Raw genomic sequence first — 106,936 nt, forward strand, 5'->3', positions numbered from 1 at the left:
GTCGTCTTCTGATCGCCAAGCGAGACTACCGACCGAATATCGCTTTGAGACCGCGCTGGTCTAGTCGGCGTCCACGATATTTCCTAGACTGTAAGTATTCGGCGGATCAGGGCGCGAGCAATTCAAATGGCTATCGAGCAAAGCGGTGCGAAAGGCGAGGGATTTGCAACCATTTCTACTGATGGCCGCGTCCTGGATGCGTGGTTTCTTCAGTTGCGCTTGAGTGCGGCGGCTGCTGGGGCAGCGACGACTCGATTGACGGAACAAGAGATCAAAGGATCATTGGGTGAGCCGGCAGCCGGATATGCGCGGCGCGACGATATTCGCAACGTCGACATCGTTCCGATCCGTACCGAGATTGGGTCGCTAGCGTCCGCGCCCGTTGACGTGCACGACGCGTACCTTCGCCTCCACCTGCTTAGCCATCGGCTTGTCGAACCCAATCGCCTAAACCTTGAAGGGATCTTCAGCCTGTTACCCAACGTTGCCTGGACCACCCTCGGTCCGTGCGAATGCTCTCGTGTACCAGAGGCGCGAATGGAGGCACGAAAGCGTGGCTTGGCTTTCGAGGTGACCGGCGTGGACAAGTTTCCGCGCATGACAGACTATGTGACGCTCGCGGACGTGAGAATTGCAGATGCGGACCGTGTGAGGCTGGGGCCCACCTTGCGCCAGGCACGACCGTCATGCATGAAGGCTTTTGCAATTTTAACGCAGGCACCCTTGGTCATTGCATGGTCGAAGGTCGGATAAGCGCCGGCGTGGTGGTGGGGAGCGGCAGCGACATTGGTGGCGGAGCGTCGATCATGGGGACGCTCTCGGGAGGAGGGAAAGAGAAGATCAGAGTTGGCGAACGCTGCCTGATCGGAGCCAACGCCGGCATTGGCATTTCACTCGGTGATGATTGTGTGGTTGAAGCAGGATGTTACGTCACAGCAGGCGCCCGCATCCTTTTGGAAGATGGTCGAGTCGTGAAGGCTAGCAAGCTCTCGGGTCAAAACGGGATCTTATTTAGACGCAACTCCCAGAGCGGCGCTCTTGAAGCAAACAGTCGCACAGCAAATTGGGACGGGCTCAACCCGCAACTTCACGGCTAGAGTGCTACGCCGGAATCAGAGCTCGTAAACGCTCGCGCAGGCACTTGCTCAGTAGCGGGCTTGCGAGCACGCCGGCCGCGGCCAGCCAGATCGCGCATTCGACGACGAAGTGCACGAGCCCGCTTCCCGGCAGCAGCCGAATTATCGCAAGCCCGATCAGCCAGCCCGACGTCACGATGCCTGCGGCCATGAGCATCACGAAGGCGATGTGCCTGGAGGGATGGTGCAGGGTCTGCCGCATGACCATCAGCGCGAGCAGGCCGAACTGAACGAGGATGTCGCTTGCGACCACGGCGAGCGCGGCGCCCAGCGGTCCAAGTTGCGGGATCAGGGCGAAGGACAGCACCAGGAAGACGACGAGCTGAAGTCCCTTGGTGCGGATCAGGAGATCGCCGCGATTGCTGTGATTGGCAAAGCCCAGCGCCAGCAGCGACGGCGCGACGGCCGCCGAGCCGAGCAGCAGCGTCACCGTCATCGGCGCGTCGTAGGGGATGCTGCCATGAGTCCACAACGCGAAGAAGTCAGGCCAGAACGGCAGCAGGCCCGCGACGATCAGACTGGCGAGCCCGGTCACGAACACCGAGCCGTGGGCGTAGAGCCGGCGCAGCCGCTCCTTGTCGCCGACGGCATGGTCGTGGCCGAGTTCGGCGGCAAGCGGCAACGTGACCTGAAGACACAGGCCGCGCACCAGGCTCGCGATCACGCGCGTCAGGCCCCATTGCGCCACCGCGACGCGGTTGGTGACCAGCGCGGAGACGAGCAGCACCGGGACGTTGACCAGCGCCAGCTCGGTGATGTTGGCGACCGCGAAGGGCAGCGCGCGGCCGAACTGACCGACGCTCCAGCGCAGGGATGGCGATGCGAATGACAACCTGCCGGCACGGCGCAGGAACGGAAACAATCGCGGCGCGTCGAACACGGTCAGGAAGATCGTGAAAAGCAGCTGCATCGACACGAAGGCGATCGCCACCGCGAGCAGGCTGCCGAACGTCGCCAGCGCGACAAGCTGCGCGATCTGGCCGAGCAGCAGCGCGCCGTTTTGCAGCCAGACCGTCCGGCCATATCGGCCGCGCACACGATAGAGGCCGGAGACGAGATTGGCCGGCAAGGTCAGGAGCATGCCGAGCGTCATCACCAGCATCGCAGCATCGAAGGTCGGCGCCTGGCGGAAGCCGAGGACGGCTGACGGCGGCGCGAGGTAGATGGCCGCGCACAGCAGAACACCAGGCACCGCGACGATTGCGAGATAGATTCGCAGCAGGGCCGAATAGAAATTCGCCGTGCGCCCATCGCAATCGACGCAGGATTTGAAGGCGAGAAAACGGTTGATCGCACGAAGCTGAAGCCCTGCGTCCGCCACGACGACGAGACTGCCGGCCGCATAGATCGCGAGCCAGGCCGCGAGCAGGTCGCCGCTCCAGACATGCAGGAACGCCGGGATCAGCAGCAACTGCTGGGTCAACCCCAGCACCATCTGGACAAGGTTCGCGGACCAGCCCTGCAACAGCCGGCGGGCGCGGCCGGCGCCGCCGGATCCGCTCGCACCGCCGGCCTTGCCGGGTGCGTCAGTTTGCGTGTCGGTCAAGCCGCGCCCTTCCCGATCAGCCCCGGCGCGCGGCAGCGCTCAGAGCCCATCCGACTCGCCGTTCTTCGGCGTCGAACGCGGCACGAAAGGCGCGAACGAGGAATCGGTCGGGCCCGGCATCGTCGGCTTGCCGGCGGCATCCGTGGTCGGGCCCGCCGGAGCGGGAGCGTCCTGCGGCTTGAGCGCCAGCACCTCGCTGCGCTCGCCCTGCTTGAACGTCACCTCGCGCGGCTGCACCGAGGTCAGCGACCAGCCGTCGAGCGATTCGCCCTGCCTCAGGCGCACGACCTTCTGATCCATGCGATTGACGAGAATCGCGATGGCGTCCCCCTCGCCCACCACGGCGCCGACCAGCAATAGCGGCGGCGGTGCCTGGACCGGCTTGGGCGGCGGCGCGGGACTCTCTTCCACCGGCGATGCCGCAACCGCGCGCGGCGGCGGCCGGCGCATGGCAGAGAAGATCGGACGCTCCTGTGTCGCGGTCAGGGCCGAGAGCGGCACCGACCACAGCGGATTGCCGCGGGGGATGGGCTTGCTCGGAGCCTGCTGCACGGGGCGCGAGATCGGCCGCGTCGCGCCGACATCGACATTGTCGGCGGGGCTGCGCGCAGCGTCGTCGGGCAGGACATCCATGCGCGACGAGGTGGCGGCCATGGTCCCGGCGGTGCCCAGAACCACGCACAGCACAGCCAATCCTGTCGGCCTCAACCACCCGGCCATCGACATTCCCCTGCGACCACCAGCCGCGCCACGACGGCGGCTAGGCGTCCGAGCCAAACTAGTTCCGATCCGTAGCGCCATCAACCCAAAGCGCCAGGCCGCCCCCACGGGCACGCCTATTCCCCCCATATGTTGCAATGCGTGAATATGTTGCCCGAGGGCCACGATCGTCCAAAATGCAAGGCGGAACAGCGCGGAACCCGACCCACATGGACATCCGTTCATTGCCGCACGCTGCGACGCCATGAGATCATCGCGCGGCGCAGGGTCCGCCCGCTCCCCATTTGCGCATTTGCGATGATTTCTTTGCTGATTTGAGAATACCGGATGGCTGGACCGACAATGGCAGGTGGGCGGATCGGATACGGGCTGCGATCCGGGCTGCAATCCGTCCTGCGCCGCTCCCTGGCGGCCCTGCTGGCGACCACGGCGCTCGGCGCCGTCGCGGCGCACGCCGCGGACGGCGACTGGAACGGCGCGACCAGCGACTGGACGGACGGCACGAACTGGTCGTCCAATCCGAGCGTGCCGGACGGCACCGCGACCTTCACAAGCACTGGAAGCACGGCCGTCGACAACAACAACGGCGTCGTCGTGATCGGCACAATCCGGTTCACGACCATCGCGCAGGCCTACTCGATCACGGTCGGCAACCCGTTCATCGTCAACGGGACAGGCATCATCAACGATTCCGCCACGACGCAGAATTTCCAGGTCACCTCCGGCAACACTCTGGTGTTCCAGAACAGCAGTACCGCGCGCGGCGGCATCGGCGCCGGAGCCGTGATCATCACGAACGATACCGGCGGCACCGTCAGCTTCCTCCAGAACAGCACGGCGGGAACGGCAAGCCTCGTCAACAGCGGCTTCGTCACGTTCGAGGATTCCAGCTCTGCGGGGAGCGCCCAGATCACCAACAACGCCAACGGCCAGATCGATTTCTTCACCAGCGCTTCGGCGGGCAGCGCCACGATCAACAACCTGGCGTCGGCCACGCTGAACTTCCACAACAGCACCACAGCCGCCACTTCGACCGTCGTCAACGACGGAACGGTGAATTTCGACGGCTCCGCCACGGCCGGCAGCGCCACGATCACCACCAACAACGGCGCGACGACGAACTTCTCCGGCACGGCGACCGGCGACAGCGCGCAATTCATCACCAATGCCGGCGGAACGGTCGACATGTCCGGCCTGACCAGCGGCGGCATGACGTCAGGCTCGATCGAAGGCGCGGGCAATTATGTCCTGGGCGCCAACACGCTCACCACCGGCAGCCTCAACACCTCGACCCAGGTCGACGGCGTGATCTCCGGCACCGGCGGAGGACTGACCAAGGTCGGCACCGGCACGCTGACGCTGACCGGCACCAACACCTATACGGGCGCGACGACGATCTCGGCCGGAACGCTGGCGATTTCCGGCTTCGGCAGCATCTCCTCGTCCAGCGTCGTGACGGTGGATGCCACGCTCGACATTTCCGCCTCGTCCGTGCCGTTCAACGCCATCACGACGCTCGCGGGCAGTTCCAGCGGTATCGTCAACATGGGCGGCAACGGGCTCGTGATCACCAACGGCTCGACCGAGTTCGCGGGCGTGATCCTGGGCACCGGCGGCCTGGAGGTGTTTGCCGGAACGCAAACGCTATCCGGCGTGAACACCTACAGCAACGTCACCCAGATCGACGCGGGCGCGACGCTGGCGTTGAAGGGCAGCGGCTCGATCGCGAACTCGCTCTATGTCGCGTTCTCGGGCCCCGGTGCAACGCTCGATATCTCCCAGACCACGTCCGGGGCTTCGGTTACACAGCTGTTCTCGTTCGGCGCCAACGGCGTCGTCGCGCTGGGATCGAAGACGCTGACGATCACGGCTGGCAACTCCTTCGGGGGCGTGATCCAGGACGGCGGCATCGGCGGCGGCACCGGCGGCAACCTCGTGATCGCAGGCGGCGCAACGCAGCAGCTCTACGGCACCAACACCTATACCGGCACGACAACCATCGCGACCGGCGGCGAGCTGGATCTCATCAACGCCGCCGGCAGCGACGGCAGCATCGCGACCTCGAGCAACGTCATCGCCAACGGCGTGTTCGACATCTCCGCCCTGAGCGCCGGCACCTCGATCAAGTCGCTGGCGGGTTCGGGTAACCTCAATCTCGGCGCCAACACGCTGACGATCAGCAATGGCAACGGCAATTTCGCGGGCGTGATCGACGATGCCGGCGCGGGCGGCGGTCTGACCATCGCTGGCGGCACGCAGACTCTCTCCGGCGCCAACACCTATAGCAGCGCGACCACCGTGAACGGCGGCACACTGGTGGTCGATGGTTCGATCGCGAGCGCGACCACCGTCAACACCGGCGGCACGCTCGCCGGCAGCGGCACGGTCGCCGGCGTCGCGGTCAACGGCGGCACGCTCGCCCCGGGCAGCGCGGCGAGCCCGTTCGGACCGCTGACGATCAACGGATCCCTGACCTTCACCGCGGCCTCGACCTATCTGGTGCAGGTCTCCTCGACGAATGCCAGCCTCGCCCAAGTGACGGGCGCGGCCGGGCTCGGCGGTGCGACGGTGAGCGTGAACTTCACCTCGGGGACGGTCAAGAAGCAGTACACGATCCTGACTGCGGCCGGCACCCTCGTCGGCACCACCTTCAATCCGACCGTCCTCTCCAACATGCCGACGCTCAACGCGACGCTGAGCTACGACACCAGCAACGTTTTCCTCAACGTCAACGTCAATTTTGCGCAGGCGGGCGGCCTCAACGTCAACCAGCAGAACGTCGCCAACACGCTGAGCAATTTCTTCAACGCGACCGGCGGAATCCCTGCGGCCTTCGCCGCGCTCTCGCCCGCGGGACTGACGACCGCCTCGGGCGAGCTCGGCACAGGCATCATCCAGTCGGCGATCAACGCCGACGGCCAGTTTCTCAATTTGATGCTCGACCCCACCGTCATCGGCCGCTCTGGCGGCTTCGCCAAGGCGGGCAGCGTCGCGCAATTCGCCGAGAGCGACGATGCTTCCGCCTACGCGTCCATGCGCCCGGCCAATGCGCGCGAGCGCGAGGCCTATGCCATGGCGACCAAGGCGCCGCTGCTCTCCTCGCTGCCGAGCAGCCGCTGGAGCGTCTGGACCGCCGGCTATGGCGGCTCGGCGCAAGTCGGCGGCAATGCGCCGGTTGGCTCGCAGGACCTTTCCGCGAGCGTCTGGGGCGGCGCTGCCGGCGCCGACTACAGGATCTCGGTGGACACGCTGGTCGGCTTTGCGCTCGGCGGCGGCGGGCTGAGCTACTCGCTCGCAAACGCCATGGGCTCGGGCTCGGCGGACCTGTTCCAGGCCGGCGTATACGGACGGCACAATTTCGGACCGGCCTACATCTCGGCCGCGCTCGCCTATGGCTGGCACGACGTCACCACCAACCGCACCGTGGCGCTCGCCGGCGCAGACCAGCTCCAGGGTCGCTTCAAGGCCGACACCTTCTCGGCCCGCTTCGAGGGCGGCTACCGCTTCGCAACGCCACTGGTCGGCATCACTCCTTATGCGGCGGCGCAGGTCACGAACTTCAACCTGCCGAACTATTCGGAACTCAGCCTCAATGGCGGCGGGCTGTTCGCGCTGAACTACGCCGCGCAATCGGTGACCGACACCCGTTCCGAGTTCGGCCTGCGCGCCGACAAGGCCTACGCGATGCAGAACGGCGTGCTGACGCTGCGCGGCCGCGCCGCCTGGGCGCACGACTACAATCCGAGCCGCGCCGTCACCGCGCTGTTCCAGACCCTGCCGGGCACCAGCTTCGTCGTGAACGGCGCCCGCGTCGACGCCGACTCCGCGCTCGTGAGCGCCAGCGCCGAGATGAAATGGCTGGGCGGCTTTTCGGTCGCCGGCACCTTCGACGGCGAGTTCTCCGGCAACGTCACCAGCTATTCCGGCAAGGGCGTACTCAGGTACGCCTGGTAAGCTGCCCCGATAGGCTGACGGGACGGCCTTACTTCGCCGCCTGCCACTGGCCGGAAACGCCGAGAATGACCCTGACGCGGCCGGTGCCGACGTCGCTCAGCGCCGTGGTCTGCGGCACCTGGACGTCGAGCTGATCGACGTACAGGAATGGCATGCCGGCTTCGAGATCGTAGAGCAGCTTCTGGAGCGCCGGCTGCTCCAGCTCGCAGCTCACGACGAGGCCGACGAAACCGTCCTTGGTCTGCGCGCCGGAGACGTCGACCTGCGAGGACTGGACCGAGCCGCCGACATCGCCGACCGCGGCCGCAACCCGCTGCAACAGGTTGGCGCCCGCGACCGTCACGGTCGGCCCCTCCAGGAACGGCGTGCCGGGATGCTCGGCGGACAGGGCCGCGGCACCCTTGGCGCCGCCCTTGCGGCCGCGCAGCTGGTCGAGCAGGTCGGAGGTCTGCGCCAGCGCCTCGCGGTGGGCGATGACGTCGGCGATCGACAGCGCTGCCATCAGCAGCAGCCCGCTTGTGACCGCGAGATAGAGCGTGACCGCGATCAGGGGCGAGCCGGCGAGCGTCCGCCCAACCGCATTTCCGCTTACGACCTTGGCGCTGCTCATGGCGCGTTCCTCGGTTCGATCTGCGCCTCGATGTGGAAGCGCTCGCCGGGATCGGAGGGGCTGCGCGTCGTCGGGGCGGAGAAGGTCGCGCGGGTGAAATGCTGGGACTGCTCGATCAAAGGGATCAGCGACGGCGCATCGCGCGTGATGCCGGCGATCTGGACCTTGTTGCCGGCCAGATGCAGCTCTGTGACATAGGTGTGGTCCGGCAACAGCCGGCTCAGCGATTCCAGCACGATCACGCTCGACGGCGTCTCGTATTTGCGGCGCTCGAGCAGCGCGAGCGGCGAGCGCTCGCCGCCGTCGCTGCCGCGAAGTGCGGCGCGGCGCTGGGCGATCTGCCGTTCGAGCTCCCCCTCCTGCGCGCTCAGACTGTCGGCCAAATAGCCTGCCGCGACCGATCCGACCACCGCTGTGACCGCGGCGAGAGCGAGCACCGCCTGCAACGTCCGGCTCAACCGCACGGGGTCGATCGCGCCGCGCGATTTCTGCTCGAACACCTTGATGCGCCCACCCTCGGGCGCCTCCGTCGCGACCGCGATCGCAGTCGGATGGAAGCCGGACACCGCCTCGACATAGCCCGTCGCCAGCCGGCGCGGTGCAGCCGCGATCACTGTGGTGATGCTCTCGCTGCCATGCGCCACCGGGGCGCTGCAACCGAATACGGCTTCGCTCGCGCTCCAGGGCGTCAGCCGGTCGATCTGCGCCCGCACGATGCCGTCGAGGAAATCGGCCGCGCGCGCCGGCAACTCCAGCGAACGGAACAGGAAACGCGCGGGCCGCAGCACGATCTCGACGCGGCTGCCGCGGACGATCTGCGCGAGATCGGCGATGAACTTGCCGTCCTCGAATGCGATTTCCTTCGGGACGTTCTCCACCTTCGCAGCGTCCAGTGCGAACGTGCCAGTCTCCGTCTCGACCAGCCGCATCACCCGCGGCGATACCATCCGCTCCAGGCCGGCCACGACCGAACCGGCCACGGTGCCGGTCCATGCATCGAGAATGCCGCGAATGGAATTAAGCGAGCTCATCTCACAGAGGCTTTCCGGCCGAGCCGTCAAAGGCGTTGTGCCACGACAATACACGATATGGCTCATCGCCGCTCTCGAGAAGCAGGATGACGATCTCGGCCGAGTTCCGCCGATGCGACGGCGCTTCGACCGCGACCGTCAGCCGGTACGCCTTCGAACCCTCGGCCGTCGCGTTGGTGCTGCCGGCGAGCCCGACCAGGGATCGCGGATCGATATTGGGATCTGCGCGGTCGCGCAGCACCTGTTGCAGCATCCCGGGCGTCATGCCGGGCAGTGCCGCCACCACCTGCGGTGCGGCGTCGAGCACGTTCACGGTCCGCATGTTGCTGAACACGGTGACGAAGGGCAGCGCGCGCTCCACGACCGGGGCCGGAATGCCGCGCACCAGCCAGAGCTCGTCGCTGTGCGGAAACGGCGCGTGGCGCGGCAGATAGGGCGCGCCGAGCGTGCGATAGTAGGAATCCTCCGGATTGTCCTGGCCGGGCTCCGTCGACGAGCGCCAGGCGAGGATCCGGTCGGCATAAACGGACGCGTCCGTCGCCGGGACACCGAGCGCCATCATCAGCCCCGCGAGCATCGGCTTCGGTGCCATGTTGAGATCGACGCGCGCGGCCTCCGAGCGGAAGGTGACTCTGACGCGTCCGGCGCCCACGCGGGCATTGAAGGTGCCGCTGGTCGGACGCGTGGCCTCGTTCTGCGCTGTCAGCCGGTAAGCCGCGAGTTCGAGCCCGGCGTTCACCAGTGCATCCGCCTGCAATCGGTCGGCGGTGACGGCGACCGTGACCGCGGTGTTGGTGACGTAAGTCAGGTAGATCAGCGCGAGCGCGGCCAGCGCCGCAAGCATCCAGAGCACCACGACGACGATGAAGCCGCGGCCGTCGCGAACTCCCGCACGCGCGTGCCTCGCTCCGCTCACAGCTGCTGCTCCTCTTTCTCCGCCTGCTGCGGCCGGGTCCGCGCCGTCACGCAGGTCGTCGGATTCTTGGCCCGCGCGCATTCGGCCGGAGCCGTGATGTGCGGGGTCACCGCACCCGAGACCGAGAGTATCTGGCCGGTGGCGCTGTTGCGCACCGTGATGCGGACCCGATCCGGCAACTGCGCCTGGCCCCGCCAGGTCGGCAGCCACTGCCCGTCCGGCCCGGCATAGGCGAAGCTCACGCGGAACGGCGCGCGGATCAACACGACCTGGTCGACGAAGCGGATCTGCCCGTCGGCCGGCATCGGCTGGAACGGCGCGCGCTCGCGCACCAGCGCGAGCCCCTGTGCGTCGGCCTTCTCGACCAGGCGGATGAATTCGAGCCCCGGACGCGCGCTCGGGCCGAGCGCCGTGCGCAGGAAGGTCACCGACAATTCGGCGCCGTCGAACAGCGGCGCCCTGGCGTCGGCGTTGACCGTCATCTGCTCGGCGACCGACAGGTCGGCGATGATGCGATCGAGGCCGGTTGCGAGACGCTCGGCCCGCTGCACGCGCGCGATGCCGCGATTCCAGTTCGGCAGCCATTGCGCCGTCACGGTCGCCAGCGCCGCCAGGATGACGGTCATCAGCAGTGTCGCGAGCAGCACTTCGAGCAGGGTGAAGCCTGCTTCGTCTGCCAGTGCGCGGCGCAGGCGCTTCATTGCCGGGCCCTTCATTGAGAAGTCCTCGGCACCAGCTTCACGGTCGTGATCTGGATCGCGCTGCCGTCGGCGCGCTGGAGGCGCAGATTGACGGCCAACGGCACGAAACGGTCGGTGGCGGGATTGCCGCCCGCCACGTTCATCGGCGCAACGTCGACGCGCCAGCGGCTGCCGGCCAGTTCGCCGCTCTGACGGCCGGGCTTCAGCAAGGAGCGCGCCGGCAGGTCCGCAAGCAGGGTCTCGGCGGTCCCGGCGAGGGCCAGATGCTGGTCGATCGCACGCGTGCCCTTCGCCGTCGTGGCGATGACCGAGCCGATCGAGCCAAGCATGACCGCGATGATCGCGAGCGCGACCAGCGCCTCGATCAGGGTGAAGCCGGCGGCGTCAGAAAACCTTCTGCGGGACAATCTCGACGCCTCCGGTCAACCAGTTGACGCGCACCTCATAGCCCATGCCCGGACGCGCCAGCGCGATCGTCCCGCCGCACGACATGCCCGAGGGAAAGAAATCAATCGATCGCCCGGTCGCGCGATCGGCACAGCGCGCGGCCAGCATCGCCTGCACGACCACGTCGGCCGGCAGGCGGATGGTCCGCCCGGTGACACCGGAACGGATCGCGCGCGCCTCCGCATCCACCAGGGTCGCGACCCGCACCTGCCGGCGCAGCGCCGCGTTGCGGTCGGCTTTCAGCAGTGCCGCGGTCTCGACCGCATAGCTCTCCAGCCTGGCGCGCGTCGTCGTGCGGGGGACCGCCGGGAGGATGATCGCCGCGAGCAGGCCGATGATCGCGAGCACGCACAGGATCTCGATCAGCGCGAAGCCGCGCGTATCGCAGATGCCATCAGCGCGTGCCGCTGACAATGTCGGCCGCCGTTCCACTGCCGCCTTCCTGACCGTCCGACCCGAGCGAGATGATCTCGTAGGGCGCGCTCGGGCCCGGCGAGCGATAGACATAGATGTGCCCCCAGGGATCACTCGGCACCACGCCGCCGCGCAGATAAGGCCCATTCCAGCCGGCCTGATTGGTATTGCGGGTCAGCGCGGCTAGGCCTTCGTTGGATGTCGGATAGCGCCCGAGATCGAGAAAATAGAGATCGAGCGCACTGGAAAAACTCTCGATCTGGATCTTCGCCGCCTTCGCCTTGGATTCGCTGAGATAGTTCAGCACGCGTGGCCCGACCAACGCCATGATCATCCCGATGATGGTGATGACGACCAGCATCTCGACCAGGGTGAAGCCCGCCTCCCCGCAGGCCCCGCGCCGCCGGCCGCGCCTCGACGATGGATGTTTGGTCACTTCAAGCCTCTCCCATTCCCATGGCCTAACCGACTATCTGACTCACCGACATCAACGCGGTCATCACCGACGTGATCAGGCCTCCGACCACCAGCGAGATCGCGATGATCGCCGCCGGTCCCGCGATGCCGACGGCACGGTCCAGCGTGCGCTGCAACTTGACCTCGTAGAATTCGGCGACGCGTCCGGACAGCATCGGCAATTGTCCTGTCTCGTCGCCGAGCCGGAGCATGCGCACCGCCATCGCCGGCAGCGCCTCCGTCTCGGCGAGCGCGTCGGACAGCTTCGAGCCGTGGCGGACCCGGTCGGCCGCATCGCTCCAGACCGTAGACGGGCCGGTGGTTGCCATCATGTCGATCAGGATGCGCATCGTGGTGGTGAGATTGACCCCGCTGCCGAGCAGCAGGCCGAGATTGCGGCAGAACAGCGCCGTGCGGTACGCCCTCATCACGTTGCGGATCGCGGGCAACCGCACGATCGCATTGGTGATGCCGCGGCGGACGCGCTCCCGCCGGAGCAAGAGCCACGCCGCCGCGATGGTGGTCGCAAGCCCGGCCAGGACCGCATCGGAATTGCCGCGCAGGAAGGTCGAGATGTTGAGGAAGACACCGACGATCGGATCGACCTTGGCGCCGAAATCCTGCAACACGCTGGCGAACTGCGGCAGCACGAAGGTGAGAAAGAACAGCAGCACGCAGCCGGCCGCGCCGAGCACGAAGAGCGGATAGCGGATCGCATCCGACAGCCGGCGCCGCAACGCCTCGCTGCGCGCGCGTTCGCCGGCCAGCACCTCCAGAACCTGATCCAGCGAGCCCGAGGCCTCGCCGACACGCACCAGCGCGATATACATCGGCGGAAACAGCCCCTCATGCCGCGCCAGTGCCTCGGCAAAGCTCTCGCCCGCAACAACGCGCGACCGGATGTCGGCGACGACGGGGCGCAGCCGGCCGAGATCGGGATCGGCCACCAGCAGTTCCAATCCGTCATTGATGCGGGCGCCGGCGCGCAGCAGCAGCGCCAGATCGCGGGTGAGGATGGTGATGTCTTCGGGCTTCGGCCTGTTGAACAGGCTGAGCACACTGCCGGTCGCGCCGCCCTCTTCCGGCGTGACGTTGTCGACCAGCACGAGGCCGAGCCGCTCGATCCGCTGCGCGACGTCGCCGGGCGCGGGCGCGGCGATGGCGCCGGAGACCAGTTCGCCGTTGGCATTGAGTGCGCGGTAGCGATAGTTCGGCATGCGCTAGCGCACCGTCGTGACGCGGAAGACCTCGGGCACGGTGGTGAGCCCGGCCCGGCACTTGGCGACCGCGTCCTCCAGCATCGTCGTCATGCCACTCCGCATCGCGGCAGCGTCGATCGAATGGGAGTCGGTCTGCGGGCCGATCAGCGTGCGCACCTCGTCGGACATTTCCAGGATCTCGAACACGCCGTTGCGGCCGCGATAGCCGGTGCCGCCGCAGCGTTCGCAGCCGCCGGCCTCGTGCACGACCTCGCCGCACTTGAAACCGATCACCGCAATCCGCGGATCCCTGGCGAGATCGGCCTCGGTCAGCGCGTGCGCCACCTTGCAGCGGTCGCAGAGCATGCGCACCAGTCGCTGCGCCACCACGGCACGCAACGTGGACTTCAGCAGGAACCCCTCGATGCCGAGATCGATCAGGCGCGGCACGGCCGCCGCCGCGGTCTCGGTGTGCAGCGTCGTCAGCACGAGATGGCCGGTCAGCGCCGCATGGATCGCGATATGCGCGGTCTCGGCGTCGCGAACCTCGCCGACCATGATCACGTCGGGGTCCTGGCGCACGAAGGCGCGCATGGCCGAGGCAAAGGTCAGCCCGATCGACGGCTTGACCTGGGACTGGTTGATGCCGGGAATTTCGTATTCGACGGGATCCTCGATGGTGAGGATCTTGCGCGTCGGCTCGTTCAGGATCGACAGCATGGTCGCAAGCGTCGTGGTCTTGCCGCTGCCGGTCGGTCCGGTGACGACGACCATGCCGTGCGGCATCGCCAAGAGGCGCGTCATCGCGCTCTCGTCGCGCGCACCGAGCCCGAGCTTGCTCATCTCCAGCAGGCCGCGATCGCGCGGCAACAGACGGATGACGGCACTCTCCCCATGCTGCGTCGGCATGGTCGCGACGCGGACGTCGATCTCGCTGCGTCCGACCCGCACGCGGGCGGCGCCGTCCTGCGGCAGGCGCCGTTCTGCGATGTTGAGGCTGGCGAGAATCTTGATGCGCGAGATCAGTGCCTGCGGCGGGATGCCGTGCGGCGACGGCAGCGCGCGCAACAGACCGTCCACGCGCATGCGCACCGTGAGCCCGGCACGGAACGGTTCGACGTGAATGTCGCTTGCGCGCAAGTCCATGGCGCGCTCCAGCAGATCGTTAAGCGCACGCACCACCGGCGCGCCACTGGCGAGATCGCGCAGGCTCTCGATGTCGTCGTCGGACTGCTGCGCAACGCCCCTGCCGCTTCGATCGGCATTTGCGTCGTCGGCCTCGGCCCGTTGATCGAGGACCGTGGTAATGTCCTCATATGACGCCACGACGACATCGACCGGCGTTCCGAACACGATTTCGGCGGCGCGAATGGCTGCCGTGTCGGAGGGGTCGGCGACAGCCAGCCGAAAAACGTCATCCGACGCACTGAATGGGAAGATTGTGGATTCGCGCAGGAAACGGCGCGAAAAACCGTCGAGGCGAGGCGTCGCCGCGAGCAGTTGCGGAAGGCTCAGCCGCGTCAGGCCGAAATGATCGGACACTTCGTCGGCGAACTCCGCGGCGGAAAGATCGGTCGCCTCCCACAATTCGCGCAAGGGACGCGTGATCGCGGGATTGGCGGATTTGTCGGCATGGGCATGCGCCCGCTGCGGCAATGCGTATTTTTCCAGGAGGTGCTGCCGGAAGCTATCAGCGGAGCGGTCGCGCATCGCACTCACAGCGTTGACCTTGTTACCTGAATGCAACAACTTCGGCGGGTTACGGAAGGCCCTTTGCCCTTGACTTATTTCTTAGCAAAAACATAATCGTGGCGCAAATTATTGCGCGTCCGAACCAAGGGGGATCGGATGCCATCTCCAGTCACATCCAGCGTTGGCAGGCGTATTTTGTTTGAGGTGGTCCAGCCGCTCTTGCGTCTTCGCTCAGCGTTGACTGGAACGCTCGTTCTGTTGTCGTCCGCCTTCCTGCTCACGGCCTGCATCGTCACAGCGGACCAGTCGATCGAGGCGGATCCAAAGGATCCGCGCGCGCAGGACATCGCCGACAAGGTCCGCTCCCTCGACCTTCAGCCGCGACAACCTTCGGATGCGGGGGCAAGCGGCATTGCGCAGGCGAAATCGTCAAGGCCTGCGATCTATCTCAGCGATGGTGCAACGCCGCAAGGCGGCGCGATCGCAGAGCGCGACGACAGCGGCGGCAGCGGTTACGACCTCAATTTCGAGAACGCGCCGGTCGCCACCGTCGCAAAGGTCATCCTTGGTGACGTACTCAACGTCGGCTACACGATCGACCCGCGCGTACAGGGGACCGTCACGCTCGCCTCGGTGCGCCCCGTCCCCAAGGCCGACGCAGTCTATGTGCTGGAGAATGCGCTGCGCATGTCCGGCGTGGCGCTGGTGCGCGACCGCACCGGCTACCGCCTGCTGCCGGCGCCGGAAGCCGGTCCCGGCGGCATCGATCGCTCCGCCAACGCCGCCGCCGGCCAGGGCATCACGGTGGTGCCGCTGCGCTATGTCTCGGCCCAGAACATCTTCAAGCTGCTCGACGCCTTCGGCGTGAAGGCCTCGACCATGCGTCCCGACAGTGCCCGCAACACGCTGCTCGTCAGCGGCAGCGGCACCGACCGGGCGACCGCGGTCGACACCATCCTCTCCTTCGACGCCGACTGGATGCGCGGGCAATCGGTCGGCATCTTCCCGGTGCGCAACTCCACGCCGGAGCCGCTCATCACAGAGATGGAAAAGATCATGGATTCGGGCGAAGGCGGCCTGAGCCAGAGCGTGGTCAAGTTCCAGTCGATCAGCCGCCTCAACTCGATCCTGGTCGTCAGCCAGAAGCCGGAATATCTCAAGCGCGCGCAGGTGTGGATCGCGCGGCTCGACCGCTCCGACACCGACGGCGTGAACCTGAAATCCTATCCGCTGCGCTACGGCAATTCCAAAGCGGTGGTGGCGCTGCTGAACGAGATCCTGTTCAGCCAGAGCGCGACCAGCACGTCGTCGCTCGACAATTCCGCGAGCCAGATTTCGCCGGGCGCGGGCATCGCGACGTCCTCGTCCGGGACCAATCCGGTAGCCTCGCTCAGCGCACTTCCGACCGCAGCTGCGGGTGCGGCAACCCCGGTCACCGGTGCGCCCGGCTCGCCGCTGGCCGCGCGTTCCACCCCTGCCGTGGCCGGCGCACCCGGCCAGGACAACGGCTCCGGCTCGCTGCTCGGCACGGCTGCGAAACCGGCCGGTGCGGTGCTCCAGAACGTGCGGATCACCGCCGACGTCACCAACAACGCCGTGCTGGTCTATGCCAACGCGGAATCGCAACGCGTCGTCGAGCAGACGATCCGGCAGATCGACCGGCCGCAGCGCCAGATTGCGATCGAGGCGACCATCGCCGAGGTCACGCTGAACGACCAGTTGAACTATGGCGTGCAGTTCTTCCTGGCGAGCCAGAAAGGCTCGATTTCCAACACGGTCTCCGGCATCAGCAACAGCGCCACGGTCGGCAGCAACACCGAGCCGGCGAGCAACGCCGTCAATGCCGCGGCCGGCGCCCTGCTCGGGCGCGCATTGCCCGGCTTCAACTTCCTGATCGGTGCGGAAAACTCGCCGCGCGTCGTGCTCGACGCGCTGCACGGCATCACCAACGTCAAGGTGCTTTCGAACCCGTCGCTGGTGGTGCTGGACAATCAGGCGGCGACGCTGCAGGTCGGCGACCAGGTTCCGTTCTCGACCGGCACCGCGACCGTGCTGACCGCCAACAACACCGTGGTCAACACCATCGACTACAAGAACACCGGCATCATCCTGCGCGTGCTGCCGCGCGCCAACGCCAACGGCAACGTCGTGCTCGACATCGAGCAGGAGATCTCGAGCGTCGCCGCCGGCAGCGCCAACTCGCTGACGCCGACGATCTCGCAGCGCCGGGTCAAGAGCTCGATCGCGGTGACCAGCGGTCAGACCGTGCTGCTCGCCGGCCTGATCAGCGAGACCGAGAACAGGCAGCGCCAGGGCCTGCCGATCCTGGATTCCATTCCGGGCGTGGGCGACGCCTTCTCGCATCAGACCAACACACGCGCCCGCACCGAGCTGATCCTGTTCATCCGCCCGACCGTCATCAAGGACGGCGTCGATGCGCATGTGATCGCCGAGGAAATGCGCAGCAAGATGAACAGCCGCCTGGTCGGCACCAGCAATCCGGTCGTCACGGTGAACCCGCCCACGGCGGCGCGCTAGTGGCGTGACGGACCCGGTCGCGAACGACGGGACGGGCTCTCCGCTCGCGCTCAGCCTCGCGCTGCTGCTGGGTGTGCTTGCAAGCCTCGTCGCAGCGCCGGGCGCCGAAGGCCTCTACGGCGCGTTCCTCGCCGCGCTGATGTTCGCGATTGCGGCGCACGATGCCCGCCATTATCTCATTCCGAACGAGCTGACCGGCGCGGCCTTCGCGCTCGCTTTGCTCCGCGCGGGCGGATTCGCGCTGGAGACGGGCGCCGACGCGATGCTCTGGGCAGTCGTCCGCGCCGTTTCGGTCGCGCTCCCGCTCCTGCTCCTGATGCTGCTCTACCGGCGCTGGCGCGGCCGCGACGGGCTCGGGCTCGGCGACGTCAAGCTCGCCGCGGTCTGCGGCGCCTGGCTCGAGCTCACGACGGTGGCCGCAGTGATCGAGCTTGCGGCGCTGGTCGCGATCGGCGCCTATGTCGCCAATGCCGCGCTGCGAAGAAAGCGGCTCCGCGCCACGGCCTTCCTGCCGTTCGGGCTCTTCCTGGCGCCGGCGATCTGGATCGGCTGGCTGGGCGAGGTCTGGTACACCAACTGGCTCGGCGGCTGGCCGGGTTAGGGTGATCCGGCAAATCGTCATTCAGGGCGGCAGACAAAAAACCCCGAAAACAACCCCATGCACAGTAGCGGGGTGCAGCCTTGTCAATGACTTGACGACCGGCGCGGACACTTTGCGGATTTTACGAATCCCCTTTGACACGTCGGGCAAAACACCGGCATGATGTCATCATGGCGATAGCGCCACCCGCCCCCGTGCCGAGCGCGGCCGATGGCGTGGCGCTTGTCAGGGCCGGCGGATCAGTGCTCTCGGCTCGGCGCCCATTCCAGCGCCCGCAGACGAGCCTGGGCGATCTCTCCCCGGGTCATCTTGGTCGTGACGGCATCGCGGATCCGGGCCCGCGCCTCCCGCGCCGGCGGCGGCGCGGCGGCCGTCGACAGATTGAGCCATTTCGAGGCCTCGACGATGTCCTGCGGCACGCCCTGGCCGCGGTCGTAGAGCAGCCCGAGGGAATATTGCGCGCGGCTGTCGCCCTGCTCGGCCGCCCGCCGGTACCACATCGCAGCTTCCGTGTAGTTCCGCGGCACGCCGCGGCCGGTCTCGAACTGGAAGCCGAGATAGGTCTGCGCCGCCGCATTGCCCCGCTCGGCGAGCGGAATGAAGATGCGCGAGGCCCTCACATAGTCCTGGCGCTGGAAGGCGGAGACGCCCTGGCGCAACGACTGGGCGTGGGCACCGGCCGGCGCCGCGAGCACGGGTGCCGCGATCACGAGGACAAGAACGGCAAGCCGCAGCGAGCGGACCAGACGACGACAATTCATATCTGGGCGTGTCCTACTCATTACCGGCTTCTCATCGATGGCAGCTGCCACAGGTTATTCCGGCCGGATGACGGAATCCAGATCACGATTGCCCGTCTCCAGCAGCCGCTCTTGCCGGCGGCCCGCCGCGCCACTCGCGCGACGGCCGGCCGAGAGCGGCTTTTATCCAGTCCGACACGCGATGATAGTGTCGCTCAAAAAGCAGCGCGAAAACATAAGCAAGGGCGTTCGCCACGATGACCGCGAATAGCGATCTCCAGATGGAGACGTTCGGCCAGACACTGAAGATCAACCGCAACGTCGTGAGATGGATTAGAAAGAGCGAGTAGGAATAGTCGGCAGCAAGGTTGATCAGCGTGGCCAGCCGATGCGGCATGATGCGGACGTGCTGCGACACCAGGATCAAGCTGAGGAACGACAAAACCAGTATGGGATATTGCCCCAGGTTTGCATCATCGCCGGGCGTGCGCTGGATCAGCCAGGTCGCCAGGGTGACGACGAATGCCAGACACCAGAACAGGACATTCGGCCGGTACCCGATCACGCCTTTTACGACGTAATAAGAGGCAAAGGCCATAAGCCACAGCACGAACAGCGCGCGATCGGTGCCCGGGATGTTGGAGAAATAGGCGAGCGGCATGAAAGAAAACGGCGCAGCAACGAGGCTGCACAATAGAACGTTCTTGCCGCAGAGCAGAAAGTATATCGCACCCACGAAGAAGTAGATGTGAAACTCAAGTGCAACCGAAGTCAATTGCCCGGCCGTCCCGAATGTGCCTACACTCAGACAGCAAGGCACGTTCTGCTGCATGAACAAGTTGCCTATGTAGGTTTTCAAATCGACCGGATCCGCGACAATTTCGATGTCGGACCATCGGAGACCAAGCGTCGCGAGTCCAATAGCCAATATGGCCGGCAGGTAAGCCGTATAGATCCTCGCGAACCGCTCAATGCCGAAGTCAACCAAACCGTAGGAAGGCGACTCTGACTTGCTATCGAGGGTGTAGGCAATCAGGAAGCCGGACAGAACAAAGAACAACAAGACACCATCAGCGGGGACATAGGTCTTCCCAAGCCCTCCAACACCCCAAGCATGTCCGATACAAACCACTTGCGCCGCGATTGCTCTCAAGAGATTCAAGGTGACGGAGGTATCGTTTTTCGCCGGGTCCAGGCTAATCATGGAATCGAGCGTTCCTGACCGTGTCGATGTTGCTTCGGTGTCTAGTCTCGCTCTGTGAATTCCATCCCGGGCTCGAGGCGAAAAGCCAGTACCTATCGACGAGTATTGGAATTCCCAATCCCTGCCGGAGCAGCAATCCGGGCACGTGGCGAGAGTTAGACGAACGGCCAGACTTAATGGAAGACGCGGCGCCGTGCTATACGCGCTTGCGGCAAGGGCGGACCAACCGTGCACGTTTTGCGCGCATAAGACAAAAGCCCCGGGCGAAGATCGCCCGGGGCTTTGTGCATACGGTAATGGGGGAGATGGACTACTTGTAGCCGCCCGCCGACCCTGGTGTGGTGTCCGGACCGTTGCCGTTAATCTGATTGTCGCCATAGGACAGCACGGTGCCCGCCGTCGCAATTCCCGCATTGTTCACGATCATGGACCGACCGATGCGGATATTCGCGACACCACCCTGAGCAACGCCGGTACTGAGGCTCTCGGAGATGTTGCTGTTGTTGACCTGCAGATTGACCGATCCCTGGGCATTCACGCCGACGAAGTTCTTGTTGATGGAGGAATTGTTGATGAGAACCTTGGCACTCCCGCCATTTGGATTGATCAGAACGCCGGTGCCGTCGATGCCAGAGCCGTTGTGCGAGATGATACTATCCCGGATCATCAACAATGCTCCGGCGTTGCTCGGGGTGAACGAGACGCCAATGCTACCCGCGGAGTTGAAATCCCTGATGAAGCAATGCTCGATGACCACCGAAGCCGCCTGCAGGACCGTGACGCCCTTCAGTCCGGTGCCGAAGCCCTCGATGTCCAGGCCGCGCAGCACGATGTGGTCGGTCGCGGCAGCGTTGATGATGACGCCGTTGGTGCCGGCCGCCAGGATGCCGCCGATGGTGCCTTCGCAATAGATCGAGATCGCCTTGGTGATGGTCACGACGCCGAAGCCACCCGGGTCGAGACAATTGATCTCGCCGCCAGCCGCCGTTTTCGAGATCGCGCCGGGAAAGGTCTTGCAGGGCGCGGTGCGGCTGCACGGATTGGCGTCGTCGCCCACGCCGGACACCCAGGTTCTTGAGGCTTGCGCGTGAGCCGGCTGCGATGCGATCACTGGTATGAACAATCCCGCCACCAGCGCCCAGAGTGCAATTCGACGCATTTCGTCCTCCCGAGATGAAGCTGAGATATCAGCTTGTTGCCATGCACAAATCTTCGCTGCCGCAGCCCGCGCTTTGGCGCGTGCACGGCATCATTTTCACATTTCGCTGAAACTTCCCCCGCCCTTTTCGGCGTCCGCAATAGGCTTTCGTGGTCTAAATGGCTCGATACGCAACGCTATTTGGAAAAGCGGAAACGGACTTTGTCGGCATTTCGTCACGCAACCGTTGCGTGATGCACCGCAGGCTTTCTAGTGGTCGCACTGGATCAGACAAGGTTCAATTTTGACGCGCTTTTTTTTACTCTTAAACTTGCCCTCGCCGTCGTCAGCATAGTGCAGGCGCGGCATTGAAGACAATGAGGATCAGCGGATCACGAAAATTATCCTCCATGTCCCACTGATCGCGACGTTACACCCAAGTTGTGACGGAAATGGCCGCGCCAGGTCTGCGCCGATTCGACGCGAGGAGGGTCGCGCCGTCAGCCGAGCATGAAACGGTCATGACGGCCGGGGCGGGATTGCACTCCGTTGGCTGCCGGGAAAGCAGTCACGCTATCAGATGCCAATCCAGACCAGCCGAGGGAGCCCCCATTGAAGAATCGCCGTTGAGATCCTGATGGAAACTCGCCTCGAGAGCTTCGAGGGCGGCGCTCGCGCCCGATACGACCCCGCCCACGGCATTGGCATTGACGTTGCCGTTCGTATCCGTGTTCCAGACCGTGTACTGGTCGGTACCGGGCAGATGGAGCGCGACTTCGAAGCCGCTGGCGGTCTGTTCTGCGCCAATGAAAGTCCAACTGCCGAACTGACCGACCGTCACCGCCGGGCCGCCGTATTTCAGTACGGGACCAGTCCCACCCGAAGCGGGGTTCAGATAGTAGTTGTTGTTCGCCACCACCAAGCTGGTCGCGCCGAAGACTTCGATTACGTTGGGAGGGACTCCAATCGTGCCGTCGCCGTTGAGATCCTGATGGAAGCTCGTCTCGAGGGATTCCAGTGCGGAACTCGCGCCCGACACGACCCCTCCCACGGCATTGGCATTGACGTTGCCATTCGTATCCGTGTTCCAGACCGTGTACTGGTCGGCACCGGGCAGATGAAGGGCGACTTCGAAACCGCCGGCGGTCTGCTCTGCACCAATGAAGCTCCAACTGCCGAACTGACCGACCGTCACCGCGGGGCCGCCGTATTTCAATACCGGACCAGTCCCACCCGAAACGGGATTCAGATAGTAATTGTTGTTCGTCACCACCAAGCTGGTCGCGCCGAAGGATTCGATCACGGTGCCTGGGACGCCAATCGTGCCGTCGCCATTGAGATCCTGATGGAAGCTCGTCTCGAGGGATTCGAAGGCAAAGCTCGAGCCCGAGACAATCCCTCCCACGGCATTCGCGTTGACGTTGCCGTTCGTATCCGTGTTCCAGACGGTGTACTGGTCGGCACCGGACAGATGAAGCGCGACTTCGAAGCCGCTGGCGGTCTGTTCTGCGCCGATGAATGTCCAACTGCCGAACTGACCGACCGTGACCGCCGGACCGCCGTATTTCAGTACGGGACCATCCCCACCCGAAACGGGATTGAGATGGTAGTTGTTGTTCTCCACCACCAGGCTGGTCGCACCGAAGGATTCGACCACGACGGGGCTGAGCAGGCTCGTCAGAGCCGCGCTCGACATCGTCTGGTCTGCAAATTGGAAGGACTCGATGCCGGTGACGGTATCGGTGCCATCAGGCGAGCCGGAACGCTGGTCGGTGACCGTAAAGGTCTGCGAGCCGGAATTGTAGGCGAAGCTGTAGTTCGCGTAATTGCCCGAATACACCGCCTTGTCCGAGCCCGATCCGCCGGTCAGCGTGTCGTTGCCACCGCCGCCGGTCAGCGTATCGTTGCCGTTGCCGCCGTTCAGCGCGTTGGAGATGGCGTTGCCGACGATGGTGTCGTTGCCGGAACCGCCGATGGCGTTGTCGATGTAGGAACGCGCGTCGCTGTTGTAGAGATAGGCATTGTAGACGTTGCCCGAGGCGTAATGGCCATTGCCGAGATTGGCCAGTTGAACCGACGAGAACACGGACGACGCACCCGGATTGAGGTTGATGCTCAGGTTCGTCGTGTAGTTCGACAGGTCGTAGGTATCGACGCCGCCGCCGTCCCAGATCGTCTCGTAGATGCGATTGGCCGAGCCACCGGCACCGCCATTGTCGGCCGGCTGGCCAACGCCGTTGATGAACTCCTGCCCCGTGGTCGCGCTCCAGGTATAAACGGTGGTCCCGCCCTGGGTCGTGTAGTTCGCGCCGTACATCGTCTGCAGCGCGAGGATATCGTTGGCCATGTAGGTCTGCGGATATCCATAGGCTTCGTTGGTGTAGCCGCTGGTCGTCGAAGCACCGACATAGCTGCGATAGCTCATGACGGTGTATTCGCTGTCGTCGTGCGCGCTCGGCACGGCGACGTTGGCGACGCCGCCCGTTTCCTGGCTGTGCTTGAGGCCGAGGGCGTGTCCAAGCTCGTGCAGCGCGGTCGTGAAATAGTAATTGCCGAGCGCGGCAAGCGAATAGTTGTACTGGGTTCCGAACCAGATGTCGCCGCCGGAGGCGTAGTTGCCGGGGTAATAGGCGTAGGAGGTCGGGTTGGCCGCCGGCGACTGCGCGATCATGATGTCGGCGCCGTTCGTCCCGGCGTACTGGATGCTGGCGTTGGTGTAGCCGAGGATCAATCCGATCGCGTAATTGATCGCCGCCTGCATCTGGGTGGGCGCCGAGGCAAAGCCCGATGTCGTCGGCTCGCTGCTGCCTCCGGTATACGGATTGGCGTAATCGCTGGAAGCGTCGGGAAAGCTGTAGGTGATCGTGCCCGACCATTTGATGCCCGACAGCAGGCCGTCGATGTCAGCATTGTTGGTCCTGGTGGTCGTGACCGCGGTTGCCAAAGGGAACTCCGAAGCAGCAAGCCCCGTCCGATTCAGGGCGTTAAACAGATGATTCTAGCTAGAGAGTTGAACGTTTGGTTTAAATTGGGCGAGGCCGTCCGGAGTTCTTCCGAAACGTCCTGTTAGCCATCAAATCCCGTAGTCATACGGGACAAGAAACAAGGATGCCGGTGGCGGCAAACCTGCGAGGTCTGCAAAAGAATCATGAAACGATGTCGGCTCGCCGCCGGTCTGCTGGGCGCCCTGATGGCGCTCGCCGGGCCGGATCATTCATCCTCTGGAGGACTGCCTGCCATGGTGGGGAAAGCCAATGCGGACGAGCGCGGCAAGCAGGGGCCCGCAGCCTCCATGCCGAGGGCCCGCGATCCTTCCGCAGCCGTCGCCGAGGAGTACGAAGCCGCCCGCCGGCAGGGAACGCGGGAGGCGTTCGAACTCTTCATCGCACGTCACGGCGACTCCCCCCTGGCCGAGCAGGCACGGGCCGAACTGAAGCGAATGTCGCGCTGATCCGCCACGCATCGCGGCAGCCCGGTCAGGCCTTGCATTCGACAGGCAGCATCCGCGTCGGCCCAGACCTGCCGCAGGATGCCTTGCCGCGTGGTCTTTCGGCACTATGGTAGGCCCGCAATCTGTCCCGGAGCCTTTCAAGATGCCCTTCCCGCATGCCTCGGATGCCCTGTCCCGCTTCACCGTGCTCGATTTGACCCGCGTCCGCTCCGGGCCCACCTGCGTGCGGCAGCTCGCGGACTGGGGCGCCAGCGTGATCAAGATCGATGCGCTGACCGAGGATGCCGGCGGCGAGCAGCCGGGCGGGCCGCGGCGCGGTTCCGACTTCCAGAATCTGCACCGCAACAAGCGGGCGATGACGCTGAACCTGAAGGACGAGCGCGGGCTTGCCGTGTTCAAGCGCCTCGCCGCCAAGGCCGACGTCGTGGTCGAGAATTTCCGGCCCGACGTGAAGAAGAAGCTCGGCATCGACTATGAGAGCCTGCGCGAGATCAACCCCGGCATCGTCTATGGCAGCATCTCCGGCTTCGGCCAGGACGGCCCCTATCACAAGCGGCCGGGCTTTGATCAGATCGCGCAGGGCATGGGCGGGCTGATGTCGATCACCGGCGCGCCGGGCGAAGGTCCGATGCGGGTCGGCATTCCCGTCGCCGACCTCACCGCCGGCCTGTTTTGCGCCATGGGCATCCTCACCGCGCTGCTGGAGCGCGAGGTCTCGGGCAAGGGCCAGTGGGTGCAGACTTCGCTGCTCCAGGCCCAGATCTTCATGCTCGACTTCCAGGCCGCGCGCTGGCTGATGGAGAAGGAGGTCGCCAAGCAGGCCGGCAACAACCACCCGACCAGCATCCCGACCGGCGTGTTCAGGACCTCGGACGGCTACATCAATATCGCCACCACGGGCGGGCGGATCTGGGAACGTTGCGCGCAGGCGATCGGCGCGCCCGAGCTTTACAGCCATCCCGACTACGCGACGGCCCCTGCCCGTTCCAAGAATCGCGACGCGCTCAACGCCGAGATCGAAAAGCGCACCGTGACGAAATCGACCGACACCTGGGTCCGCGAGCTCAACGAGGCCGGCGTGCCCTGCGGACCGATCTATGCCATCGACCAGATGTTCGAGGACGCGCAGGTCAAGCATCTCGGCATCGCGCAGGACGTGCCAAACGACGAGGGTCGCCACATTCGCCTGGTCGGCCAGCCCGTGACCCTGTCGCGCACGCCGAGCAGGATGGTGGCGCGGCCGCCGGAATTCGGCGAGCAGACCGACGAGGTGCTGAAGGAGTTCGGCTTTGGCACCGAGGAGATTGCCAGGCTCCGGGACGCCAAAGTGGTGTGAGCGCTCGCTCGAGGCCGCCAACGAAAGAGCCCGGCGCTTGCGCCGGGCTTTTTGATGTGCGGAGCGGCGCCCGCTCTCACGTGCCGCTGAAGCGGTAGTTCACGCCGAAGCGCAGGATGTTGTCGGTGACATGCGAGCGATAACCGACCACCAGAGGCGCGCCGCTGAGCGCGATCACGGGGGTCGCAAACGAGCCCGAGACGGTTCCGAGATCGACATGGAGATATTCGAGCCTGGCGCTCCAATTGTCGGCGAAGGCGCCTTCGATACCGGCACCCGCGCTCCAGCCGAGTCTGGTCGTGCTGTTGCTGAAGCTCGCCGAAACCGGCGTGAATGTTCCGCCGTCTGCGCCCGGGAAGCCGCCGACATTGATCGCGCTCACGCTGCCGGAGGTGGAGACGCGGCCATAGGCAAGACCGCCGGTGCCGTAGAACAGCACGCGCGGCGCCACCGCGACGCCAAGCCGGCCTCGGACGGTGCCGAACCAGTCCAGCTTCTGGGCGAGATTGAACGCAACAGGCAGCGCGGGATCGAACGTGTTGTCACCGCGATGGCCCGGCGTGCAGACGCCGTCCTGCAAACCGGCCGGTGCGCCCGCGCACAGCGCATCGAGACTGCCCTTCTGGCCGCCACCCTGGAAATCGGCCTCGAGGCCGACCACGAACATCTCGCGCTGCCAATTATAGCCGATCTGTCCGCCGCCAATGACGCCGTTGAGATCGAACTTGCCGGCGCCGGAGCTCAGCAGCGTGCCGCCCCTGCTGTCGATGAAGTCCGCATTGGTGGCCGAGCGGCCCCAGCCATAGCCGACATTGAGGCCGGCATAGAAGCCGCTCCAATTGTAGCCGGGATCGACGGCCACCGGCGGCGCCTTGGTATGGATGTGCGGCACCGCGAGATCGGCGGCAAGGGCGGGCGGCGCGAGCAGCATTCCGACCGCGGCCGCAAGCAGCAAAGTTCGTGTCATCAATTCTTCCCTCGACAAACGGCGTTGCCTGTTCGCCTGCGCGCAAGATGCGCCGGCGATTCAGTGCGGCGACACTAGGGAAGAGCGCATCGCTCCGCGTCGTGCGAACGAAGGTCAGTCGTTTGCAGGATGCAGGTCCGCGATCGCCTGCGCGAAGCAGGCGCGGGCAATTCGCGTGATCGCGAAATCACCATTGTTTCAGCGGGTTTTGGTGCGGAGATGAATTTTGCGAAATGACGCGATGCCACCGCAAGGCGCTCGATCCGGACAGCTGCGGCCTTCCGATCAGCGCAAATGAAGCTGCGGGCGTGGCAGGGTCGCAACAGATCGGTCGCGTCGTCCGATCGTCGGCCCTGCGCCATTTCCGGAAATCAGGACAGAAACGACAAAGCCCGGCGCGAGCCGGGCTTTGCTTCTTGTAGACGCCTTTGTTGATCTTAGTACCTGGCGACCACCGGACCAGCGAACTGATAGTTGATACCGGCGCGCAGGATGTGGTCGGTGAAGTGCGAGGACACGTTGGCGCTGATCGGCAAAGCGGGCGACAAGGTGAACGGGCCGGAGGAGAAGCGGCCAAGATCCATGTAGAGGTACTCGAGCTTGGCGCTCCAGTTCTGGGTGATCTTGCCTTCGATACCCACGCCGGCGGTCCAGCCGGCGCGCGTGGTGGAGCTCGAGCCGACAGAGCCGATCGGCACGCCGGCGGCGTTGAACCCGGTCATCGTGCCCGTGGTCTTGATCTCGCCGAAGGCCAGACCGCCGGTGCCGTAGAACAGCACCTTCGGGGTTGCCAGGATGCCGACGCGGCCGCGGAGCGTACCGAACCACTGGAGGCTCTGATCGACGGTCAGGGTCGTACCGGCCAGACCGCCGGCGGGAAGGAAGGTCAGGCCGGGAAGACAGACGCCGCCGGCGGGCGCGACGGTGCCGACGCAGGAGTAGCCGGCGCGGCCCTTCTCACCCGACCACTGCAGGTCACCCTCGATGCCGAACACCCAGTTCGAACTCTGCCAGTTGTAGCCGGCCTGGCCGCCCGCGATGCCGCCGTTCATGTCGAACGAGGCATTGGTGATCGAGCCGGCGGGAGGCGCGATCGGAAGGCCGGTTACCGGGCTGAAATAGGAGACGTCGGTGCTTGAACGGCCCCAGCTATAGCCGCCATTGCCGCCGACGTAGAACCCGGTCCAGCTCCAGACCGGATCGACCATGACCGGAGCCTTCACATAGGGCCTTGCCGCCAGGTCAGCAGCCATTGCACCCGTCGCGAACAGCGACATCGCCGCTGCCAGTCCAATCACGATCCGCTTCATGAAAATTCCCTTTCCGCACAAATTCGTGATGAAAACATAAGCTGGGGGGCGCCCAAGGGCTGTGCCGGGGCAGCAACAACCGGAAACAATCTGGGTGTGTCATACCTAGGACCAGGACGACATGGCGCCTATAGGTCTGACTCCAGAGAGGATTTCCGCCTACCGCGGCGCCGGCCTGGGCCCCTGCGACAATCCGACGCGGGACAGCAAAGCGTCGATCACAGGCCAGAACAGCAGCACAATCGCCAGGGTCGTGATCGAGCCGACCAGGCCGTTCGACCAGAACACCTTCAGGTTGCCGCCGGAGCCGATCATCGACAGGCGGAAGGCATCCTCGGCCCGGTTGCCGAGCACGAGCGCCAGGGTGAACGGCGCAAGCGGAATGCCGATCTTCTTGAAGACGTAGCCGACGACGCCGAAGCCGAGCATCAACCAGATGTCGAACATCGCGTTCTGGATCGCATAGGCGCCGATCGCGCAGGAGACCACGATCATCGGCGCCACCGCGGCGAACGGCACGCGCAGGATCGAGGCGAAGATCGGCACCGTCGTCAGCACCAGCACGAGGCCGACGACGTTGCCGAGATACATCGAGGCGATCAGGCCCCAGACGAAGTCCTTGTGCTCGACGAACAGCAGCGGGCCGGGATTGAGGCCCCACACCATCAGGCCGCCGAGCAGGATCGCTGCGGTGCCGGAGCCGGGAATGCCGAGCGCCAGCATCGGCAGCAGCGCCGCGGTGCCGGAGGCATGCGCCGCGGTCTCGGGCGCGAACACGCCCTCGATGCGGCCCTTGCCGAAGCTCTCGGGATCCTTCGAGAAGCGCTTGGCGAGGTTATAGCCCATGAAGGACGCCGCGATCGCGCCGCCCGGGGTGATGCCGAGCCAGCAGCCGATGAAGGAGGAACGCAGCAGCGTCACCCAGTATTTCGGCAGGTCCTTCCACACGCTCAGCACGACGCGCAGCGAGATGCTGGCGGCATGTCCGCGCAGCGCCAGGCGCTCCTCCATCGTCAGCAGGATCTCGCTGATGCCGAACAGGCCGATGACGGCGACGAGGAAGTTGATGCCGCGGAGCAGCTCGGCCGAGCCGAAGGTCATGCGCAGATTGCCCGACACGGTGTCCATGCCGATGCCTGCGAGCAGGAGCCCCAGCGACATCGAGATGACCGTCTTGTGCTTGGCCTCGCGCCCGAGGCCGACGAAGGAGCAGAAGGTCAACAGATAAACCGCGAAGAACTCCGGCGGGCCGAACTTCAGCGCAAAGGACGAGATCATCGGCGCGAGGAAGGTGATCAGGAGCACCGCGACCAGCGAGCCGATGAAGGACGACGTGAACGCCGCGGTCAGCGCCTCCGCCGCCCTGCCCTGCTGCGCCATCGGATAGCCGTCGAACGTGGTCGCGACCGACCAGGCCTCGCCCGGAATGTTGAACAGGATCGAGGTGATCGCGCCGCCGAACAGCGCCCCCCAGTAGATGCAGGACAGCATCACGATCGCCGAGGTCGGATCCATCGTGAAGGTGAGCGGCAGCAGGATCGCGACGCCATTGGGGCCGCCGAGACCGGGCAGCACGCCGACGAAGATGCCGAGCACCAGCCCGACCATCATCAGCAGCAGCGTCTTCCACGTCAGCAGGACGGCGAAGCCGTGAAGCAGGAGACCGAAAGCTTCCATCGCGGGTCCGCCTAACGGCCGAAGGCCGCTTCGAGCGGCCCTTTCGGCATGATGACGTCGAAGGCGACGTCGAAGGTGACGAACATGATCGCCGTGAACAGGAAGGCGGTGAGCAGCGACTTCCACAGCGCGATCTTGCCGACCAGGCGCATGAAGCCCGCGATCAGGAGGAAGCTCGCGACATAGAGGCCGAGGAACTGCGTCACCAGGCAGAACAGCAGCGTCGGCACGAACACCGCCATGACGCGGCGGGCCTGCGCGCGCGTGACGAAGGTCTCAGCTTCCTTGCGATGCGCGGCGAGCGCCACGACCAGGCCATAGAGACTGCCGCCGCCGAGAATGACGGAGAGGTAGAACGGGAAATAGCCGGGCTCGGGCCCGGTCGAATCCCAGGACGCGCCGGTGCGCCAATTGTCGTAGCCGAGCGTGGCGGCGAGCGCGAACAAGACAAGGCAGACGACGATCTCGATCGTGCCGGAGCTGACGACGGATGGCGAATCGTCCTCGGGCGCGGTCGGATCGTCGACGACGATTTCAAGATCGGTTTGGGACATGAACTCTGGTGCAAGTCTGGGAATTATTTACCTCTCCCCATTCTTGCGGGGAGAGGTCGGCGCGAAGCGCCGGGTGAGGGGCTCTCTCCACAGGCTCGACTCGTGGAGAGAGCCCCTCACCCCTGCCCTCTCCCCGCAACAACGGGGAGAGGGAGAAGAGAGACCGCTTACTTCGCGACGAACCCGGCTTCCGTCATCAGCGCCTTGTTGGTTGCATCGTCTTCCTCGAGGAATTGCACCATGTCCTTGCCGGTGATGAAGATCGGCTTAAGCGCCTGCTTCTCCATGTAGTCCTTGTACTCCGCGGTCTGCGTCACCTTGTGGAAAAGCTCGACATAGAATGCCTGCTGCTCCGGCGTGACCTTGCCGGGCAGGAACATCGCCCGCAGCATCAGGTACTGGACGTCGATGCCCTCCTCCTTGCAGGTCGGGATGTCGGCCCAGGACTGGGTGTCCGTCACCTTGCTGGTGTAGGAGATCCGCTCCTTGTCGAACACGCAGAGCGGCCGCACCTGGCCCGCGCGCCAGACTTCGAGGTTTTCGGACGGGTTGTTGACGTTGGATTCGGTGTGGTTGCCGACGAGCTGGGTCGCCGCCTCGCCGCCGGACTTGTAGGGCAGATAGGAGAATTTCGCGCCGGTCTTCTGCTCGAGGAAAATGGTCAGCACATGATCCTCTCGCTTGGAGCCGGTGCCGCCCATCTTGAACGGCGCGCTCGCCGCCTTCGCGGCGGCGACGAATTCCTTCACCGACTTCGGACCCGCGCTGTTGTCCCACAGCACGAACTGATCGAGCGCGATCACCGAGACCGGGGTCAGCTCGCGCCAGTTGAACGGGATCTTGGCCGACAGCGGCAGCATGTAGATCAGCGAATAGGCGATCAGCACCTTGTTCGGATCGCCCTCGCTGGACTTCATGTACATCAGCGCTTCCGCGCCCGATGCGCCGCCCTTGAGCGAGACCACGATCGGCTGCTTCATCAGATTGTTCTTCTGGATGGCCGCCTGCATCATCCGCGCCATCTGGTCGGAGGCGCCGCCGGCGCCCGCCGCAACCACGATCTCGACGGGTTTGGCCGGCTCCCAACCGGCAAAGGCCGGCGCGCCGCAAAGCACGGCCGCCAGCGTGACCGCGGCCTTCATTCCATGTCCCACAGCGCGTCTTCCCTATGTTATTGTTCGGATTGGAAATTCAAAGGTGAATTCCGCCGCCATTGTGCTGGCGAATCCGGCCGAGTTCAAGCTGTCCGATGTCATCCCTCTTATGACTTTGGAATGAGATTGGGCATGACGCAAAAGGCGCGGGCCCCTTTCGGGACCCGCGCCTCGGCTTCGGGAAGCTCGCCCGCCGCGGCCTACACGACCAGTATGTCGTGCTGGTTGAGCATCACGCCGGCCTGGACGCTGAGCAGGGCAACCGCCGCTCCCTGCGTCCCGTCGGCGCTGTAGTAGAGCGTCTGGTTTGCCGTGTCGAAATGGAACTGGGAGAAGCCCGAGAGCACGTCGTCACCGGAGGTCTCGAACGTCACGTTCGTCCCCGCCGTCAACCCGCCACCGAAGCCGCTCGCAGAGACGGCGATACGGTCCTGCTCGGTGGTGTTGTTGAAGTCGCTGACCGCGCTCGGTCCGGACGGCTGGAGGAAGGCGAAGGTGTCGTTGCCGCCGCCGCCGGTCATGACATTGCCGCTGGCCGTGGCGATCAGCACGTCGTTGCCGCCGCCTCCGCTCATCGTCTCGGTCCCGTTGCTGGCGATCAGGATGTCGTCACCGCCGGTGCCGGTCAGCGCGGTCGCGCCGGCCGCGTTGTTCATGATTGTGGCGGTCGCGGTGTTGGACGAGGTCGTCATCCCGTCGGAGGCCGTGTAGCTGAACGAGCCGCCGAGCGTTGCGTCATCGCCGAAGAAGGCATCCCCGAACTTGAAGGCACTGCCGCCCGAGCTCGTCGTGATGCTGCCGAGCGAAAGATGGTCGATGGTGTCGGGGTCGGTGTCGTTCAGGGCGAGCGCCCAGTTCGGGATCTGCACCGTTGCATTCGTTCCGACATCGGTGATCACCGTTTCGCTGACCGCAGTCGGCGCATCGTTGGTGCCGTTGATGGTGACGGTGACGTCCTGCGTCGTCGACCCGCCATTGTCGTCGGCAATGGTCACGAAATAATCCTGCGTCAGCGTCTGCCCCTGCGCCAGGAACTGGATGTCGGAATTGTCGACCGTGAAGTGCCAGGCCACGGATCCGGTGCCGCCCGCCTCGCTGACCGGATCGAGCGAGAACGTGCCGACGTAACCGCTGCCGTTCGGCAGGAAGCTCGCGCTGTGCGTATCCCCCGTCTCGGCGTCGGAGAACGACAGCGAGCCCGCCGTGGATTCGGTTGCCGGTCCCGTCGCCGGATTGACGTTGACGGAATCGAGGATCATGCCGGAGGAATCGTCCTCGTAGGAAAACAGCAGCTCCGTCGAGGACAGGGCGGCGTCGCCGATGAGATCGAAGGAATAGTGGTTGACGCCGGCCGGCACCTGACTGAGCGACAGGATCGTCGCGCCGTCCCACGACATCGAGAACGGCGTGTTGACGCCCTCGGCATCGCCAACGAGATCGAAGCTGACGAAATAGTGCTGGCCGGGCGTGGTCGCGACATTCTGCGACAGCGTCTCCGGGCCGCCGCTCGTCGGCAGGAGCTCGGCCGAATAGTGGCCGAAGCTGCCGCCGAACTCCAGCTGCGCCACGTGGATGTGGCTGCCGCTCACCGTCCAATCGGCAAGATTGCCGGTCTCGAAATCGCCGTTCAGGATCACCGGCGGACCTGCGTCTTCGGTGACCGATCCGCTGAGATTGGCCGATGTGACCAGCGGCTTGTCGTTGGCTCCCGCGATGTCGAAAGTCAGGGTGGTCGAGGCCAGATTGCCCTGGCCGTCATCGACCGTGAAGGTGAACTGATCGGTGACGTCGTCGCCGGCGTGCAGCGCGTCGACCGACGAATCCGCCACATAGCCGTAGGAGCCGTCGGCGTTGAGTACCAGCGTTCCGTGCGCGCCGGCCACCGAATGGCCGACATTGGCGGCGCTGCCGTTGACCTCGGTGACGGTCCGCGGCGTGCTCAGGTCGACCGGCTGGTTGACGTCGAAGAGGGCGCCGGTTGCGAGTGCCACACCGGCATCGGGGCCGTCGGTATCGGATATGGCAACGGCTACCGGCGTCAAGACCAGCGGATCGGCCGCACCGTCGATGGTCACGGTGACGATCTGGGTCGCGTTGGTGAAGCCGTCCCAGACGTTGACGTCATATTGCACCGTCAGCGTCTCGCCGACGCTGAGGAAGTCGAGATCGGCGTCGGCGATGCTGAAAGTCCAGTCGATGCCGCCGATTCCGGTCCCGGTGGAATCATTCAGCACCGTCGAGAGCGCCGACTGGAGGTCCACCAGCGTCTGGCCGGGGATGGCGAAACTGTTGGCCGACCACACCGCCGAATCCACCACCACGCTGACCGAATGCGTATCCGCCAGATCGACGTCGTTGAAGCCCAGCGTTCCCGTCGGCACCGGGCTCGTGGTGTCCGGCGATTGCGATCCGGTCACGCCCGGCTGCTCGGACAGCGAAGCCGATCCCGGTCCGCTGGTCATGACGGGCCCATCGTTGGCGCCGGTGATGACGACGGAGACGGTCTGCGTCGAGCTGGTCGAGCCGTCGGCGACCTTGATGTCGTAGTTCACCGTCAGCGTCTCATTGAACGCAAGATAATCGAGGTCCTGGTCGGCGATCGCGAAATTCCAATCGATGCTGCCGGTGCCGGTGCCCGTGGAATCGTGCAGCGTGGTCGTCAGCGCGGCGGCAAGGTGTGCCTGCGTCGCGGCCGGCGGTGTCGGCCCCGAGGTCGAGTCGAGCGTGACGGTCACGGTGTGCGTGTCGCTGGTGTCCTGGTCGGTGAAAGCGAGCGTGCCGGCCGGAATCGTCGGCGTCGTATCGGGCGCGGACGAGCCCGTGGTTGCATCCTGCTCGGCCACGGTGGAGGATTCCGGATCGCTTGTGATCACGACGGGATGGTTGGTGCCGAGGATCGTGATGGTGACGTCCTGGGTGGTGGAGCCGCCTTGACCGTCGTCGACCGCAACGTGATAGACGAGCTTGAGTGTCTCGCCGCCGTTGAGGAAATTGGCGGAGGAATTGGGAAATGCGAAATTCCAGTCGACCTCGCCGATCACGTGGCCGGTCGAATCCTGAAGCGAGGTGCCGAACGCAGCCAGCAGCTGCGCATCGGTCAGGGGTATCGAACCGCCGCCCGAGCGGGTCGCCGTAACCGTCGTCGAGACGGTATGCGCGTCGGCGAGGTCGATGTCGGCGAAGACCAGGCTGTCATGCGCGGTGAGATCGCCGGTCGGACTGACATTTTGATCCTCGACGAGAGCGGCCGATTCCGGGCACGACAGGAACACCGGCTTGTCGTTGGTGCCGACCACGGTCACCGCGACCGTCTGGGTCGAGATCCCGCCGGCATGGTCGTCGAGCTGCACCGTGTAGGTGATGTCGAGATGCTGGCCCGCCGCGAGATAGTCGAAGGCGAGATCGGGCGCCGAGAAGGTGGTGTTGATGGTGCCGGTCGAGGAACCGGACGTCTTGACGACGTTGTCGACGTGGAAGAACGCCATCAGCTCGGCGTTGCCGAGCGAACCGGGCAAGAGGCCCGCGGTGGCGCCGGAAGCGGACACGCCGATCACGGTCGCGGTGTGCCCGGTGTTGGTGAGATCGTCGTCGGTGAAGGTGAGCGCCACGTGAACCGTATCGGGCCAGAGCGACAGCGTCTGGTTGGTCTGCTCGGTGACGGTCGCGGCCGCCGTCATGTTGATCACCGGCTTGTCGTCGGTGCCGGTGATGGTGATCTTGACGGTCTGGATCGCGAAGCCGCCATGGTTGTCGGAGACCTTGACGTCGTAGGTCAGGACCAGCGTCTGGTTCTTGGCGAGGAAGTCGAAATCCTGGTCCTGGTCGCTGAAGCTCCATTTGAGCTGGCCGTTGCCGTTTGAATCGCTCAGGATCTGCGATTGCATCGCAGTCTGGAAATGCGCAAGCGAGGTCGCAGGAATGATCGTCCCATTGGACAGCACCGCGGACTGCAGCGTCGACGACGTCGTATGGGTGTCGGTCTTGTCGCTGTCCTTGAAGCTCATCGTTCCGGAGAGCGAGTGCAGCGTGGTCGAGTCGTCCAGATTGGCGAATTCGGTGAAGCTGCCCGCCGCGGATGACGAGGTGAAAATCGGCGTGTGATTGGTCATGGAAAAATCCCTGCCTGCGTTGCCATGAAGGCGTCACCGCACGAGCACGCGGCGGCGCGACTAATCGGTCCGAGAGATCAGACGTGGCTTAAGAGTCGTGACTCAACAGTCTTGATTCGCTTGGCTTGTTCGCGAGGCCGTGCCTGGCGTGGGGATGGTGAGCAGCAATGAATTCTGGCGCGGTTCGCGTCGACGAAACTTACTTCGCTACTTTTTCAGTTCAATTTCAGTTCAATGACGTCCGGTTGCAGGACGATCGGCCGGAACGCTTCACACAAATCACGTCACTCGATGCGATCGGCCGCTCGGAAAAACGAGACGGTGGAATGCAACCTTCGCGATCTTATGCCCGAGCTTGTCATGCCGTCAACGTGAACGCGTAGGTGCGGGCGCACACAATCGCGGTTCCGGGGACCGGAACCGATTGAAAGGTTTGTGACAATTTGGATTACGCGAAACGACTGACGATTGGCGTCCGCAATCGCTTCGGCTTTCGCGCAGCCTGTGAAGGCGGGCGAAAGAGCCGACGGTACGGGCTACTTGCCCTTCCAGTTCGGCGCGCGCTTGTTGAGGAAGGCGTCCATGCCCTCGCGGAAATCTTCGCTCATGTAGGCCTTGAGGATCAGGTCCTCGCCCTCTTCGCGCGACAGCGTGCGGCGGATGCGGCGGACCGCTTCCTTGGTCGCTTCGAGCGTGAGCGGCGCGTGACTCGCGACGAGCTTTGCGGTCTCGTCGGCGCGGCGCTGAAGCGTCTCGACGTCGGGCACGACCTCGTTGAGCAGGCCGAGCGCCAGCGCCTCCGGCGCCTCGACCAGCCGCGCCTTGAAGATCATATCCTTGGTGCGGGCAGGTCCCACCAGCGAGACGACGCGGCTGATGTTGGACATCGACAGGCAGTTGCCGAGCGTGCGCGCGATCGGAAAGCCGATGCGCGTCGTCTCAGTCCCGATGCGGAGGTCACAGCAGGCCGCGATGCCGGCGCCGCCGCCGGTGCAGGCGCCGGCGATCGCCGCGATCACAGGCACGCGGCACTGCTCGAGCGTGCCGAGCACGCGGTCGATGCGGGCCTCGTAATCAAGCGCGTCCTGCGCGGTCTTGAAGGCGCGGAATTGCGAGATGTCGGTGCCGGAGGCGAACGCCTTGTCCCCGGCGCCGGTCAGGATCAACGCCTTGATCGAGCGGTCGGCGTTGATCTCCTGGCAGATCTCCGCCATGCGGTCATACATGGCGAAGGTCATTGCATTGCGCGCCTGGGGGCGGTTGAAGGTGATCCGCGCGATGCCGTCCTGGACGGAGTAGAGCAGGTCTTCGTTCGTCGTCGTCGGTGCGTTCATCGCGCGCTCACTTTCTAGGTTAGTTTCGGGCCACCTGGGCCTTTAAGCCACCTGGGCCTTGGCCATCGGCACCACGTCGCGTCCCTTGAGGACGTCCATGGCCGCCAACACGCCGCCGCTTCGGTGCGGAATCTTTGCAAGATCCAGGCCCATCTCGACGCCGGCGAGCGTGCCCATCAGCATCAGATCGTTGAAATGGCCGATATGGCCAATGCGGAACACCTTGCCCTTGACCTTGTTCAGGCCCGTGCCGAGCGACATGTCGAAGTTTTCCAGCACCACCTTGCGGAAGGCGTCGGCATCGTGTCCGTCAGGCACGCGCACGCCGGTCAGCGCCGGCGAATGCGCGGCGGGATCGGCGCATTGGGTCTCCAGGCCCCAGACCTTGACCGCGGCGCGGGTCGCAGCGCTGTGGCGCTTGTGCCGGGACCAGACGTTCTCCAGCCCCTCCTCCTCCAGCATCTTCACCGCCTCGCGCAGGCCGTAGAGCAGATTGGTCGCGGGCGTATAGGGGAAGGTGCCGAGCTTGTTGAAGCTGATGACTTCCTGCCAGTCCCAATAGGAGCGCATGCCCGGATTGGCCTTCGCCACAGCGAGCGCCTTCTCCGAGACGGCGTTGAAACCGAGACCCGGCGGCAGCATCAGGCCCTTCTGGGAGCCCGCGACCGAGACGTCGATGCCCCAGGCATCGTGCTCATATTCCATCGAACCGAGGCCCGAGATGGTGTCGACCATGAGGAGGGCCGGATGCTTGACGCGGTCGAGCAGCTTGCGCACCTCCAGCGGCGGGGTCACACAGCCGGTCGAGGTCTCGTTGTGGACGACGCAGACCGCCTTGATCGTGTGCTGCTTGTCGGCGGCAAGGCGCTTCTCGATCTCGGCGAGATCGGCGCCGTGGCGCCAGTCGCTCGGGATGAAGTCGACGTCGAGCTTGAACTTGTCGGCGATGCCGCGCCACAGCACGGCGAACTGGCCGGTCTCGCACATCAGGACCTTGTCGCCGGCCGAGAGCACGTTGACCATCGCCGCTTCCCAGGCGCCGGTGCCGGACGAGGGGAAGATGATCACGGGCTGCTTGGTGCGGAACACGCGCTGCATGCCGGCGAGGACGGCGAAACCGAGCTCGGCGAACTCCGGACCGCGATGGTCCAGCGTCGGCATGTCCATCGCCCGCAGCACCCGGTCGGGCACGTTGGTCGGTCCTGGAATCTGTAAGAAATGCCTTCCAGTATGCACGGTCATCGGCGTCCTTCCCGGTCTAGCCTTGGTTTTGATGGCCGCCGAATAGCACCATTTGACCGGCTTGTCCTCTCTCCAAAGGGCGACTCCCATGCAGAAGCGGCGGACCTCCGCCGCCCCCTACTCCGCGGCCACCACCTTGCCGGACGGGAGAGGCTCCTCGGCCTCCGTCGCCGCCGCGCGCGAGCGGCGAGCGGCCGCGTGTGCCATGGGGCCCGCATCCCTCCCTGATCACTTCCTATGATTTCGGCCGCGTGTCCCGCGCGGCCTTAAGTGCCGACCACTTTCAGATGCGGCGACGCATTGCCCTGCGGACGCTGCTCCAGCAGCTTCATCGCGACATCGACGCCGCCTGAGCGGTGCGGCACGCCCGCGACCGACAGGCCCATCTCGACGCCGGTGAGCGCACCGAGCAGCGTCAGCGCATTGCATTCGCCGAGATGGCCGATCCGGAAGACCTTTCCGGCGACCTTCGACAGGCCCGAGCCGAGCGACATGTTGTAATTGTCGAGCACGATCTTGCGGAACTGGTCGGCATCATGTCCCGGTGGCATGAGCACCGCGGTGAGCACCGGCGAGAATTCCGCCGGCTCCCGGCAAAGGATCTCGAGCCCCCAATGATTGACGGCGGCGCGTGTCGCGGCAGCCAGCCGCTGATGGCGCGCGAACACGTTCTCGAGCCCTTCTTCGAGCAGCATCGCGATCGCCTCACGCAGGCCGTAGAGCAGATTGGTCGCGGGTGTGTAGGGGAAGAAGCCGTTGGCGTTGGGCTTGAGCATCTCCTCCCAATCGAAATAGGAGCGCGGCATCCTGTTGGTCTTCGCAGCGGCGCGCGCCTTCTCCGAGATCGCGTTGAAGCCGAGGCCGGGCGGCAGCATAAAGCCCTTCTGCGAGCAGCTGACGCTGACGTCGACCTTCCACTCGTCGTGGCGGTAGTCGACCGAGCCGAGCGAGGAGATGGTGTCGACCATCAGAAGCGCCGGATGGCCCGTGCGGTCGATCGCAGCACGGATCTCGCCGATGCGGCTGGTCGCGCCGGTCGAGGTCTCGTTGTGCACGACCATCACGGCCTTGATCGCGTGCGCCTTGTCCTCGGTGAGTTTTGCTTCGACCACCGCCGGGTCGGCGCCGCGGCGCCAATCGCCGGGCACGAAATCGACATCGATACCGAAGCGGCCCGCCATTTGCCGCCACAGCGTGGCGAAATGGCCGGTCTCGACCATCAGCACCTTGTCGCCCGGCGACAGCGTGTTGACGATCGCCGCCTCCCAGGCGCCGGTCCCCGACGAGGGGAAGATCACGACCGGACCGGCGGTCTGGAAGATTTTTTGGCTGCCTTCGAGCACGGCGCGGCCGAGCTCGCCGAATTCCGCGCTCCGGTGATCGATGACGGGCATGTCCATGGCGCGCAGGACGCGGTCGGGGACGGGGCTTGGGCCCGGAATCTGAAGAAAATGGCGTCCCTGATGCATGAAAACCTCCCTGTCGGCGGGTTATGGCCGGCCCTGCGAGCTATTTTGCATTCATTTTTTGTCCTTTCAATCGAAATTTGGTATTCGATTGTGGACGTCGACGCGATCAAACGGGCAAACTACTGTGCTGCAAATGAAATCCACGATTCCCGACACCGGGGTTCCGATCGCCCCGCCCGCCGGCAACGGCGGCGACCGCCAGGAGGCCTCGCTCCATGGCGAGATCCTGCTGCGGCTGCGCGACTATGTGGTCGAGGGCAATATCGCCGAGGGCGCGCGCGTTCCCGAGCGCCGGCTCTGCGAAATGTTCGGCATCTCCCGCACGCCCTTGCGCGAGGCCTTGAAGGTGCTCGCCGCCGAGGGGCTGATCGAGCTATTGCCCAACCGCGGCGCACGCATCCGCCAGCTCAGCCAGCGCGACCTCGAGGAGCTGTTCGACGTAATGGCGGGACTGGAGGGCCTCGCCGGGCGCCTCGCCTGCGAAGCCATCACGGATGAGGAAATCACCGCGATCGAGCAGCTGCATTACGAGATGTACGGCCACTATCTGCATCGCGACATGCACGGCTATTTCCAGACCAACCAGCGCATCCACGAGAGCATCGTCGCGGCCGCCCGCAACGAGACGCTCAGGACCGCCTACGCCAATTTCGCCGGCCGGATCCGCCGTGTCCGCTACTCCGCCAATTTCGCCCGCAAGCGGCAGCGCTGGGCGGAAGCGATGCGCGAGCACGAGGCCATCCTTGATGCGTTGCGCCGGCGCGCCGCAAGTGAGCTCAGCGACATCCTGTTCCAGCACCTGCGCAACAAGCGGAGTGCGGCGATCGATCACCTGACCGAGCCCCAAGGCGAGGCGCCCGCCTCGCCTTGAGGGTCAGCCGGCTTGCTCATTTTGAATTCATAATATAATCGGTCGTGAACAATAATGGATAACTCAGCAAGGCTGAGCCACCTCGCTGGATCAGTCCGGGATCAGGGATGACAAACGCCTCCACGCTCGAACGACGCCTGCGCGCGGACATGACCGGCGACGTGCTGTTCGACGGCTTCAGCCGCGGCCGCTATGCCACCGACGCCTCGTTCTACCAGATCATGCCGGCTGGCGTGGCCGTGCCCAGGACCATGGACGAGGCGCTGCGGGCGCTGGCGATCGCCCGCGACGAGGGATTGAAGGTCACCCCGCGCGGCGGCGGCACCTCGCAATGCGGCCAGACCGTCAATGACGGCCTCGTGGTCGATCTCTCGAAGCACCTGAACCGGATCCTGGCGCTCGACGTCGAGGGCCGCACCTGCGTGGTCGAGCCCGGCATCGTGCTCGACGACCTCAACCGCCAGCTCAAGAAGCACGGCCTGTGGTTTCCGGTCGACGTCTCCACGGCCTCGCGCGCGACGATCGGCGGCATGGCCGGCAACAATTCCTGCGGCGGCCGCAGCTTGCGCTACGGCACCATGCGCGACAACACGCTGTCGATGGAGGCCGCACTCGCCGACGGCACGCTGGCGCACTACGGCGAGGTGTCGCGCGATCTTTCCGACGTCGATCCCGGCAACGGCGCCCGCGCGCTGTTCCGCGACATGCTCGATCTCGGCACGCGCGAGGCCGAGGAGATCGCGGCCCGATTTCCAAAAGTGCAGCGCCGCGTCGGCGGCTACAATCTCGATGCGCTGGTGCCGCGCAATGCGCGCAACAACATGGCGCACCTTCTCGTCGGCTCCGAGGGGACCCTGGCCTTCACCACCAAGGTCGAGCTGAAGCTGTGGCCGGTGATCCGCAACAAGGCGCTCGGCATCTGCCATTTCGGCAGCTTCTACGAGGCGATGGACGCGGCCCAGCATCTGGTCAAGCTCAAACCGATCGCGGTCGAGCTGGTCGACCGCACCATGCTCGCGCTCGGCCGCGACATCGCGATGTTCCGGCCCATCATCTCCACCGCCATCAAGGGCGATCCGGATGCCGTGCTGGTGGTCGAATTCGCGGAGGAGGACCAGGCGGACAACCTCGTCCGCCTCAAGCAGCTCGGCGAGCTGATGGGCGATCTCGGCTTCGGCTGGAGCAAAGACAAGCGCAAATGGGGCGGCGTGGTCGAGATCACCGAGCCGGCGCTGCAGGGCGGCATCGCCGATTTCCGCGCCGCCGGCCTCAACGTCATGATGTCGATGAAGGACGCAGGCAAGCCGGTTTCCTTCGTCGAGGACTGCGCGGTGCCGCTGCCGCATCTGGCCGACTACACCGCGCGGCTGAACGAAGTCTTCGCCAAGCACGGCACCAGCGGCACGATGTACGCCCATGCCTCCGAAGGCTGCCTGCATGTGCGTCCCGTGCTGAACTTGAAGCTGGAGAAGGACGTCAAGGCGATGCGGGCCATCGCCGAAGAGGCCTTCGCGCTGGTGCGCGAGTACAAGGGCTCGCATTCCGGCGAGCATGGCGACGGCCTGGTGCGCTCCGAATTCCATGCGACGATGTTCGGCGAACGCCTCGTCGCCGACTTCAGGGAAGTGAAGCAGCGCTTCGATCCCGACGGCGTGCTCAACCCCGGCAAGATCGTCGATGCCCCGAAGATGGACGACCGCTCGCTGTTCCGCTACCGGCCGGACTATCGCGTCGGCGAGTTGAACACGAAGCTCGACTGGTCCGCATGGCCCGGCGCGGGCGGCGGTTTCCAGGGCGCGGTCGAGATGTGCAACAACAACGGCGCCTGCCGCAAGCTCGAGGGCGGCGTGATGTGCCCGTCCTACCGCGCGACGCGCAACGAGAAGGATGTCACGCGCGGGCGCGCCAATACGCTACGCCTTGCGATCTCCGGCCAGCTCGGGCCCGATGCGCTCTCCTCCGACGAGATGATGGAGACGCTGAAACTCTGCGTCTCCTGCAAGGCCTGCCGCCACGAATGCCCGACCGGCGTCGACATGGCCAAGATGAAGATCGAGGTGCTGGCCGCGCGCGTCACCTCCCACGGCCTGACGCTGCGCGACCGGCTGGTCGGCTATCTGCCCCGTTATGCCGGCCTCGCGGCGCGCTTCGCGCCGCTGGCGAATTTACGCAACCGCAGTCCGCTGCTGCGAAAGCTGTTCGAGCGCTTTGCCGGCATCAGCGCACGCCGCGCCCTGCCCGCTTTCCGCAGCGACGTGTTCGTGCCGCCTGCGGAAACGGTTGGTCCGGAGGCCGGCCGCGAGGTGGTGCTTTTCGCCGACACGTTCAACCGCATCTACGAGCGCGAGAATCTCGACGCCGCGCTGCGCGTGCTCACGGCCGGCGGCTACCGCGTGCACATGCCGAAGCCCGCGAGCGGCAGCCGGCCGCTGTGCTGCGGCCGCACCTTCCTGTCCGCCGGACTCGTCGACGAAGCGAGGTCCGAGCTCGACCAGATCGTCGCCGCCTTCGCGCCCTTTGCCGCGCGCGGCGTGCCGATCATCGGCCTCGAGCCGAGCTGCCTGTTGACGCTGCGAGACGAGTTGGCTTCGCTGCGCCAGGACAATGACGCCAAGGCCGTCGGTGCCCACGCACTGACGTTCGAGGAGTTCCTGGTGCGCGAGGCCGAGGCCGGCCGGCTGCGACTGCCGCTCGGCGCCGTCGCCGACAAGGCACTTGTGCACGGCCATTGCCACCAGAAATCCTTCGGCGCGTTCAAGCCGGTCGAACAGGTGCTGCGCCTCGTCCCCGGCCTGAAAGTCGAGACCATCGAATCGAGCTGCTGCGGCATGGCCGGCGCCTTCGGCTATGGCGCCGACACGTATGACGCCTCGATCGAGATGGCCGAGCTGTCGCTGCTGCCCGCCGTGCGGCGCGCGGACCAGACGACGCTGGTCGTGGCCGACGGCACCTCCTGCCGGCACCAGATCCACGACGGCGCGCAGCGCGAGGCGCTTCACGTCGCGCGCGTGCTGGCGATGAGCCTCGATCGCGCCGAAACCAACTCCACTTCTCTCGCTGAAAAGGAAACCAGCCATGGCTGACCTCACGCTCGACACCGCCCGCAAGATCCTCGATGCCGCCTTTGCGAAGGCCGGCGAACTCAAGCTGAAGCCGCTCGTCGTCACCATCCTCGACGCCCGCGGCGTGCTCAAGATCGCCGCGGCCCAGGACGGCACCAGCCTGATGCGCGCCGAGATCGCGCACGGCAAGGCCTACGGCGCGCTCGCGCTCGGCATGGGTTCGCGCGCCCTGTTCCAGCGCGCGCAGGAGCAGGCCTATTTCATCGACGCGGTGAACACCATCGCCAGGGGCGCGCTGGTGCCGGTCCCGGGCGGCGTGCTGATCATGGACGGCACGACCTTGCTCGGCGCGGTCGGAGTTTCCGGCGACACGTCCGACAATGACGAGGCCTGCGCGGTCTCCGGCATCCAGGCAGCGGGGCTGAAGGCCAACGCGGGCTGAGGTCGCCGCTCCTGTCGTAACCCCCTTACCGACCCGTCCAGACCGGCTTGCGCTTCTCGCCGAAGGCCTTCAGCCCTTCCTTGGCGTCCTCGGTCATCGCGAGCAGCGCGATCTGGCTTTCGGTGTAGGCGATGCTCTCGTCGAACGACATCGAGGCGATCGCACGCATGGCGTATTTGCCGCGGCGGATCGCGGTCGGGGATTTGTCGACGATGCGGCCGATCAGCCAGTCGACCTTGGCATCCAGCTCGGCTGCGGGGACGACGTGGTTGAGCAGGCCAGCTGCCTGCGCCGCCTTCGCGTCGAACGGCTCGCCGGTCAGCGCCCATTCGTTGACGAGCCGCGGCGGAGCGATGGACTGCAGCAGGCTCAACACCTGCATCGGGAACACGCCTACCTTCACCTCCGGCAGGCCGAAGATGACGTGATCGGCCGCAACGGCCATGTCGGTCATGCACAGCAGGCCCATGCCGCCGGCCATGCAGACGCCGCCGACGCGCGCGATCGCCGGCTTGGTCGCGTTCTGCGACAACCGCAGCAGATCGGCATAGTCGACATTGGGCCTGGAATGATCCATCGCGAAGGCCGCGCCGGAGTTCTGCAGATCAGCTCCGGCGCAGAACGCCTTGTCGCCCGCGCCCGTCAGCACGATGACGCGGACATCCCTGTCGTCATGCGCGTCGCGATAGCCTTTGCCGATGCCGGCGATCACGTCGCCGTTCAGCGCATTGCGCTTCTCCGGCCGGTTGATGGTGATCCAGAACGCCTGCCCGCGCTTCTCGGTGATGACGCTCGTTGTGTCGGTCATGACGCCGCTTCCTTAGCTTTCCGTTTTGCTGCCATTTGCGGCAGCGCGGGCGCAAGGTGCAAGGGGCAATCTGCGGCGAGACGCCGCTTTAGCGCCTCGACACAAATATACGGGCGATCAAGGCCCGCTCAGGCGGCGACCGCTTTCCTGATCCACACCTTGTTGTCGTGGAACGCGGCCCCGCCGATCGGCGCGATGGTGTCCGCGCCCGTCAGCATGTTGATGCCGCGATCCCCGATATGGCTCTTGTTGGGATGAACGGATTCCGCGATCAGCACGCCGCGCCGCACGCCCTCGAACAGTGTGGCAATCAGCGTGGTCTCGCCGCGGGTGTTGCCGAGCGTCACCGCATCGCCGTCGGCGATGTCGAGGGAGGCTGCATCGAGGGGATGGATCATCACGCTCGCCCTGCCCTCGCGCGCCTGCGAGGACGGCGTCTCGTTGAAGGTGGTGTTGAGGAAGCTGCGCGAAGGGCTGGTCGCAAGCCTGAACGGATGAGCCTGGTCGGCGTGCTCGATCACCGCCCAATGGTCCGGCAACGAAGGCATCTTGTCGAAATCGCCCATCGTCCGGCCGAACGGCGGATGCGCCCAGTCGGCCCTGAAGTGGAATTTCCCGTCGGCATGGGCAAAACCGTCGAGATAATGCGAGGTGCGGAAGTCCGGCTGCAGGTCGCGCCAGAGATCGGCTTCGAGGCCGGCGATGTCGCCGTGGTCGCTGAGCTTCAGCGTCGCGTCGATCAATTCGCGCGGCGTCAGCTCGAAACCCGGATGCGTCGCGTCAAGCCGCGGCGCCAGCGCCTGCAACAGCTGGTGGTTGGAGCGGCACTCGCCGGGCGGGTCGATCAGCTTCGGGCCGACCGAGATGTGCTGGTGGCCGCCGCCGTAATAGAGATCGTCATGCTCCATGAACATCGTCGCCGGCAACACGATGTCGGCCATCTGCGCCGTCTCGGTCATGAATTGCTCGTGCACCGCGACGAACAGATCCTCGCGCGCGAATCCCTGCCGCACCAGCGCCTGCTCCGGCGCCACCGTCATCGGGTTGGTGTTCTGGATCAGCATCGCCTTGACCGGCCCCTTTCCGAGCAGGGCCTCGGCATCGCCGGTAAGGATGCGGCCGATCTGCGACTGGTCGAGCGCGCGCGTGGTCTGGTCGATCGCGTCGTGGGCTTCGATGAGCGATTCGTCGAAGTGCCACAACGCGTAATTGTTGAAGAAGGCGCCGCCGCCTTCATATTGCCAGGCGCCGGTCACCGCGGGAATGCAGAGTGCCGCATGCATCTGCGTCGCGCCGTTGCGCGAGCGGGTGAAACCGTAGCCGAGCCGGAAGAAGGTCCGCTGGGTCTCGCCGACCAGTTTGGCAAACGCCTCGATCTCGGACACCGGCACGCCTGTGATCGCGGAGGCCCATTCCGGCGTCCGGGTCTTCAGATGCGCCTCGAGCTCGGCGGGGCAATCGGTGTATTTGTCCATGTAGGCGCGGTCGGCATGGCCGTCGCGGAACAGGACATGCATCACGCCGCAGGCAAAGGCACCGTCGGTGCCGGGACGCAGGAGGATCTTGATGTCCGCCTGCATCATGGTCTCGTTGTCGTAGATGTCGACCGCCGCGATTTTCGCGCCGCGCTCCTTGCGCGCACGGGCGGCGTGCGTCATCACGTTGACCTGCGTGTTGACGGGATTGGTGCCCCAGATCACCACGAGATCGGACACTGCCATCTCGCGCGGATCGACGCCGGCGATCTTGCCGGTGCCGATCGCAAAGCCGATGCGCCCGACATTGGCGCAGATGGTCTGATAGAAGCGCGAGTATTTCTTCACATGCGTGAGGCGGTTGAGGCCGTCGCGCATCACCAGCCCCATCGTCCCGGCGTAGTAATAGGGCCAGATCGATTCCGCGCCGAACTCGCGCTCTGCCTGATTGAAGCGGTTGGCGATCTCGTCGAGCGCCTCGTCCCAGGAGATCCGCACGAACTGCCCGGAGCCCTTCGGCCCGGTGCGGCGCATCGGATAGATCAGCCGCTCGGGGTGATGGATGCGCTCGGCATAGCGGGCGACCTTGGCGCAGACGACGCCGGCCGTATAGGTCTGCTTCTTCGAACCGCGAACGCGGCCGATGCTGCGGCCTTCGACCACCTCGACATCGAGGGCGCAGGCCGACGGGCAATCATGCGGACAGGTCGAATGGCGGATTTCGATCTTGGCGTGCTGGTTCATGCCCGATTTCGTAACACCAAAATACCGGTCCGCCGAGGGCATTTATCCGGCAATGCCCATGCGATTTGCTCAAACCACATGCGACGCGGGTTCCTGCCGCGGCCGCGAAATACGGCCCGGTCACACCGAAACCGGCCCGATATTCCCGGCACGATCGGCCAAGTGAGGCGTCGACAGTCCGCATCCCCTGCCGCTACAGTGCCGGCCAACAAGAACGATATCAGGGAGGTGGGTGTGACGGCCCGACAACTCATGCTGGCGCTGGCCGCCGGTCTGCTCACCACATTTCCCGCAGCTCCGTCCCTGGCACAGGACTATCCCACCCACGCGGTGCGGATCGTCGTGCCCTTCGGCGCCGGCGGGCCGGCCGATGTCGCCGCCCGGCTGATCGGCAACGTGCTCCAGGAGAGCTTTGGCCAGCCCTTCGTGATCGAGAACCGCACCGGCGCGGGCGGGGTCATCGGCACGGTCGAAGCGGCGAAGTCGCCGGCCGACGGCTACACGCTGCTCATGATGTCCAACACCCAGACCGCGAACGAATCGCTGCTGACGCCGAACCAACGCAAATACGAGCTGATGCGCGACCTCGCACCGATCGCGCCGGTGAACTATTCCGATCTCGTCATCGTGGTGAACCCGCAGGTTCCGGCGAAGACGCTGCAGGAGTTCATCGCGCTCGCCAAGGCGCAGCCGGGCAAACTGAACTACGCCTCCTCCGGCCAGGGCACGCCCTATCACATGGCCGGCGAGCTGTTCAAAGCGATGGCGGGCATCAACCTGGTCCACGTGCCCTACCGCAACAGCGGCGAGGCGCGCAGCGGCGTGATCGGCGGGCAGGTGCAGATGATGATCGACGCGGTGCCGGCGATGGCGCCGAACATCGCCGAGAACCAGGTCCGCGCCCTCGCCACCACCGGCAAGCAGCGCTCTGCGGTACTGCAAAGCGTGCCAACCGCGATCGAGGGCGGCGTACCCGGCTACGAGGCGACGATCTGGCTTGGCCTGATGGCACCGACCGGCACGCCGAAGCCAATCATCGACAAGCTGAACGCCGCCGTGAACGCAATGGTGAAGCGGCCCGACATCGTCAAGCTATGGACTGAGCAGGGTGCCGTGCCCATGTCGATGACGCCGACGGAGTTCGACAAGTTCCTGCGCGGCGATATCGAGAAATGGGCCGACGTCGTCAAGAAGTTCGACAAGTCCTGAGATCGCGGACCGACAATGCCCACGATTCAATTCCAGCTCAACGGCACGGCCACGTCCGTGGATGGCGATCCGGATCTGACGCTGCTCGACGTGCTGCGCGGCCGGCTCGGCATCACAGGCGCGCATTTCGGCTGCGGGGCCGGTGAATGCGGCGCCTGTTACGTCATGGTCGGAGGCCACGCGATGGCCTCCTGCGACATGCCGATGTGGTCGGTCGCGGACAAGGATGTCGTCACGGTCGAAGGCCTCGGCACGGCGGGGCAACCGCATCCGCTGCAACACGCCTTCATCACCGAACAGGCGATGCAATGCGGCTATTGCGTCTCGGGGATCCTGATCAGTGCGGCAGCGCTGCTGAAGCGCAGTCCGTCGCCGACGGAGGCTGAGGTCAAGGCGGCGCTGGACCGTAATCTGTGCCGCTGCGGATCGCACAACCGCATGGTCCGCGCCGTGCTGCGCGCGGCCTCGGAGATGGCGACGTCATGAGTGCGCCGTCCCCTGCCCCGAAACTGCCGGTCAGCCTTGCCGCCAATCCAAGACTGTCGTCCTGGGTGCGGTTCACCGGCGAAGGCCGTGTCGCCATCTCGCCCGGCAAGGTCGAGATCGGCCAGGGCATCGTCACGGCGCTGGCGCAGATCGCCGCGGACGAGCTCGACGTCGATATCTCCCGGGTCGAGATGATCCGCGCCTCGACGGCGACCAGTCCGAACGAGGGCGTCACCTCCGGCAGCCTCTCCGTCCAGCAATCCGGCCGCGCCCTGCGCCACGCCTGCGCCGAGGTGCGCCAGCGCTTCCTCACTGCTGCATCGGAACGTCTCGGCGTCGATGCCTCGCTGCTTGGTATCGATGACGGCACGATCTCGGGCCCCGGCAATGTCAGGACCAGCTATTGGGAGCTGGCCGGCGACGTCTCGCTCGACCACGACGCCATCGCGGGCGCCGTGGCGAAGACCGTCGCCAAGCGCGCCGTCGCCGGACATTCGGTCCAGCGTGTCGACATTCCCGACAAGGTGTTCGCGCGGCCGCGCTTCATCCATGACCGCGCGCTGCCGGACCAACTGCACGGACGCGTGCTGCGGCCGGACGTCTCGGGCGCCAGACTGCTCGCGCTCGACGAAGCGGCTGTGCGCGCCGTCCCCGGCCTCATCGCCGTTGCTCGCGACGGCGGCTTTGCCGGCGTGGTCGCCGACAGCGAGCCGGCGGCGGAAGCCGCGCTGAAAGCCCTGCGCAAGGGCGCGACCTGGTCGGCCGGCGAGCCATTGCCGGATGAAGACGACCTGGCGGGATTCCTGAAGAGCCAGCCGGTCGAGACGACCGTCATCGACACCAGGGCGGCGGCGGCGACCGAACACGTCCGCACCCTCCGCCGACAATACACCCGCCCCTACATCGCACATGGCTCGATCGCGCCGTCCTGCGCGATGGCGCGCTGGGACGGGAATCGCGTCCATGTCTGGACCCACAGCCAGGGTGTCTATTTGCTGCGCGCCGATCTGGCGATCGTGCTCAAGCTGCCTGCCGAGAGCATCGTCGTCGAGCACATGGAAGGCGCCGGCTGCTACGGGCACAACGCGGCCGATGACGTCGCGCTCGATGCCGTGCTGCTGGCGAAAGTCGCGGGCGGCCGTCCGGTCCGGGTGCAGTGGTCGCGCCATGACGAGATGTCCCACGCGCCGTTCGGCGCGGCCATGGCCATCGAGATCGAGGCCGACCTCGACGCGGGCAACGAGATCGTCGGCTGGCGCCATGCGATCTGGAGCAACGGCCACGCGGCGCGGCCCGGGCGTGCTGCCCAGCCTGCGCTGCTTGCCGCAACCGAGATTGCGCCTCCTTACCCGCGCATGATATCGACGAATCCGGCCGCCGCCAACGGCGGCGGCGGAGACCGCAATTCCGTTCCGCTCTACGAGCTCCCGGCGTGGACGATCACGAGCCATCGGCTTCTGACCATGCCGGTGCGCACGTCGGCGCTGCGGACACTCGGCGCGCAAGGCAATGTGTTCGCCATCGAGTCCCTGCTCGACGAGATCGCCGCCCTGCGCGGCGAGGACCCGATCGCGTTCCGCCTGCGCCATCTGCGCGACGAAAGAGCAAAGGACGTTATCCGGACCGCGGCGCGACGTGCCGCGTGGAAGCCGCAGAAGCGAACCGGAATCGGTCACGGCGTCGGCTTCGCCCGCTACAAGAACACCGGCGCTTATTGCGCCGCGATTGCCGAGGTCGAGGGCGCAGGCGACATCCGTGTCGATCGGCTGACGCTTGCGGTCGATGTCGGCGAGGCCATCAATCCGGACGGCGTCGTCAACCAGATCGAGGGCGGCGCGATCCAGGCGACGAGCTGGGTGCTGAAGGAGCGCGTCCGCTTCGACCGGACGCGCATCACATCGACGTCCTGGCCGGACTATCCGATCCTGACCTTCAGCGAAGTGCCGGCCGTGGATGTCGAGGTCATCCAGCGGCCGGAGATCGAGCCCGTCGGCGCCGGCGAAGCCGCCCACGGCCCGGTCACCGCGGCGATCGCGAACGCCGTCGCCGATTGCCTCGGTGTGCGCGTGCGCGACCTGCCGATCACCCGCGACAGGATCATCGCAGCCATGGAGCTCGCATCGTGACGACAGTGAACATCCTGAGCGGAGGCGCGGCGCAAGGGCTGGTGCGTGGGCTCGCGGAGGCCTTCAAGGCACAAACCGGCTTCGGCGTCGATGGCGAGTTCGGCGCGGTCGGCGTGATGGCGGACAAGCTGCGCGCGGCAACGCCGGCCGATCTCGTGATCCTGACGCAGGCGCTGCTCGCAAAGCTCGCCGAGGAGAAGCTCGTCAGCCCCTCCGCGATCGCGGATGTCGGCAGGGTCGAGACCGCACTGGCGGTCCGCAGCCGCGATCCAAAGGTGAACGCGAAGACCGAGAGCGATTTGCGCGAGGTGTTGCGCGGCGCCGACGCGATCTACGTCCCGGACACAAAGGCCTCGACCGCGGGACAGCACGTCGCAAAGGTGCTGGATAGGCTCGGCATCGCCTATGAGGTCGCCTCGCGCCTCAAGATCTTTCCGAACGGCGCGACCGCGATGCGCGAGCTTGCGGCGTCCGCCGCGATGCGTCCGATCGGCTGCACGCAGGCGACCGAGATCATCGCGACCGAGGGCATCGCGCTGTCGGGGTCGCTGCCGCCGGGCTGCGAACTCGTGACGATGTACACGGCCGGCGTGACCACACGGGCCGCGCATCCGCAAGAGGCCGCCGCGCTGATCGCGCTGCTGACAGGCGCAGACCGGAAGGAGCAACGCCAGCGCGCAGGCTTCACCGGCTAGATGCCGAGTCCTTATTTGTGCAACTGGGTCAGGCCGGTCGGCGGACCGTCGACCGCGGTCCAGCCGCCATCGACGAACAGCGTGCTGCCGCTGACATAGCTTGCGGCATCCGAAGCGAGATAAGCCACCGCGGTGGCGACCTCGTCGGCGCTGCTCCAGCGGTTGAACACGGTGTGGCCGGCGTAGAGATTGTAGATGTCGGGACGCTGCTTGAACGGACCGGTCAGCGCGGTCTCGGCAATGCTCGGCGCGATCGCATTCACGCGCACGCCGGCGTGGCCGACCTCGGAGGCGAAGCCCTTCACCAGCAGGCCGATCGCCGCCTTGGTCGAACCGTAGACGCCCAGGCCCGGCTCGATGGTCACGGCGCGCACCGAGGAGCAGGCGATGATGCTGCCGCCCTTCTGCTCGACCATGATGCGGCCGAAGGCCTGGAAGAACCAGACCGTGCCCTTGACGTTGAGGTTGAGCACGCGGTCGAGATCCTCCTCGGTGTAGTCGAGGATGGTCTTGCGGATGTTGAGCCCCGGCGTCGTCACGGCGATGTCGAGCCGCGAGAATTTCTGCATCACGGTCCTGGCCAGCGCATTGACCTCCGTGGCGCTCGCGGCGTCGCACGCAGCGGCCTCGGCCCAGCCGCCCTTCTCACGAATGCCGGCGGCGGTCGCCTCCGCCGCGTCAAGGGCGCGATCGGCGCAAACAACGCGGGCACCGAGCCCGGCCAGCGCCTCGGCCGACGATTTGCCGATGCCCGAGGCGGCACCTAGCACCACGGCCGACTTGCCGGTGAGGTCGAAGAGCTTGCGATAGTCAGTCACGAACGAATTCTCCCTGTTGCTGCTATCCCTTGTAGCCCATCAGCAGGCGGGGCAGCCACAGCGAGAAGGCGGGGACGTACGTCACGAACATCAGAGCTGCGATCAGGGCGGCGTAGAACGGCAGGATGGTGCGCATCACCGCGCCCACCGAGATGCCGCCGATGGCGCAGCCGACGAACTGCGTCGTTCCGACCGGCGGGGGGTTCAGCCCCAAAGCGCAGTTGATCAGCATCAGCATGCCGAACTGCACCGGGTCCATGCCCGCCTTCATCGCGATCGGCAGGAAAATCGGCGTGCAGATCAGGATGGTCGCCGCCATGTCCATGAACGTGCCGAGCAGGAACAGGATGACGTTGATGAGCAGGAAGATGATCCAGGGCTGCGAGGAGACCTTGCTCATCATCTCGCCAGCGAGGTCGGCCACCTCGTACAACCCCATCAGGTACTGGAACATGGTGGAGACGCCGATCAGCAACAGCACCACGCCCGTCGTCTTCACGGCCTTCGCGGCGGCCCGCAGGAAGTTCGGCAGGGTCATTGTGCGGTAGATGAAGAAGGTCAGCAGGATCGTGTAGGTGACCGCGACGGCTGCGGATTCGGTTGCCGTAAAGACGCCGGAGAGGATGCCCGTCAGGATGATGCCGACGATCAAAAGACCGGGCAGCGCGGCCGCGAACGATCGGAACACCTCGGCCCAGCCCGGGAACTTGCCGGCCGGATAGCCTCGCTTCACCGCGACCGCGTAGGCGGCGACCAGCATGCACACCATCAGCACGAGCGCCGGCAGGAGGCCGGCCGCGATCAGCGCGCCGATCGAGACCTTGCCGCCGGCGGCGAGCGCATAGATGATCATGTTGTGGCTGGTCGGCATCAAGGCTCCGACCAGCGAGGCATGGGTGGTGACGTTGACGGCGTAGTCGGTGTCGAAACCTTCCTTCTTCATCATCGGGATCATCACCGCGCCCATCGCCGACACGTCGGCCACGGGCGAGCCGGAGACGCCGCCGAACAGCGTGCAGGCGACCACGTTCGACATGCCGAGCCCGCCGCGGATGTGCCCGACGAGATTCTTGGCGAGTAGCACGATCTTGTCGGCGACGCCGCCATGCAGCATCAGCTCACCGCTGAAGACGAAGAACGGGATGGCGAGGAACGAGAAGATGTTCATTCCCGACATCATCTGCTGGAAGATGACGGCGACAGGCAGGCCTTCGTAGAGGATGGTGCAGATCGCCGAGAGGCCGATCGCGAAGGCGACAGGTACGCCGATGACCAGGAAGCCGAAGAACGAGGCGCCGAGGATGATCAGTTCCATGAGGGGACGACCTCTTCGCCGCGCAGGAGAGCGATGATGTGCTCGATTGAAAAGGAGACGATCAGGACGCCGGAGGCGATCAGCGGAACGTAACGGATGACTTCAGGCAGGCCGAGATTGGGGATCTTCACGGTTCCGACCGAGGCCCCGAGGATCCAGCCGTTGTAGGCCATCGCAATGCCGAACACGGCCACCAGAACATGGATCACGAACTCGATCTTCTCCCGCACATGATCCGGAAGCATCACCAGCAGACTGTCCATTCCGATGTGACCGGCATCGCGCACGCCGACGGCGGCGCCGATCAGCGTGACATACAGGATCAGGACCAGCGCAAGGTTCTCCGTCCATGTCGGGCTGGAATTGAGCACGTAGCGTCCGAACACCTGGTAGAACACGATGGTGACGATGACGAGCAGGCCGGTCACGGACAGATACATGCCTGCGCGAGCAACGGGAGCATTGATCCGCGACAGCAGGCCGGTGGACGGGCGTCCGGCCACGTCCTGCTCGTGGCTTGCGACGTGTGGGTCGGTCATCCAGGTCTCCTTGCGCGTCTCCTTGCGAGGGTCCGGTATCGCCTCGCGGCGACGCCGGACCCGACGCTTGCGGTCCTACTTGGTGTCCTGGATGCGCTTGACGAGACCCTTCAGCTTCTCGTCACCGGCGAACTTGTCGTAGACCGGCTTCATCGCATCGACGAATTCCTGCTTGTTGGCGATCGTGACGACCTGAACGCCGGCGGCCTCGACGGTCTTGCGGGAGGCCTGCTCACGCTCGTCCCAGAGCTTGCGCATGACGGGAACCGATTCCTTGGCCGCCTTGCGGACCATCGCCTGGTCTTCCTTGCTCAGCGTGTCCCAGACCGTCTTGGACATCACGAGAACTTCGGGCGCCAGGGAGTGCTCGGTGACATTGTAGAACTTGGCTGCCTCGAAATGGCGCGAGGATTCGTAAGAGGGCCAGTTGTTCTCGGCAGCATCAACCAGACCGGTCTTGAGGGCAGTATAGACCTCGCCGTACGGCATCGGCGTCGGGTTGGCCCCGAGGCTCTGGATCATGCCGACCCACAGGTCGGATTGCTGGACGCGGATCTTGAGGCCCTTGAGGTCCGCCAGCGACTTGACCGGCGCCTTGACGGTGTAAATGGACCGGGCGCCGCTGTCGTAATAGGCCAGACCGATCAATCCCGCGGGCGCCATCGCCGCCAGAATCTCGTCGCCGATCGGCCCGTCAAGGACAGTACGCATGTGCTGCGTATCCCGGAAGACGAAGGGCAGGCACAACGCAATGGTTTCCGGCACGAAGTTGTTGAGCGGGGATGCGTTGATCCGCATCATGTCGAGTGCGCCGATCTTGAGCTGCTCGATGGTGTCCTTCTCGGAGCCCAGGGCGCCATTGGGATACACCTTCACGCCGAGCTTGCCGCCGCTCGCCGCTGCGAGCTGCTTGCCCATGAACTTGACGGCCTCGACGGTCGGATAGTCGGCGGGGTGGACGTCGGCGGAGCGGAAATCGCGTGCGGTCGCCAAGGGGGCCGAGACCGCGAGCAGAGCGGCCGCGATGATGCCGGTGAGTATCTTCATGTGGGCTTCCTCCTGAGTTGATTATGTCGTTGGGCAGATGCTGCGGGCCGCCTTGGGTCGCTCCACTTCCGGTGTGAAGTCAAGCGCCATTGTCGTCCCTAGGGCGCGCGGCATTCTGAGTCCAAGCCAAATCCGGCATCGATCAATGCCAGAGTTGCATCGATGGATCAAACCGGCTTTGGCGGGGCGACCTGTGAATGGTCCGTTTTTCCGAAACCATCCGGACTGTCTGCCGCGCGACGCGCCCCTGGGGATCGCTTGACGGCGCCGGTCCAGCCCCGCCAAGATGCCGCGAAACAAAGCGGAAGGTCTCGAGGGAATGCCATGTCGCGGAGACTGATCGATATTTCCGTGCCGCTGAGGAACGACGTGACGGCCGATCCGCCGGGCAATCACCCGACGATCCAGTACATCGATCACCAGCAGGGCCTGCCGCGGATGCTGCAGTTCTTCGAAGGCCTCCAGGCGCAGGACCTGCCGGACGGCCAGGGCTGGGCCGTCGAGCAGGTCTCGCTGTCCACCCACAACGGCACGCATCTGGATGCGCCCTGGCATTTCCATCCGACCATGAACCGCGGCGAGCGGTCATGGACGATCGACGAGGTGCCGCTGGAATGGTGCTTTCAGCCCGGCGTGAAGCTCGACTTCCGGCATCTGCCCGACGGCTACGTTGCGAGCGCCGACGACGTCGAGACGGAGCTGAAGCGGATCGGGCACACGCTGTCGCCGCACGAGATCGTCGTGGTCAACACCAGCGCCGGCGCCAGGTTCGGCCGCGCCGATTACGTCAACTCCGGTTGCGGCATGGGCTATGAGGCCACCATGTACCTGCTCGAACGCGGCGTGCGGCTGACCGGCACCGACGGCTGGAGCTGGGACGCGCCGTTCGTCTACACCGCGAAGAAATATGCCGAGACGAAAGATGCCGGCCTGATCTGGGAAGGCCACAAGGCGGGACGGCACATCGGTTATTGCCATCTCGAGAAGCTGCACAATCTCGACCAGCTGCCGTCGACCGGGTTCACGGTCTCATGCTTTCCTGTGAAGATCGAGCGAGCCTCCGCGGGCTGGACCCGCGCGGTTGCGATCATCGACGGCTAGTTGCCGTCGAGGCCGCTTTCGGCGAGTTCGCGCAGGGCATCGATGTCGAGCACGACGATGGCGCCGTGCTCGAGGCGAACCCAGTTGCGCCCTGCCCAGGCGCGCAATTGCTTGTTGATGCTCTCGCGCGTCATCCCCACCATCTCGCTGATCTCCTGCTGCGTGATGGCGAGAGTGCCGCTGCCGGAGTCGAACTTGCGCTCTTCGGTGAGACCGAGCAGCGCGCTCGCAAGCCGGCCCGGCAGATTTTGCAGGATCACCTGCTCGACCTGCTGGCTGGTCCAGCGCAGGCGCGCGCAGAGCAGCTCGATGAATTTCATCGCGAGCGCCGGCTGGCTCTTCACGAACGGCAGGAAGTCCCGGCGATCGATGATGTAGAGCTCGCAATTGGTGTTCGCGGTCGCATCGGCCGACCTGGGTGCGCCGTCGAGCACCGCGATCTCGCCGAAGATTTCTCCGGGACCGATCAGATTGAGAATGGCGTTTCGCCCGTCCGGCGACGAAGACGAAATCTTCACCGTGCCCGTGATCACTGCGAACAGGTTGTTGCCGGGATCGCCCTTGGCGGCGATCGTCGCGCCGCGCTTCACCGTGGTGTGCTTGGCGTAGCGGCAGAGCTGATCGAGCGCTTCCGGCTCCAGATCCGCGAAGATCGGATGCTTGCGCAGGACCGATAGTTTGTTGCCCGCCGACTGTCGCGGGTCGCCGGTCTTGTCCTGAGGCACGCCGGGGGGCTCCTAAGACTGCGAGGCACTGGAGGTCCTGCGTAGTCAACGTTGCCCGGCATTTCAACCGGAAAGCACGCGCGCCGTTTTAGGCAAATGCCGCAAAAACGCCCTTGGCCGGGGCCGAAGGCCGCATCCGAAGGATGCGCGGCGAATTTTGATCGATGCAGAGTTGCAGATGGGAGTCTGCGATTGCGTTGAGGCGCTGCGCAACGGCCAAAAGCTCGCCGGTCGAGCGTCGGCGGCTCGCCGGCTGGACGGGCCATGATCTCCGAGCCTTAGCGCCTGGAATCCGGGTCGAACCCGCCTGCACTGGTTTGTCGGTCTGCCCAGGCCAGAGCTGCCGCGAACGCAACGAAGATCGCCACGACGGCTATAGTCACCAGCATTGCGTCAGCAGGCATGATGTCCTCCCGGGTTGTTTGGCGCATTATCGGCGACAGACGGCCGGCGTCATTGATCGGGATCAAAAATCCGGGAGCGTGTTGGGGAAGTCGTCAGGCTGCAGCCAGCGCCTCGACACGGGCGGGATCGAGCAGGCGGATCCCGCCGTGAATGATCTCGATCACGCCGTGACGCTCCAGCTTGGTGAAGGTGCGACTGACGGTTTCGATCGTCAGGCCGAGATAGTCGGCGATGTCCTGGCGGCTCATTGGAAGCGGCACCGTGTCGGACCGCCCCTTGAGCACGAACGACCGTTCGCGCCAGCCGAGCAGAAAGGCCGCGACCTTCTCGTCCGCCGAACGGCGGCCGAGCAGGACCATGTGGTCGCGCGCATGGTCCAGCTCACGAATGGCCAGCTCGTTGATCCGCCTGAGCAGATGCGCCCGGTCCTCGATGAAGCGGCCGAAGGGAGTCTTCGCGAACTGGCACACGGTTACCGCGCCGATCGCATCGGCCGAGAAATTGTGCCGGCCGGAAACGTTCATGCCCAGGAAATCGCCAGGCAAGGCAAAGCCCACGATCTGGCGCCGGCCGTCGGGCAGCAGCTTGTACAGCCGCATGACGCCCTCGAGCAGATTGTAGAACGAGGTGGAGATGTCCTCCTCGGAGAACACGGTTTCGCCCGAGCCCAAACGGACCCGGCGTCCGAGATGCTCGAATTCCCTGAGCTCAACCGCATCCAACGACGAACACACCGCCGATTCGCGGACGGCGCAATCGCTGCAGAAATGCCCGTTCGGCCCAATCGTGACCAGGGAAGGCTTCATCCATCGCTCCAAGCGCCGGCTGCCTTCCGTAGGCAGCGTCCACCGCGCTGGCCATTTTACTGCACCGCACGAAAGCCGATTGACCCAGATCAATTTTGGCGGACATCCCCGTCTTAATCTGCCTCCAGGGTTCTACCGGGGTCACTTTCCATGCTGCAAAGCGCGCTGCGTCACGGCCTGATCGGACTACTTCTGATTGGACCTGCATTCGCCGATCCGGCCGCCGAACAACGCGGCAAGGCCTTCGCGCGGGCCAATTGCGCGCGCTGCCATGCGATCGACCGCGTTTCCGCAAGTCCGCTCAAGATCGCTCCTCCGCTGCGCATCCTGCACCGGCGCTATCCAATCGAGAACCTTGGTGAGGCGCTGGCCGAAGGCATCTCCACCGGCCACGCCGACATGCCGGCCTTCGTGCTCAGTCCGGACCAGATCCACGATCTCCTGACCTATCTGAAGACGCTGGAATAGCCGGCATCACACCGCCTGCACGGTCCAGCCGATCAGCTCCTTGGCGATGCGCGCGAAGGCCCTGTCGAACGCTGCGACTGCCGCGACCGGCTCGACCTTGTCGAGCTTCTCGCTGGTCTCGACAAGGCGCGAGGCGACCACCTTGCCGTTCTTGTCGACGATCCGCGCCGACAGGCCGATCTCCACCCGGGCCTCGCCTTCCGTCGCAATTCGGAACCGCCTGATATCGACCAGGAGCTGGTAGTCCGCCTGACCGAGATCGGATGCCCGCAATGGTGCATGGGCGATGTCGTAATTCTCGAAGCTGTCGATCAGCCGCGCCTGCACCAGCTTGGGAATGCTGTCGGCCCAGAGGAAATCGGCAAAGCCCGGATTGTCGCCGCCAGGCGCGAACAGCATGCGCTGGGTCTGGAGCATGGCGACCGCGGTCGGCTCGGGAATGGAAAGCGACGCCGCGAGCGTCTTGTCGGCCGGTCCGAGGTTTTGCGGTGTGCGCAGGTCATAGGTGACCTTCTGTGCCGGCGTTCCGCCGCCGGTCATCTTCTCGAGCCCCGCCAGGATGCCGTCGACCTTGCCGGTGTTGCGCGCGAGCCCCTCGGAGAAGGTCTTGAGATTGGCGATGGTGTCCTTCAGCGGGCCGGAATTGTCCTCCAGCACGGAATCGACCCGCCGCAGCGCATCGCGCGCGGCCTGCGTCATGCTCTGTCCCGCGCCGGCCTCGGCGACCAAGGTCAGGGGCTCGCCGGATTTGGCGACAATCACGCCGCCTTCCAGCGTCACCACCGGCACGCCGGTCAGCCCCTGGAAATCGAGCCCGACCTTGGTGTCGGTGCGCACCGGCGTCGTCGCGGCCACCGAGATCGTCGCGTTGACGAAGCGCGGATTGTCGGGCGCTAGGCCAAGCTGCGTCACCTCGCCGACGCGAATGCCGTTGAACAGTACGCCGGCACCGACCAGCAGGCCCGGCACCGAGCCCTGGAATTGCACGTGGTAATTCGTGCGCGGCCCGATGCCGCCGGTGTTGTTCAGCCAATAGACGAAGCCGAACACCGCGACAATCGCGGCCAGCACGAAGCTGCCGATCAGCACGTAGGGAGCGCGGGTTTCCATGTCTTCTCATCTCATCTGGTGTTGCAGCATCTGCGAGCGCTTGCCGTGGAAATAGGCGCGCACCCAGGGATGCTCGGATTGCAGCAGTTCGTGCATCGGGCCGATCGCGACGATCTTGCCGTCGGCGAGCGCCGCGACGCGGTCGCAGACCGTGGTCAGGCTCGCAAGATCATGGGTGACCATGAACACGGTGAGACCGAGGGTCTTTTGCAATGTCCCGATCAGCGTGTCGAAATCGCCGGCGGCGATCGGATCGAGGCCCGAGGTCGGCTCGTCCAGGAAAAGAATCGGCGGATCGAGCGCGAGCGCGCGCGCCAGCGCGACGCGCTTGGTCATGCCGCCGGACAGCTCCGCCGGATATTTGTCGGCATCCTGCGCCTGCAGCCCGACCATTTCGAGCTTGGCGATAGCGATCTCGTCCATCAGCTCCTGCGAGAGCACGAGATTCTCTCGCAACGGAAACTGGATGTTCTGCCGGACCGTCAGCGAGGAGAACAGCGCACCCTGCTGGAACAGGATGCCCCATCTCGTGGCCGCGCCTTCGGTGCGCCCGCCGATCGATCGTCCGACGACTTCGATGCTCCCGCCCTGGCGCGGGATCAGTCCGATGATGGTGCGCATCAGCACCGACTTGCCGCCACCGGACGCACCCACGAGCCCGAGAATCTCGCCCCTTCGGACGTCGAGCGACAGATGATCGAGCACGGTCTGACGGCCGAATCCGACCACGAGGTCGCGGACGCGGATCGCAAACTCTTCCTGCGGTTCGCTCATCGTCACATTCCGATCGAGGCGAAGAAGATCGCGAACAGGCCGTCGAGAACGATCACCAGGAAGATCGACTTCACCACCGAGGTCGTGGTCTGCCGCCCGAGCGATTCCGCGCTGCCCTTGACACGCAAGCCCTCGCTGCAGGCGACGATTCCGATCACCAGCGCCATGAACGGCGCCTTCAGGATGCCAACCTCGAAATGGGTGACGGAGATGGCGTCATGCAGCCGCGCAATGTAGATCGCCGGCGCCATGCCGCCGTAGAACTGCGCGACCAGGCCGCCGCCATAGAGCGCGGCAACCGATCCGATGAAGGCGAGGATCGGCAGGGCGATGACCAGGGCTGCGACGCGCGGCAGTATCAGGACATGGATGGGATCGAGGCCCATGGTCGAGAGGGCGTCGATCTCCTCGCGCATCTTCATCGAGCCCAGCTCGGCCGTGTAGGCGCTCCCCGAACGGCCGGCTACCATGATGGCGACGATCAGCACGCCGAGCTCGCGCAGCACCAGAATGCCGACCATGTCGACGGTGTAGGACTCGGCACCGAACCTGCGGAAATGGAAGAACCCCTGCTGGGCGATGATGGCACCGATCAGGAACGTGATGAGTACGACGATCGGAATGGCCTGCCAGCCGACGCGATAAAGCTGGTAGACCAGCGAGGTCAGTCGCAGCGATTTCGGCCGGCGCAATACGCCGATCACGGCCATGGACAATGCACCGAGCATTTGAAGGAAGACCGCGACGTCTTCCCGCGCGTCGACCGTGGACTTGCCGAGATTATTCAGCCTCAGCAGCACCGGATTTGGCGCTGGCGCAGCCACCGGCGTGTGGCGGTTGACCTGACGCACCTCGTCCAAAAGACCGCTGAAGTGATCGGCGACTCCGACGAATTCCGCCGGTCGGCCGGCTGATGCAGCCCTGCGCGACAGCTTTTCCAGGACCCAGGCGCCGAGCGTGTCGAGCGCGCTGATGCCCGACATGTCCAGCGTGACGGCTCTGGATTGATCGACCTCCGCCCCGACCGACCGGGACAATGTTTCCAGCGTCGCCACGTTCGCTGCGGTCCATGGCCCTTCCGGGCGCAATTTCAGCGCATCGCCGGAGGGCGTTGCGAGCAACAGCGGTTCGAGATTCACGCTTCCACCTCATCGGGACAATCGGTCCCCATTCAGCCGGCATTTCTAGGCCAGCATGTGGCGCCTGGATTGACCTTTCTCAAGAGCAGCACCCGCGGCCGGCTTTTGACGCAGATCAAGCGCGGTCGCGTCAGCGGGTCCTAGTCTTGTTTCCATTCAATGGAGATATCCGATCCATGTTCGACAGCAACAGGATGAGCGAAGAACTGCAAGCGCTGAAGGTTGACGTCACACGCCTGCTGAGCACCGCCGGCGAGGAGATTTTCGACAGCTCGAAAGACCGCGCCGAGGCGCTTGCCGACCAGATCAGGGCTGCGCTCACCGAGCTCGGCGAGACCGTCGAAGAGGAACAGGAGCAGCTTCAGGGCCTCATTGCGGAACGCCCGATCACGTCGCTCGCCTCGTCCTTCGCGCTCGGCGTGGTCGTCGGCTTCATGCTGCGGAGACATTAAGTGAATACCGAGAATGTGGTCAAACATCTGCGGCTGCTTTGGCGCACCGACAGGATCATCGCCGACATCCGGCTGCGCCACCTGCTGACGGGCCTTGGCCTGCGCGCTTTTGCGGCGCTGATCGCGGCGTTCGGGCTTCTGATGCTGGAGCTGTCCGCCTATTTCGCGCTGGTCCAGATCTGGAGTGCGATTGCGGCGGCGGCCATCCTCGGCACCGCCAATTTTGCCATCGCGGCCATTCTCTTCGTTCTTGCCGGCCGTCCTCCGTCCGGCCGTGACATCGAACTCGCCAACGAGATCCACGGCGCGTCCATCGAAGCCCTTCAGCTCGAGGCGCGTGCGCTGCAGGCCCAGATGTCGGGCGCAGTCCACCATCCGCTCAGCACGCTGGTCCCGGTGCTGGTGCCGCTGATTGCGATCATCGTCAGGAACTTGCGAAGGACCGCCAAGGACTCTGCCGCCGCAAGTCCGGCTGAAGCGCGTTCCTGAAGCGCGACGAGATCGGGATAAATCGTCATCGCGCTCTGAGTCACTGTTTGAGCATCAGCATTTCGGAAACCCGCTGCGCAATTTTCCCGATCATGCCTTAGCGGGCGCGCTCAGAGCTTCAGCCTGACGTCGCAAATATCCGGCTCGGCCGGATCCGGCTTCACCTCGAAGCCGAGCTGCCGGCACATTTCGAGCATCACGGTGTTCTCCTGCAGTACGTCGCCCGAGATGGCTTTCAGCCCTTCCGATCTCGCGTAGTCGATGATCAATTGCATCAGGGCCCATCCCAGCCCCCTGCCCTTGAGATCGGACCGCAGCAGGATGGCGTATTCGCCGCTCTCGTAGATCGAGTCCGAATGGAGCCTGACCACGCCGACCATCTCGCCGGTGGCCTCGTCGAATGCGATGAAGGCCATCGCGCGCGCATAGTCGAGCTGGGTCAGGCGCGCGATGAACTCGTGGGTGAACTCCTTCATCGGCGCGAAGAAGCGCAGGCGAAGGTCGTGCGCCGTGACGTGACGCAGGAATTCGTGGATGGTCGGCTCGTCCTCCGGACGCAGGGGCCGCGCGAAGATCCGCCAGCCGTCCTTGAGTTTGAGGCGGCGCTCCCATTGCGACGGATAGGCCCGAACGGCGAAGTTCACAGGGCCGGAGCCGGCAAACTTCCGTTGCGGCGGCCCGACCGCGACACGGGCATCGACTGCGGTCACGCCGGTTTCGTCAGCCAGCAGCGGGTTGATGTCGAATTCACGGATCTCGGGAATGTCGGCGGCCATCTGCGCCAGCTTGACCAGCACCATGGCGACGGCGTCGGGCTTTACTGCCGGGACGTCCCGGTAGGCACGAAGCAGACGTGACACGCGCGTGCGGTCGATCAGGTCGCGGGCCAGCTGCAGATCCAGCGGCGGCAGCGCAAGCGCCTTGTCGTTGATGATCTCGACCGCGGTCCCGCCGCGGCCGAACACGACGACGGTGCCGAAGGTGGGATCGTCGGCAAGGCCCAGGATCAACTCGCGCGCCTTCGCCTTGACGACCATCGCCTGCACGATGACGCCCTCGATGCGTGCTTCGGGACGCAGCTTCCTCGCCCGAGCGAGAATGTCGGTGGCAGCGACCCGCACCGCCTCGGGCGTTGTCAGATTGAGCACGACGCCGCCGACATCGGATTTGTGCACGATGTCGCGCGACATGATCTTCAGGACGACGGTGGCGCCTTGGGCGAACATTTCGCTCGCGCAGGCCACCGCCTGCTCGACATCGGTCGCGGCGTATGTGGGCACCATCGCGATGTCATAGGCCTCGAGCAGGTGCTTGATCTCGACAGGTTCGAGCCATTGGCGGCCGTCCGCGACGGCGGCGGCGACGATCTGCTTGGCGGCCCGGGCGTCAGGCACGAAGGTGTCGGGCATCGCCGGCGGAACCTGGCTCAGCTCCTCCACCGCTTCGCGGTGCCGGACCAGATGCATGAAGCCGCGCACCGCGTCGTCCTCGGTCGGATAGTTCGGAATGCCTCCGCCGGAGAGCGTCTGAATGATCTTTTGATCGGCCCCGATCCAGGCGGCAAGCACCGGCTTTGCCCAACTGCGGTGCTGCTCGCGATATCTGCCGACGAGCTCCGTCACGGTCGTCGCGATGTCGGCAGCCGAGGCGATCGCTGTCTGCACATTGAGAACGAGAACTGCGTCGTTGTCGGGGTCGGCGAGCAGCACCTCAAGCGCCGCCGCGTAGCGCGATGCATTGGCATCGCCCACGATGTCGACGGGATTTGCGCCGGACCAGGTCGGCGGCAGCACGTCGTCGAGTTTCTTGCGGGCGTCCGCGGAAATCGTCGCCGGAATTCCGCCAAGCTCGACCAGCCGATCGACGGCGAGGACGCCGATTCCGCCGCCATTGGTCAGGATGGCCAGGCGCTTTCCGGTCGGCGATTCGACGCGGCCGAGCGTTTCCGCGCAGTCGAACAGCTCGCGCAGATCAGAGACCCGCAGGATGCCGGCGCGCCGGAACGCCGCGTCGTAGACCGCGTCCGCGCCGGCGAGCGCGCCGGTATGCGTGGCAGCGGCCTTCGCACCCTGCGCCATGCGGCCGGACTTCACCACGACGACCGGCTTCACGCGCGCCGCGGCACGCGCCGCCGACATGAACTTGCGCGCGTCCTTGATGGCCTCGATGTAGAGCAGGATCGCGCGGGTCCTGTGATCCATCGCGAAATAGTCGAGCAGATCGGCAATATCGACGTCGACCTGATCACCGATCGAGACGATGCCGGAGAAGCCGACGCCGCGTTGCGCCGCCCAATCAACCATGCCGGCTGCGATCGCGCCCGATTGCGAAATCAGCGCGAGGTTTCCCGCCCCCGGCATGTTCGCGGCAAAACTCGCATTGAGGCTCACGCCGGGCATCATGATGCCGAGGCAGTTCGGCCCGATCAGCCGCATGCCGTATTTGCGGGCCGCGGCAATCGCGGCCTCGAGCAGGGATCCCGGACCGCGACCGAGTCCGGCCGAGACGATCAGCGCGCCCGCCGAGCCGCGACGCCCCGCTTGATCGATGATGCCGGGCACCTCGCGCGCAGGCGCGGTGATGACCACGAGTTCCGGCACGAACGACAGTTTGTCGAGGCTGGCCACCGCGGCGACGCCGCCAATCTCGGCATGGCGCGGATTGACGAGGCCGAACTGACCCGTGAATCCAGCCTTCTGAATGTTTTCCAGAATGGCACGTCCCACGGAGAGCGGGCGGGCGCTGGCGCCGACGAGCGCAACCGAGCGGGGCGCCAGCAGATTCTTCAGCCGATAAGTTGACATGACAGCAAATTCGCCCGGTCGGTGACGGTTCCGATGGTTGACGATCAGGCCGATAAGCTGGCTGGACGCCTAGTGCGAGATCATAACCCAGCACGGTGGCTGGCCAATGACGGTCTTTGTCACACCGCCCCAGACGATCTCGTTCAAACGCGAATGATGGTAGGCCCCCATCACGATCGCATCGATGGCGTGGGAATCCGCCCAGCTTCCGAGCACCTTGCCGGTCGAGCTGCCGCCGCCGCTTGCGGTTTCGAACGAGGCGTAGACCCCGTGTTCCCTTAAGTGATCGACGAGTGCGGCTCCGGATTGCACGATCGCGTCGGACTTGTCGTCCGCCACGGTCACCACGCGGACCGAGGCGGCCGCCTGAAGGATCGGCAGCGCATCGCCGACCGCGCGCGCCGCGCGCGCGGAGTGATCCCAGGCGATCATGACGTTCTCGAATTCCGGCCGCAGCGCGTCCACATAATGCTCCGGACAGAGCAGCAGCGGCCGCCCGGATTCGAACAGGAGCGTCTCGATGACGTGCTCCGTTCGGCTGTCGTGCGACTTCACCGGGAGGAGCGTGAGATCGCTGAAGCGCGCATGCTCGGCCAGGATCGACGCGATCTGGTCTGCGGGTACCTTGGCCGATCGGCTTTGAGCGCGGATGCCGGTGTGGGAGGACGCAGTGGTGAACGCATTCAGAAGATGCTGCATGTCGCCTGTCCCGAGCGACCCGTTTGCCTCTGCGGTACCGGACTCATCGGGAAGCATCACCTTCGGCCGCACGAAGGCATCCTCCTCGAGTGCAAGTGCGGTGATCCTGGCGCCGAGGTCGGCGGCAACGGCCACGCATTTCTCGATGGCAGCAAGGGCCGGCCCGCGCGGCTGGCCGACAAGCGGCAGAAAGACGTCCTTGAAGGGCATCGGGATTCTCCTCGGTGGCAAGATTAGGCCGGCTGTGGCCGGGCCCCCTTGATTTTTGTCAAGCCTGGAAACCCCGTCCGGTCAGCCGACAGGTCTTGACCGACGTCAAGGACTGGCCGCGATCCGCATCTAAGGGTTACGCTGGTCGCCGGGCAGACCGCCTTCCACCGCAACTGGATGTGCCAGCAGGAATGACAGACGAGTCTGCGACCCAGGACCGGATTTTTGCGGCGCTCACCGAATCCCACCGGCATCCCGACGTGAGGCGGATCGATACACATGCCGCGTCGGTCTTTCTCAACGGCGGGCGTGCGCTGAAAATCAAACGGGCGGTCCGGTTTCCGTTCCTCGACTATTCGACCCTCGCGAAGCGGAAGGCCGCCTGCGAGGAGGAGATCAGGATCAATCGGCCGCTGGCGCCGCAGATCTATCACCGCGTCGTGGCGATCACGGAAGAGGCCGATGGATCAGTGAAAATCGATGGTACTGGCCGGCCGATCGAGTATGCCGTCGACATGTCGCGGTTCGACGAGAGCCGGACGCTGGATCACCTCGCCAAGGCCGGTCCGCTGGATGCAAAGCTTGCCTCGGCTGCCGCTGACGCGATCGTGGCTTCGCATGCGCAGGCTGTTCGCGCCGACGGCAAGGTATGGGTTTCCTCCATTCCCGGCCTGATCGACGGCAACAGCAATGGCCTGCGGAGCGGCAATCATCTGGGCGCTGAAGAGATCGCACAACTCGGCAGAGACTCGCACGCGACGTTCCTGCGTCTCCGGCCTCTGCTCGAGGAGCGTGGCCGTCTGGGCTTTGTGCGCCGCTGTCATGGCGACCTGCATCTTGCGAACATCGTGTCGATCGACGAGCAGCCGGTGCTGTTCGATGCCATCGAGTTCGACGCGCAGATCGCAACCGTCGATGTGCTCTACGATCTCGCATTCACGCTGATGGACCTATTGCACCACGATCAACCGTACGCGGCCAATGTCGTCCTGAACCGATATCTCGCCGCGGCGCCGCCCGAAAATCTCGGCGCGCTCTCCGCATTGCCGCTGTTCATGTCCGTCCGTGCGGCGATCCGCGCCCAGGTGACGCTGGCACGGCTGAAGCCGCCGCATTCCGTTGACCCCGGCATTCTCGACGACGCACGACGCTATTTCAGCCTCGCGCGGGATCTGATCCGCCCTCCCGCTCCCCGGCTGATCGCGGTCGGCGGATTGTCCGGCGCCGGAAAGACGGTTTTGGCACGCGCGCTCGCGCGTTTCATCGCACCAGAGCCGGGAGCCGTCGTGCTGCGCAGCGACGTCGTCCGCAAGCGACTGGCCGGGGTCGAGGACACGCACCGGCTGCCGGCAACCGCATACACGCCGGAGGCCACGGCCCGCGTTTACGACATTTTGGCTCAGCAGGCCCGGCAGGTGCTGGCGCAAGGCCATTCGGCCATCATCGACGGCGTATTCGCCCGTGAAGACGAGCGAGACGCGGTCGCCGCTCTGGCGCGCGACAGCAAAGTGCCGCTGAGCGGCCTATTCCTGGTTGCCGACCTCGCGACCCGGCAAGCGCGGATCGGAGGCCGCCGGGACGACGCATCCGACGCCACGCAGGAGGTTGCCGCGCAGCAAGAGCACTATAATATCGGCCAAGTCGGTTGGGCGACCATCGATGCATCCGGGACACAAGAGCAGACGCTCCAGACCTGCCGGGACGCGATCGCCGAGGCAAATAAGGCAATCTGAGTGACGCGGGCAAGGATGGCGCGACCCAGCACGACCTCGACGGCCGCTCGCGCCACGCCGCCGGCGCAGCGCAATGCCCTGCCCGGCCGCCTCAGTCCCGGCATGGCCTGCGACACGGCCTTCCGGATCATCTCCCGCCGTCACCTCGACGCCATCCTCGCCCAGCATGACGGTACGTGTCGCGGCGACCCCGAGGCGCTGCATCAGATCCGGATCGCACTGACACATCTGCGCACCACCATCCGCTTCTTCTCGCCCATGGTCGACGACGCGCTGCGGCCGGGGGTGTGGGCCGAGCTGAAATGGCTGAACAGCCAGCTCGGGATGGTGCGGGATCTCGACGTGGCGATCGAGCGGGTCATCGCCGAAAGCGGAGGCGAGCTTGTCGTCATTGCCGAACTCCAGCATTGGGACGAGAAACGCGCCGAGAGCCATCGCCTGCTGGCCCGCGCGCTGCAATCCGCGCGGTATCGCCGCCTGGTCGAGCAGACCACAACCTGGATCGAGAGCGGCCCCTGGTCGACCCGGCGCAGCAAGGAAGCCATCAGGCTGCGCCGCAGCCCGCTCGCCGACCACGCGACTGAGAGGCTCACCGCGTGGGAGACGACGCTGCTCAGGAAAGCGCGAAAACTGCGCAGGCTCGACGTCGAGAAACGACACAAGCTGCGGCTTCTCAACAAGCGGCTGACCTATTCGATCGAGTCTCTCGAGGATTTATTCGCCGACGAGACGCTGGCGAAGCAGAAGTCGATCCTCAAGCAATTGCGCAAGGCGCAAAAATCCCTCGGACAATTGAACGACGATGCGCGAGGGCAAACCCTGGCGGCATCCTTGAATGAGGCCATCCCCGAGGCCGGCCTTCGCTTCCTCGACCGCAAGCGGGAAAAGAAGCTGCTGCGAGCCGCTACGGAGGCCTACCGCAAGCTGGACAAGGCGAAGCCGTTCCGCTCGTCCGACCTCGCGCCGAATGCAGAGCCTGAGGATTAGGTGTGGACGTAGTCTCCCGGTGCGTCCGGCAGACCGTCAACGCCTCCGGCTCCGATCTGCGGCGGATCGCAGGGCGCGCCGGAGCGCGCCGCCAGCCATCCGGCCCATTCAGGCCACCACGACCCCTCAAGTCGCGGTGCCTGCTTCAGCCATTCATCCGGTCCGACATAGGGCGCGTCCGCGGCCTTGATCAGCACCTGATAGCTGTGGCCGGGTTGGTCCGGCGGCGCGACGACGCCTGCATTGTGACCGCCGTTGGTCAGCACGAACGTCACGTCGGCATCGACCTGATAGTGGATCTTGTAGACAGATCGCCACGGCGCCACGTGATCGGCGAGCGTGCCGACCACGAACATCGGCACATGGATGTCGGAAAGCGAGATACTTCTGTCCTCGACGCGATAGCGGCCCTCGGCCAGGTCGTTGTGCAGGAATAGTTTTCGCAGATATTCCGAGTGCATGCGATAGGGCAGCCGTGTGGCGTCGGCGTTCCAGGCCATCAGGTCGATCGGCGCCGTGCTCTCGCCCATCAGATAATCATGCGACAGCCGCGACCAGATCAACTCGTTGGAGCGCAGGAGCTGGAACGCACCGGCCATCTGGGTCGTGTCGAGATAGCCATGCTGCCACATCATGTCTTCGAGGAAGGCGACCTGGCTCTCGTTGACGAAGAGCGTCAGCTCGCCGGCCTCGGTGAAATCCGTCTGCGCGGCAAGCAGGGTGATCGTGTCCAGTCGCTTGTCGCCATCGCGCGCCATCGCGGCCGCGGCGATCGATAGCAACGTGCCGCCGAGGCAGTAGCCGAGCGCATGGACCTTCCGGTCCGGCAGGATCCGGCCGATCATGTCCAGCGCCGCCATGACGCCAAGCTTGCGATAGTCGTCGAAGGCGACATCACGGTCTTGGGCGTCCGGATTTCGCCAGGAAATCGCGAATACGGTGAAGCCCTGACCGGTCAGATACCTCACCAGCGAATTCTGCGGCGACAGATCGAGGATGTAGTACTTCATGATCCAGGCAGGCACGATCAGGATCGGCTCGGGCCGCACCTGCGCGGTCGTCGGATGGTACTGGATCAGCTCCATCAAACCGTTGCGATACACGACCTTGCCTGGTGAAGCCGCGACCGTCTTGCCGACGACAAACTGTTCGTCACCGGCTGGTTTTGCGGTCGAGTGCAGGCGCACCAGATCGCTGTACCAGTTCTGCCAGCCGAACACGAAATTCTCCCCGCCGCTCTGGAACGCCTTCTCCAGCACCAGCGGATTTGTCGCAGCGAAATTCGACGGCGCCAGCATGTCAAGCATCTGGCGCATCGAGAATTCGACGATGGCTTCATTGGCGGGCGACACGCCGCGTACACCGGTCGTGGCGTCGTGCCACCAGCGCTCCGTGAGCAGAAACGCCTGCGCGAACAGATTGAACGGCGGGGCTTCCCATTGCGCTCCCCTGAAGCGGCGATCCCGTTCCTGCGGCTCTATCACCGACCACGGCTTTTGCGTTGGTGCGTGCGCAACAGATTCCAGCAACCGGCCCATGTCGCGAACGGCTTTGCGGGACATCTCCATCTGGCGCTGCGGCGCCGCAGCGAGATGAGAGCTCCAATCGAGCCAGGCGAGCGACAGGGCCAGCGGCGAAATCCCGCCCGTGAACCGCGCCAGCGACGCGTGAAAAGCTCGGTCCAGAGGGTACGGCTCTGACGGAGGCGCCGGTTGCGCGGGCAGACTTTCGGTCGGACGGTCGACGCTCACAACGGGGTCGGCGGAGGGGTGCCCTGCCGGCTCTTCGGTTCGCGGAACAAGCTGCACGACGCTCATGGCTGAAAATTCCTGCGCACTTTGCCGTTTCAGGTTCTTGGGGTTTCAGGTCCTTGGCAGGATACGTCGCCCGGGTTCCGATGCGTTGAGCTGCATCAATTTCGTCCGCCGATCACGATTGCTTCACCGCCACCGACCGATCTCACCTGCTTGACCTGCGTCAAAGCCGGCCTCCATGCTTGAAATAGGCTTCGCTCATCCACTTTCGTCAAAACCTGCGGAGCTACCCATGCGCGCCCACCAGATCATGACCCGATCGGTCATCTCGGTCACCCCCGACACCAGCATCGTCGAGGCGGCGAACATCATGCTGAAGAGGCATGTCAGCGGCCTCACTGTGGTCGACGATACCGGCAAGCTGGTCGGCGTCGTCTCGGAAGGTGATTTCATCCGACGCAGCGAAATCGGCACCGGACGCAAGCGGGGGCGCTGGCTGAGGTTCATCCTTGGTCCGGGCGGATCGGCCCGCGACTTCGTCCACGAGCACGGCCGCAAGGTTTCGGAGGTGATGACCACCTCCGTCGTGACCATCACCGAGGATACGGCGCTCGCCGAGATCGTCGATCTCATGGAACGGAACAACGTGAAGCGATTGCCCGTCGTCCGCGGCGACAAGATCGTCGGCATCGTGTCGCGCGGGAACCTGCTGCAGGCGGTGGCGGGGCTCGCCCGCGAGGTGCCGGATCCGACGGCAGACGACGATCACATCCGCGGCCGCATCATCGACGCCATGGAGAAGAACGACTGGTGTCCGTTCGGGCTGAACGTCATCGTCCGCGACGGCATCGTTCACCTCAGCGGCGTCATCACCGAGGAGCGCTCACGGCAGGCTGCGGTCGTCGCAGCGGAGAACGTCGAGGGCGTGAAGAAGGTGCACGACCATCTCTGCTGGGTCGACACCATGTCCGGCGTCTATCTGAACTCGCCCGAGGACGACGATCTCGCCAAGGCGAGCTGAAACCTGACGCGGTTCAGCGTGGAATCACGGCGGTGGCCTCGATCTCGACGCGCGCCGCCTTCTCAACGAGGCGCATGACCTGCAACAGCGCCATCGCAGGATAGTGCGCGCCAAAGATCGCACGGTAGACCTTGCCGAGCTCTTTCAGGTTGGTCAGGTACTCGTCCATGTCGACGACGTACCAGGTCAGCCGCACCAGGTGCTCGGGCCGGGCGCCGGCTTCGGCAAGGATCGCAGCGATGTTGCTCAGGGTCTGGCGGACCTGCGCGACGAAGCCGTCCGCGAGACGCTCCTGGGCATCCCAGCCGATCACCCCGCCGGTGACGACGATCCGCCCCTCGGCTGCCATGCCGTTGGCATAGCCTTTCGGGAGCGGCCAGCCGGACGGCTGCAGCACCTGCGCTCCCGACCGGGTTTCGTCCCCGCCTGCTGTCGGCAACACCGCGCGGGGCGGGCCTGTCGGCGTCGTCACTGACAATCTCTATCCTTTCATTCCCGCGACGCCCGAGGATGTCACAGCGGCCTGCGCCAGCTGTCTCAGCGCAAAGCGCTTCAACTTGCCGGTTTCGGTCTTCGGCAGCTGCGTCACGAACTCGATCGCGCGCGGATATTTGTACGGCGCGATCTCGCGTTTGACATGCTCCTGCAACTCGGCGACCAGCCGAGCGTCGGGCGTCACGCCGGGCGCGGCAATGACATAGGCCTTCACGATCATCCCGCGCGCCTCGTCCGGCGCGCCAACGACGCCACATTCGGCAACGGCCGCATGCGTGAGCAGCGCCGTCTCGACATCCGTGCCGGCAATGTTGTAGCCAGCCGACACGATCATGTCGTCGGAGCGCGACTGGTACCAGAAATAGCCGTCGCCATCCATCAGATAGGTGTCGCCGGTGATGTTCCAGCCGTTCTGGACGTATTTGCGCTGCCGCTCGTCGGCGAGATAGCGACAGCCGGTCGGTCCGCGCACAGCGAGGAAGCCCATCGTGCCCGGCGGCAAATCGTTGCAGGAACCGTCGACGATCTTGGCTTCATAGCCCGGCACCGGCTTGCCCGTCGCGCCGGGACGGATTTCGTCCTCGGTCGCGCTGATGAAGATGTGCAGCAGCTCGGTCGAGCCGATCCCGTCCATCAGCTTGATGCCGGTCGCCTTGAGCCAGGCATCGAATGTCGGCCTGGGCAGCGTCTCGCCCGCGGAGACGCATTTGCGCAGCGAGGAAATGTCGCGGCCTGCGAGCTTGCCGAGCATGGCGCGATACGCGGTCGGTGCGGTGAAGCAGACGGTGGTCTTGTACTGCTCGATCGCATTCAGGATGTCGTCGGGCGTGGTCTTCTCCAGCACGACGAAGGAGGCGCCGATGTGCATCGGAAACAGGACGCCGCCGAAGCCGAACGTGAAGGCGAGCGGCGCCGAGCCGACGAAGCGATCCTTCTGCTCCGCCCGCAGGATGTTGTGCGCGTAGCCGTCGCAGACCGCCAGCATGTCCCGGTGGAAGTGCATGGTGCCCTTGGGATCGCCCGTGGTGCCCGACGTGAAGGCGATCAGGCAGATGTCGTCGGAGGCGGTGTCGACAGCTCCGAACTCCGGGCTGGCGTCCGCGATCAGCGCTTCGAGCGAATCGCCGGCGCCGTTCCCCCAATAGACGACGTGCCTGAGACCGGGCGCAGCGGCTTTCGCCTTCTCCATCTCCTCGGCGAGCTTTCCATCGCAGAGCGCCAGCGAGATCTCGGCCTTCTGGATCGGATAGGACAGCTCCTTGGCGCGCAGCAGCGGCATCGTCGCCACCACAATGCCGCCGGCCTTGATCACCGCGAGATAGGTCGCGACCATCATCGGATTGTTGGACGAGCGCAGCAGCACGCGCCCGCCGGTGACGAGACCGAGCTTGCCGACCAGCACATTGGCGATGCGGTTCACCAGCGCCTGCAGCTCGCGATAGCTGTAGCTGACGGCGGGACTGATGACGCAAGGCGCGTCGCCATGCCCCTGCTCGACCCAGCGGTCGAGGAAATAGCTGACGCAGTTCAATCGCGGCGGATAACACAGCTCCGGACGGGTGAAGATGAATTCCGGCCAGAGCTCGCGCGGCGGAAGATGCTGCCGCGCGAACGTATCGACATGGGCCGTCGCATCGTTGCCGTCAGACGAGCCCGAGACTTGAACCTTGGCGGCGTTGGCCATCGCACGCTCCTTTGCGCATGGAAAGCACCCGGCAGCACTATCTGGGAAACATTTTAGGCTTAAAACAATTCGGCGCAATAGCGGATTTTGGGCATCCCGTGCATTTTGCTGCGGCAAGGAAGGATCGGCGGGCGCGTCGGCCCGCGGGCGCCTCAGGCGCGGCGGCGACCGGCCGATTTCTGCGCCGATGCCTTGGTCTTGGCGAGGAGCCGCATCAATTCGCGGACGTCCTTCGGCGAAAGATCGGCGAAGAGATCGGCGATCCAGGTCTCGTGTTCCGCGGCCATCCTGCGAAACTCGGCACGCCCGAGCTTCGTCAGCCTGATCACCTGAACGCGGCGGTCCGTGTCGGAGGTCCGCCGATCGAGATGGCCGGATTCCACGAGACGCTCGACGAGGCCGGTCACATTGCCGTTCGACACCATCATGCGCTTGGAGACGTCGGACAGCGTCATGCCCTCCGGCGCCTTGTCGAGCTGCGCCATCAGATCGAAACGGGGCAGCGTGACATCGAAGCGCTGCCGCAACCGGCCGCGGACCTCGCCCTCGATCAGGGTCGTGCAGGTCAAGAGGCGCAGCCACAACCGAAGCTCTTCGGCGTGATCTTCCGGAGTTTCGACAGCCTTGGTCTCGGAATCGAGCATCTCGATGCAGTCACTCACGGCCGGCATTGGCGCCGGCACGGATTCCCAACATTTTGAGCTTCAAATAAATCCGGGCCGGCTGCAAGCCTAAAGCTGCAACAATCGACCGCACGCCAATTTCTTTAGGCTTCAAGTAATTGGCGCGCCGCTTGCATGCGCCGCTTCCCCGCAAGATGACGGCGCCTTTGGGCTTTGCTTGCCGCCGCAGCCATCATCGGCATAAGCTTGAGTTGAAGTACGAGGCTTGTAGTGCAAGCCCGATCGACACGGGGGACAGATCATGAAGACGCAAACGACTTTGGCCGCAGCCGCCATCCTGCTCGGGACCGCGGTGAGCCCTGCCCTCGCCCAGGAGAAGATCAAGCTGGGTGTGATCGTGACCCTGTCGGGACCCGCCGCCGCACTCGGCCAGCAGGTTCGCGACGGATTTGCGCTCGGGGTGAAGGATCTCGGCGGCAAGATGGGTGGCCGCGATGTCGAAGTGATCGTCGCCGACGACGAGCTGAAACCGGATGCAGCCGTGACGAAAGCCAAAGGCCTTCTGGAGCGCGACAAGGTCGATTTCGTGGTCGGCCCGATCTTCTCCAACATCCTCCAGGCGATCCATCGACCAGTCACGGAGTCGAAGACCTTCCTGATCAGCCCCAATGCAGGCCCGTCGACCTTTGCCGGCAAGGACTGCAACCCGTTCTTCTATGTGACCTCGTATCAGAACGACCAGGTGCACGAAGTCCTCGGCAAGGTCGCGCAGGATCGCGGCTACAAGCGCATGTATCTGATGGTGCCGAACTATCAGGCCGGCAAGGACTCGGTCGCCGGCTTCAAGCTCGACTACAAGGGCGAAATCGTCGAGGAATCCTACATGCCGCTCAACACGCTGGACTTCCAGCCGGAGCTTTCCAAGATTTCATCGCAGAAGCCCGATGCTCTCTTCACGTTCATGCCGGGCGGGCTCGGCGTCAATCTGGTCAAGCAGTACCGGCAGGCCGGCCTCGCCGACAGCATTCCGGTGCTCTCGGCGTTCACGGTGGATGAATCCACTTTGCCGGCCCAGCAGGATGCGGCCGTCGGCATGTTCGGCGGCGCGAACTGGGCGCCCAATCTCGACAACCCCCAGAACAAGAAGTTCGTCGCCGCTTATGAAGCCGCCTATAACGGCGTGCCCGGGACCTACGCCTTCCAGGCCTATGACGCCGCGATGCTGATCAACAGCGCGGTCAAGGCCGTGAAGGGCGACCTCTCGAACAAGGATGCGGTCGGCGCCGCGCTGAAGAAAGCCGACTTCACCTCGCTGCGCGGTGCCTTCAAGTTCAACACCAACGGCTATCCGATCCAGGACTTTTACCTGACCAAGGTCGCCAAGCGTCCGGACGGCAAGTTCCAGACCGAGATCGTCCAGAAGGTCTTCGAGAATTACGGCGACCGCTACGCCAAGGACTGCAAGGCGGCGAACTAAGCCGCGCGTCGCGTTACGGGAGGACTGCAATGAAAACTGAAATCACCGGCATCACCCGGGCCAATGAAGGGATCCAGGGAATTTCCTGGAACATCCTCGGTCAGACCTATGTGCCGAAAAGCAATACCGAGCACAGCTTTTCCTGGCACGCGACATTGCCGCCGGGCACATTCGTGCCGCCGCACATCCATCCGGACCAGGACGAGTATCTCTACATGCTCGAGGGCAAGCTCGACTTCGTGCTCGGCAATTCGGAGTCGCAGGCGACGGCGGGCGATCTGATCCGGCTCGGCATGGGCGTGCCGCACGGCATCTTCAACAAGTCGGAGCAGACCGCAAAAGTGCTGTTCTGGGTGTCACCGACCCGCAAGCTGTTCGACCTGTTCTGGGGCCTTCATAATATGAAGGAGCAGAAGCCCGAGGACGTGGTGGCGATGGCGGCCGAGTTCAACATTCACTTCCTGCCGCCGCCTCCCGGCGGTTAGCAGCATGACCCCGGAAAAGTGCGCAAGCGGTTTTCCGGAAGGGGCATGCTCAATCAAAGGCCAAAGGGTGATGATGATTCATCGCCCTCAAGCGCGCACCGCCGCCAGCCCCGGCACGGCGGCAAAGCCGGCCTTGGTGGCATAGCCGCGCACGATCGCCTCGCGCTGCGAATAGCTCAGCACGTTGTCGACATTGTCGAAACCGTCGGGTGCAAGCTGCTCGACGGCGTCGATGACGCCCTCGGGACCGCCGCGCCGGTTGGAGCGGACGATGTCCGCGGTCATCGGCAGGCGCTTCTTCTCATATTCGAGCAACGCCTGGCGGGGATGCTCGGCGCGTGCCAGCGCATCGGCGAGGCAACGCGCATCGAGGATCGCCTGCGATGCACCGTTCGAGCCGACCGGATACATGGGATGCGCGGCATCGCCGAGCAGTGTGACGCGCCCGGACGACCAATAGGGCAACGGATCCCGGTCACAGGTCGGATATTCGTAGAACTCGGGCGTTGCCGAGATCAGGCTCTTCACGTCGATATAGGGCACCGAGAAGCGGGCCACATGCGGCATCAGCTCCTCGCGGCGCCCGGGTCGCGACCAGTCTTCCTTCCGCGGCGGCGGGGCATTGCCCTCACCGACCTTCACCAGCACCGCCCAATTGGTGAGACGGCTCGCGGGGCTCGATCCCTCCGCGATCGGATAGATCACCACCTTGGCGTTGAGCCCGCCGGCCACGATCATCGATTTGCCGGTGAGGAACAGCGGCCAGTCGCGCGCACCGCGCCACAGCATCAGGCCGTTCCAGCACGGCGGTCCCTCGTTCGGGAACAGCGTGTCGCGAACGCGTGAGTGGATGCCGTCGGCGCCGATCAGGATATCGCCGCGCGCCGTGTGGATATGCGCGCCGGCGCGATCGAAGAAATAGGCGGTGACGCCGCCCTCGTCCTGAGTGAATGCGCCGAGCCGGCAGCCGGTGTGGATAGCATCCGGCCCGAGCCGCTCCTCGACGGCGCGATGGATGACGCCCTGAAGGCGGCCACGGTGGATCGAGAATTGCGGCACGTCGTGGCCCGCGTCGATGCCACGGGCCTCGCGCCAGACTTCCTGGCCGTGGCGATTGAGGTAATAGAGCTGATCGGTGCGGATCGCGACATCGTCGAGCTTCTGGAGCAGACCGAGGCCGGCGAGCTCGCGCATCGCATGCGGCAGCGTGTTGATGCCGACACCGAGCTCGCGGATGGTGTCGGCCTGCTCGAAGATTTCGCAATCCAGGCCGCGCGAGCGCAGCATTAATGCCGTGGTGAGACCACCGATACCGCCACCGACGATAATCGCCTTCATCGCCTTAACTCCACTCGATAACGCCAGGCAATGAGTTAACGTCGCACGGGCAGTTGCTCCGCCGCAAGCGGCTTTGTCGCCTCCGCCCAGAGCTCGGCCCGGGTCTTGGGCTTAGCCTTAATTCCCGGCTCCTAAGGCCCCTGCCGGAGGCGCATTCCTCATCGAAACCCCGCCAATTGAGCCCGACGCCAAATTATTTCAAGCTTAAAGGAATTTCGCGTACGTTCCCTTTTTGGCAGGGCCGCGGCCAGGAGTGACCGGCCTAGTCGCCCCTGAACACCGGCTTGACCTTGTTGGCGAAGGCCTCGAAGGCGCGCTCGAAATCCGCCGTCGTCATGCACAGGGCCTGTGCAACGGCCTCCGCCTCGATCGCCTCCTCTACCGACATCGCCCATTCCATCGCCAGCATCCGCTTGGTCATGGTGTTGGCGAAGGTCGGCCCTTCCGCGATCTGCCTTGCCAGCAGTTGCGCCTGGGGCAACACCTGCTCCGGTGTCACGAGACGGCTGAAGAAGCCCCAGCGCTCGCCCTCCTCCGCGGTCATGAAGCGGCCGGTGTAGAGCAGCTCGGAGGCGCGGGACTGCCCGATGATCCGCGGCAGGATTGCGCACGCGCCCATGTCGCAGCCGGCAAGGCCCACCTTGTTGAAGAGGAATGCGACCTTGGCCCCGCTCGCCGCGAGCCGCATGTCGGACGCCATGGCAATAATCGCGCCCGCGCCGGCACAGATGCCTTCGACCGCAGCGACGATCGGCTGCGGGCAGGCCCGCATCGCCTTGACGAGGTCGCCCGTCATCCGGGTAAAGGCCGTCAGTCCCTTGGTGTCCATCTTCACGAGCGGACCGATGATCTCGAATACGTCGCCGCCGGACGAAAAATTGGCGCCCGCGCCTGTGACGACGATCGACTTGACCGCATCGTCGAACGCGCAGGCGCGAAAGAAATCGGTGAGCTCGCGGTAGCTCTCGAAAGTCAGCGGATTTTTCCGCTCGGGACGATTGAGCGTCACGGTGGCAACGCCGTCGACCACGGCCAGCAGGAAATTCTGCGGCGAATAGTCCGCCAGCGGCAGGGTCACGGGATTGGCTGGTCTGCTCATGCGATCTCCTTAGCTTTCTCGTTCCAGGCCTGCATCGCGCACGCTAGATCTCACCACCGGCAACCGCGATCGCCTGTCCTGTGATCGCACCGGCGCTCTCCCCGCACAGCCACAGCACTGCATCGGCCACCTCCTGAGGCGTGATCAGCCGCCCCTGCGGATTGTGCTTCGCGAGCTCGGCAATCGCCTGCTCGTGGCTGCGGCCCGTCTTCTTCATGATGTTCTCGATGCTGCCGGCAACCAGATCGGTATCCGTGAAGCCGGGACATACGGCATTCACCGTGACATTGCTGCCGGCCATTTCCAGCGCAAGCGAACGCACAAGTCCAATCACGGCGTGCTTGGCGGCACTATACGCGCTGACATAGGGATAGCCCTTGAGCCCGGCCGTCGATGCAATCGCGACGATGCGACCGTAGGGGCGGTCCTTCATCGCCGGCAAGACGCCGTGGATGGCGTGAACCGCGCCCATGAAGTTGACGTCCATCATGCGGGCAAACAGCGCACTGTCCGATTTCGCGAACGGCGCCGATTCAGCGCTGCCGGCGTTGGCGATCAGAATATCGATCGGCTTCCGTGCGCTTGCTTGGGCGATGGCAGCTTTCACCGATGCTTCGTTCGAGACGTCCGCGACCGCCGCAAAATGCGCAGCCCCCGCGCTCACCGCCTCGTCAAGAGTTGCCGCATTGCGGCCAAGCACCGTCACGGTGGCACCGGCGCCCGCGAGGGAGGCTGCAATCGCGCGGCCGATGCCACGGCCGCCGCCGGTGACCAGCGCGTGCGGCGAATGCGGCAATGCGGACATGCGTTGGCTCCCTGGGATGCTGATCGCTCCCTCGATATATTTTAACCTTCAAATTTTTGCAACGAAAGCACCGATTGAGATCCCAATCGTCCAGGCACCCGGGACCGGCCCGAAAATTGCTTTAAGTATAAAATTGTCTCTTCCCATCCCTTACAGGCCTGTTAGCATCGCCGGGCCAAGCAAGAGGTTGTTGCGTGTCGCAATCCACGCCCATGATAACAAGGGACGGACGTTTCGCCTACGAAGCCGCGGGCGATCCGGGCGCAATACCCCTGATTTTCCTGCATGGCATCGGCGGCGCGGCGCGAGCCTGGCGGAACCAGCTCGCCACCTTCGGCACCCGCTTTCGCGCGATTGCATGGGACATGCCGGGCTATGGCGGATCGGCTCCGCTCGGCAGCGTCAGCATCGCTGCCCTGGCGGACGCGCTTCAGCAATTCATCGAGCAACTCGGTGTGAGCAGGCCAATTCTGGTTGGCCATTCCATCGGCGGCATGATCGTCCAGAAATGGCTGGTGCAATTTCCGATGCGCGGGCGCGCGGTCGTGCTGGCGCAGACCAGCCCGGCCTTCGGCAAGGCCGACGGCGATTGGCAGAGATCGTTCATCGCGGCGCGGCTTGGCCCGCTCGACCGCGGAGAGACGATGAAGTCGCTGGCACCTTCCCTGGTAAAGGAGCTTGTCGGCGACGATCCCGATCCAAAGGGAATGGAGCTTGCGCGCGAATGCATGGGAAGCGTGCCCGAGGCGAGCTATCGCGCCATGATGCTGGCCTTGATCGGCTTCGACCAACGCAGCACGCTCAAGGACATTTCCGTGCCGACGCTGCTGCTGTCCGGCTCCAAGGACAACAATGCGCCTGCGCCGATGATGGCGAAGACGGCGACCTACATCCCTTCGGCCGAATATGTCGAGCTCGCCGGCGTCGGCCATCTCGCCAATCTTGAGCGACGCGATGCCTTCGACGAGGCCCTCGGCCGGTTCCTGAACTCCGTCGCGATCAAAACGTAAGGCGAGCGCGCAATGACCGTGCAAGTCCGCAAGAACGTCGGCGCAACCGACAAGGTGGCAATGGACGCCCCGATCTTCGATCCCGTGGCATTCCGCCTGAACGACGAGCAGGCCGGCATCATTTCGCGCGCGCGGGAGATCGGGCAGAGCGTGTTCGCTGGCCGCGCGGCGACTTACGATCGCGAGGCAATCTTTCCGACCGAGAATTATCGCGACCTGCACCGGGTCGGCTTGCTCGGCATTGCCGTCCCCAAGGCGCATGGCGGACTCGGCGCGAACTATCAGACCTATGCCTTGGCAGCCGCGGAAATCGGCCGCTATTGCGGCGCGACCGCATTGACCTGGAACATGCACGTCTGCTCGACCCTGTGGTCGGGTCCACTCGCCGACGATCTCGACATGGACGCCGCGACTCGCACCGAGCACGAGCGGCGACGGGCGGTCCACTACAAGCGCATCGTCGAGGACGGGGCGATCTATTCGCAGCCCTTTTCGGAGGGTGGCGCAGCGGCGGCAGGCGGCGTCGCCTTCGGCACGGAGGCAAAGCCCGTGAAGGGCGGCTGGATCGTCAGCGGCAAGAAGATCTTTGCATCGCTGTCAGGCCATGCAGATTATTACGGCGTGCTCTGCACCGAGATCGAGGAAGGCGGGAAAGCCTCGCGCCGCAACACGCTTTATCTCGCCATCTCCGCCAAGTCGGAGGGCGTTTCGGTCGTCGGCGACTGGGATCCGCTCGGCATGCGCGGAACGGTCTCGCGTACGCTGCTGTTCAAGGACGTGTTCGTGCCCGAGGATTCTGCGCTGATGCCGCGCGGCGTCTATTTCCAGGCCGCGATGCGCTGGCCGCACATGTTCCTGACACTGTCGCCGACCTACATGGGCCTGGCACAAGCCGCCTATGACTTCACCGTGCGCTATCTGCGCGGCGAAGCGCCAGGCATGCCGCCGGTCAAGCGCAGGATGTACCCGACCAAGCAGATCGCGGTCGCGCAGATGCAGATCAAGCTCGAGCAGATCAAGGCGATCTGGTTCCAGGCCGTCACGGAAGCGCGCGCCAATCCAAGCAAGGAGCAGGTGCTCCGCGCCTACGCCGCGCAATATTCGGTGATGGAAGGTGCCAATGAGCTCGCCGCGCTCGCGATCCGCACCTGCGGCGGTCAGGCCATGCTCCGCTCGCTGCCGCTGGAGCGCATCTATCGCGACAGCCGCTGCGGCTCGCTGATGCTGCCCTGGACGGCCGAGCTTTGCCTCGACCGGATTGGACGCGAGGCGCTTTACGAGGCCGGCGAAACGGACGACTGACGGTGGACCTGTGTAGTCTGATCGATCGCAACGCGGCGTTCGCGCCAGACAAGACGGCCATTGCCTTCGAAGGGGAACGGCTGAGCTATGCAGCGTTCGCCGCGCGGATCGAGCGGACCGCGACGGCGTTGAAGCAGGAACTCGGCGTCGGCCGGGGCGACCGCGTTGCAATCCTCAGCCTGAACCGGCCGGACTATCTGGTTCTGCTCTATGCCTGCGCGCGGCTCGGCGCGATGCTGGTGCCCCTGAACTGGCGGCTGGCCGTCGCAGAGCAGCTTTTCATTCTCACCAATGCCGGCGCCAAGGTCCTGGTGCTCGAGCAGGCATTTGAGGGGGTTCTTCCCAAGCTTGAGGGGACTGCCGCTGTCGGGCTCGATTTCGAGCCGCCGGGCGGCACGACGTTCGACGACCTGTTGGCACGCAGCGAGGGCAGTGGCCGCAACCCGCACGCCGATCTCTCCTGCCCGCTCCTCGTTGTCTATACGTCAGGAACGACCGGACGGCCGAAAGGCGCGGTGCTACGCCAGGAGGCGCTGTTCTGGAACGGCGTCATGAGCCAGCACATGCACAACATGACATCCGACGATCACATATTGACGGTGCTGCCGCTCTTCCATGTCGGCGGCCTCAACATCCAGACCACGGCAGCGCTCCAACTTGGCGCGACCGTCACGATCCACGCCCGTTTCACGCCGGATACGGCACTCGCGGCCATCGAACGGGAACGACCGACACTGACCGTGATGGTGCCGGCAATCATCCAGGCCGTAACCGAGCATCCCGCCTGGGCTGCCGCCGATCTGTCGTCGCTGAAGGCGGTCGCCACCGGCTCGACCATCGTGCCGCCGCACCTGATCGAGCGCTTCGTCGCACGCGGTGTACCGGTGCTCCAGGTCTATGGTTCGACCGAAACCTGCCCGATCGCGGTTTACACGCGCCTTGGCGGCGACCTTTCACGTGTGGGATCGACCGGTCTTGCCGGCCTGTGCTGTGAGGCAAAGGTGATCGATCAGGCTGGCAACGCGGTGCCGGCGGGCACGCCGGGCGAGATCGCCGTGCGCGGCCCCAACGTGTTCTTTGAATACTGGGGCGATGCGGATGCCACGCGCGATGCGCTGCACGACGGCTGGTATCGCACCGGCGACATCGGCCTGTGCGACGCCGACGGATATTTCTGGGTCCGCGACCGCAAGAAGAACTTGATCATCTCCGGCGGGGAGAACGTCTATCCGGCCGAAGTCGAGCGCGTCCTTCTGGAACATCCCGATGTCAGCGAATGCGCGGTGATCGGCCGGCCCGATCCGCGCTGGGATGAGGTGCCAATCGCCTATGTGATCCCGAGATCGGGATGCCAGCCCGGAGCCGACGAGTTGAGAGCGCACCTTCTGGCACAACTCGCGCGCTACAAGGTACCGCGCGACATCGTCTTCGTCACGGACCTGCCGCGCACGGCGCTCGGCAAGGTTCAGCATTTCCTGCTGAAGCAGATCGATGCGCAGTCGCGCGCACAAGGAGAGACATCTTGAAGATTGCGGTTCTGGGTGGGGGAAACGGCTCTTTCGCGGCCGCAGGCGATTTTGCGCTGTCCGGACATGAGGTCCGGCTCTGGCGCCGCGACGCGGATCAGGTCGCGGCACATCGTGCCGCCGGCTCCGGCATCGTTGTAAAGGATCATAACGGCCGTCACGAGACCAAGCTCGCGCTGGTCACGACCGACATCGCAGAAGCCGTCAACGGCGCGGAGCTGATCCTGTGCCCCGCCCCCGCCTTCGCGCAGCCGGACATCGCCCGGCTGCTTGCTCCACATCTGCGGGATGGACAGGTCGTGTTTCTGCCACCGGCGACGTTCGGCTCGATGATCTTCGCCCAGGCAGCGCGGGACGCCGGCAACCATGCCAAGGCGAGCTTTGCAGAGACCGGCACGTTGCCCTGGCTGACCCGCAAGCACGGGCCATTCGAGGTCGCCATCACCATCCGCGCCAAGCGACTGCCGGTCGGCGTGCTCCCTCTCGAAACTGCTGCACACGCGATCGAAGTGATCGGACGCGCTTTCCCCGATGCGATCGAGCCGTGCGGAGACGCGCTGTCCGGGGCACTGATGAACGCAGGCCCGATCATCCATCCGCCGCTGATCGTGATGAATGCGGGCCCGATCGAACATTTCGAGCGATGGGACATCCACAAGGAGGGAACGCAAGGCGCGATCCGCCGGGTAACCGATGCGCTCGACGCCGAACGCATCGCGGTGCGCGAAGCGCTCGGCTACGGCGCGCCGCATTTTCCGCTGGCTCATCACTACGCGAAAGAAGGCGAGATCTGGATGTACGGCCGCGGCTCGCATGATCGCCTGACCGATTCGGGCGACTGGCGCGAACGGATCGTGCTGAGCGAACATCGCTACATGCGCGAGGATTTGCGGCTTGGGCTATCGCTGCTGGTCTCAGTCGCTGGCCTGGCGGGCGTGGCCACGCCGCTCGCAAAGGCTTTCCTGGCGATCGGCGGCGCAATCTGCGGCGAGGATTTCAGCCAGGGCGGCCGAACGCTCGAAACGCTGGGGCTGGGCAATCTCGGCAAGGCCGAACTGCAGACGCTTCTACGCAGGGGATTTTGACCGATGACCAGCCGCACCAACATTGCCTGTCTCGGGGCCGGTCGCATGGGCCGCGGCATCGCCGTCGCGTTCGCTTACGCGGGGCATACGGTCACGATGGTCGATATCAAGGCACGTTCCACGGACGATTTCGCCAAGCTCGAGGCGGACGCGATCGGCGAAGTCAGGACTACCTTTGCCAGCCTGGCGAAGCTGGGGCTGCTGACCGAAGCAGATGTCGATCCGCTCATCGCGAGGGTCTCGGTGGTGCCGGCCAATCAGAGCGGCGCAGCGCTAGCCGAAGCCGGCATCGTCTTCGAGGGCGTTCCGGAAGTCGTTGAGCTCAAGCGCGAGGTGCTGGGAGCGGCTTCAAAACAGGTCGGGCCGGATACGATCATTGCATCGACGACGTCGACCATCCTCGTCGACGATCTCTCCGGCGCGATCGTAAACCCCCGCCGCTTCCTCAATGTGCACTGGCTCAATCCGGCCTATCTGATCCCTCTGGTAGAAGTCTCGCCCGGCAAGGCCACCGATCCGGCCATCATCGACGAGGTCAAGGCGCTGCTCGAAGGCATCGGCAAGGTTCCGGTCGTCTGTGCGGCGACCCCAGGCTTCATCGTCCCGCGCATCCAGGCGCTGGCGATGAACGAAGCCGCGCGCATGGTCGAGGAAGGCGTCGCCAGCGCGGAAGATATCGACAAGGCGATCCGCTACGGGTTCGGCTTCCGCTACGCCGTGCTCGGGCTGCTCGAGTTCATCGACTGGGGCGGCGGCGACATTCTCTACTACGCCAGTCGCTATCTCGAGGGCGCACTCGGCAGCGACCGCTATCGTGCACCTGATGTCATTGCCCGCAACATGCATGAAGGCAAGATCGGTCTACGGACAGGCGCCGGCTTCCTCGATTATTCAGGAATGGACGTCGACGCCTATCGGGTAAAGCGGCTTCAGGCCATGGTCGACCTGCTCCGGCACTTCAACCTGGCTCGCCCGCCGGTGCTCGATCGCGTCTAGCCGAAGACGTCCTGAAGCACGCCTTCGCGAACGACCGCGACGCCGTCCAGTTCGATCGTCGTTCCCATCATCGGCAGGTCGAAATGGCCTGCCGTGTAACGGCCGGCGAATTCGTTGGCGCCGGTCGAGAACAGGAAGTTGCCGGAGACGGCCCGAATCTCCGTGCCATTGGTATCGCGTTGGTCGTACATCGACAGCGCTTCGTAGCGCGCGCCGGGATTCATGCCGAAACCGACATGCGAGACCGCATAGGCTTCGCGATCGCCCCAAGCGGCAAGATAGGCACGCATCATCGCGGCATCCGTACCCTCGCCTTCCAGCTCCACGACATAATCATCCTTCAAGGTCATCTTCACCGGCGACGTCAGGTAGCGCTTGAAGGTGAGGTTGATGTCGCCTGGCGCCATCACCAGCGCGCCGTTGATCGTCCCGCTCTTGGGGAAGCTGACGACGATGCCGCCCGGCCAATGCGCCAGCGTGCCGGGCTTGTCCGTCCAGCCCCAGACGCCGACGGTCGAGGCACCGACCATGTCGACGTCGAGCGCCGTGCCGGCCTTCGATGTCACCCGCATCCGCTTGGTCCCACGCAGCATCTTCGCCGCCGCGCGGACGCGCTTCTCGAGCGCGGAATCCGGCACCATCCGCTCCAGCGCCTCGGGATGCTCGTTGGAAATCACAAGGATGCGCGCGCCGGCCTTCAGTATCTCGGGCGTCTCCACCGCATGCATCAGGCCTTCGATGGTGCAATCCACGACAAAACCCGCTTGCTGAAGCGCCGTGATAACCGGACCAAGCCGCTGGATCGCCTCGCTCGCCCCTGTCGAGCGAACCGGAACGATATTGCGGTTTCGCGGCGTCGGCATCACCACGTGGAACGGCCGCGCCCCCATTCGCAGCAGCGCAAGCTCCGCAAGGTGAACATTCAGCGCGCGTGACTGGGTTTCCGAGAGGATCGCCGCAGTATCGCCGGACTTGACGGCGCATCGCTCAAAAATCTCGCAAAACGCGTCGATCCATTTTGCCTCGATGCGATCCGCCAGCATGGTTCACTCCCGATCTTCTGGTTTCTCGTTAGTCAGATCACGTTTCGGGGAAGCCCCGTAAAAGGTACGATCGCAAGGCACCCAACAGGCCGTTCAGGATCAACCCCAAGAGCGAGATCGTGATCAACGGCACGAACATGTCGACAGCCTGAAAGGTCCGGGCTGCCGTCACGAGCACATGGCCCAGCCCGTCCGTCGACGTGATCATCTCGGCCAGAAACACCACGATGCAGGAAATGACAAGGCCGATCCGGCAGCCGGTCAGGATCGACGGCATCGCCGCCGGCAGCACCACCTTGAAAAGGATCTCGTAGCGCGGTGTGCCGGCCGCCATGGCCGACCAGATCAGCTTCTGCTCGACGGTCGACGCACCATAGTAAGTCGAGAGCAGAATGGGAAAGAGCGCATCCGCCGCCACCAGCGTGATCTTCGATCCGTGACCGAAACCGAGCAGCAGCAACAGCGCCGGGTAGAGCGCGACTTTAGGCAAAGGCGCCAAAACCCGAACGATCGGCCGAACCACGGCATTGATCGCGGGACTGGCGGCGGCGGCGATGCCGATGCTCACGCCGAGCACCACCGCGATCGCGAAACCGGCAAACAGCCGGATCAGGGTTGCCGCGATCTCCTGCTGGTATGTCCACGTCACGAGTTGCTGGGCCAGCCGGCCGAAGACGAAACCCGGCGGCGGCAGCAGGACCGCAGGCGCAAAGCCGAATGACACGAGGCCTTGCCACACCGCGATCACCAGCACGATCGGCGCAAGCCCAAGAATGACGTTTGCTGGGAGAAAGCGCGATGTCATGAGAAGCTCAGCGGCAGGTCGAACTGAGGCTCTGACCAGCGCACCAGCCGTGCGCGGACCCGCTCGAAGATCGCATCGAGGCAGATACCCATCGCTCCCACGATGATGATCATCGCATAGACGGTGTCGTATTGGCCCATGTCGAGCGCGTTGAACAGGATATTGCCGGCGCCGGACTGGCGGGCGATCATCTCGCTGGTGATCATCGTGATCAGCGCCAGCACGAGTCCCGTGCGGCAACCGGTCAGAATTTCGGGAAGCGCCGCCGGCAGCACAATCCGGACCAGCCGTTGCGCCGGCGAAAGCCCCATTGCGGCGCCCGACCATAGCATCTTCTCTTCCACCGCCTTGGCGCCCTCAAAGCTGTGATAGATCACGGGCAGGCTGACGCCGAGGAAGATCACCAGCGTCTTCGTGACGTCGCCGACGCCGAGCCACAGCATGATGATCGGCATCAAGGCTGCCTTCGGAACCGGGTAGATCACCATCAGGAGCGGATTGAAGAAGGCGGCCACCGCGCGGCTGCGGCCCATCAACAGACCTAGTGGAATGGAAACCATCACCGCCACACCAAATCCGATCGCCATGCGGCGAAGCGAAGCCAGGATATTGATCAGCGCTTCCTTGTCCCCGAGGATATCCGGGATTGCACGGATCGCCTCGATCGCCGTCGGGAAGCTGTCGTTCTTCAGCGCGAATGACGCAGCCTGCCATGCCGCCAGAAGCCCGATGCAGGCAAACACCGGCGCGGCACGCTTGGCCAGGGCCGCTAGCGACATCATGACGGCGATCCGGTCTCTTCGACCTCATCGAACATGCGCTCGATATCGACGACGTATTTCTGGTACCGCGAATCGAGCAACAGCTCGTTGCGACGCCGCGGGCGCGGCAGATCGATGTCGATCACCTGCCGAATGCGGCCGGGCGACTTCGACATCATCACGACCTTGTCCGACAGGAAGACGGCCTCGTCGACCGAATGGGTGACGAACAACACCGTCTTGCGGTCGCGCTCCCAGATATTCAACAGATCGTTCTGCAAGCGCGTTCGGGTGTGAGCATCGAGCGCACCGAACGGTTCGTCCATCAACAGAACCTCAGGATGGTAAGCCAGCGTCCGAGCCAGCGCCACACGCTGCTTCATGCCGCCCGACAGCTCCTTGGGATAGAAGTTCTCGTAGCCCTTGAGGCCGACCATCTCGATCAAGGCCCGGCTTTGTGCTTCTGCCTCGCTGGGGCGCATGCCCTGCTGACGCGGGCCATACATCACGTTGCCCAGCACCGTCTTCCACGGAAACAACGCAAATTCCTGAAACACCGGACCGCGATCAGGCCCCGGCCCCGTGATCGGCCGCCCCTTTATCTTCGCCGAGCCGCTGGTCGGAGTAACGAAACCGCCGACGATGTAAAGCAGCGTCGACTTGCCACAGCCGGACGGACCAAGGATCGAGACGAACGCTCCGTCGTCGATCGTCAGCGAGATGTCGGATAGCGCCACATGATCCTTGCGCGCCGAGGTCTGGAAGACCTGCGACACGCGGTCGATCTCGATGATCACGGAAGCCGGCTCTTGTGACGTCACCGGTCTCACCCATTCGCTCGATCTCGAAGGCACAACCTTCATCCCGCCTCTCGCTTCACTCACGCGCGGACATCACGCAACCGATGTGCTGAATGTGCACCATCAGCGGCAAGAGCACAGCAAGAAACTTGCCAGACCACCGGCTGTTTCCGGGCACGTGAACTGCGTCATTCGAACCAGGGCCATTCGGCGGGTCCCTCATGCGTGACGGCTCCGCCCGGTGCCTGGCCAACCAATCGCGCATATTTCGCGAGCGCGCCTGCGCGGTGGCGAGGCGGACGTGGCTTCCAATCGTGTCGGCGCGCGTCAAGTTCCTGCTCGTCGACCAGCATATCCATCCGCCGATTTGCGGCGTCGATCCGGATCCTGTCGCCATCGCGAACCAGTGCCAGCGGACCACCAATGAAGGCCTCCGGAGATACATAGCCGATGCACATTCCGCGAGTGGCGCCGGAGAACCGTCCATCGGTGATCAAGGCCACCTTTTCGCCCATACCCTGCCCGTAGATCAGCGCCGTGACGCCGAGCATCTCGCGCATGCCGGGACCGCCGACCGGCCCCTCATTGCGGATCACGAGCACCTCGCCCGCCTTGTAGCTGCGGTCGCGAACCGCTGCGACGCAAGCCTCCTCGTCCTCGAAAACGCGCGCCACGCCCTCGAAGAACTGGCTCTTCAGGCCCGCGATCTTGATGACCGCGCCGTCAGGACAGAGATTGCCCTTCAGCACGGCCACGCCACCATCGGGCATGATTGGCGCGCGCACGGTGTAAATGACCTCGCCGTCCGGGGTATTGGACGCGCCATATTCCTCGGCGAGCGTTCGGCCCGTGACCGACAAGCAGCTGCCATCGATATGCCCGCTCTGGATCAACTCGCGGATCACAACGGCCGCGCCGCCGATATCGTAGACGTCTTTCGCCGTATATTTGCCTCCCGGCCGCAGGTTTCCGATCAGCGGCGTCCTTGCAAAAACTTCACCGACATCATCGATCGTGAATGCAATGCCGGCCTCGTTCGCGATCGCCGGCAGATGCAGCGCGGCATTGGTCGAACCGCCGGTGGCGGCCACGATCGCCGCGCCGTTTTCCAGGGATTTCCGCGTCACGATGTCGCGCGGCGACGGCCCGCCGCGCTCCAACATCTCCATGATCAGGCGTCCGGCGCGCCGGGATATCTGCGCACGCTCGGCATAGATGCCCGGCACCATCGACACGTTGGGAATGGTGAGGCCCATCGCCTCCGACACCATCCCCATGGTGTTCGCGGTGAACTGGCCGGCACAGGCACCGATGGTCGGCAGGCAGGCCCGCTCGATCCGCTCGAGCGTGGCGCCGTCGATCTCTCCGGTCATGAAGCTGCCGACAGCCTCGTAGGAGTCCAGCACGGTCAGGGTCCGCCCGTCCACGCGCCCCGGCAGCGAGCTGCCGCCATAGATGAAAATGGACGGCACGTTGCAACGGACCATGCCCATCATCACGCCGGGAAGCGTCTTGTCGCATCCGCCGTACCCGATCAGCGCATCGTAGGCGAGACCATGGACGACGGCTTCGATCGAGTCGGCAATCAGCTCCCGTGAAAACAGGGAGAACTTCATCCCCTCGTGATTCATGCTGATGCCGTCGGAAACCGACACGGTCGAAAACTCGCGCGGCGTACCGCCGGCCTCCTCGATTCCCGTCTTGGCCGCAGCGACCTGAAAGTCGTGGGTCATGTTGCAGGGCGTCTGCTCGCCCTTCATGCTGACGACGCCGACCATCGGCCTCTCGATCGCAGCGTCGTCGAGCCCCATTGCACGCATGAATGCGCGGTGCGGGGCCCGGTCGAGGCCATCTGTCGTGACCCGTGATCGCAGCTTCTTCATACTTGCATCTTCTTCATGCAACGCCCCGGATCATCCGGGGACGCCGCGACATCCTCATTCGGATCATTCGCTCCGTCGTCTATTGCAGCGGCGCGACGATCGTCGGATGCTTGAATTGGGCGACGTCCAGTTTTGGCAGCATTCCCGTCTCGGCATAGATGTCCAGCATCTTCTGGATCGCGGGGAAATTCGGTGCCGCACCCGGATCCCGGCCGAAATCATTGTCCTTGAGCAGATAGGTATCGAGAACCGGAACAGGTGCCTTCAGAACTTCGTTGACGACCTTCAGCGTCTCTTCGCGATTGGCCAGCGCTTTCTTCATGCCAGAGGTAATGTCCCGCACATAAGCCTTCGCCAACTCCGGATTCTTGTCGACGAAATCGGCCCGGCAGGCTTCCAGGATGTGCACGATGTTCGGCATGGCTTGCGACAGCGAGAACAGCTTGCGAGTGCCGCCCTTCGCCTCCGCGCGCGCGGCAAACGGCTGGTTCATGTTGACCGCATCGACGCGCCCCTGCCGCAATGCATCTTCGGAGACGGCAAAGCCGACCTCGACCAGCTTGATGTCCTTGGTCGGGTCCACGCCATTCTGCTTCAGGAGCAGATTGAACGGGCCTTGCGTGCCGCCGCCGATCACGGAAATCCCGACCGTCTTGCCCTTGAGATCGGCGATCGTCTTGATCGGCGAGTCGTCCATGACCGCCCAGTAGACCGAGAAGCCGCCGGGCTTCTCGAAGACGTGCTGCGCCACGATGTAGGCCTTGAGGTTACCCCCAACCACGCCGTTGGCGAGCGACAGCGGCGCCTGCGTTGCGCAATCCAGCGCGCCGGCCGCCAATGCCTGCGTCATCGGCGCAGTACCCTGAAATTGGGTCCATTCGATATTGTATGTCTTGCCGATATTGGGAAATTCAGCCGGGCGGCGCATCATCCAGTACTTGGATTCCTCGGCCGGAATCGTCCAGCCGACGCGGATCGTCTGCTGTGCCCATGACGGACCTGAGCCCGCAATCGCGGCCGCAGCCGCCCCCAATGCCAGGATCCATCTCGAAACGGTTCGCATCGTGCCCACTCCGCTGCTCCGGCGCCAACCGCGCCACCAACCCGACCCGGGCAAATGTTTCATGGTTCAAACAATCAGGCAAGCCATGCGGACCGGGCGGTTTCGCCGTCAGATCCGCCATGTATGGTAAATCGGCGGGCGCGCAGCATTGCGCCGCGGCGGAAGGAGGCAACCTATGGCTGATGCGAGCAAGTCAAACCCGCAAGGAGTCGAGAGGCTCGGCTATCTCGGCCTTGGACTGATGGGCGCTCCGATGACCCGGCGCCTGCTCAAGGCTGGCCATCAGGTCAATGTCTGGAACCGCTCGGAAGGCAAGGTGGCCGCACTCGTCGAGGCCGGCGCCAGGCGCGCAGCGGCCCCACGCGACTTGATGGAGAGCTCGAGCATCATTTTCATGTGCGTGACGGATGCCGCCGCCGTCGAAGAGGTGATCTTCGGACCCGACGGCGTTTCAACCGCTCCCGGCGCAGGAAAGCTCATAGTCGATTTCTCGTCGATCCACCCTGACGCCGCACGGGACCTCGCGGCGCGACTGAAAGCTGCGAACGGAGCTGGCTGGATCGACGCACCGGTATCCGGCGGCACCAAGGGGGCCGAGGAAGGCACCCTTGCAATCATGGCCGGCGGAGAGGCAGCCGACATCGAGAGGGTTCGGCCCTATGTGCTCGCTATGGCGCGCAGGCTCACCCTCATGGGTCCGACTGGTGCCGGCCAGACTACGAAGCTATGCAATCAGGTGATCGTCGGATGCGCGATGGCTGTTCTCGCGGAAGCAACACGCCTTGCCGTGAACGCCGGAATCGACGCCCACCGGTTGCCCGAAGCGCTCGCCGGCGGCTTCGCAGATTCCATTCCGCTCCAACTGTTCGTACCGCGGATGGTCCAGGGCATTCATTCGCCGCCGCTCGGTCACATTGCGACGATGCTCAAGGACCTGGATACGGTCGCCGATGTCGCACAGACGACGTCGACGCCGGTGCCCATGGCCTCGCTTGCGGGACAACTTTTCAGGCTCGCCAAGGCCGCACGAGGCGCGGACGCGGATGCGCTCGAGATCTACAAGCTGTCGGCGCCGGAGCGCTGAGCCGTCGAGCGCGAACTGAAGCACGCTAAGGTGCCTTCTTGCCCGCCTCGTCGACCAGAAACCGGCCAAACGTCCCCCGCGCGAAGAGCAGCGGCTCTTCCGCATTGTAAGTATAGGCCTCGACCGCACCGAGGAAGATCACGTGGTCGCCGCCGTAATAGCGATTGACCGAGCGGCATTGAAAATTGGCGACGCTCTCGGCGAGCACCGGCGCATTGCCGAGGCCCGGGGTCCAGTCCACACCGGTGAACTTGTCGTCCGACGATTTGGCGAATTTGCTCGCAAGCGCCTGTTGCGAAGCGCCGAGCACGTTGACAATGAAATGACTGGCGTTCTGGAAGATGGTCAAACTGGAGGAATAGACGACGAGGCTCCAGAGAACCAGCGGAGGATTCAGCGAGACCGAGGCGAACGAATTGCACGTCAGGCCATAGGGCTTGCCGTCAGGGGCCGCAGCCGTGATGATCGTCACGCCCGTGGCGTAGGTACCGAGCGCATTGCGAAAATCGCGAGGATCGATCGACGAGCTGTCGCTCGCGAATTCGTTGGCTGGATCGGGAACGGCCGGCTGCTTCGGCAGATCATTCATCGTCCGGCCTCACAGCGTGAGATTCTCGGACGGCAGCCCCAGCGCCACGCGTCCATAATTGGTTCCGGCCGCATCGAAATTGAACGCCAGATGCGAGTTGATCGCATGCGCATCGCGGAACTGCCGCTGCAATACGCCCGTCGTGAACAGGCCCCGCGCTCCGCTCGCGGCAAACAGCATCGAGACCGCATCGGTGCACAAGTTCACCGAAAAAGCCCCGTCGCGCCGATATCTGGTCTTGGTTGCCATATCGGCGACATGACCGCGCCGTGCATCTTCCATGGCATTCAGACAGGCTGAGCGCATAATGAGGTGTGCAGCGTCGATCTTTGCCGAGGCCTCCGCGATCTTGATCTGTGTGCTCTGAAAGTCGCTCAGCTTGGCGCGGTTGTAGGTAGAAATGCGGTGACGGGCGACCTCCACATAATCGTCGAGACACGCCCGCGCGTTCCCCAGCGCGACACCGGAGAGGACGTAAGGAAACAGCGAGAACACGGGGAGCGCATACAGAGGATTAGGATTGAGCTTGCTTCCCGGAGTCGGGCCGCCGGCAAGATCGCCCACCGCGACTGTCATGTAGTTGGCCACGAAAGCGTCCTTGACCTCGACGTCGCAAGACCCCGTCCCGCGCAGTCCCGCGACGTTCCAGGTGTCGAGGACCTTGTAGTCGCCTTTCGGCAACAGAAATATCCGATACTCGATGCCGTCTGCCTCATCGTCGGAGTAAACCACGCTCGCAAGCATGTTCCATGCGCAGGAGGCGACGCCCGAGGAGAATGGCCAGCTGCCATGGAGCCGGTATCCGCCCTCGACTCTCGTGGCGCGTCCGGCGGGAAATATGAACGAGGATGCGATCAGCGCGTCCGGATCGTGGCCCCAGACCAGATCCTGCGCTTTCTGCTCGAACATGCCGAGCATCCAGTGATGGCTCGCCAGATTGGCAAGATTCCACGCCACTGACGCATCCGCCCGCCCGAGCAGTTCGGCGCAGTCGACAAGAGCGACATAGTCGAGCTCGGCGCCGCCGATGCGGCTCGGCTGGAGCATCCGGAACAGGCCGGCTTCGTGGAGATCCTTTTCGGTTTCCGGCGGGAGTTGCCGCAGCTCTTCCGTCCGCGCCGCCCGCTCTCGCAGCCGTGGTACGAGAGCCCGGGCGTTCGCCATCATCGCGGCATAGGCACGTTCAGCGGTTTCCGGCCCGTTGGGCTGGCCCATGCTCGGCTCTCGACCAGACGCCATTCGTGTCCCTCGCTCTGGCACATTTATGCGGCGGGAACTTTATCAAATCAAGCGGACGGGCGATGCCGGCCCCCGTGCTGGCCCCATGGGATCGAACCTCTCAGGCTCAAACCGAACTCTATGGCTTGCCAGGTCCAAAGACACCCTTTTGGCTGAGCTCCGAAATCCGGTGGGCGTCATAGCCAAGCGTATCGCGCAGCACGTCTTGGGTATGTTCACCCAACAGCGGTGCCGCGACGGGATCAATCGCGCCTGTCAGGCCCATGGTAATCGGGGTCTCGATGTTGGGAACCCATTCCGCGGTAGGATGTGGAATTCGGCTCAAGCGATGACGCTCGCGAGCCTCCGGTGCATTGAACCCCTCTTCAACCGTCCGAAGATAGCCGACCGGGATACTGGCCAGCTTCATCTTCGCCATCCAGTTCTCGAGGGTATCGCCCGCAAAGACCTCCGCGATGGCTGCTCGCAAAAGCTCCTTGTTCTCGGAGCGGGCTTTGCGCGTTGCAAACTGCGGATCGGTAATGAGATCGGGCCTGTTCAGCACCTCGACAACCAGTCTGCGATAGAGCCGATCGTTGGCACACGCCATGTAGAGCGGCCCATCGGAGGCTTCGTAGACACCGACGGTGGGAGACCCGCTCGGCGAATTGCCGAACCGCCCCGGATTCTCGCCGTTGATCAGATAGGCCATGCCGTAGAAGCCCGTCATTCCCATTGCGACATCGAACAAGGCGACCTCGACATGCTGGCCGCGACCGAGCCGATCCCGCGCCAACAGCGCCAGCAGGATCGCGTTGCAGGCAGACATCCCCGTCGCCATGTCCACGATGGGTGGGCCGGTACGAACCGCCGGGCCATCGGCAAATCCGTTGAGCGACATGAACCCGCTTTCCGCCTGCGTGATCGGATCAAAACCGGGACGCGCGGCAAACGGTCCGGTGCGCCCGTAGGCGGAGATCGAGCAATAGACCAGCCGCGGATTGAGCGGCGCAACAGCATCATAGTCGAGGCCAAATTTCTTCATGACCCCGCTGGAAAAGTTCTCGACGACCACATCGGCCTTGCGAATCAGATCCAGTGCAATTTCACGGGCCTCTGGCACGCTAAGGTCGAGCGCGATGCCGCGCTTGTTGCGGTTCAGGCTCAAATAGGCAGCACTCTCTCCGCCGATTTCGGCGTGTTCATACGCACGCGTGTCGTCGCCACCGTGTGGATTCTCGATCTTGATGACCTTCGCGCCGAAATCGGCAAGCGTCTGCGTGCAGGCCGGGCCGGCAACCACACGCGTGAAATCAACAACCAGCAGGCCTTCGAGCGCAGCTGGCCCTCCCGTCGCCCGCGGCGAACGTTCGGGCAGTTGAGGCTTGGTGGGCATCGATAACGCTCCCTTGCATCGGCTTATGGCCGCCGAATTTCCCGCGAGAGCAAACTTAAAGCCCGCCACCGCCCACTTCGCAAGTGCCTCACCGGCATCGCTTGAATACGCAAAAATGGGCCCGGCAGCGGTCAAGCTGCCGGGCCCTCGGACATTCCAGGCGGACGAGGTTGTGCTTCATCTCACAACTGGCCATTCTGCATCGCAAAAGCACGTTCCGCACGCCGGGAAAACTTGCTCAGCGAAGCCTCTTTCGCCAATAAAGCGTATGCGCCCAGGCCCACGGCACTTCCGGCTCGAAGAGCCGATAGCCCGCCTGGATGAAGTTATTCGCAGATGTCGGATTGTCCGTCGTATCTGAGACGATGCTGTCCCATCTGATACGCCGCCCCCTCGCCTCGACCACACGCATCAATCTGCGCTGAAGTCCCCGTCCCCAATGCCGTTGCAAGACCCCGACCCTGGAGAAATAGCCGCCATTTCTGACGTGCGTCGATGGAAGAACGCCGGCGAAAGCCACCGCATCGTCACCGTGATAGGCCAGCCACCACGTTCCCAACTCGAATTGAGGCATGACAGCCGCGTCGAAGAACGTCAACTGATGCAGATCAGACAATGTGTCGGCAACGTCGTCATCGGATGCATCGACAATGCGAATTCTGTACATGAGACGGCCCGTCAGTGGGATGATGTGAGCGCAAGCCCCGCGATGTCCGCCGCGAAGGCTCATTTGCCCAGCACGACCTTGACACCCAGCCAGACCGCCCCCATCAGGCCGGTGGCAATCACGGTAATCACGGCCTTGAAGGTGTAGCTCTGCGCCTGCTCCACGCTCTTTCGCCACCTCCGCAGGTGCTGGAAATCGGCCCTCAGCTCCTTCCGGTCGTCATCTTCGATTCCAAAAGAAGCCAGCACCGATGCGACTGCCTTCAACACGATCGTATCGATGCTTTCCTGCTGAAATCTGTGCTGTTCGGCGAGCGTCTCGGCCACGATCGCCCTGATTTCGTCATCCTGCATCTTCACCGCTTGATGATCCTTGCGACATTCTCGAAACCGCGTTTGGCGAAGTAGAAGGAGACCACGAGATTGGCCGTGACCGCGGCAAATCCCGCCAGAGGATCGGTCGACCCCAGACCGAAAATCTTGTCGAAGACCAGCAGTTTCGCAAAGTAGAGAGCGACGCAGTACCCCATCAATTTGTCCGGCTCCCACCAATGCCCGATCTCCGCGATGCGATACTGCATGACGGCTTTGATTTCGGCCGTCTGCGCCGCGATCTCGCTCGCCGCGAGATCCGCCGCGATCCTGGTGTCGACATTGTCAGCCTTCAGCTTCGCGCTGTAGGCATCGATCAGCGCCTTGACGACGGGGCCGCCGAGAAACGAGATGATCGTCATCCACATTGGTCTTTTCTCCGAAGAGTCCGCAGGCGTGCGATGATCGTCACGACCGAGATCACGAGCAGGATGCGTCCGGTTGTCTTGACGTCGCCGATGGCCGCGCTGATCTGGTCCTTGACGCCGGGATCGCCCAGCGTGTCGGCAAGATCGTCGGTGATCGAGGCCAGCGCACCGGCAAGCGCGATGCAATAGCTCCAGGCGATGGTCATGGAGTGCAGGCAGGCCGCTTTGATTCTCGCAAGCATCACGGCCTGCCTCTCAGCACCGCAAGTCTTGCCTCGAGCGATTTGATCAGGGAGTCGGTGCCGGTCACGAGCCGGAGGACCGGATCCTTGCAGAACCAACAGGCACCAAAGCCCGCGGCGAAGAAGAAGACGTCGAGAGTCGTCCGCATGTTCATTTCCTTCCAAAGATCGCTCGGATCAGGTTGATCACGAAAGCGCCGATCGAGCCTTTCGACGGGTTCGTCAGTGACGGCCCCGTCGCATCGTCGGCCGCCGGCTTCCTTGCACTCTTCGTCCCCGCGAAGCTGATTTCCTGATCGATCTCCATCAGAGCGATGATGAGCGCTGCACAACCCAGCTGCAGGTCGACCTTGCCCGGATCGTAAACGCCATCCCGGACATACTTTCCGGCGCGGTATTGGTTGGTACCGGACCAGAGATAGGGCGACGGCACGCCCCGGGCTGCGTAACCAATGCCGTTGTAGGTCTCGAGCGCGGTCAAGGCTGCGGCGGTCGACCAGTCCTTGTGGCGTGCGAGGAAGGGCGGACACTTGACCAGCGCATCGATGGCCGCGGCCTCCCACGACTCGAACGGACCTCGCCCGGCCGGGACGTGAACCGACACGTGGTTCCACGGATCACCCTGCGCGAGCGAAGCCCTCCAGTCCTGGGAGGATTCTCGTTCATGAATGACTGCAATGGCCGGCCAGGGAACGCCGGTTTCCAGCTCGACGGCCTGGTATCGCGGCTTGGCCTTGTGGAGGCGCAAAGCAATTTTGGCGGCTTCGGCTTTTCGGGTGGGCTTGGCTTTCAGCCAGCGCTTTGCGTTCGCCGCAGACAGGGCGTTAAGGTCCACCATGGGTTGCTCTATTGTGAGTTGCGGGTGTAGATTTCGACCGGCCAGAAGAGCAGTCGACGCGGGGATGGTAAATCGAAGCTATGGAGGCAACGCGCGAGAAGGAACTAGGCATTCAAAGCGCGCGAGCCGTTGCCGCGCTCTGCATCATGTATTTCCATTCTTGGATCGCGCTGGTTCGCTTCCCCGAAGGAGCAGCGTGGCAAATTCCAGTTCTGACCAAATACGGCTGGTTGGCGGTAGATTTCTTTTTCGCGATCAGCGGCTATGTAATTTGCATGGTCGTCACAAAGCCAAACTTCAGCCCAACGTCATTTCTAATCAAGCGCGTCTTCCGCCTATACCCGTTATGGCTCGTGACCCTAACGGCATTTGCCGGGATGGTGCTTGTTTGGAGAGAGCCCACCGAGACGGAAACCGTCAATCACTTCCTGTTATCGGCAACACTGCTGCCGACCAACCCGCTCCCATGGTACGGCCCGGGATGGAGCCTTCAGCATGAGATGGCATTCTACGTTTTGGCCGCCGTCATCGTTCCATTTGGGGGCGTCTCCGGACTTATAGCGTTTCTTCTCGCAACCGCTGTTGCGGCTCACATATTTCCGTTGCCATGGTATGTGTCGCAGATCGCCCTTCGACACCCGGAATTTCTCGCTGGGATATTAGCCTTCCTACTCGCTCCACGGTTGAAAGTTGTTGGCTTCATTTTTCCACTGACACTTGGTTTACTTCTGCTCTTGGCGCTGATGAACCAATTCGGGCAGGAGTTCGTTGCGCCAGCGCTATTTTTCTTGGTGATCGCATTCGTAAATCTCAAATCTCCGCCCGCTGTGCTAGTTGTCATTGGCGATGCGTCGTACTCGATCTACCTCATACACATGGCAACATTCTTCGTTGTCTCCAGTGTGACCAGCAAGATAACGCTTCCGTGGTGGTTCGCTGAGCCCCTTCGTTTCCTGACGATGGCGGCAATTATTGGCGCATCTTTTCTATGCTGGAAATGGTTCGAACTCCCAATGACCCGCTATGGTTCTCGTGTTGCCACGTTAGTGCGACGCGAATACTTACCTGCGCCGACTAAATGATCCGCAGTATCTTGTTCGCGATGATCGTTGGCTGCACGGTTCGGTGAGCATTGCCGCCACTCGGGTTGATCGTGATCCCCGTGGTAGCGCTCACAACGGTGACCGGCTTGAAAACGTTCGTGTTAGTGATGCCGCGTGGCGGGAAGTCGCCCGTGCCTGTGGAGTTGCCCATCTCCCACGATGCGGCATGTGTGTGGCCCGGATCGGCGTATGGAATGCTGGATGGCAATTGCCCAGCGGTAAGCGTTAGGCTTTCCGCACCGCCAACCCCGCCAAGAGTAGTTGCCGTTCCACCAAAGTAGGATGAAGTGAGCCGGCTCGCAGCGCTCCCGCCCATATCATCCTTGCCAGCCACAATGCGCCCGCGGAGATCTGGGATATTGAAGGTGGAGGAGCCGTCGCCAGTTCCATAAGACGTGCCAAACATCGAGAATAGCGTTGAATACGCCGTTCGGGAGATTGCTTGTCCATACGCGAGAACAAACGAACTGTTTGGAGCCGTGGCGCCGAAGAAATCGATGCAGGATCCAATCGGCACGTTGTAGGGATTGTTGAAGAAGCCCACCAGGTAAAACGTGGCATCGTTGTTATTGTAGAGGGCCGCATACGGCGTTCCCTGTATGATCGTTCCGGCCGGAAGCTCGCCCGCGGGCGCCGACCGAAGCGGCTTGGCGCCGAGACCGTCGACGTTGATCGTGACCGTCGCTCCATTCGTTGCATGCGGCGTGAACGCGACGACTTGACCGTTCAACTGTGAGAGCGACTGAAAGACCTGATAGGTATTGACGGCATAGGCCGTGCTGGTGCCGGTCGTTACGATCGCGCCAGCGACGTCGTCCCGATGTTTCGCAATCGCTGCCATCATCGCGCGCGCCGAGTCGTTGACGCTGGAGGGTGACTGCCCCTCCGCCCAGTTGATCGTGGAATCTGCCGTTGCGTCGGCGGAGGCCGTCTGAGACCACTTGTAGAGAGTCATCGTGCGTCCTTGATGTGAAGAGGCGGCGCCGCGGGCCGCGATCGTGTGATCGACGGAGTCATTTTCATGGGCCGTCAGTCGGGCTTGTTCGCCTCGCCTTTGCACAGCTCGATGTACTGTGCGCAGCGACAGGACGGGGCCCTCGCCGTCAGGAGGTTGCGGATCACGCCCGCGGGGACGCCGGGGCTCTCGCCCGCGATCCGGGCCACACGATCGTCGATGATCCCATCGATTTCCGCGCGCAATTCCTCGATACGTTCCTCAAGCCTTGCCGTGCGCTGCTGTTTCAGTGCCATTGGTCTTTTCGTCCTTCGTTTGAGCCTCGAATGCCGCCAGTCTCTGCCGGCAGGAGGCGGCATCGTTCTGCGCGCGCCGGAGCGCGCGTTCGCGCTGTGTTTCGTGCGAGGCGAGATGGACCTGGATGTCGTAGGGTAGCGCGTCAAACCGTTGCTTGAACCGTCCGGGCCAGGACCGCGGCGGCGGAATGGCAGCAACCGCGCTCATCGCTCTCGCCGCGGTTCCGCCAAGGGTCGGGTCGGCAAGCCCGAGCGCCACGTGCATCCGCGATATGTCCTGTACGGCCGGCCACAACCGGTTCATGCCGAGCGACGCACAGTCAGCCACAAAACGCGCAACCGACGCAGGCGTGGCCGGACAGGCCGACACACCGTTCAGCTCGCACCATTTGACGAACATCGGCGCATCGCGCAGCCGGGCCTGCGCAAGCGCCGTCAGCAGCGGATGGGTCATCGCTGGGCTTTGCGCAGCGCCTCATGAAGGTCGCCCATGCGCCGGCGCAGATCGACCAGCTGAATACGCCTTCGAAGGCTGTGAGGACTCGAGTCGATGTCGCCCCCCAGCTCGGCATCGAATTTCTCGAGTGCTGCGACGCGCTTCTTCAGTCCGTAGAGCGCAAAGTTCTCGGCGATCCGATCCGGCGACATCGGCTCGCCGTAGAGATTTCCGCTGATGGATTCCGCGCGGTCAATGAAATTCCGGTCGTCCTCGTTCATGGTGCGCTTTCCTGTCGTGGTGTCACTTTTGTCGATTGATCGCTACGGCGAAAAGAAGATCGGCGGCGCGATCCAATGCTCCGGTCGCTCGCCTCGCCGTGACGATGGCGTGGGCTGCTCCTCCGTACCCGTCCGGCTTCCCGTTTCGGCGGACGCATTCATCTCGTCCATTGGGTACCCGAGCGCGGGGTATGGGTTGAGCTCGCGGGCTACGCGGCTCACGAACATCAGAACGCGCCGGATTCGCCGGCGCGCGCGCCTGGCTTGAGCCGCCTGATCAGGCGGCCGACCGCGGCAACTGCGAGCAACGTGACGAGATTCGTTGCGGTCATTACAAGAGCCGCGACAAAAGGCCCGTCCGCGGTTCGCGGAATGTTATTCGGACCGGGCCACATCAACACGACAAGCACACCGACGAACAATATATTGGCGAGCGCGACGCTGGCCATAAACCGCCGCATCGGCGGCAATCGCACGCCAAACAGCTCTGGCGTCACCACGAGGGTTGCCCCCAACAATGAGACAGACGAAATGCAACAGCGAGAATGCGATGGCGGCGATTACGATCGAATCGATGGATATGAGGCCGTATGTGACGAAAAGGCCCACGATCGCCACAAGCAGGAATTTGATGAAAACATCGAGGACGATGATCGATAGCCACCGGGACGCTGAGAGATTCAACTTGCCCTCCCCAACCAATATCAAGCCGTGCTCGCCAGAGGTTGCTTTGGACGGAAACGACACCCTGGCGATAACCTTCCCGGCAATACGAACACCTTCCGCCGGCCACACCTCGTTCAAGCCTTGGGTTGTCATCTGCACTTTGCACTACTCAACCGCTCAACTCAACGCCCGCTCGACTTCCGCGCCTGGCAACGAGCCACAGCCTCATTGAACTCGCCCGAGCTGGAAAGCCGCGCACTCAAGGAAAATAGATCGGACTGCTCGCGCTTGACATGGACGCAGCACACCTCCCGCAGACTCCCTCACCGTCGACCGCCCGTCCTCGCCTGGTAGAGCGCAACCGCGTCCCTGAGATCACCTGAGCTGGAAAGCCGCGCGCTCAATGCCCGCAGATCATTCTGATCGCGTTCACCCCGGCTGGCCGCCATGCCCGGCCTTTGCACCGGCGGGATCGGCTTTGCCGTAACGGTGTCCCTCGCTTTCATCATCAGTCGGTATTTGCCGGCGTCGTACTGCAGCCCGCGGAAGATGATGAGCCCGTCGCCGGGCGTCTCGATCTTGTCGCTGAAGAGCTTGAAGCCGTGACCGAGGCCGAGGCTGGCGATCTTTCCCTCGATCAGCCGCTTGGAAGATTGCGCCAGCGTGCGCTGCGCCTCGCGGATACAAACCGCGAGCGTACCGCGCTCGGCCTGGCAGGTCTCGACCAGAAGCTCGCCGAAGAAATGCGATTTGCCCGAGCCCCGCCCACCGTAGACGCCCTTGTAGCGGGTGGGTTTCAACAGCGGTTCGAAGATTTTCGCCGTCGGAATTTTCAGGATGGACAATGGATGCGCTCGCTCGCCCTCGGCAGGCCGGTGCGCCTGCGCCACATCGTGGTCCAGTCTTCGTTGTTGGACGGCATTTCACCGGCAACGCCGGACCAGCAAGCAGACCAGGAACCAGCGAAAGCATCATCAAGACCAAAAAACCCGCGGCCGATCGCTCGGCGCGGGCTAAACCTACTCTTCTTGATGATGCCATTCTGCCGGTGTTTTGCCCGACGAGTCAAACGGCAAATCCGACTGAACTGGAAAATGAGTTCTACGACAACTCAAGCACCGGCCCCACCGTCAGCGTCGCCCGAGCTCCCCGGATGCACGATGATCCGCTCGATCCGGTGAATCAATTCCAGCACGCCGTCCTCGCCGTTCTCGATCGGCTGTGCGGCCTTGCCCCAGCCGCGATCGAGGATCGCATTGGCGGCCGAGACACGGGCGGCCGGCGTTGCGTCGTCGCTGCACATGACGCCGACGAGCACCTTGAGTGCAGTTCTGGTGTGGCTGCGCGCGAGCGAGCGGATTTCGGTCAGGGTGCGCGCGCTGGACGTCTTCCTTCGCGCGGGCAAGCGGACCGGCTCGCTCACAACCGCGTATTGGATCTCCTCGCTCAAGAAAAAATCTCCCACAACACGATTGCAACCAGGCCCGCGAGCGCGAGCGATATCAGATAGGCTGTCATGACCTCTCCTTGAGAAAGAAATGCGCGGCAGATCGCGTGACGAAGCGCGATCGTTTCGGGCGCGAACCCTATCTCCGTTCCCGGAAGACCGCAGCGGCGCGAGCAACAGGCCCGGCGCCGCGGACCGGCACGTTCGCGCGTGCGCGGCCAGCAATGGTTCGGACGGCGGCGCGCCGATCGGCGCTCCGGGTTTGACGAGTGCGTGGCCGGATGCGCGGCCACCGTCCGATCTCGAAATCGAGACGAAAAAACCCGCAGCGGATGCGTTCCGCGCGGGTGAACCAAACTCGTCTCGATGATGGCATTATGCCGGTGTGTTGCCCGACGTGTCAAACACCGGTCGTTCGACCACGCCGTACAGGAACATATGTGATGGCCGTCGCGTTACTCCTCCATCAGGAAGGACGTTGGCGCGATGACTCATACTGTGCTGGTTGTCGACGACGATCCCGGCGTGCTCGACGTCCTCGTCGGCATGCTGGAGGATCTCGGCTGCAACGTCGTCAGCGCCCAAAGCGGCCCGGATGCGCTCGATCAGCTCAAGCAGAACCAGAATATCTCCATCCTCATCACGGACATCAACATGCCAGGCATGGACGGCCATGAGCTGGCCGAGCTGGCCAGCCGCGGCCACCCGGAGCTGAAGATATTGCAACTCTCGGGTCGCGAGCCTCGGCGCGACGGCCTTCCGATGATCCGGAAACCGTTTTCGTTCGAGGAACTCGCCAGCACCATGCAGCGAACCACCGGCATTTGCTGAACGTCGCATGCTCAAAACAAAACCCGCGGCGGGAAGCTCCCGCGCGGGCGAACCGAACTCTTTCGATGATGCCATTCTGCCGGTGTTTTGCCCGACGTGTCAAACACCGTCGAACGCGAAAGCGCAGACCCTTCCTCCCAGCTTGATATGTGGTGCGCAAGGGGCTTGCTTCAAGTCCCCGACCCTCGCGTAGAACCCCCGACCCAGCCACCAAGACGAGGGGTCACGACATGGCTGTACTGCTTCCGACATCGCGGTCGCGCGGCCGGAGCGAGCGAGCCCGCACGAGGAACCCGGCGCCGTCCGGGCATGCCGTGGTGATCGCAGGCGGCGGCCCGACCGGACTGATGCTGGCCGCCGAGCTCGCGCTCGCCGAGGTCGACGTCGCCGTCATCGAGCGGCGCGCGAGCCAGGAGCTCGTCGGCACGCGCGCCGGCGGGTTGCACGCGCGCACCATCGAGATCCTCGATCAGCGCGGCGTCGCGGACCGTTTCCTGCGCGAGGGACAAGTCACGCAGCTCGCGGGCTTCGCCTGGACCAGGCTCGACATCAGCGACCTGCCGACGCGGCACAATTACGGCCTCGCGCTGCGGCAGAGCCACATCGAACGCCTTCTGGCCGGCTGGGCCAGCGAGCTCGCGGTGCCGATCTATCGAAATTCCGAGGTGACGGGCTTCGCGCAGGACGAAACCGGCGTCGACGTGATGCTGTCCGGCGGCGAAGCGTTGCGCGCGAGCTATATCGTCGGCTGCGACGGTGGACGCAGCCTGGTGCGCAAGACCGCCGGCGTCGACTTCGTCGGCACAGATCCGACGCTCAGCAACCTGATGGCCGAGGTCGAGATGCGGGACGAGCCCGTCTGGGGCCTGCGCCACGACGCGCTCGGCTTTCACGGCCTCAGCAAGACCGAGAGCGGACGCGTGCTGGCCGTCGTGACCGAAGCGACGCTCGAGCGTACCGGCGAGCCCGGCCTGCACGATCTCAGCGAAGCTCTCGTCGCCGTGTACGGCACCGATTTCGGGCTCCACAGCCCGTCCTGGATCTCCCGCTTCACCGATGCGGCACGGCAGGCCGCGTCCTATCGCAAGGGGCGCGTGCTGCTCGCCGGCGATGCCGCGCACATCCATCATTCCGTCGGCGGACAAGGCCTCAACACCGGCGTGCAGGATGCGGTCAATCTCGGCTGGAAGCTGGCGCAAGTGGTCAAGGGCGCCTCGCCCGACAGCCTGCTCGACACCTACCACACCGAGCGCCATCCCGTCGCCGCGCGCGTCCTGCGCAACACCAGGGCACAAATCGCCCTGCTCCGCCGCGTCGACGACGGCCTCAGGGCCGCGCGCGAAATCGTCTCCGAACTGCTCGCGATGGACGCGCCGCGCCGGAGCTTTGGCGCGATGATGAGCGGGCTCGACATTCACTACGATCTCGGCGAAGGGCACCCGCTGCTCGGGCGGCGCGCGCCCGATCTCGATGTGACGATCGAAGGACGCCGCTTGAGATTATTCACGCTGCTGCACCGGGCGCGCGGCGTTCTCCTTGATTTCGGCAAGCCCGGTGGCATCGACGTCACGCCCTGGGCTGATCGCGTCGGTTACATAGCCGCCGATACCGACGGCGCGTGGGGGCTTCCGTGCGTCGGACAGGTCGCCGCGCCAGGCGCAGTGCTGGTGCGGCCCGACGGCCACGTGGCCTGGGTGGGAGACCAGAGCCAGCACGGACTTTCGGACGCGCTGACGAGGTGGTTCGGACCGGCTGCGGCGTGAGGCATGAACGTCCGACGCGCGGTCGAAACAAAGAAAGCCCGCGGAATTCCACGGTGTTGAAAGAGGCATCTTTCGATGATGCCATTCAGCCGGTGTTTGCCCGACGTGTCAAACGACGGATATCGAACAACATACTCACGTCTCT

Annotated in this window: 98 protein-coding genes and 1 pseudogene; 32 read left to right on the plus strand and 67 right to left on the minus strand. The window is 64.5% G+C overall.

Annotated features, from left to right (window positions below):
- Window positions 1–126: 126 nt before the first annotated feature.
- Entirely contained in the window at window positions 127–753 is a 627-nt protein-coding gene (locus NR187_RS31275; RefSeq protein ID WP_256808937.1) for a hypothetical protein, read from the plus strand.
- Window positions 735–1,097: a DapH/DapD/GlmU-related protein gene (locus NR187_RS31280; RefSeq protein WP_256808938.1), complete on the plus strand. Its 363-nt coding sequence runs from the start codon at window positions 735–737 to the stop codon at window positions 1,095–1,097. Before NR187_RS31275 ends, NR187_RS31280 begins: the two co-directional genes overlap by 19 nt.
- Before the next feature lie 4 nt (window positions 1,098–1,101).
- Here NR187_RS31280 and NR187_RS31285 read toward each other — a convergent pair whose 3' ends face one another.
- On the minus strand, window positions 1,102–2,682 hold the full coding sequence (locus NR187_RS31285; RefSeq protein ID WP_256808940.1) for a hypothetical protein: 1,581 nt from the start codon (window positions 2,680–2,682) through the stop codon (window positions 1,102–1,104).
- A gap of 39 nt (window positions 2,683–2,721) precedes the next feature.
- A complete protein-coding gene (locus NR187_RS31290; protein WP_211384959.1) occupies window positions 2,722–3,402 on the minus strand; it encodes a hypothetical protein in 681 nt (226 codons plus the stop codon).
- A gap of 327 nt (window positions 3,403–3,729) precedes the next feature.
- On the opposite strand from NR187_RS31290, the gene NR187_RS31295 reads away from it, so the two are divergent.
- On the plus strand, window positions 3,730–7,356 hold the full coding sequence (locus tag NR187_RS31295; protein ID WP_256808942.1) for an autotransporter domain-containing protein: 3,627 nt from the start codon (window positions 3,730–3,732) through the stop codon (window positions 7,354–7,356).
- Window positions 7,357–7,384: 28 nt separating this feature from the next.
- Here the strand turns inward: NR187_RS31295 and gspM are convergent, their stop codons facing one another.
- From gspM to NR187_RS31340, 9 genes are read right to left on the minus strand one after another with little or no spacing between them, the layout of a single operon-like run.
- Window positions 7,385–7,966 (minus strand): type II secretion system protein GspM, encoded by a 582-nt coding sequence (gene gspM / locus NR187_RS31300; protein ID WP_211384958.1) that lies wholly within the window; start codon window positions 7,964–7,966, stop codon window positions 7,385–7,387.
- Window positions 7,963–8,997, minus strand: a complete 1,035-nt coding sequence (locus tag NR187_RS31305) for a PilN domain-containing protein (RefSeq protein ID WP_256808943.1) — start codon at window positions 8,995–8,997, stop codon at window positions 7,963–7,965. Before NR187_RS31305 ends, gspM begins: the two co-directional genes overlap by 4 nt.
- Window position 8,998: 1 nt before the next feature.
- Window positions 8,999–9,913 (minus strand): type II secretion system protein GspK, encoded by a 915-nt coding sequence (locus tag NR187_RS31310; RefSeq protein WP_256808945.1) that lies wholly within the window; start codon window positions 9,911–9,913, stop codon window positions 8,999–9,001.
- On the minus strand, window positions 9,910–10,629 hold the full coding sequence (locus tag NR187_RS31315; RefSeq protein ID WP_256808947.1) for a general secretion pathway protein GspJ: 720 nt from the start codon (window positions 10,627–10,629) through the stop codon (window positions 9,910–9,912). Before NR187_RS31315 ends, NR187_RS31310 begins: the two co-directional genes overlap by 4 nt.
- A complete protein-coding gene (locus tag NR187_RS31320) occupies window positions 10,626–11,021 on the minus strand; it encodes a type II secretion system protein J (RefSeq protein WP_256808949.1) in 396 nt (131 codons plus the stop codon). The genes NR187_RS31315 and NR187_RS31320 overlap by 4 nt, the downstream gene beginning before the upstream one ends.
- Complete coding sequence (locus tag NR187_RS31325; RefSeq protein WP_256808951.1) at window positions 10,999–11,493, minus strand: prepilin-type N-terminal cleavage/methylation domain-containing protein; 495 nt, start codon at window positions 11,491–11,493, stop codon at window positions 10,999–11,001. The genes NR187_RS31320 and NR187_RS31325 overlap by 23 nt, the downstream gene beginning before the upstream one ends.
- Complete coding sequence (gspG, locus tag NR187_RS31330; RefSeq protein WP_256808953.1) at window positions 11,456–11,911, minus strand: type II secretion system major pseudopilin GspG; 456 nt, start codon at window positions 11,909–11,911, stop codon at window positions 11,456–11,458. Before gspG ends, NR187_RS31325 begins: the two co-directional genes overlap by 38 nt.
- A gap of 25 nt (window positions 11,912–11,936) precedes the next feature.
- On the minus strand, window positions 11,937–13,148 hold the full coding sequence (locus NR187_RS31335; protein ID WP_211384952.1) for a type II secretion system F family protein: 1,212 nt from the start codon (window positions 13,146–13,148) through the stop codon (window positions 11,937–11,939).
- 3 nt (window positions 13,149–13,151) lie between these two features.
- On the minus strand, window positions 13,152–14,840 hold the full coding sequence (locus NR187_RS31340; protein WP_306235812.1) for a GspE/PulE family protein: 1,689 nt from the start codon (window positions 14,838–14,840) through the stop codon (window positions 13,152–13,154).
- A 138-nt stretch (window positions 14,841–14,978) separates the two neighbouring features.
- On the opposite strand from NR187_RS31340, the gene gspD reads away from it, so the two are divergent.
- Both gspD and NR187_RS31350 read left to right on the plus strand, forming a co-directional pair.
- Complete coding sequence (gene gspD / locus NR187_RS31345; protein ID WP_372703285.1) at window positions 14,979–17,360, plus strand: type II secretion system secretin GspD; 2,382 nt, start codon at window positions 14,979–14,981, stop codon at window positions 17,358–17,360.
- 4 nt (window positions 17,361–17,364) lie between these two features.
- Complete coding sequence (locus NR187_RS31350) at window positions 17,365–17,961, plus strand: A24 family peptidase (protein WP_211384949.1); 597 nt, start codon at window positions 17,365–17,367, stop codon at window positions 17,959–17,961.
- Window positions 17,962–18,200: 239 nt separating this feature from the next.
- Here the strand turns inward: NR187_RS31350 and NR187_RS31355 are convergent, their stop codons facing one another.
- From NR187_RS31355 to NR187_RS31370, 4 genes are all read right to left on the minus strand, one after another.
- Entirely contained in the window at window positions 18,201–18,722 is a 522-nt protein-coding gene (locus NR187_RS31355; RefSeq protein WP_249129188.1) for a tetratricopeptide repeat protein, read from the minus strand.
- An 82-nt stretch (window positions 18,723–18,804) separates the two neighbouring features.
- Entirely contained in the window at window positions 18,805–19,905 is a 1,101-nt protein-coding gene (locus NR187_RS31360; protein WP_211384948.1) for an acyltransferase, read from the minus strand.
- Window positions 19,906–20,215: 310 nt separating this feature from the next.
- Window positions 20,216–21,064 (minus strand): hypothetical protein, encoded by an 849-nt coding sequence (locus NR187_RS31365; protein ID WP_211385373.1) that lies wholly within the window; start codon window positions 21,062–21,064, stop codon window positions 20,216–20,218.
- Window positions 21,065–21,611: 547 nt separating this feature from the next.
- A complete protein-coding gene (locus tag NR187_RS31370; protein WP_256808960.1) occupies window positions 21,612–23,987 on the minus strand; it encodes a M10 family metallopeptidase C-terminal domain-containing protein in 2,376 nt (791 codons plus the stop codon).
- Between the two features lie 204 nt (window positions 23,988–24,191).
- Here NR187_RS31370 and NR187_RS31375 point away from each other — a divergent pair, with 204 nt between their 5' ends.
- Together NR187_RS31375 and NR187_RS31380 are read left to right on the plus strand one after the other, a co-directional pair.
- The gene (locus NR187_RS31375; RefSeq protein WP_256808961.1) at window positions 24,192–24,494 is read left to right on the plus strand and encodes a hypothetical protein; all 303 of its coding nucleotides are present in this window, start codon (window positions 24,192–24,194) and stop codon (window positions 24,492–24,494) included.
- Window positions 24,495–24,636: 142 nt separating this feature from the next.
- Window positions 24,637–25,830 carry a CaiB/BaiF CoA-transferase family protein gene (locus NR187_RS31380; protein ID WP_211384946.1) on the plus strand — a complete coding sequence of 398 codons (1,194 nt, stop codon included), beginning with the start codon at window positions 24,637–24,639 and terminating at the stop codon, window positions 25,828–25,830.
- Between the two features lie 76 nt (window positions 25,831–25,906).
- Here the strand turns inward: NR187_RS31380 and NR187_RS31385 are convergent, their stop codons facing one another.
- The 9 genes from NR187_RS31385 to NR187_RS31425 form a co-directional block, all read right to left on the minus strand.
- Complete coding sequence (locus tag NR187_RS31385) at window positions 25,907–26,797, minus strand: outer membrane protein (protein WP_256808962.1); 891 nt, start codon at window positions 26,795–26,797, stop codon at window positions 25,907–25,909.
- A gap of 437 nt (window positions 26,798–27,234) precedes the next feature.
- A complete protein-coding gene (locus NR187_RS31390; protein WP_211384944.1) occupies window positions 27,235–28,107 on the minus strand; it encodes an outer membrane protein in 873 nt (290 codons plus the stop codon).
- 159 nt (window positions 28,108–28,266) lie between these two features.
- Window positions 28,267–29,784 carry a tripartite tricarboxylate transporter permease gene (locus NR187_RS31395; RefSeq protein WP_211384943.1) on the minus strand — a complete coding sequence of 506 codons (1,518 nt, stop codon included), beginning with the start codon at window positions 29,782–29,784 and terminating at the stop codon, window positions 28,267–28,269.
- 11 nt (window positions 29,785–29,795) lie between these two features.
- Window positions 29,796–30,338, minus strand: a complete 543-nt coding sequence (locus tag NR187_RS31400; protein ID WP_211384942.1) for a tripartite tricarboxylate transporter TctB family protein — start codon at window positions 30,336–30,338, stop codon at window positions 29,796–29,798.
- Window positions 30,339–30,505: 167 nt separating this feature from the next.
- Window positions 30,506–31,480 (minus strand): tripartite tricarboxylate transporter substrate binding protein, encoded by a 975-nt coding sequence (locus tag NR187_RS31405; RefSeq protein WP_211384941.1) that lies wholly within the window; start codon window positions 31,478–31,480, stop codon window positions 30,506–30,508.
- A 212-nt stretch (window positions 31,481–31,692) separates the two neighbouring features.
- A complete protein-coding gene (locus tag NR187_RS31410; protein WP_256808968.1) occupies window positions 31,693–35,601 on the minus strand; it encodes a VCBS domain-containing protein in 3,909 nt (1,302 codons plus the stop codon).
- A gap of 536 nt (window positions 35,602–36,137) precedes the next feature.
- A complete protein-coding gene (locus NR187_RS31415) occupies window positions 36,138–36,935 on the minus strand; it encodes an enoyl-CoA hydratase/isomerase family protein (RefSeq protein WP_256808969.1) in 798 nt (265 codons plus the stop codon).
- A gap of 42 nt (window positions 36,936–36,977) precedes the next feature.
- On the minus strand, window positions 36,978–38,177 hold the full coding sequence (locus NR187_RS31420) for an alanine--glyoxylate aminotransferase family protein (protein WP_256808971.1): 1,200 nt from the start codon (window positions 38,175–38,177) through the stop codon (window positions 36,978–36,980).
- A gap of 266 nt (window positions 38,178–38,443) precedes the next feature.
- Window positions 38,444–39,646, minus strand: coding sequence for an alanine--glyoxylate aminotransferase family protein (locus tag NR187_RS31425; protein WP_211384937.1), 1,203 nt, complete (start codon window positions 39,644–39,646; stop codon window positions 38,444–38,446).
- A 133-nt stretch (window positions 39,647–39,779) separates the two neighbouring features.
- On the opposite strand from NR187_RS31425, the gene NR187_RS31430 reads away from it, so the two are divergent.
- The 3 genes from NR187_RS31430 (at window position 39,780) to NR187_RS31440 (ending at window position 44,021) form a co-directional block, all read left to right on the plus strand.
- On the plus strand, window positions 39,780–40,517 hold the full coding sequence (locus tag NR187_RS31430) for a GntR family transcriptional regulator (protein ID WP_256808972.1): 738 nt from the start codon (window positions 39,780–39,782) through the stop codon (window positions 40,515–40,517).
- Between the two features lie 107 nt (window positions 40,518–40,624).
- The gene (locus NR187_RS31435; RefSeq protein WP_256808973.1) at window positions 40,625–43,600 is read left to right on the plus strand and encodes an FAD-binding and (Fe-S)-binding domain-containing protein; all 2,976 of its coding nucleotides are present in this window, start codon (window positions 40,625–40,627) and stop codon (window positions 43,598–43,600) included.
- Window positions 43,593–44,021: a heme-binding protein gene (locus NR187_RS31440; RefSeq protein WP_211384934.1), complete on the plus strand. Its 429-nt coding sequence runs from the start codon at window positions 43,593–43,595 to the stop codon at window positions 44,019–44,021. Before NR187_RS31435 ends, NR187_RS31440 begins: the two co-directional genes overlap by 8 nt.
- Window positions 44,022–44,046: 25 nt before the next feature.
- On the opposite strand, the gene NR187_RS31445 is transcribed toward NR187_RS31440, so the two are convergent.
- Together NR187_RS31445 and NR187_RS31450 are read right to left on the minus strand one after the other, a co-directional pair.
- Window positions 44,047–44,829, minus strand: a complete 783-nt coding sequence (locus NR187_RS31445) for an enoyl-CoA hydratase/isomerase family protein (protein WP_211384933.1) — start codon at window positions 44,827–44,829, stop codon at window positions 44,047–44,049.
- A 128-nt stretch (window positions 44,830–44,957) separates the two neighbouring features.
- Window positions 44,958–47,048, minus strand: a complete 2,091-nt coding sequence (locus NR187_RS31450; RefSeq protein WP_256808974.1) for a molybdopterin-dependent oxidoreductase — start codon at window positions 47,046–47,048, stop codon at window positions 44,958–44,960.
- Window positions 47,049–47,300: 252 nt separating this feature from the next.
- Between NR187_RS31450 and NR187_RS31455 the strand changes: the two genes are divergently transcribed.
- The 4 genes from NR187_RS31455 to NR187_RS31470 are packed head-to-tail and all read left to right on the plus strand — an operon-like array spanning window position 47,301 to window position 51,564.
- Entirely contained in the window at window positions 47,301–48,257 is a 957-nt protein-coding gene (locus tag NR187_RS31455; RefSeq protein WP_256809025.1) for a tripartite tricarboxylate transporter substrate binding protein, read from the plus strand.
- A gap of 15 nt (window positions 48,258–48,272) precedes the next feature.
- Window positions 48,273–48,743 (plus strand): (2Fe-2S)-binding protein, encoded by a 471-nt coding sequence (locus NR187_RS31460; RefSeq protein ID WP_256808977.1) that lies wholly within the window; start codon window positions 48,273–48,275, stop codon window positions 48,741–48,743.
- Complete coding sequence (locus NR187_RS31465) at window positions 48,740–50,869, plus strand: molybdopterin cofactor-binding domain-containing protein (protein WP_256808978.1); 2,130 nt, start codon at window positions 48,740–48,742, stop codon at window positions 50,867–50,869. The genes NR187_RS31460 and NR187_RS31465 overlap by 4 nt, the downstream gene beginning before the upstream one ends.
- A complete protein-coding gene (locus tag NR187_RS31470; RefSeq protein WP_256808979.1) occupies window positions 50,866–51,564 on the plus strand; it encodes a substrate-binding domain-containing protein in 699 nt (232 codons plus the stop codon). Before NR187_RS31465 ends, NR187_RS31470 begins: the two co-directional genes overlap by 4 nt.
- A gap of 11 nt (window positions 51,565–51,575) precedes the next feature.
- Here NR187_RS31470 and NR187_RS31475 read toward each other — a convergent pair whose 3' ends face one another.
- The 4 genes from NR187_RS31475 to NR187_RS31490 all read right to left on the minus strand — a co-directional run bounded on the left by NR187_RS31475 (window position 51,576) and on the right by NR187_RS31490 (window position 55,283).
- The gene (locus NR187_RS31475) at window positions 51,576–52,382 is read right to left on the minus strand and encodes an SDR family NAD(P)-dependent oxidoreductase (RefSeq protein ID WP_211384928.1); all 807 of its coding nucleotides are present in this window, start codon (window positions 52,380–52,382) and stop codon (window positions 51,576–51,578) included.
- A 22-nt stretch (window positions 52,383–52,404) separates the two neighbouring features.
- The gene (locus tag NR187_RS31480) at window positions 52,405–53,697 is read right to left on the minus strand and encodes a TRAP transporter large permease (RefSeq protein WP_256808980.1); all 1,293 of its coding nucleotides are present in this window, start codon (window positions 53,695–53,697) and stop codon (window positions 52,405–52,407) included.
- Window positions 53,688–54,236 (minus strand): TRAP transporter small permease, encoded by a 549-nt coding sequence (locus NR187_RS31485; protein WP_211384926.1) that lies wholly within the window; start codon window positions 54,234–54,236, stop codon window positions 53,688–53,690. The genes NR187_RS31480 and NR187_RS31485 overlap by 10 nt, the downstream gene beginning before the upstream one ends.
- Window positions 54,237–54,311: 75 nt before the next feature.
- Window positions 54,312–55,283 (minus strand): TRAP transporter substrate-binding protein, encoded by a 972-nt coding sequence (locus tag NR187_RS31490; RefSeq protein WP_211384925.1) that lies wholly within the window; start codon window positions 55,281–55,283, stop codon window positions 54,312–54,314.
- Window positions 55,284–55,607: 324 nt separating this feature from the next.
- Here NR187_RS31490 and NR187_RS31495 point away from each other — a divergent pair, with 324 nt between their 5' ends.
- Window positions 55,608–56,384 carry a cyclase family protein gene (locus tag NR187_RS31495; RefSeq protein ID WP_256808981.1) on the plus strand — a complete coding sequence of 259 codons (777 nt, stop codon included), beginning with the start codon at window positions 55,608–55,610 and terminating at the stop codon, window positions 56,382–56,384.
- On the opposite strand, the gene NR187_RS31500 is transcribed toward NR187_RS31495, so the two are convergent.
- From NR187_RS31500 to NR187_RS31510, 3 genes are all read right to left on the minus strand, one after another.
- A complete protein-coding gene (locus NR187_RS31500) occupies window positions 56,381–57,109 on the minus strand; it encodes a Crp/Fnr family transcriptional regulator (RefSeq protein ID WP_211384923.1) in 729 nt (242 codons plus the stop codon). The genes NR187_RS31495 and NR187_RS31500 overlap by 4 nt on opposite strands.
- A gap of 278 nt (window positions 57,110–57,387) precedes the next feature.
- Complete coding sequence (locus tag NR187_RS31505) at window positions 57,388–57,513, minus strand: hypothetical protein (RefSeq protein ID WP_256808982.1); 126 nt, start codon at window positions 57,511–57,513, stop codon at window positions 57,388–57,390.
- A 93-nt stretch (window positions 57,514–57,606) separates the two neighbouring features.
- A complete protein-coding gene (locus NR187_RS31510; RefSeq protein WP_256809027.1) occupies window positions 57,607–58,320 on the minus strand; it encodes a helix-turn-helix domain-containing protein in 714 nt (237 codons plus the stop codon).
- Window positions 58,321–58,470: 150 nt separating this feature from the next.
- On the opposite strand from NR187_RS31510, the gene NR187_RS31515 reads away from it, so the two are divergent.
- Window positions 58,471–58,788: a cytochrome c gene (locus NR187_RS31515; protein ID WP_256808983.1), complete on the plus strand. Its 318-nt coding sequence runs from the start codon at window positions 58,471–58,473 to the stop codon at window positions 58,786–58,788.
- A gap of 6 nt (window positions 58,789–58,794) precedes the next feature.
- On the opposite strand, the gene NR187_RS31520 is transcribed toward NR187_RS31515, so the two are convergent.
- Genes NR187_RS31520 through NR187_RS31530 form a run of 3 tightly spaced genes read right to left on the minus strand, consistent with a single transcriptional unit; the run spans window position 58,795 to window position 61,811 of the window.
- A complete protein-coding gene (locus tag NR187_RS31520) occupies window positions 58,795–59,898 on the minus strand; it encodes an ABC-type transport auxiliary lipoprotein family protein (protein ID WP_256808984.1) in 1,104 nt (367 codons plus the stop codon).
- Window positions 59,899–59,904: 6 nt separating this feature from the next.
- Entirely contained in the window at window positions 59,905–60,672 is a 768-nt protein-coding gene (locus tag NR187_RS31525; RefSeq protein ID WP_256808986.1) for an ABC transporter ATP-binding protein, read from the minus strand.
- Between the two features lie 2 nt (window positions 60,673–60,674).
- The gene (locus tag NR187_RS31530) at window positions 60,675–61,811 is read right to left on the minus strand and encodes an ABC transporter permease (RefSeq protein ID WP_256808988.1); all 1,137 of its coding nucleotides are present in this window, start codon (window positions 61,809–61,811) and stop codon (window positions 60,675–60,677) included.
- A gap of 176 nt (window positions 61,812–61,987) precedes the next feature.
- Between NR187_RS31530 and NR187_RS31535 the strand changes: the two genes are divergently transcribed.
- On the plus strand, window positions 61,988–62,263 hold the full coding sequence (locus NR187_RS31535) for a hypothetical protein (RefSeq protein WP_211384918.1): 276 nt from the start codon (window positions 61,988–61,990) through the stop codon (window positions 62,261–62,263).
- Window positions 62,264–62,752 (plus strand): phage holin family protein, encoded by a 489-nt coding sequence (locus NR187_RS31540; RefSeq protein WP_211384917.1) that lies wholly within the window; start codon window positions 62,264–62,266, stop codon window positions 62,750–62,752.
- A 110-nt stretch (window positions 62,753–62,862) separates the two neighbouring features.
- Here NR187_RS31540 and NR187_RS31545 read toward each other — a convergent pair whose 3' ends face one another.
- Window positions 62,863–65,556, minus strand: coding sequence for a bifunctional acetate--CoA ligase family protein/GNAT family N-acetyltransferase (locus tag NR187_RS31545; RefSeq protein WP_211384916.1), 2,694 nt, complete (start codon window positions 65,554–65,556; stop codon window positions 62,863–62,865).
- Between the two features lie 69 nt (window positions 65,557–65,625).
- A complete protein-coding gene (locus NR187_RS31550; RefSeq protein WP_211384915.1) occupies window positions 65,626–66,465 on the minus strand; it encodes a universal stress protein in 840 nt (279 codons plus the stop codon).
- 191 nt (window positions 66,466–66,656) lie between these two features.
- On the opposite strand from NR187_RS31550, the gene NR187_RS31555 reads away from it, so the two are divergent.
- Together NR187_RS31555 and NR187_RS31560 are read left to right on the plus strand one after the other, a co-directional pair.
- Window positions 66,657–68,198 (plus strand): bifunctional aminoglycoside phosphotransferase/ATP-binding protein, encoded by a 1,542-nt coding sequence (locus tag NR187_RS31555; RefSeq protein ID WP_256809029.1) that lies wholly within the window; start codon window positions 66,657–66,659, stop codon window positions 68,196–68,198.
- Between the two features lie 15 nt (window positions 68,199–68,213).
- On the plus strand, window positions 68,214–69,185 hold the full coding sequence (locus NR187_RS31560) for a CHAD domain-containing protein (RefSeq protein WP_256808990.1): 972 nt from the start codon (window positions 68,214–68,216) through the stop codon (window positions 69,183–69,185).
- On the opposite strand, the gene NR187_RS31565 is transcribed toward NR187_RS31560, so the two are convergent.
- A complete protein-coding gene (locus tag NR187_RS31565) occupies window positions 69,182–71,002 on the minus strand; it encodes an alpha/beta hydrolase (RefSeq protein WP_256808991.1) in 1,821 nt (606 codons plus the stop codon). The two genes, NR187_RS31560 and NR187_RS31565, sit on opposite strands and share 4 nt — an antisense overlap.
- 229 nt (window positions 71,003–71,231) lie before the next feature.
- On the opposite strand from NR187_RS31565, the gene NR187_RS31570 reads away from it, so the two are divergent.
- Window positions 71,232–71,960, plus strand: coding sequence for a CBS domain-containing protein (locus NR187_RS31570; RefSeq protein WP_256808992.1), 729 nt, complete (start codon window positions 71,232–71,234; stop codon window positions 71,958–71,960).
- A gap of 13 nt (window positions 71,961–71,973) precedes the next feature.
- Here NR187_RS31570 and NR187_RS31575 read toward each other — a convergent pair whose 3' ends face one another.
- The 3 genes from NR187_RS31575 to NR187_RS31585 all read right to left on the minus strand — a co-directional run bounded on the left by NR187_RS31575 (window position 71,974) and on the right by NR187_RS31585 (window position 74,810).
- Window positions 71,974–72,438, minus strand: coding sequence for a RidA family protein (locus NR187_RS31575; protein WP_256808994.1), 465 nt, complete (start codon window positions 72,436–72,438; stop codon window positions 71,974–71,976).
- A 3-nt stretch (window positions 72,439–72,441) separates the two neighbouring features.
- Window positions 72,442–74,139: a benzoate-CoA ligase family protein gene (locus NR187_RS31580; protein ID WP_256808996.1), complete on the minus strand. Its 1,698-nt coding sequence runs from the start codon at window positions 74,137–74,139 to the stop codon at window positions 72,442–72,444.
- A gap of 152 nt (window positions 74,140–74,291) precedes the next feature.
- Complete coding sequence (locus NR187_RS31585; protein WP_211384909.1) at window positions 74,292–74,810, minus strand: MarR family winged helix-turn-helix transcriptional regulator; 519 nt, start codon at window positions 74,808–74,810, stop codon at window positions 74,292–74,294.
- A 253-nt stretch (window positions 74,811–75,063) separates the two neighbouring features.
- On the opposite strand from NR187_RS31585, the gene NR187_RS31590 reads away from it, so the two are divergent.
- Both NR187_RS31590 and NR187_RS31595 read left to right on the plus strand, forming a co-directional pair.
- Complete coding sequence (locus NR187_RS31590) at window positions 75,064–76,239, plus strand: ABC transporter substrate-binding protein (RefSeq protein ID WP_256808997.1); 1,176 nt, start codon at window positions 75,064–75,066, stop codon at window positions 76,237–76,239.
- A gap of 29 nt (window positions 76,240–76,268) precedes the next feature.
- Window positions 76,269–76,724: a cupin domain-containing protein gene (locus tag NR187_RS31595; RefSeq protein ID WP_256808998.1), complete on the plus strand. Its 456-nt coding sequence runs from the start codon at window positions 76,269–76,271 to the stop codon at window positions 76,722–76,724.
- Window positions 76,725–76,811: 87 nt separating this feature from the next.
- On the opposite strand, the gene NR187_RS31600 is transcribed toward NR187_RS31595, so the two are convergent.
- The 3 genes from NR187_RS31600 to NR187_RS31610 form a co-directional block, all read right to left on the minus strand.
- Complete coding sequence (locus tag NR187_RS31600; RefSeq protein ID WP_211384906.1) at window positions 76,812–78,062, minus strand: flavin-dependent oxidoreductase; 1,251 nt, start codon at window positions 78,060–78,062, stop codon at window positions 76,812–76,814.
- 262 nt (window positions 78,063–78,324) lie between these two features.
- Window positions 78,325–79,161: an enoyl-CoA hydratase family protein gene (locus NR187_RS31605; protein ID WP_211384905.1), complete on the minus strand. Its 837-nt coding sequence runs from the start codon at window positions 79,159–79,161 to the stop codon at window positions 78,325–78,327.
- A gap of 43 nt (window positions 79,162–79,204) precedes the next feature.
- Window positions 79,205–79,966 carry an SDR family NAD(P)-dependent oxidoreductase gene (locus tag NR187_RS31610; protein WP_211384904.1) on the minus strand — a complete coding sequence of 254 codons (762 nt, stop codon included), beginning with the start codon at window positions 79,964–79,966 and terminating at the stop codon, window positions 79,205–79,207.
- Window positions 79,967–80,160: 194 nt separating this feature from the next.
- On the opposite strand from NR187_RS31610, the gene NR187_RS31615 reads away from it, so the two are divergent.
- Genes NR187_RS31615 through NR187_RS31635 form a run of 5 tightly spaced genes read left to right on the plus strand, consistent with a single transcriptional unit; the run spans window position 80,161 to window position 85,885 of the window.
- Entirely contained in the window at window positions 80,161–80,976 is an 816-nt protein-coding gene (locus NR187_RS31615; RefSeq protein WP_211384903.1) for an alpha/beta fold hydrolase, read from the plus strand.
- 12 nt (window positions 80,977–80,988) lie between these two features.
- Window positions 80,989–82,278, plus strand: a complete 1,290-nt coding sequence (locus NR187_RS31620; protein WP_211384902.1) for an acyl-CoA dehydrogenase family protein — start codon at window positions 80,989–80,991, stop codon at window positions 82,276–82,278.
- A 2-nt stretch (window positions 82,279–82,280) separates the two neighbouring features.
- Window positions 82,281–83,804, plus strand: coding sequence for a class I adenylate-forming enzyme family protein (locus tag NR187_RS31625; protein WP_211384901.1), 1,524 nt, complete (start codon window positions 82,281–82,283; stop codon window positions 83,802–83,804).
- Window positions 83,801–84,889, plus strand: coding sequence for an NAD/NADP-dependent octopine/nopaline dehydrogenase family protein (locus NR187_RS31630; RefSeq protein ID WP_211384900.1), 1,089 nt, complete (start codon window positions 83,801–83,803; stop codon window positions 84,887–84,889). The genes NR187_RS31625 and NR187_RS31630 overlap by 4 nt, the downstream gene beginning before the upstream one ends.
- Window positions 84,890–84,892: 3 nt before the next feature.
- Entirely contained in the window at window positions 84,893–85,885 is a 993-nt protein-coding gene (locus tag NR187_RS31635; protein WP_211384899.1) for a 3-hydroxybutyryl-CoA dehydrogenase, read from the plus strand.
- Here NR187_RS31635 and NR187_RS31640 read toward each other — a convergent pair.
- The 6 genes from NR187_RS31640 to NR187_RS31665 all read right to left on the minus strand — a co-directional run bounded on the left by NR187_RS31640 (window position 85,882) and on the right by NR187_RS31665 (window position 92,240).
- Window positions 85,882–86,928 carry a peptidase M29 gene (locus NR187_RS31640; RefSeq protein ID WP_256809001.1) on the minus strand — a complete coding sequence of 349 codons (1,047 nt, stop codon included), beginning with the start codon at window positions 86,926–86,928 and terminating at the stop codon, window positions 85,882–85,884. The two genes, NR187_RS31635 and NR187_RS31640, sit on opposite strands and share 4 nt — an antisense overlap.
- Window positions 86,929–86,965: 37 nt before the next feature.
- The gene (locus NR187_RS31645) at window positions 86,966–87,733 is read right to left on the minus strand and encodes an ABC transporter permease (RefSeq protein WP_211384897.1); all 768 of its coding nucleotides are present in this window, start codon (window positions 87,731–87,733) and stop codon (window positions 86,966–86,968) included.
- Window positions 87,730–88,515: an ABC transporter permease gene (locus NR187_RS31650; RefSeq protein ID WP_256809002.1), complete on the minus strand. Its 786-nt coding sequence runs from the start codon at window positions 88,513–88,515 to the stop codon at window positions 87,730–87,732. The genes NR187_RS31645 and NR187_RS31650 overlap by 4 nt, the downstream gene beginning before the upstream one ends.
- Window positions 88,512–89,357 carry an ABC transporter ATP-binding protein gene (locus tag NR187_RS31655; RefSeq protein WP_211384895.1) on the minus strand — a complete coding sequence of 282 codons (846 nt, stop codon included), beginning with the start codon at window positions 89,355–89,357 and terminating at the stop codon, window positions 88,512–88,514. The genes NR187_RS31650 and NR187_RS31655 overlap by 4 nt, the downstream gene beginning before the upstream one ends.
- Window positions 89,358–89,482: 125 nt before the next feature.
- Window positions 89,483–91,177: a dihydroxy-acid dehydratase gene (gene ilvD, locus NR187_RS31660; RefSeq protein ID WP_211384894.1), complete on the minus strand. Its 1,695-nt coding sequence runs from the start codon at window positions 91,175–91,177 to the stop codon at window positions 89,483–89,485.
- 79 nt (window positions 91,178–91,256) lie between these two features.
- The gene (locus tag NR187_RS31665; protein WP_211384893.1) at window positions 91,257–92,240 is read right to left on the minus strand and encodes an ABC transporter substrate-binding protein; all 984 of its coding nucleotides are present in this window, start codon (window positions 92,238–92,240) and stop codon (window positions 91,257–91,259) included.
- A gap of 175 nt (window positions 92,241–92,415) precedes the next feature.
- Between NR187_RS31665 and NR187_RS31670 the strand changes: the two genes are divergently transcribed.
- A complete protein-coding gene (locus tag NR187_RS31670) occupies window positions 92,416–93,324 on the plus strand; it encodes an NAD(P)-dependent oxidoreductase (protein WP_211385368.1) in 909 nt (302 codons plus the stop codon).
- 25 nt (window positions 93,325–93,349) lie between these two features.
- Here NR187_RS31670 and NR187_RS31675 read toward each other — a convergent pair whose 3' ends face one another.
- From NR187_RS31675 to NR187_RS31715, 9 genes are all read right to left on the minus strand, one after another.
- On the minus strand, window positions 93,350–93,913 hold the full coding sequence (locus NR187_RS31675; protein WP_211384892.1) for a flavin reductase family protein: 564 nt from the start codon (window positions 93,911–93,913) through the stop codon (window positions 93,350–93,352).
- Between the two features lie 9 nt (window positions 93,914–93,922).
- Window positions 93,923–95,128 (minus strand): acyl-CoA dehydrogenase family protein, encoded by a 1,206-nt coding sequence (locus NR187_RS31680; protein ID WP_256809003.1) that lies wholly within the window; start codon window positions 95,126–95,128, stop codon window positions 93,923–93,925.
- A 142-nt stretch (window positions 95,129–95,270) separates the two neighbouring features.
- Window positions 95,271–96,527, minus strand: coding sequence for a CaiB/BaiF CoA-transferase family protein (locus NR187_RS31685; RefSeq protein WP_256809004.1), 1,257 nt, complete (start codon window positions 96,525–96,527; stop codon window positions 95,271–95,273).
- Between the two features lie 238 nt (window positions 96,528–96,765).
- Entirely contained in the window at window positions 96,766–97,194 is a 429-nt protein-coding gene (locus tag NR187_RS31690) for a GNAT family N-acetyltransferase (RefSeq protein WP_256809005.1), read from the minus strand.
- A 59-nt stretch (window positions 97,195–97,253) separates the two neighbouring features.
- Window positions 97,254–97,553, minus strand: coding sequence for a hypothetical protein (locus NR187_RS31695; protein ID WP_256809006.1), 300 nt, complete (start codon window positions 97,551–97,553; stop codon window positions 97,254–97,256).
- Window positions 97,550–97,933, minus strand: coding sequence for a hypothetical protein (locus NR187_RS31700; protein WP_256809009.1), 384 nt, complete (start codon window positions 97,931–97,933; stop codon window positions 97,550–97,552). The genes NR187_RS31695 and NR187_RS31700 overlap by 4 nt, the downstream gene beginning before the upstream one ends.
- Window positions 97,924–98,175 (minus strand): hypothetical protein, encoded by a 252-nt coding sequence (locus tag NR187_RS31705; RefSeq protein WP_256809010.1) that lies wholly within the window; start codon window positions 98,173–98,175, stop codon window positions 97,924–97,926. Before NR187_RS31705 ends, NR187_RS31700 begins: the two co-directional genes overlap by 10 nt.
- Window positions 98,175–98,324, minus strand: coding sequence for a hypothetical protein (locus NR187_RS31710; RefSeq protein ID WP_256809011.1), 150 nt, complete (start codon window positions 98,322–98,324; stop codon window positions 98,175–98,177). The genes NR187_RS31705 and NR187_RS31710 overlap by 1 nt, the downstream gene beginning before the upstream one ends.
- A gap of 2 nt (window positions 98,325–98,326) precedes the next feature.
- Complete coding sequence (locus NR187_RS31715; protein WP_256809012.1) at window positions 98,327–99,013, minus strand: hypothetical protein; 687 nt, start codon at window positions 99,011–99,013, stop codon at window positions 98,327–98,329.
- 80 nt (window positions 99,014–99,093) lie between these two features.
- Between NR187_RS31715 and NR187_RS31720 the strand changes: the two genes are divergently transcribed.
- The gene (locus NR187_RS31720) at window positions 99,094–100,095 is read left to right on the plus strand and encodes an acyltransferase (RefSeq protein WP_256809013.1); all 1,002 of its coding nucleotides are present in this window, start codon (window positions 99,094–99,096) and stop codon (window positions 100,093–100,095) included.
- On the opposite strand, the gene NR187_RS31725 is transcribed toward NR187_RS31720, so the two are convergent.
- The 7 genes and pseudogenes from NR187_RS31725 to NR187_RS31755 form a co-directional block, all read right to left on the minus strand.
- Complete coding sequence (locus tag NR187_RS31725; protein WP_256809015.1) at window positions 100,088–101,071, minus strand: phage tail protein; 984 nt, start codon at window positions 101,069–101,071, stop codon at window positions 100,088–100,090. The two genes, NR187_RS31720 and NR187_RS31725, sit on opposite strands and share 8 nt — an antisense overlap.
- 74 nt (window positions 101,072–101,145) lie before the next feature.
- Window positions 101,146–101,367 (minus strand): hypothetical protein, encoded by a 222-nt coding sequence (locus tag NR187_RS31730; RefSeq protein ID WP_256809016.1) that lies wholly within the window; start codon window positions 101,365–101,367, stop codon window positions 101,146–101,148.
- Window positions 101,333–101,821 carry a hypothetical protein gene (locus tag NR187_RS31735; RefSeq protein WP_256809017.1) on the minus strand — a complete coding sequence of 163 codons (489 nt, stop codon included), beginning with the start codon at window positions 101,819–101,821 and terminating at the stop codon, window positions 101,333–101,335. The genes NR187_RS31730 and NR187_RS31735 overlap by 35 nt, the downstream gene beginning before the upstream one ends.
- Entirely contained in the window at window positions 101,818–102,084 is a 267-nt protein-coding gene (locus tag NR187_RS31740) for a hypothetical protein (protein WP_256809018.1), read from the minus strand. Before NR187_RS31740 ends, NR187_RS31735 begins: the two co-directional genes overlap by 4 nt.
- Before the next feature lie 375 nt (window positions 102,085–102,459).
- Window positions 102,460–102,909, minus strand: coding sequence for a hypothetical protein (locus tag NR187_RS31745; RefSeq protein ID WP_256809019.1), 450 nt, complete (start codon window positions 102,907–102,909; stop codon window positions 102,460–102,462).
- Window positions 102,910–103,283: 374 nt separating this feature from the next.
- Window positions 103,284–103,595 (minus strand): annotated as a pseudogene (locus tag NR187_RS34925) (phage terminase large subunit); the annotation flags it as partial.
- A gap of 266 nt (window positions 103,596–103,861) precedes the next feature.
- The gene (locus NR187_RS31755) at window positions 103,862–104,200 is read right to left on the minus strand and encodes a hypothetical protein (protein WP_211384888.1); all 339 of its coding nucleotides are present in this window, start codon (window positions 104,198–104,200) and stop codon (window positions 103,862–103,864) included.
- A gap of 483 nt (window positions 104,201–104,683) precedes the next feature.
- Here NR187_RS31755 and NR187_RS31760 point away from each other — a divergent pair, with 483 nt between their 5' ends.
- Together NR187_RS31760 and NR187_RS31765 are read left to right on the plus strand one after the other, a co-directional pair.
- The gene (locus NR187_RS31760; protein WP_211384887.1) at window positions 104,684–105,028 is read left to right on the plus strand and encodes a response regulator; all 345 of its coding nucleotides are present in this window, start codon (window positions 104,684–104,686) and stop codon (window positions 105,026–105,028) included.
- 230 nt (window positions 105,029–105,258) lie between these two features.
- Window positions 105,259–106,791: an FAD-dependent monooxygenase gene (locus tag NR187_RS31765; protein WP_256809023.1), complete on the plus strand. Its 1,533-nt coding sequence runs from the start codon at window positions 105,259–105,261 to the stop codon at window positions 106,789–106,791.
- Window positions 106,792–106,936 lie beyond the last annotated feature (145 nt).

Origin of the sequence: Bradyrhizobium sp. Bra64 (genome assembly GCF_024519875.1) — a bacterium.
GTDB classification, from domain to species: Bacteria; Pseudomonadota; Alphaproteobacteria; order Rhizobiales; family Xanthobacteraceae; genus Bradyrhizobium; species Bradyrhizobium japonicum_G.

Coding starts and splice junctions, on each gene's coding strand:
- NR187_RS31385 (WP_256808962.1), bottom strand. CDS start 26,797: ATGACACGAACTTTGCTGCTTGCGGCCGCGGTCGGAATGCTGCTCGCG.
- NR187_RS31735 (WP_256809017.1), bottom strand. CDS start 101,821: ATGACCCATCCGCTGCTGACGGCGCTTGCGCAGGCCCGGCTGCGCGAT.
- NR187_RS31545 (WP_211384916.1), bottom strand. CDS start 65,556: ATGTCAACTTATCGGCTGAAGAATCTGCTGGCGCCCCGCTCGGTTGCG.
- NR187_RS31665 (WP_211384893.1), bottom strand. CDS start 92,240: ATGCGAACCGTTTCGAGATGGATCCTGGCATTGGGGGCGGCTGCGGCC.
- NR187_RS31535 (WP_211384918.1), top strand. CDS start 61,988: ATGTTCGACAGCAACAGGATGAGCGAAGAACTGCAAGCGCTGAAGGTT.
- NR187_RS31580 (WP_256808996.1), bottom strand. CDS start 74,139: ATGGCCAACGCCGCCAAGGTTCAAGTCTCGGGCTCGTCTGACGGCAAC.
- NR187_RS31390 (WP_211384944.1), bottom strand. CDS start 28,107: ATGAAGCGGATCGTGATTGGACTGGCAGCGGCGATGTCGCTGTTCGCG.
- NR187_RS31655 (WP_211384895.1), bottom strand. CDS start 89,357: ATGAAGGTTGTGCCTTCGAGATCGAGCGAATGGGTGAGACCGGTGACG.
- NR187_RS31595 (WP_256808998.1), top strand. CDS start 76,269: ATGAAAACTGAAATCACCGGCATCACCCGGGCCAATGAAGGGATCCAG.
- NR187_RS31465 (WP_256808978.1), top strand. CDS start 48,740: ATGAGTGCGCCGTCCCCTGCCCCGAAACTGCCGGTCAGCCTTGCCGCC.
- NR187_RS31680 (WP_256809003.1), bottom strand. CDS start 95,128: ATGGGCCAGCCCAACGGGCCGGAAACCGCTGAACGTGCCTATGCCGCG.
- gspD (WP_372703285.1), top strand. CDS start 14,979: ATGCCATCTCCAGTCACATCCAGCGTTGGCAGGCGTATTTTGTTTGAG.
- NR187_RS31420 (WP_256808971.1), bottom strand. CDS start 38,177: ATGACCGTGCATACTGGAAGGCATTTCTTACAGATTCCAGGACCGACC.
- NR187_RS31555 (WP_256809029.1), top strand. CDS start 66,657: ATGACAGACGAGTCTGCGACCCAGGACCGGATTTTTGCGGCGCTCACC.
- NR187_RS31490 (WP_211384925.1), bottom strand. CDS start 55,283: ATGAAGATACTCACCGGCATCATCGCGGCCGCTCTGCTCGCGGTCTCG.
- NR187_RS31485 (WP_211384926.1), bottom strand. CDS start 54,236: ATGACCGACCCACACGTCGCAAGCCACGAGCAGGACGTGGCCGGACGC.
- NR187_RS31455 (WP_256809025.1), top strand. CDS start 47,301: ATGCTGGCGCTGGCCGCCGGTCTGCTCACCACATTTCCCGCAGCTCCG.
- NR187_RS31560 (WP_256808990.1), top strand. CDS start 68,214: ATGGCGCGACCCAGCACGACCTCGACGGCCGCTCGCGCCACGCCGCCG.
- NR187_RS31525 (WP_256808986.1), bottom strand. CDS start 60,672: ATGAGCGAACCGCAGGAAGAGTTTGCGATCCGCGTCCGCGACCTCGTG.
- NR187_RS31460 (WP_256808977.1), top strand. CDS start 48,273: ATGCCCACGATTCAATTCCAGCTCAACGGCACGGCCACGTCCGTGGAT.
- NR187_RS31355 (WP_249129188.1), bottom strand. CDS start 18,722: ATGAATTGTCGTCGTCTGGTCCGCTCGCTGCGGCTTGCCGTTCTTGTC.
- NR187_RS31600 (WP_211384906.1), bottom strand. CDS start 78,062: ATGAAGGCGATTATCGTCGGTGGCGGTATCGGTGGTCTCACCACGGCA.
- NR187_RS31440 (WP_211384934.1), top strand. CDS start 43,593: ATGGCTGACCTCACGCTCGACACCGCCCGCAAGATCCTCGATGCCGCC.
- NR187_RS31645 (WP_211384897.1), bottom strand. CDS start 87,733: ATGACATCGCGCTTTCTCCCAGCAAACGTCATTCTTGGGCTTGCGCCG.
- NR187_RS31480 (WP_256808980.1), bottom strand. CDS start 53,697: ATGGAACTGATCATCCTCGGCGCCTCGTTCTTCGGCTTCCTGGTCATC.
- ilvD (WP_211384894.1), bottom strand. CDS start 91,177: ATGAAGAAGCTGCGATCACGGGTCACGACAGATGGCCTCGACCGGGCC.
- NR187_RS31685 (WP_256809004.1), bottom strand. CDS start 96,527: ATGCCCACCAAGCCTCAACTGCCCGAACGTTCGCCGCGGGCGACGGGA.
- NR187_RS31380 (WP_211384946.1), top strand. CDS start 24,637: ATGCCCTTCCCGCATGCCTCGGATGCCCTGTCCCGCTTCACCGTGCTC.
- NR187_RS31700 (WP_256809009.1), bottom strand. CDS start 97,933: ATGTGGATGACGATCATCTCGTTTCTCGGCGGCCCCGTCGTCAAGGCG.
- NR187_RS31760 (WP_211384887.1), top strand. CDS start 104,684: ATGACTCATACTGTGCTGGTTGTCGACGACGATCCCGGCGTGCTCGAC.
- NR187_RS31570 (WP_256808992.1), top strand. CDS start 71,232: ATGCGCGCCCACCAGATCATGACCCGATCGGTCATCTCGGTCACCCCC.
- NR187_RS31765 (WP_256809023.1), top strand. CDS start 105,259: ATGGCTGTACTGCTTCCGACATCGCGGTCGCGCGGCCGGAGCGAGCGA.
- NR187_RS31335 (WP_211384952.1), bottom strand. CDS start 13,148: ATGCCGAACTATCGCTACCGCGCACTCAATGCCAACGGCGAACTGGTC.
- NR187_RS31690 (WP_256809005.1), bottom strand. CDS start 97,194: ATGTACAGAATTCGCATTGTCGATGCATCCGATGACGACGTTGCCGAC.
- NR187_RS31365 (WP_211385373.1), bottom strand. CDS start 21,064: ATGCGTCGAATTGCACTCTGGGCGCTGGTGGCGGGATTGTTCATACCA.
- NR187_RS31510 (WP_256809027.1), bottom strand. CDS start 58,320: ATGAAGCCTTCCCTGGTCACGATTGGGCCGAACGGGCATTTCTGCAGC.
- NR187_RS31340 (WP_306235812.1), bottom strand. CDS start 14,840: ATGCGCGACCGCTCCGCTGATAGCTTCCGGCAGCACCTCCTGGAAAAA.
- NR187_RS31495 (WP_256808981.1), top strand. CDS start 55,608: ATGTCGCGGAGACTGATCGATATTTCCGTGCCGCTGAGGAACGACGTG.
- NR187_RS31730 (WP_256809016.1), bottom strand. CDS start 101,367: ATGGCACTGAAACAGCAGCGCACGGCAAGGCTTGAGGAACGTATCGAG.
- NR187_RS31715 (WP_256809012.1), bottom strand. CDS start 99,013: ATGGTGGACCTTAACGCCCTGTCTGCGGCGAACGCAAAGCGCTGGCTG.
- NR187_RS31605 (WP_211384905.1), bottom strand. CDS start 79,161: ATGAGCAGACCAGCCAATCCCGTGACCCTGCCGCTGGCGGACTATTCG.
- NR187_RS31435 (WP_256808973.1), top strand. CDS start 40,625: ATGACAAACGCCTCCACGCTCGAACGACGCCTGCGCGCGGACATGACC.
- NR187_RS31295 (WP_256808942.1), top strand. CDS start 3,730: ATGGCTGGACCGACAATGGCAGGTGGGCGGATCGGATACGGGCTGCGA.
- NR187_RS31400 (WP_211384942.1), bottom strand. CDS start 30,338: ATGTCCCAAACCGATCTTGAAATCGTCGTCGACGATCCGACCGCGCCC.
- NR187_RS31520 (WP_256808984.1), bottom strand. CDS start 59,898: ATGGAAACCCGCGCTCCCTACGTGCTGATCGGCAGCTTCGTGCTGGCC.
- NR187_RS31505 (WP_256808982.1), bottom strand. CDS start 57,513: ATGCCTGCTGACGCAATGCTGGTGACTATAGCCGTCGTGGCGATCTTC.
- NR187_RS31280 (WP_256808938.1), top strand. CDS start 735: ATGGTCGAAGGTCGGATAAGCGCCGGCGTGGTGGTGGGGAGCGGCAGC.
- NR187_RS31670 (WP_211385368.1), top strand. CDS start 92,416: ATGGCTGATGCGAGCAAGTCAAACCCGCAAGGAGTCGAGAGGCTCGGC.
- NR187_RS31415 (WP_256808969.1), bottom strand. CDS start 36,935: ATGAACGCACCGACGACGACGAACGAAGACCTGCTCTACTCCGTCCAG.
- NR187_RS31430 (WP_256808972.1), top strand. CDS start 39,780: ATGAAATCCACGATTCCCGACACCGGGGTTCCGATCGCCCCGCCCGCC.
- NR187_RS31425 (WP_211384937.1), bottom strand. CDS start 39,646: ATGCATCAGGGACGCCATTTTCTTCAGATTCCGGGCCCAAGCCCCGTC.
- NR187_RS31275 (WP_256808937.1), top strand. CDS start 127: ATGGCTATCGAGCAAAGCGGTGCGAAAGGCGAGGGATTTGCAACCATT.
- NR187_RS31410 (WP_256808968.1), bottom strand. CDS start 35,601: ATGACCAATCACACGCCGATTTTCACCTCGTCATCCGCGGCGGGCAGC.
- NR187_RS31650 (WP_256809002.1), bottom strand. CDS start 88,515: ATGATGTCGCTAGCGGCCCTGGCCAAGCGTGCCGCGCCGGTGTTTGCC.
- NR187_RS31565 (WP_256808991.1), bottom strand. CDS start 71,002: ATGAGCGTCGTGCAGCTTGTTCCGCGAACCGAAGAGCCGGCAGGGCAC.
- NR187_RS31515 (WP_256808983.1), top strand. CDS start 58,471: ATGCTGCAAAGCGCGCTGCGTCACGGCCTGATCGGACTACTTCTGATT.
- NR187_RS31550 (WP_211384915.1), bottom strand. CDS start 66,465: ATGCCCTTCAAGGACGTCTTTCTGCCGCTTGTCGGCCAGCCGCGCGGG.
- NR187_RS31675 (WP_211384892.1), bottom strand. CDS start 93,913: ATGAATGATCTGCCGAAGCAGCCGGCCGTTCCCGATCCAGCCAACGAA.
- NR187_RS31725 (WP_256809015.1), bottom strand. CDS start 101,071: ATGACTCTCTACAAGTGGTCTCAGACGGCCTCCGCCGACGCAACGGCA.
- NR187_RS31710 (WP_256809011.1), bottom strand. CDS start 98,324: ATGCGGACGACTCTCGACGTCTTCTTCTTCGCCGCGGGCTTTGGTGCC.
- NR187_RS31705 (WP_256809010.1), bottom strand. CDS start 98,175: ATGCTTGCGAGAATCAAAGCGGCCTGCCTGCACTCCATGACCATCGCC.
- NR187_RS31585 (WP_211384909.1), bottom strand. CDS start 74,810: ATGCCGGCCGTGAGTGACTGCATCGAGATGCTCGATTCCGAGACCAAG.
- NR187_RS31375 (WP_256808961.1), top strand. CDS start 24,192: ATGAAACGATGTCGGCTCGCCGCCGGTCTGCTGGGCGCCCTGATGGCG.
- NR187_RS31640 (WP_256809001.1), bottom strand. CDS start 86,928: ATGCTGGCGGATCGCATCGAGGCAAAATGGATCGACGCGTTTTGCGAG.
- NR187_RS31590 (WP_256808997.1), top strand. CDS start 75,064: ATGAAGACGCAAACGACTTTGGCCGCAGCCGCCATCCTGCTCGGGACC.
- NR187_RS31450 (WP_256808974.1), bottom strand. CDS start 47,048: ATGAACCAGCACGCCAAGATCGAAATCCGCCATTCGACCTGTCCGCAT.
- NR187_RS31610 (WP_211384904.1), bottom strand. CDS start 79,966: ATGTCCGCATTGCCGCATTCGCCGCACGCGCTGGTCACCGGCGGCGGC.
- NR187_RS31720 (WP_256809013.1), top strand. CDS start 99,094: ATGGAGGCAACGCGCGAGAAGGAACTAGGCATTCAAAGCGCGCGAGCC.
- NR187_RS31620 (WP_211384902.1), top strand. CDS start 80,989: ATGACCGTGCAAGTCCGCAAGAACGTCGGCGCAACCGACAAGGTGGCA.
- gspM (WP_211384958.1), bottom strand. CDS start 7,966: ATGAGCAGCGCCAAGGTCGTAAGCGGAAATGCGGTTGGGCGGACGCTC.
- NR187_RS31360 (WP_211384948.1), bottom strand. CDS start 19,905: ATGATTAGCCTGGACCCGGCGAAAAACGATACCTCCGTCACCTTGAAT.
- NR187_RS31305 (WP_256808943.1), bottom strand. CDS start 8,997: ATGAGCTCGCTTAATTCCATTCGCGGCATTCTCGATGCATGGACCGGC.
- NR187_RS31395 (WP_211384943.1), bottom strand. CDS start 29,784: ATGGAAGCTTTCGGTCTCCTGCTTCACGGCTTCGCCGTCCTGCTGACG.
- NR187_RS31740 (WP_256809018.1), bottom strand. CDS start 102,084: ATGAACGAGGACGACCGGAATTTCATTGACCGCGCGGAATCCATCAGC.
- NR187_RS31445 (WP_211384933.1), bottom strand. CDS start 44,829: ATGACCGACACAACGAGCGTCATCACCGAGAAGCGCGGGCAGGCGTTC.
- NR187_RS31290 (WP_211384959.1), bottom strand. CDS start 3,402: ATGGCCGGGTGGTTGAGGCCGACAGGATTGGCTGTGCTGTGCGTGGTT.
- NR187_RS31635 (WP_211384899.1), top strand. CDS start 84,893: ATGACCAGCCGCACCAACATTGCCTGTCTCGGGGCCGGTCGCATGGGC.
- NR187_RS31315 (WP_256808947.1), bottom strand. CDS start 10,629: ATGAAGGGCCCGGCAATGAAGCGCCTGCGCCGCGCACTGGCAGACGAA.
- NR187_RS31405 (WP_211384941.1), bottom strand. CDS start 31,480: ATGAAGGCCGCGGTCACGCTGGCGGCCGTGCTTTGCGGCGCGCCGGCC.